Source organism: Candidatus Poriferisocius sp., from assembly GCF_965219775.1.
Taxonomy (GTDB): Bacteria; Actinomycetota; Acidimicrobiia; order Acidimicrobiales; family Bin134; genus Poriferisocius.
The window spans coordinates 2,633,651-2,748,715 of record NZ_OZ244793.1 but is presented as its reverse complement, the minus strand read 5'-3'; the positions used below and the strand labels follow the sequence as shown (position 1 = coordinate 2,748,715).

Here is a 115,065-nt window from a genome sequence, read left to right as displayed (position 1 = left end):
TCGAGGTGATGGGGTTCGGACGACCACCCACGGCCATCGGCCCGGAACGGCTCGAGCACGGGCGCACGAGCTTCGGCCCGTCGCTTTGTGTGGTGGCCGACGCACTGGGCACCCCCCTCGATGGCCTGGAAGCGGGAGGGGCGATGGCGGTTGCGCGGCGTGACGTCGAGATCGCCGCCGGCCCCATAGCGGCCGGCACGGTCGGCGCGCAGCGGATCTCCGTGACCGGCCTGCGCTCCGGGCAACCGTTCCTTCAGTTCACGGCCACCTGGTACTGCACCACCGACATCGAGGCCGACTGGCACCTGGGAGCGACAGGCTGGCGGGTCGTGGTGGACGGCGATGCCCCCCTCGACGTGGCCATGCCGTTCCCCGTCACACTCGACGAGATGGCTGCGACCACTCCCAGCTACACCGCCAACCGGGCGGTCAACGCCGTGGCCCCCGTGTGCGCGGCCCCGCCGGGTATTCGCCCATCCACCGATCTGCCGCCGCTGGTGGCCCGTGGTGTGGTGGTGACCCCGCCTACGCCGCGTACGCGGGCATGACCTGGGTGGCGAAACGCTCGATCTGCGCTCGACCCTCGGCCGGCCATCCGCAGACCAGGTAGCCATAGCCGGCGTCGTGCCACTTGGCGGCGTGCTTGCTTGCGGTGTCGAGGTCGTCCAACGAGAGTGAACTCGCCCGCGTGATGGCCGCGGGGTCGCGCCCGGCATCGGTGGCCAGACGGTCGACGAGCTCATTGGCCTCGACGAGCGAGGAAGGGGAACCCCAGGCGTGCCAGACGTCGGCGAATCTCGCCACCAGAGGCAGCGTCCGCCGGGGGCCGGATCCGCCGATCCAGATCGGGGGGTGGGGCCGCTGGACGGGGCAGGGCAGGACCTGGGCATCTCGCAGCGAGACCGACTTGCCTTCGTAGGTGACGACCTCGCCGGTGGCCAGACGGGTGACGATTTCGAGGGTGTCCTCCAGCAGGTCGAATCGGTTGCCGGTCGCCGGGAACGGGAATCCCAGCTCGTCGTGTTCTTCCTGGAACCAGGCCGCCCCGAAGGACAGCTCCAGTCGCCCACCGGAGGCATGGTCGATGGTCATGGCCTGGGTGGCGTAGAGCGACGGATGGCGGTAGGTGACCCCGGCCACGAGCAGGCCGAGCCTGATTCGGGAAGTGAGGCCGGACAGGGCGGCCAGGGTCGTCATCCCCTCGAACGTCTCGCCCGGACCTTCGCCGTACATCGGGCGAAAGTGGTCGAAGCCCCAGGCGCCGTCAAAGCCGAGCTCCTCAGCGAACCGCACGCGACTCACCAGCTCGTCCCAGCTCACCCGCTGCTGGGCCACGTCCAAACCGAATCTCATCACGAGTCTCCTTCGAATCGGGTCGCTCGGCGGGCGATCAGCCATTGGTCGCCGACCCGGCGGAAGGTGTCGTGGTACCGGCCCACCATCACGATCGACCAGGCGCCCTTGTCGAGGACCGTGAACACCAGGTCGCTCACCGCATCCACTTCGTCGACGGAACGGGCTGCCAACGCGGTGTTGGCGACCAGGTGCCGCTGCGGCTTGACGGGGCGCCACCGGGCGAACGCCTCGGCGATCTCGGCGTGGCCGGTGAACGTTCCGAAGCCGGGCAGCTCGCACACACCGTCCGGGCAGAACGTCGCCACCAGGTCGTCGGTGCGCCCGTCGTCGAGGGCTTGGGCGTAGCGGGCGATCGTGGACCGCACGCCCTCGGCAGTAGCAGCATCGACGCTCATGGCAGCTCCTTTATCGACATCTCCAGCGGGTTCACATTGACCTTGGCCAGCTTGGGGAGCAAGGCCCGGTGTGGGTCACCGGCCAGGTAGCGGTCGATCACCCGGTGGAAGTTGGAGATGTGCCCTTCCATCTGCTCCGACAAGCGCAGCACGTCGAACGCCCGAGCGTGGAGCCCCAACTGCTGGCGCGGCAGGTTGGAGAAGTCCTGGCGGGGGATCGGGGGGAACCGGGGGTCGTCGTGTGGCCAAATCTCGGGCCGCTCCGGGGGGTCGTAATCGTCGTCGTCGTGCCTTCGGGTGAGCGACCAGATCTCCATGAGCGTCTCCTCCGGCCCGAGCGGCCGAAAGCGATAGGACGACGCGCTGCTGTACATGGGCAACACGAAGAAGTGGGGAAAGGCGTACCCCATGGGCTCGTTGCGACCCTCGGCTTCGAGTTGGTTGAGATCCGGCATGCGCGCGCCGCGGGCACGATGGGCATGAACGACCTCGTCGTTGAAGGTCCGGTGCCAGGTGCTCATGACCTCGTCGGCGTCCCCGCTGAGTTGGATGCGCTCGCCCAGTCGTTCGGCGATGGCAACGTCGTCGGCGTGTACCATACCCGCCATGCCGGTGCTCATGGCCCGCAGGTAGCGAAGCTCGCCGGCGAGGAACACCTCCGGCGCAAGGGAGCCGTCACGGGCGGGAAACCGTTCGGGAATGCCGAGTTGGGGATGGGTCTGGAGCACGTGGTACTGCTCGACGAAGGCTTCCTCGGCCAGCTTCCAGTTGACCGGCAGCCGACAGGCGTACCACCACTCGGCCCGCATCGCCTCCACTTCCCAAGCATCCAGAATCGTGGCGACAGGCTCCAATGACGCCCGCAACCCCGGTGCTTCGGGATCGAGGTTGATCCACGCGCAACCCCCCCAGGTATCGGCCTGCACCGGGACGAGGTCGATGCCGTCGGTCACGTTGTGATCGGAAAAGGCCCGGCGGCGAGGGATCCCCAGGTTGCGCCCGTCGGGACCGTAGGACCATCCGTGGAACGGGCAGACGAAACGCCCCGGGCAGTTTCCGGATCCCTCGGCCACCCGGACGCCCCGGTGGCGACAGGTGTTGTGAAAGGCGGCCACCCCGCCATCGGCTCGGCGTACCACCACGACCGACTGGTCGAGGATGTCGTACACGGCGAAGTCGTTCTCTTCGGGAATCTCCTCGAGTCGGCAGGCCATCTGCCACACCCGCGGCCACAGCCGCTCGGCCTCAAGAGCGAAGAACTCCGCGTCGTAGTACCGCTCGGGACGCAATTGATCAGGCACCTCCACGGCGAACGGAACGTGCGCTGCGGAGGTCATCTCGTCACCATAGCCCGCCGGGTTTGGCAGGGAGAATGGGACTCCCGGCCTGCGAGAAGGGAATTGACGGACCCACCAGAGGGCAGGGCATCATGGATGCCGATGAGCGATCGGGCACGCCATTTCAGGGGACGGACGGTGGTGGTCACCGGAGCAGGACGCGGCCTCGGACGGGCCTACGCTCTGCTCCTGGCCGAGTTGGGGGCCACGGTGGTGGTCAACGACCGAGGCACTGGCGTCGGCGGCCACGGGGCCGACGGGGCCCCGGCCGCCCGGGTGGTGGAGGCCATCACCACCGCGGGCGGCAGCGCGGTGGCCGACGCCAGCGACGTGGCGGACCCGGACGGGGCCGCAGCCATGATCCACACCGCCATCGAGGTGGGGGGTCGGTTGGACGCCGTGATCAACAACGCCGGGATCATGCGTTGGGGAGGTCCCGACAAGACCGATCCCGCCGACCTCGACGACCATGTGGCCGTACACCTGAGCGGCGCCTTCAACACCACTCGGGCGGCCTGGCCGCACTTCGTGGAACGCGGCTACGGCCGGGTGGTCAACACCGCGTCCACGGGGATGCTCGGGCTGGCCACCAACCTGGCCTACGCCGCAGCCAAGGGCGGTGTGGTCGGCCTCAGTCGCAGCCTGGCCGTGGCCGGACGCCGCCACGGCATCCGGGTCAACGTGCTGGCTCCGGCGGCCATGACCCGAATGGCCGGCCCCGGCGCCGCCCTCCCGAACGACGCCGCCACCAACCACCCCTTGGATCCGGCCCTCGCCGCCCCGATGGCTGCCCTGCTCGCCCACGAGGACTGCCCGGTTTCCGGCGAGATCCTGGTGGCGGGCGGCGGGCGGTTCTCCCGACTGTTCTTCGCCTCGACTCCGGGATGGCTCACGGGCGGCGCACCCCCTTCGCTGGACGACCTCCTCGATCATTGGGATGTGATCACCTCCGAGGCGAACTACACCGTGCCCGCCGATCTCGGTGCCTGGTCGGCCCAATTCCTGGACCATGTCGAGGAGCTCGAGTGACGCTTCGGTTGCCGGAGCCGGTACATGGGCACCGGCCGGCCGCTCACGACGTTCCCTTCGTCTCCTTCGCCGTTCGGAGTTCTCGCTTGAGCACCTTGCCCGACGGGTTTCGGGGCAAGGCGTCGGGAAAGTGGACGGCCACGGGGACCTTGAACTTGGCCAGTCGACCCCGGCACCACTCGATCAGCTCATCACCGGACACCCCGGTGCCGGAGCGACGCACGACGTAGGCCACCGGCACCTCTCCCCATCGGTCGTCGGGGCGACCGACCACCGCGGCCTCGAGCACGGCAGGATGCTCGTAGAGCACCCGCTCCACCTCCGAGCTTGCGATGTTCTCGCCCCCCGAGACGATCATGTCCTTCAGTCGGTCGACGATGAACAGGTAGCCGTCCTCATCGAGCACGCCCACGTCGCCGGTGTGGAACCATCCCCCGGCAAAGGCCCGGTCGGTGGCCTCCGGGTCACGCCAGTACCCGGGAAACACCTTCGGTCCGCGCAGCACCACCTCCCCGGCAACGCCGGCGGGCACTGACGAGCAGGCCTCGTCCCAGATCTGAATCTCGAGGTAGAGGCAGGCGCGCCCGCAACTGCCGAGTTTGGTGATGGTGCTGTCGCGGTCGAGAAACGTGTCGCCCGAGACCGTCTCGGTCAGGCCGTAGGCATCAGCGAACCAGGCATTGGGGAACACCCGCCGCAATCGCTCGATGAGGGGGATCGGCATCTTCTCGCCACCGCCGATCACCAGTCGGATCGACGACAGATCGCGCTCTTCAATGCCGTCCAGGTCCAGGATTGCGTTGACCATGGCGGGCGCCAGCCACACCACCGTGACCCCTGACCGCTCGATCTCGTCGACCACCGCGGTCGCGTCGAAAGTTCGATGCACCACCGTGGAGGCGCCGGCGGCAACCAGGGTGGTGGTGGTCAGGTCGAGGGCGCCGACGTGGTAGAGCGGCCCGCAAGCCAGGCCGATGTCGGTCGAGGTGAAGGCGAACTCCACGAGGTGGGCCAGGTTCTTCCACGCCAGGTTGGCGTGAGTGATCATCACGCCCTTGGGCCGTCCGGTGGTGCCCGACGTGTACATCAGGCGGTGCAGGTCATCGGCACCCGCGGCCTCCCGTCCGATGGCCTGGGTGCCGCGGACGTCGTCCAAAGCGGTCCAGTTCCCGTTTTCCACCGTGCCTATCGACCACCGCTCGGGGGCCGAGTCGAGCACGGCGATCGCGGCGTCGGCCACCCCGACCAGCCCGGCGTCGGCCACCACCGCCACCGCCTCGCTGTGGCCGAGGATGTAAGCGACCTCGGGGGCCGCCAGCCGCCAGTTGATCGGCATGAGGGCGGCACCGACGTGATTCACCGCGAACATCACCTCGAGGAACTCGATGCTGTTGTAGGCCAGCAGGCCGACCACCGAGCCGTCTTCGACACCGCGGTTCCGCAAGCCTGCCGCGAGCCGGGCCGACCGATCGAGCATCTCCCCGTACGTGATCGTCTCGGCACCCATCGACGCCAGCAGGGCGTCGGGGGAACGGTGAGCATGATGCTCGAGGACGGCGCAGAAATTCACGTCCGGGGTCATCGGGCCATGCTCGGGCACCTGGGCAGGCCGGGAGCGAGCCATCACGGCGCGGCGTAACCGCCGTCCACCACCAAGGCGGTTCCCGTGGTCCACCCGGCGGCCTCGCCCGCCAGGTATTCGTAGGCCCCGGCCACGTCCACAGCCTGGCCGAGCCCCAGGGGGTGGCGGGAGGCAATGGGATCGAGCGCGCCGTCGGGAAGGTCGTCGTGAATGGCGGATCGAAACGTCCCCGGGCACACACAGTTGACCCGAATCCCGTCGCGGGCGTATTCCACCGCCGCGACCTTCACGAGCTGGATGACCGCGGCCTTGGTGGCACAGTAGGGCGCGCTGTGGCTCCATGCGGTCATGCCCGCCACCGACGCGGTGAGCACGATCGAGCCGAACCCCTGCCGCCGCATCGGCCCGACGGCGGCCGCAATCCCGTTGGCCGCCCCCATCACGTTGACCGCGAACGACCGGTGCCAGTCGGCTTCGGTCTGGTTGTGAATCCGGCCGTTGGGGGCCAGCACCCCGGCGTTTCCGATGTAGGCGTCGAGTCGACCGAAGCGACCGACGGCATGGTCGACGACGGACTGCACGGCAGCGGCGTCGCTCACGTCGGCGAGCACCGAGTCCACCGAACCTCCACCCCCGACGGCGGCGACCGTGGCGTCAAGGCCGGAGGGGCTGACGTCGCTCAGCACGAGGGCGATGCCGGGATGGGCGGCGAACCGGGTGGCGATGGCCGTGCCGAGGGCGCCACCGGCGCCGGTGATGACTACCACGCGGGTCCCATGGTCGGACGTTTCAGACAAGGAGATACCCCCCATCGACGGTGAGGACCGAACCGGTCACGAACGACGACGCCTCCGACGCCAAGAAGAGGTAGGCGCCGGTCAACTCGGCGGGGTCCCCCCAACGCCTAAGGGCGGTGTGACCGGTGATGCGCTCGGACAGCGCCGGATTGCGCATCCAACCCTCCGTGAGCGGGGTGTCGAACCACCCGGGCGCCACGACATTGACCGTGACCCCGGCAGCGGCCAGATCCAGGGCCAGCGCCTTGGCCGTGGCGACCATGCCCGCCTTCGAGGCCGAATAGGCGGCCAGCCCGGCGCGGGGCCGCTCGCCAAGCACCGACCCCGTGAAGATCAATCGCCCACCGGGCCCAAGGTGAGCGGCAGCAGCCCGGGCCCCGAGAAAGGCACCGGTGAGATTGACGTCGAGCACCTGCCGCCACTGCTCGGGGGTGGTCTCCAGCGGCCCCCCGACGGTCGGCGCCACCCCCGCGTTGGCGATCCAGACGTCGAGCCCACCCCAGGCCGCCACCACCTCGCCCGCCACTCGGTGGTTGAAGTCGGCATCGGTGACATCGCCCGCCAGTGCGAGCGCGTCGCCGGGCAACGCGGCGCTCACCCGCTCAAGGTCGGGCGCCGACCGGGCGACGAGGGCGACCTGGGCGCCGGCCCGACTGAAGGCGTGGGCGAGCGCTTCACCCAGACCACGACTGGCACCGGTGAGGACGACCCGGCGTCCGGAGAGGTTCGCCCCTTCGGATCGGTGATCGGAGACGACCATCGGCTCAGCAGCCCAGCGCCCGGGCGATCACCATGTGCTGGATCTCGTTGGTACCCTCACCGATCTCCAGCACCTTGGCGTCGCAGTAGAACCGGGCGACATCGCTGTCGAGCATGTATCCCGAGCCACCGTGAATCTGCACCGCCTCCGACGCCGCACGAACGGCCACCCGACTGGCCTGGAGCTTGGCCATCGCCGCTTCCTTCATGAAGGGCCGACCCGCATCCCTGAGGTAGGCGGCCCGATAAGTGAGCCATCGGGCCGCCTCCAGTTCCGTGGCGATGTCGGCCAGCTTGAAGGCAATGGCCTGATGCTGGGCGATCGGCCGGCCGAACTGCACCCGGCTGCCGGCGTGGTCCAGGGCCAGATCGAGCACCGCCTGGGTGAGGCTGAGCGAGAGGGCGGCAATGGAAATCCGGCCCACCTCCAGGGTGCCGAGGAACTGCCCGAGGCCCATGGCCGGGTCACCCACCAGGTGGTCGTCGCTCACCCACACATCGTCGAAGTACAACTCCCGGGTGTCGAGCCCCCGCCACCCGATGCCCGCCATCTTCGGCCCCATCGTGAATCCCGGGGCATCCCTTTCGACCACGAATGTCCCGTACCGGGGCCGAGCCTCCTCGCCGTCTCCGGTTCGGGCCAAGAGCGTCACGCCGAACGACATGTCGGTCCCGGCATTGGAGATGAAGGTCTTGCGGCCGTTGATCAGCCAACCCCCGTCGCGGGGCTCGGCCCGGGTGCGGATGCCGCGGGCGTCGGAGCCGGCATCCGGCTCGGTGAGCCCGAACGCCCCGAGCGCGGTGCCTTCGGCCAGCGGGCGCAACCAACGGTCGCGCTGGGTGTCGGAGCCGAACATCAGCAAGGGCAGCGATCCGATGGTGGCGTGCGCTTGCCACGCCGCCGCGCAGGACTGATCGGCAAGGCCGATCTGCTCCATGGCGGCCACGAAACCGACGGTGGTCATGCCGATGCCACCCCACTCGGGGGGCACGAGCATGCCGAGCAGGCCCATCGATCCCATCTCGCGCAGCAGGCCGGTGTCACACCGACCCTCGTGCCACGCAGTGGGTGCTCGGGTGGCGATTTCCCGCTGGGCGAACACTCGGCACAGATCCGCCAGCTCCTGTTCATCGGAACTGAGCGAAAAATCCATCGGCTCGATTCTATTTCTCTCGTCGCCCCGCACTGCTCGGCCCGACCGAAAGCCGGTGCCGATCCAGGCGACGCGCCAACGGCGGCGAGTTGGCCGTGGCCCGCTCACGGGAGACCATTGTCGAAACCTGTTGGGCTTTCCCAGGGAAAGGGATCACCACATGAGCGAGCGATGGGCCAACCGGCCCCAGGGTTCCACCTGGGGCGACTGGGGCGACGACGACGAGCTGGGCCGGATCAACCTCCTCACCCCGGCCAAGGTGCTGGAGGGGGTGAACGAGGTGGTCGAAGGCCTCAGTTTCTGTCTGAGCCTGCCCCTCGACTTCCCCGGCGGCACGGTGCTCAACCAACGTCGCCACCCTCCCAGGATCGCCCCCACCGAGGACATGGACGGCACCCGGGACACCTTCTACAACGTACACATGAGCGAGATGGCCGACTACGGCGATCCGAAGTACGTGGACGTCTGGGCCGACGACGTCGTCACCCTGTCGCTGCAGTACTCCACCCAGTGGGACTCGTTGGCCCACGTGGGGGCCGAGTTCGACGTCGACGGCGACGGGGTGGACGAGGCCGTCTACTACAACGGTTACCGTGCCGGGGTCGACCTGGTCGGACCCAGCACCGACGCCCGCGGCGACGGCTCGGGCCACGCCTGCTTCGCCCACCACCTCGGCCTCGAGCACATGGCCTTCCACGGCGTCCAGGGCCGGGGGGTGCTGATCGACCTTCGCCACCACCTCGGCCTGGACTGGCGTCCGGTCAACTTGGCGATGCTGCGGGAGATCATGGACGCCGACGGGGTGGTCGTCGAGCCCGGCGACATGGTCTTGTTCCACACCGGCTTCGCCACTCAAGTCCTGGAGTGGGACAAGAACCCCGATCCCCGCACCATCTTCACCACCGCCGGCTACCTCGACGCCCACGACGACGCCCTGCTCGAGTGGATCGCCGAGTCCGGTCTCAGCGCGCTGGTGGCCGACAACTACGCGGTGGAAGGCCTGCTCGGCAAGGACCGTGACCCGAGCCGCCACTCCTTCCTCCCCATCCACCACCTGTGCTTGTTCAAGCTCGGGGTGCCGCTGGGCGAGATGTGGTACCTGGCCGAGCTGGCCGCCTGGCTGCGACAACACGGCCGCAGCAGATTCCTGCTCACCGCGCCCCCGCTGCGCCTGCCCGGCATCGTCGGATCGCCGGTGACCCCGATCGCCACCGTCTGACGGCTCCGGTCGGAGCAGTTCGGCTCAGCCGGCGCGATCGAACACGAAAGCCGCGTAGTCGGTGGCCCGCACCCGCTCGAACTCCTTGAACAGCTTGGGGCGTCCGCCCGAGTTGAGGAGGTACTTCCGGGGCTTGCCGGGGATGTTGGCCCCGAAGTAGTAGCTGCCCTCGCCGAAGGGGGAATGCTCGGCCCCCCGGTCGACCATGTCGGTCCAACGCTCCTCGGCGTCGGCGGTGACCGCGACCACGGCTTCGCCCCGCGCCCGCATGCGCTCCAGCAGCTCGTGGACGAACTCGACCTGGTCGCCGTTGTAGCGCGGGTTGTTGCCCGCGGCGGCGTGCGGCCCACCGGGAAAGAACAGATTGGGGAACCCGTGCGTCATCAGGCCGAGGAAGGTCCTGGGCCCGTCGGCCCACCGATCGGTGAGCGGTCCGTCGGGACCGACGATGCCCAGGCGGTGCAGGGCCCCGGTGCCGAAGTCCCACCCGGTGGCCCACACGATCACGTCGAACTCCTCGTGGCCGGCGGTGGTCTCCACCCCGGTGGCGGTGATGCGCGTGATCGGCGTCTCGGCCAGGCTCACCAGCCGCACCTTGGGATTGTTGAACGCCTCGTAGTAGCCGGTGACGAACGGTGGCCGCTTCTCGGAGTAGCCGTGATCGGTGGGGATGAGCTTCTCCGCGGTGGCGGGATCCGACACGATGGCCCGGATCTTGTCGGCGATGAAGGCACACCATTCGGCGTTTGCGGCCGGGTCGAGCGTCAGGTCGAGGTAGTTGCTGGTGAGTTTGGTGAAGCCCGGACTGGCCCACATCCGCTCGTAGAACGCCCGCCGGGCTTCGGCGTCGTCGTCAAAAGTGGACCGATCGTGGGCTTCGTGGAGGAACCCGTGAAGCGAGGTGTCCAACTTCTCCTTCAGCTCGGGAAAGTTCACCCGCAACTCCGCCTGTTGGGCCGGGGTGACGGGCGAGTTGTTCAGCGGGGTACACCAGTTGGCGGACCGCTGGTAGACGGTCAGCGAGGCCACCTCGTCGACCATGGCCGGTACCACCTGCACCCCGCTGGAACCGGTGCCGATGACCGCCACGCGCTTGTCGGTGACATCCACCCCGGTGGCCGGCCAACGGCCGGTGTGATGGGACTCTCCGCCAAAGTCCGCCCGGCCCTCGATGGCAGGAAAATACGGCACCGACAGCACCCCGGTGGCGGCCACCACGTGGCGCGCCCAGTGGGCCGACCCGTCGGAGGTCTCGACGTGCCAGCGAGCGGCTTCACCGTCCCAGTGTGCGCCCACCACCGTGGCGCCGAATCGCATGTGCCGCCGCAGGTCGAATCGGTCGACCACGTGGTTGAAGTAGCGTTCCGTCTCGGGCTGCCCGGCGTAGTGCTCGCTCCACTCCCACTCCTCGTAGAGTTCGCGCGAGAACAGGAACCCGTAGCTGTAGCTCTCGGAATCGAAACGGGCGCCCGGGTAGCGATTCCAGAACCAGGTTCCGCCCGGCCCGTCCCCGGCGTCAACCAGCCGAACCGACCACCCGGCCTGCACCGCCAGGTAGAGCTGGTGAATACCGGTCACGCCACCGCCGATGATGAGCAGGTCGAGTTCGGTGGTCTCCTGCCTGTCCGTGGGGGACCGGGGGTCAAGTGGGGCGTCAGGCTCGGCGAGGTCGCTCACGAGTGCTCTTGAACCGATATGGCCCGGGACGGACACCTCATCTCGGCCTCGCGCACCGCACCGCGGTCCTCGTCGGCAACGGCGTCGACCAGGACGTGGGCGAATCCCTCGGCGTCATCGATGGCGAACACCGCAGGGCACAACGCCACGCAGACCCCGTGCCCGCCGCACACATCGTCGTCGACGGTGACCCTCATCGAGCCGGAGCCCCGACCGGCTCGAAGCGCAGCCCGAGATGGGTGAGGCCCCGCAGGATGAAGGTGGGCACGTACGTGAAGGCCCGGGCTTCGGGAGGGCCGTGGATTTCTTCGTCGATGCGGATGTCGATGGTCCGGTCGAGGATCCGCTCGAGGCTGATGCGGGCTTCCGAGCGGGCCAGGGGCGCCCCGGGACACGTGTGGGCGCCTCGCCCGAAGGCCAGGTGATGGCGGGCGTTGTCCCGCTCGATGTCGAGGGTGTGGGGGTCGGGAAAGCGACCGGGGTCGCGATTGGCCGCCGAGTTCAGGACCATCACCGTCGTGCCCGCCCCGATGTCGACGCCGCCGATGGTGCTCGGCCGTCTCGACAGTCGGAAGTCGCCTTTGACCGGGCTCTCGATGCGGAGCGTCTCCTCCACGAAGTTGGGGATCAACGATGGGTCGTCGCGCACCCGTCGCTGCAGATCGGGGTCCTCGGCCAGGTAGCGCAGCATGGTCGACAGCAAGCGCACGGTCGTCTCGGTGCCGGCGGCGAACACGTTGGCGGCAATGCGGACCACGTCCAGCACCTCCGGTGTGGAACCGTCCGGGAAGGTGGCGGTGGCCAGGCCGGTGATCACGTCGTCGGCCGGGTTGGCCCGCCGGTCCTCGACGTAGGCGGAAAACTGCTCGTAGAGGAACTCCAGCGGGTTCTTGGCCATGGCCTCCTCGTCGGTGCCCCCGATGCTGTGGTCGTCGGGCCGGTGCAGCATCTCCCGGCGGAACCGCTCCCGGTCCTCGTCGGGCACGCCCATGAGGTCGGCCACCACCAACAAGGCGAACGGCTGGGCGAACTGGCTGATGAACTCGCATTTCCCCGAACCGAGGAAGGTGTCGAGCTGCCGGTCGGCGAGGCGCACCATGTACTCCTCGTTCTCCTTGAGGCGCTTCGGGGTGATCAGCCGCATGAGGAGCGAGCGATGAGCGGTGTGCTTCGGAGGATCGAAGGTGATGATCTGATCGGCCATCGGCAGGTCGTCGCGATGGGCCTCGATGACCGCGCTCACGTCGTCGCCCTCCATGGGCGCCGAGATGCCGGGGAACGGGCCCGAGACCGAATTGCACGCCGAGAACAGCTCCGAGTCGTTGTAGATCTCGACGGCCTCGTCGTACCCGGTGACCATCATCACCCCGTGGTGCGGCTCCCGGTGAACGGGGCAGGCCGAGCGCAGGTCGTCGAAGTACCCGTACGGGTCCACGACCAGGTCCGGGTCGGTGAAGAAGTTGGCGTCGATGTCGGCCATCGTCGGTCCTTTCGGGGAAGGCGTTCTCGTCAGGTCTTGGCCACGGTGTCGGATCGGGCGATGGCCCGCTGGTCGGTCCCGAGATAGCTGGCGATCACCGCGGGGTCGTTGCGCACGGCGTCGGGGGTGCCTTCGGCGATGACCTGCCCGGCCTCCAGGCAGTACACCCGGTCGCTGATGCCCATGATGAAGGGCATGTCGTGCTCGATGACCAACAGCGACGCCCCCAACTCTTCGCGAATGCGCAGGATCAGCGGGGCGAACGCCTCGGTCTCCCGCTGGGCGATGCCCGCGGTGGGCTCGTCGAGGCACAATATCTTCGCCTCCAGGGCCACCAGGCACGCGAGTTCCACGATGCGACGGGTACCCGTGGACAGCTCGCTGATGAACGATGACCCATAGCGGCCGAGGCCGAAGAAGGCGATCAGGTCGTCGGCCTCACCGCTCTTGGTGCGCTCGCGTCGGCGAGCCGACGGAAGGCCGAGCACCGTCGGGATCACCTGCGACCGCCCCCGAGCCTCGAGCGCGACCAGGATCGTCTCGCGAACTGTGAGGTCGGGGAAGAGGTCGGCCTGTTGGAAGGTGCGCCCCAGCCCGAGGCCCGCCCGCCGGCTCGGCGAGAAGCCCTTGACATTCCTGCCGAAGATGGCCACCGAACCGGTCGAGGGCACGAAGCCACCCACGGCGTTCATCAGGGTCGACTTGCCCGCCCCGTTCGTGCCGATCAAGCCGACCACCTCACCGGGACGAACCTCCAGATCGACGCCCGACACCGCCCGCACACCGCCGAACGACACGCTCACCTGTCGCGTTTCCAGGGCGGCGGCGGCGCCGTCGGCGGCCGCGTGAGTGGCCACCCGCGCCGGAATGGGGGCGTCCACCCGATCCACCGGACGTTCGGGGAGCCTGCGGGCCGCCGCGGCGAAGATGGCGTCCCGCAGCGAGTAGGCCACCTGGATGAGGCCGCCGGGGAGATACATCAACAAGATGAGCAGCCCCACGCCCGAGGTCAGCAGCCGGATCTGGTCGGTGTCCCCGAACAACGCGGGCAGGCCGACCACCCACAGCGCACCCAGCACCGCGCCCCAGATCGAGGAAAGACCGCCGATCACGGCGATGGCCACCACCCGGAGAGACTCGTCGGGCCCGAACGCCTCGCCCCCGAATTGGACTCGCAGCCCGGCCAAGAGGCCACCCGCCAGCCCGGCGAGCATCCCGGCCATGGCGAACGCCAACAGCTTCATGCGCGCCGGGGACACCGTGTAGGCGGCGGCGTTCTGCTCGTTGTCGCGCACCGCGATGAGGGAGCGACCCACCCCGCTGGCGCGAACCTTGCTCAGCAGCAATGCGCATGCGCACAGCACGCCGAGGCACACGAAGTAGTAGGTGCGCTGCGACACCAGATCGAAGCTGTCCCCCCAGCGGGCCCGGGGCAGCCGAACGATGGAATCGCCCCCGGTGAGGGCGTCGCGCCTGAAGAGCCAGTTCTCGGCCATCACGGCGAAGGCCAGCGTGGTGATGGCCAGGAACAGTCCGCGCACGCGCAGCGCCGGCAATCCGACGATGACGGCTACCACCAAGCACACCACCGCGGCCAGCACCAGGGCCCACTCGAACGAGACCACGGGAATCTCGACGTCGAATACCCACCATTGGAACTCCAGACCCCGCACGAGCGCCGTGGTGACGAACGCTCCGACCCCGGCGAACGCGAACTGGCCGAGCGAGAGCTGGCCGGCCCAGCCGGTCAACAGCGTCAAGGACATGCCCACGATGGCCAACAGCAGCATCGTGGAGTACAAGAAGTGCCGCGACGGCCGGGTCACGACAAAGGGCAGCACGACGGCAACCAGCAGCGCCACGGTGACCACGATCTGCGGGAGGCGCCGAACCCACCAGAAGGCCTGCAGTTGGGGGGGCACGGGCCGCGTCCGCGGGGCGAACGACATCGACTGGGCCCGATCGTCACCGGCCTCGCGACGAACGAACGAGAGGACGGCCACGAGCACGACCACGAACAAGGCGGCGTCGATGAGGCCCGGCTGGTCGAAGTAGTTCCACAGCGTCACCGCTTCGGCCACACCGATCACAGCACCGGCGCCGAGCGCCACCGGGAGCGACCGCATACGGGCCACCAGCGCGGCCGCCAGGGCCCGCAGCAACAGCCCCGGACCGAGCGCCGCCGCCTCTATGGCCGTGCCCCCACCCTTGAGCGGCGCCACGAGCACGGCGGTGATGGCCGACAACAGGCCCGCCAGTGTCCACACGATGGCCGACATCTTCTTGGTGCTGATGGCCGACATCCGCGCCGCGTCGGCATTGTCCGCCGAGGCCCGGATGGCCGTGCCGTACTTCGTGCGCTCGAGGAACCAGGCCAACGCTATGGTCACAATCGGCACGACGATCAACACCAGCAGGTGGTCGGCTCGTATCCGTATGCCGAGCAGTTCCCACCGATTCTCGAACGGGGCCGGGAAGTCGGCCACCGTGGCCACGCGCGGCAACGACACGCTGATCAGGAACACCACCTGGGCCGCACCCATGGTGGCCACGAACAGGATGACTCGGGCCGACGCGGCCAAGCGGCGGACGACCGTGAATTCGATGACAGCTCCCAGCAGCGCCCCCGCGGCGAGGCCGGCCAAGAGGGCCACCACGTAGGGCACGTCCCATTTGATGGCCAGGAGGGCGAGCAGGGCCGCTCCGAAGGCACCGATCTCGGCGTGGGCAATGTTCACCACCCGGCTGGACCGGAAGATGAGCACCAGTCCGACGGCCATCACCCCGTAGGTGAGGCCGGTTACCGCGCCCGTGAAGACGATTTGCCGGGTGATCTCCACGTCGGGCCTCAGCCTCCGCTCTCGGTCTGTCCGAGGAACACGGCCCGGGCCAGATCGTCGCGCTCGGCCAGTTCTCGGGCCGCGCCCTCGAAGCGGACTTGACCCTTCTCCAGGAAGACGGCCCGGTCGGCCACCGTCAGCGCCACGTTCAAGGACTGCTCGACGATGATCATGGTCTGGCCTTCGGCCCGCAGACGCTCGATCACCTCGAGGAGCTGCTGGACGACCACCGGGGCCAACCCGAGCGACAGCTCGTCGATGATGAGCAGCTCCGGATCGTGCATGAGCGTCATGGCCAGGGCCAGCATTTGCTGCTGGCCACCCGAGAGCTGCCCGGCGGTCTTCCGCCGTCGCTCGGCGAGATCGGGGAACACGTCGTACACCCGCTCGATCCGGCGGTCGCAGTCCGCCCGCTCGTAGCGGAAGCCCGCCATCCGGAGATTCTCCTCGCACGACAAGGTGGGAAACACGGCTTTGCCCCCGGCGAGCTGCACGACCCCGATGCGGGCCCGGACCTCGGGATCGGCGTAGGTGATGGTCCGGCCGTTGAGTCGCACCACGCCCCGCTGGGGCACTCCCAATCCCGAGATAACCCGGAGCACGGTGGACTTGCCCGCTCCGTTGGTGCCGAGCAGGGCGAGCGACTCTCCCTTGCGGACCTCGAAGGCGATGTCGAACAGCACCTGAACCTTGCCGTAGGAGAAGTCCAGATTCCGGACCTGCAGCGTCGGGATGTCCTCGGCGGCGGCCGCCGCCATTCGCTCCGCCTCGTCGCGCTCCTCGTGCAGCTCCTCGATGACCATAGCGATGTCACCCTCGATAAACCGAGAGCCGTACACCATCAGGGATCCGCCGATGAGCGTGGCCGGAAGGATCACGATGGTGAGCGCAGCCCGCTCCCCCAGGGCATCGCTGAGCATGCCGGTGATCACCGCTCCCAGAAAGGCCCCGAACAAGAACATGTAGATGCCGACCAGCGCCGTGCCCCGGGACCGGAGGCGATAGGGGATCACCGCGGCGATCACGCCGGGCAGGATGGCGAACGCCGCCCGCGAGAAGCCGAAGGAGATGGCCAGGAACACACCGAACAGCAAGACCGTCGGCATCCACAGCCCGATCACCTGGAACACGCCCAGGGTGACCACGAGCCCGCCGATGAACACCATGGACCGGGAGGGATGCTCCTTGAACAGGGCGTCGGCGCGCTTGCCGGACACGGCGGCCCCGACGAACCCCGGCAGGATGGTGAGCGAGCCGAAGACGCCACGCTCGAACGGCGTGAGCCCGAAGTGTTCCTCGAGGTGCAGATTGATGAAGATCACGGTGCTGAACAGGGCGAACCCGATGGCCGCCATGCCCGTCAGGTAGTAGTAGAAGGACTGGATCTTGCGCAGACGGGCGAAGGCCACCGACAGCGAGATCGGCAGTTCGTCGTCCTCCTCGGCCAGCTCCTCCCCCAGCACCGCCTGCATCTCGTGGCGGCCCCGGCGGGGCTCGCGCATGGAGAAGGCGGCGAACACCAGCGGAATGCCCGCCAGGCCCATGACGACGAACACCCAGCGCCACGCGTCGTCACCCCCGGCGATGGCCACCGTCACCCCCGCCACCAGCGGGCCCAGCGCCTGGCCGGCCATCTGGAACCAGCCGTTGGTCGCGAAGATCTTCGCCCGCGCCCCGATGGGATACCCGTCCATCAGCATCGGACCGGCCACCGGTATGTAGTACGACTGGCCGAGGCCGGCCCCCACCCGGGCCATGAACAACAAGAAGGCGTTGCTGATGGCCGAAGTGGCCAGGATCACCGCCGACCACAACGACATGGCCACGCCCACCACGAGCTTGCGGGGCACCCGGTCGGCCAGCGAGCTGACCGGGATGGAGCCCAGGAGGAACAGAATGCCGAATGCCCCGCCGATCGCTCCGATGGTGGCGTCGGACACATCGAGCGACTCCTGGATGTCGGGCGCGATGACCGCGAAGGCCGAGGTTTCGAGTACCTCCACGAAACCGAGAAGCCCGATGACCCCGACGAGCCCGAACCCCCCTTGGCGCAGGCCCTGGCGCAGGGTCAACTGCTCGGCATCGAAGGAACCCGTTGTTTCACGCCGACTCGCAGTGGCGGCCCGCTGCTGCGCCTGGCGGCGTTCTTCCTCGTCCAGGACGCCGGCGACCAGCGACGCCGGCGTCCCCGTTTCCGAAGCCTCAGGCATGACCCGAGTTCGGTCCGTAGGCCTCAGGCGCTACTCGAGTTCGGTCCGCGCCCCTTCGATCTCGGTCCAGCAGACGCACTCGGCGCTGAACGTCTTCAGCGTCACGATGTCGGGGGCGTTGTGCTTGTCGTCGCTCCACGAACCGACGATGTCCCCGAGCCGGTAGTCGGTCAAGGTCTCGAACCCCTCGACCAAGGTGGTCTGGTTGAGGGTGCCGTAGGTGTCCTGCGACCAGTTGGCCGCCGCCACCAGGTTGGTCATGAACTCACAGGCACTGGCCACCGCGCTCCACGCATCGCTGTCGCTCTCGTACGACGCCCCGGTCACGGCGCTGAAGCGGTCGTAGCAGTCTTCCCCCTCGAGGTCGGGGCTCAGGCGGTCGAGACCGTAGGTGAGGCCGATGGTGCCGTCGAACGGTTCGGCCACCCGGGAGAACACCGCCTGGGTGGGAGCGGTGAAGACCTGGTTCTCGATGTCGCTGGAGAGCCACTGCGGGTCCCAACCCGCGGCGTCGGCGATGCCGACCGCGGCCGCGTACGCCGAGACCGGCATGAGCGAGAAGACGGTGTCGACCCCGGCGCTTTGCATCCGCTCCACCGCCAGTTCGACCTGACCGCAGGCGGTGCCCTGGCAGGGCAGGGCCAGTTGTTCGGCCAATTCGTAGCCGAGATCGCCGAGCGCGGCTTCGAGAACCTCGGCGGCCACCTCGTGCTCACCGATGTCGCCCCGGATCAGACCGAGGGTTGCCCCTTGCAACGTGCCGTTGGCGTCCAGCATCGAGGGCCAGGCGGCCATCAGCCGCTCGGTGGTCACCGAGTGGGAGAACAGCAGGTCGTTGGAACGGTCGAAGATCGACTGGGGCAGCACGCCCGACAACATGTAGGTGATCCGGTCGTGGCCCTCGGTGGCGCACAGCACCGCTTCCGCCGACACGCCGCCGACGAAGTGGACCACGGCGGCCTCGTCGTCCTCGGTGGCCGCGATGCACGCCGCTTGTTGGTCGGAGGGGGCCGCACCGGGTGGGAACGAATGGAACACCACCTCGATGTCGCGCCCGCCGGCACCCCCGTTCTCGTTGGCGAGTTGCGCGAAGACCCGGTAGTTCTGCTGAAGGTCGCCCAGGAAGGGCAGGATGCCTGCTTCCTCCAGGGCGGTGGTGTCACTGCGCAACACCGCCACGGTGATGGAGTCGTCGGTGATTCCCACCGTCGAGCCCTCGGGCACCACCGGGGGCGGCTCCTCGGTGGGCGCTGGCGCGGGCTCGTCCTCCGACCCGGCCCCACTGGATCCTTCCTCACCGGACGTGTCCTCGGCCGGTTCGGGCTGCGACGGGGCCTCCTCCGGCTCGGGGTCCGCCGGTTCGGCCTGCGGCGGGGCCTCCTCCGGCTCGGCGGCCGTGGGCTCGGGCTGCGACGGGGCCTCCTCCGGCCCCTCGTCGGTCGCTGCCGGATCGTCCGAACTGCTGCAGGCGGCCGCCAGCAACACCGCGGCGAGCAGTGCGCCGAGCACCGTCAGTCGAGAACGCTTCATGGTCCCCCTCCATCTTGCGGGTGCGGAACCACGTCGTGGCCCCGTGTTCAGACACTACGCCCAGCGGGAGTGGCATTTCCACCCCCTGGTAACTGTGTTCTCAGCCCGGCCCGCGGTCCGGCGCGCCGGCCAGGCTCAGGCGCGCACCGGGTCGAGACCGAGGACGCCGGCCAGGGTGCCGCCCAGCATTGCCTGGCGTTCGTCGGTAGGAACCCCGGCGAACTGGCGGCGGTTCAGCTCACCGCTGGAGCGGAAGGTGCCCTCGGCGTGGGGGTAGTCGTTGCCCCATACCAGCGTGGACAGCCCGGTGATGTGCCTGCAGGCGATGGCCACCGGGTCGTCCTGGAACTGCACGTGAAACTGGCGCTGCACGTACTCGCTGGGCATGAGCGGATAGGGCCACTTCTCGTTGAGCCGGAAGAGCTGGGCCATGTCGGGTTGATCGTCCGCCGGTCGCGAGTCGTCCCACTTGCCGAGCCACCAGTCGGCGTCCTGGCCGACGCCGGTCACCCAGCACTTGTCCATTCCGCCGACGAGCGACGCCAGCCAGTGGGCGTTGAATTCGATGAGCGAGAAGTGCAGGTCGGGATGGCGCTCGGGCACGCCCGCCCCGACCAGGTGGCAGATCAACTGGCTCGGCACGAAGATGCTGTGTACCGCCTGGGTGACCATTCTCTTGGCCGCCGCCCTCTCGGTCATCGGCTGGTTGACCTGCGCCGCGTTCTCCAGCACCACCTTGAGGGTGATGGCCTCGGCGTCGTCCACGCGGACCCCGCCGGTCTGGGTGTGGAAGAAAACCTGAACCCCGGTGGCGCTCAGAGCATCCCAGACGGGGTCGAGGTCGCGGGTGTAGTAGTTGCGGGGCGGCGTCGCCGGCAAGAGCGCGGCCCGCAAACCCATGTCGGCAATTCGCTCGATCTCGGCGACGGCGTCGTCCAAATCGGTGATCGGGACGGGGGCGGTGAACACCAGACGATCGAAGTGCTCCGAGAAACGCTCCACCACGTAGTCGTTGTACACCCGGGCGTGGGCCATGGACAGCTCGTGATCGTCCGAGTAGAGGCCGAACAGCGACAGGTTCGGATGCATGACCTGGACATCCACGCCGTCGAGGTCCATGTCCTCGAGAATGCACTGGGGGTCGCCTTCGGGCATGCGCCCCCCGGTCTGGCGATAGCGCGACACGGTCCAGCCCTCGTAACCGGCGGTGTGGAGGCGCCGGAACACCCGGGCCCCGCCTTCCACCCACGGCTCGTCCAACTCGAACTCCTCCTCCCACACCGCCCGGTCGCGCAAGTGAGAAGGCAGCCGGGTCTTGAACAGATCGGTGGGCTCGAGCAGGTGGCCGTCGCCCGAGACTACGAAATCGTCGTCAAACGAGTCGGCTGCGCCGTTGGTGTCCTGGATGACCATGAGATGCCTCCCGAAACATGATTCTCACCGAGCGAGAACGATCGTCCCCGATCCTAGGTCATCGGCCACCGGTGCGAAACGGCGGTGGCCTCGCCACCACGGCCATCGAGGGCAATACCCTCACCGAGGACCAGGTCGCAGGAATCCTACACGGCACGTTCCGTGCCCCGCCGTCAAGGGCCTACCAGGAGCGGGAGGTCAAGAACGTCCTGGACGCCTTGATGGCGATCGACCGACAAGTCATGAGCGGCGACCTGCCTGCCATCACGGCCGAGCTGTTCAGCGACTACAACCGCCAGGTGCTCGACGGCACTCAGTACGAGCACCATGTGGTTCCGGGGAAGGTCCGGGACTACTCCGTCGGTGTTGGCGGCTACCGGGGGGCACCACCTGAGGACTGTGAGCACCTCGTCGAACGACTCGCCCACTGGCTGGAAGGCGACACGTTCCGGTCCGACGATCCCCAAGAGCGACCTGCCGGGACTCACCCCCAAGCTCGCCGCCCTCTACGCCAGGACCGGGCCTCGCACGCTCAGCCAAGACCTCAACCGGCTCAGAGACGTTGGGCTCGTCGTCAAGAAACCCCACGGCTGGCAATCCAACGACACCGTCATCAGAGCCTTCCTCCCACCGACGGCCTCGGACGAGGAAACGCAATAGACCCCCACGCCGTGTTGCCTGCTGCCGGGGGCGAAGCGGGGCTGCTATAGACAAGTCGATATAGTAGAGTGTTGTCGTGGAACCGGGAGAGCTCCTTCGGGTGGCCCGGCAGCGCTCCGGCCTGAGCCAGGCGGCCTTGGCTGCCCGGGCGGGCACGAGCCAGCCGGTGATCTCCGCTTACGAGAACGGGCGCCGCGACCCCACCACCGGCACGCTGCGCCGCCTGATCGCCGCCACCGGCAACCGCCTGGAGCTGCGCCTGGCCCCCACACCGCCCGACATCCCCCCACCGGCGAGCCCCCGAGAACACGCCGACCGCCTCATGGACGTGCTCCTGTTGGCCGACGCCGTCGGGCACCGCCCCCGCGCTCCGCTCACCTTCCCCCGAATCTCCTCGCAATGACCCGACTGTCGCTGCCCGAGAAGATCTTGGCCGTCGACCGTGCCCTGGAACCCATCCCCCACGCCTTCGGGGGTGCCATCACCCTCGCCTATCACGCCGAACCCCGGGCCACCATTGACATCGACATCAACGTCTTCGTGCCTTCAGACCGGGCCGCCGAAGTACTCGAACCCCTCGACCGGCTCGGTGCCGAAACAAGTGGCGCTGCCGAAACTGCCGCCGCTCACGGCCAAGTCCGCATCACCTGGGACGGCACACCCATCGACCTGTTCTTCTCCTACGACCCCTTCCACACCGCCGCCCACCGTGCGGCCATTACCGTGCCCTTCGGGGACCGCAACATCCGGGTGCTCTCCGCCACCCACCTCACCGTCTGCAAGGCCGTGTTCGACCGGCCCAAGGACTGGATCGACATCGAAGCCATGCTCGGGCTCGGAGCCCACATTGACGCCGCTGAAGCCCTCCGCTGGGTCAGCCGAATCACCGGCGACGACGACCCCAGATACAACCGCCTCGCCACCCTCCTCACCACCCAGCCATGACCTACCCCCAAAACCCTGACACGCCTCTGCACAAACGACGTCGGTGATCCAGGCAATTCTCTTATGGGCGGCTACTGGAGCACTCGTCCAAGGTCGGCGACGAGGATGACCGGGTCACCAGGCACGGACGATCCCGTCGGGATGCCACTGGTCGAGAACTTCGAGGCCGCGGGCGCGGTCTTGGGCGATATCGAGGGCGACGATGATGTGGTTGGCCACCGGCCACCCCTCACCTGTCGTCTTGGAGTGATCGACACGCCGCAGACAGGTGAGCCGGACCGGCGCCAAAGCGATGGTGCAGGCGCGGCGGTTCGCGTCGTCCGCATCGCCGAGAACGGAGCGGGCCGCCCGGAACTCCGACTCCGAGGGCACGTAGAAGTCGGGGGGATGGTCGCCCCGTGCCACGATCGGCATGCCCCACGACACGGCAGCGAGGGTGTCGGTGAGCGCCCACCCCATCGTGTCCGCGGGTTGGTCGAGGCCGAGCCCGAGGCGTTCTGCGCTCCGAGTACTGGGGTCGGGCAGCGCAGCCAGAGGGATGGCTCGTCTTCGCCACACCGCCAGAAGTTCCTGAAAGAGGTCCGGAACCATCGCCTCACCGTCGGAGGTCAGCAGACCGTCTTCGCGCAGCCCGGCCATCCCGTTCGAGACTGCACTTGGGGCCCGGTCGAGGTAGCGGGCGATCTCGCGGACACCGTGCGGCCGGTCCGGCGTCAGGAGGCACGCGATCGCCACCTCCTTGGCAACCTGGCTGTCGAGCGAGCCTCGCGCCCCCATCCCGATCGGCTGCGCCGACTCCACTACCGTGTCGATGACGAGCGGCGGGTCGACGATCCGCAACTCACCCCGCCGGTCGAAGTAGTTGATGCCCGTGTTGCGGAACGTCTGCTTGGCATCAGAGGAGATCCGATCTGCGACCATGAGGCTCGGAACACGATCGCGCTCCCGATCACGAGCAAGTTCCTGCCCGAGCGCGGAGGTGATCACCGATTTCACCTCGACTCCGAAGCGCCGCCCTGCGGCCTTCACCACGAAGTCCAACTCCGGCACATTCACCGCCGTCACTGACGCGTCCACGCCAAGACTCTCGAGAGCGCCAATCAGCGCGTCGACGGCACCGCTCTCAATCTCAGCAGCGGTCCTCCTGACCATGCCCCCACTCTAGCAGTGTTCTGTGTACTTGTATACGAGAACACAGAACACTGCCCCAAATCAGCTCCACCAGCATCGCCATCAACATGACCCTTGACCGCAGGTGCTGGCCGACCCGGACTCCTAGTTTGGTACCGGCCCCTTCGGCAGGTGGAACGCCTCAAATCGCCATTCAGTAGTCATAGACTTCGGCCCGCCCCACGACACTGGGGCCGTGCTGAGCAGCAGCAGAGCGGATGACCGCAGCAATCCTCCGCACGCTCGGTACAGAAAGATCGATCGTCTGGCCAGTTGTGGTTCCGATCGTTTCCAGCGTCCTAAGCCCAGAACGGGGTAGGTAGTGGGGTGGTGGGAGAGCTGAACCCAGCCCTTGCTCTTCAAGCAGAACTGTGCGCTTTCGTACAGAGAGGAAGAGCTTGTCGAGGATCCAAGTGTCCAGATCTGCGAGTTCCTCACAATCATCGATGAGCGGGTATGCGGACATCACTCCACGGAATCGCCGCAGTGGAGCTTCTCGCCGCTGGTACCGCCGGACGGCCTTCTCAGATAAGTCTCCGTAAAGATACCTTCGAATTCTCCAGATGACGGACACGTAGTCTCTATCTACATTGCCGGCGAATCGACAAGGGTTCTGTTTCTTGTGAATCGGCTCATGTAGAAGGCCCCAATATGTCAGCTGATCAATTCGCTTCTTGACTCTGGCAATCGCAGCATCTTTTAGAGTTGTGCTTCCGAGACCAAGCCGGTAACCAAGATAGTCAACGCTGTCTGTCGACTGTATCTCAGTCTCAGCTCCAGGTGGGACAAGAAGCCGCACTCCAGGGGACTTCTCAAGGTTCACATTGACACCAATTTTCTCGGCATGCTCATGAAGAAGCCTAACGGCCTCGCAAATGCGCCCATAGTCTGCAGACCAGAGCAGGGTGTCATCGGCATACCTGACAAACCCAACTCCAATCTGTTCAAGTCCACGATCAAGCTCCCATGCTGCAACATTAGCCAAGAACAATGAGATCGATGTGCCTTGGGGAATCCCACTCTCTCTGGGGTTACCACCGAGAGATGTGTAAGATGAGCTGTCGCTCGGAGCGACACGCAGGAATCCTTCAATGGCTCGCTTTTCTATTTCAGTCAACAAGAAGTGGTTGAAGAGGATCCGTCGAATGTGGTCATGGTCAATTGTGTCAAAATACTTGGTGAAGTCATACTCAGCGACAAAGAGTCGGCTGTGACGTGTGAACTCGGAACGCACATACTGGATTGCGTCCTGTGCTGACACGTCCTTTCGATATGCGTATGCCCTGGCACTCAGGATCGGCAAGTTCTTCCTCAGGATCCCTTCGAATAACATTTTGGACACCGCGCTGTCAGCTACCTGGTAGATGCAGACCTCGCGGGAAGTAGCGTCCGGCTTTTCGACCGAGAATCTAACGGGATTCCGAGGCTGGTACGTGCGGTCCCGGAGCCGTGCGCGAATGCTATGGGCTATGCGTGAAGCTCGTGCCCGAGCGAGATAAGGGTTGAAACCATCGTCAAGCTCCCAACTGCTCGGCCTCTTGGTCCTCAGGCTTGGCTGAGGATCGGTCGTCCGAAGAGCACGGCGGACGCTTCCCTCGGCAAGGAGGCGTGCCTGTGTTTCGTGCCGCACGATGAGCCGCCTTGCCTCCCGGCGAATCTCTGCTTCGACTCCCATGGCCACGCCTCCCGCTGGTGAGGTCCGGCCCCAAGGGGCCGGACCCGGCCTCCTGAGATTCCGGAAGGGAAAAGTCGCAATCAAGCGGATGCTATGTCTGACGACGCAGCACCCGGTTCGAGCCACAGGGTGATGAACCCCGGTGTGACTCAGCAGGTCTCCGGTGGCCTACCCCCCTAGGGGGCTAAAGACAGGATACCGATCCAAGAGGGGCCCATGCCCAAGCCCTAGCAGCAGAATCGCGCGGCACAAGGGTCTTTGACCATTGCGCATCGTTGCTCACCCATGGCTGCCTTGAGACCATTTGGCAGATCTCCCAAGCGAGATCGGCATAGCGGCCACTCCCCTGCGGTGAGTTCCACTCGGCGGTCCCCCCAGTCGTCGGACAGAACGACGACACCGCACATCTCTGAGGGGGGATGGCCTTCGTGTAATGGCCCGGAGACGTCTGACCCACCCGATCGGCGCGCTGACCGTCTACTGCCGCCTTCGAACTTCGTCTGCGAACTGGGGCACTCCCGCTCGCGCGAGGGCGTCGAGGAGCGCAGGGACCGATTTCGGCTTTCTCCGGTTCGCGACTGCCTGTCTTCCAAGCTCATCGATGACCGTTCGAGGGGAGAGGTCGAGAAGATCGAGAAGAAAGGGGTCGGGATGAATGACTTCGACCTCGAACGGGTCAACGCTCTCATCAGGGAAGTCATTGGTGTTGAAAGTGACGATGGCTGCAGCCTCAGATCGGACCGCTGCGGCCAGCACGTGACGATCCTTGTCGTCGCACGTCATTGCTGGGATGAGCGGCAGGTACCCCTTGATATTGGCGTTTGGGAATGCCAGCCGCATCTGATCAAGCAGGTGATCGATTGCGGGCTTGGTCACTCCGGCCTTGACGAGGTTTCGTTCGAGTTCGATGAGGATGGCCTCTGACCACTGCGCGCGGTACAGCCCGCGCTCGGCGAAGCGGAGGAGGCTGTCCCGCAGGTGCGCGGGATAGAGCACACACGTGTCGAGGACGACGGTGAACGCCACGAGAGTGGGTCAGCGGGTGCGCTTCGATGTTGCCGTCTGCTCGTACATGCCGCTTTGGTCGGCGATCTCGACCATGCGGTCGAGCGCCTCGCGAGCCTGCAGGGAACGTCGATCGCGGTAGGAGAGGACATCGGAGAGCAAGACACGGCGATGGCGTCCGGGCCGTTCGTAGGGAATCTCACCGTCTTCGAGCAGCTTCACAAACGTCGGCCGGCTGACGCCGAGCAACTCCGCCCCCTCCTGGGTCGTGAGCCGCTGATGCACCGGGGCGATGGTGACCGCCTGACCCCTTGCCATTGCCGCCACCACTTCTCGAAGCACCTCGAAGACCTCCGGGGGCAACAGGAGCTGCTCTCCGTCGGGGCCTGTTAGCGTCGCCGACGGCGCATCAGCCCCAGTCAAGAGCGCGAGCAGGCCGTCAAGTGGCTGCTCGGGTGGAAGAACCGTGTGATCGAGGGTCGATGACGTCATGGCGACAACTCCTTGCGTCAGCCTCTATCGTAGAGCAATTCGAAAGAAACGCAACTCTCCGGACCTTCGTTGAAGCAGGCCCACAAGGAACGGGGGGCGGTGCGGGGCCGACACAAGCCAGCGGCAAGGGTGAGACATGAGCCCGCCACCTTGTTGTCCTTTGACCGCTACGGTGTCCATGCTCGCGAGGTGCTCTGGGGCGCCGATCCATAGAACTCACCCCTGCGCATGACCGCCGGGGGTAGGTCCGGCATTCGAGGAGAGGTGAGGGGGGGCCGCTGAACATGCTGGCTTGGCTAGGGTGCCTTGTGTGACCACCCGTACACGCCCAACCAAGGAGCCCCTCTACCTCCGGGCGGCAATTGTCTGGGGTGGCCAGGGACGCCCGCCCGTACGACGGGGAGTTCCACGCGACGACGCCGAGGTCGAACAGGATCTGTCCAAGGCCGTAGCGGTGTCGGCGCCTGGCGAGCGACCCCGACGACGGAACATCTAGATGGCAAGGGACTTTGAATTTCACGCAGTGGCGGGGTCGGGACTTGAAGCCGCGATCTTCGGGCGATGAAGACGCTGCGTTAACCCCTCTGACCTGGGGAGATACGAGAAATCGCTGGTCAGCGGCTCCGCCGGGCGACCGGTCTGCCCTGCTGCTCCCCGCTGCGTCCCCGCAGTTTCGTGAGAATTCCGTGAGCAATCTTGGGCCTCTACTCGGGGCCCGCGGCGGCGCCAATGAGATCACCGATGCCGACTTCGACCTCGTCGTCGTCGTACACCGCAGTGATACGCAGCCGACCACCAGTCGCCTCGATGAATCGTGCGAGCGTCGCCAGGTGCAGGTTCTCTCTGCGTTCCAGGCGTGAGATCTCCCCTTGGGTCATTCCCAGGTCATGGGTCAACTGTGCCTGGGTCAGGCCCCTTGCCTTCCGCAACGCTGCGAGTGTGGCGATTCGTCGGTTGATCGCCGAGCGCTTCGTTTCCACGGCGGCTGCGAACTTCGGGTCCTGCATCGCCTCGTCCCGAGCCCGTAGGACCCGGTCGGTGGAACCGGCGAAGTCGTCATCGCTGTGAGTGTCGGCACCGTCGGGGATGACGGCTCGCTTCGTGTTGGTCATCGTGTCCTCCTGGCTTGGGCGTTCTGCGTCGGATGGGTTCGTTCCCAGTCGCCGACCATGGTGCTTTCGATCTGGTTGACGACGCCGGGATACCACTCGCTACCCAACGTGGTCTTGTCGCCGGCGAGCATCACGACCGCCACTTCTTCGTCGGTCTCGGTATCGGTGAACCAGACATCTGGGATCCGAAAAACCGGTGGACCATCGGCGTATGGAGTCGTATTGGCCGGCCATGATCGACGCGTGGGACGAGATCACCTGAACCGTCTCGCGGCGCTGCTACGGAACCTCAGGACCGAGAGGTCGTACGCCACTCGGCAGACAGCACCGACTGGCAACCCGGTCATCAATGTCCGTGGAGTTGAACCGATCGGACTCCCCGTGAGCGCCGCACAGGCCAGCGAGTTCCGACTCATCGCTCGCCCGGCGAAGGACCACGGCGAATGCACGGTGTTCGACCGACGGGTTCGGGACACCAGCGAATGCCCGGAAACTGTTGGGTCTCCGGGCCTTCTGGTTGGTGGCAGGGGAACTCGGTGGATCCCGCCCTGGAGCTCCAAGATTCGTTGATCTCGACCAGATCTAAGTTCCAGTTATTAGATAACTGATACTTAGAGCAGTCATGGCTTCACACTTGCGGAGGCGCTGGGACGGGAACTTCCGGGGGATGAGTCGACGAGGTCGGCGCAGCTGCGACTACGACGCGTACCTCGCCGACTGGGACCTGTCGATCCCCGCCGAAGCTGTGGTTCGCGCGCTGAACAACGCGGGCACAACTCACGGGAGCCCCGAAGGTCTGGCACGGTTCCTGCTGCGGGCCGAATCGGTCGGGTCCTCCAAGATCGAAGGCCTCGAGGCCGCGGCCCGTAGCCTCGCCCAAGCCGAGGCCGCGATCGCGCTCGGCGGTGACGCCAACGATCGCGTCTCGATCGAAGTGATAGGCAACATCGCCGCGATGGAATCGGCCGTCGAGTTCGCCACCGGAGTCGACCCAATCGAACTCGACGATCTGCTCTCGTTCCACTGCACGTTGATGGACAGCTCCCCCACACCCGAGATCGGTGGTGTCGTCCGAAAGGGGCAGAACTGGATCGGCGGAAACTCATTCAACCCGTGCAACGCCACCTTCGTCCCTCCGCCACACGAGTACCTCGACGACCTGCTGACCGACCTGCTCGACTACGTCAACGGCGACGAGCACTCCCCCCTCGTCCAGGCCGCCGTCGCCCACGCACAGTTCGAAAGGCTGCACCCCTTCGCCGACAGCAACGGACGCGCCGGCCGAGCCCTGATCCATGTCGTGCTGCGACGCCGGGGCCTCGCTCCCACTTTCGTGCCGCCAATCAGTCTCGTGCTGGCCATGTGGTCCGACGACTACGTCAACGGGTTGATGACCTTCCGCCACCTCAGCGAACCCGACAGCGCCGAACGGTCCGCTGCCGCGGGCGAGTGGCTACGAATGTTCGCCACCGCCACCAGCCGAGCCTGTCGAGACGCCGAGGCCTACAGCCAAGACATCAAGCGCATCACGGCCTTGTGGCGCTCGAAAGTTGGCCGCGCCCGAGCAAACTGCAGCACCGACCTGCTGTTGCGCGTCCTACCCGGCGCGCCGATCGTCACCGTGGAGTCGGCCAGCAAGCTGATCGGCCGGTCCAAGGCGCGAACAACTGAAGCAGTCAACGCCTTGGCCGAAGCGGGCGTGCTGCGTCAGCGCAACGTCGGCCGACAGCGGTACCGGGTCTTCGAGGCCACCGAGGTTCTCGACCTGTTCACCAGTCTCGAGCGAGCGCTCGCCAGCCCAACGGGAAACACGAGAAGCGATCGACCCGTCCGGCACGTGCACCAACGACCCGAGAAGAGCTGAGGCCCGCCGGCCCCTCAACCCCAGAAGATGCAAGAGCGGTCGGCATCGATTTCGTCGAGAAGTTCACCGACGTGCGGCGTCGGCTCGGCGTCCCAGTAGCGCTGGAACTTGGAGTTGCGGTCTGCCCAATAGAGGGTCCACTCATTGCGCGACTTCACGTATCCGAGCCGGGCGATCGGCGTGCGAGTCCAATCCGGTCCGATCATGTCGCTCCAAGGCGGCCGACAGTCGAAGATCGTCAACCCCCGGGGCGTCTCGTCCACCTCAACCCGCATCTCGTCGCGGTACTCCGGCGGCGTCTTCTAGTGTGCCCTCTTCCGCACCCGATTCGCGTCGAACTCAGGGGCCATCGGGAGCCTCAGACGAGGGCGTCCACATGTAGTCCAGGCATTCCTCGAAGTACTCCCCCGCTCGTCGCGTCAACTTCGTCATGTCGAGAGCTTCCAGTGCCGATCGCTTCAGCTGCTCCATCGAAGTGAGCGGACCAACGGTCTCCAGGAGTAACTTGATCTCTGAGCGTGGGATCTCGTAGAGCCGTCGTGATCCACGCTCTCGAAGGACGACCGGAGGAGCATCCGGCAAGTGGAGAGTCTTCTCGATCTGTCCAACCAGCGAATCTGAGATCTGCGCAAGCTGACCCGACCGCAAGGCCCGGAAAACAGCCCGGTTGAAGACCCGCCTCATCTCCTTCCCGACACGGTTGCCGCCGGCCGCCTTGGCGTATAGCTGGTAAGCACGGAGAGCATGCATGGGCCCTTCAGCGGAGACGATCTCGACGAGCCCGGCGACAACTTCTTCCTGTGTGGCGAACGCCAGCTCCGGGAGCGCGTGCGGCTGCCACTCCCGAAACTGGTTTAGGTCCAGGGGCTGTCGGTCGTGGCTCGTCGAGGGCGCGTCAGTTCGGGCTTCTGTTCCCTCCGCGGCGGCTGTCGGCCAGGCCGGGAATATCTCGGTCTCCACGGGGCTGGCCATTGGGCGAGCTTCCCCAATTCCGCGGTCGGTCGCCGGGCCGTTCTCGTGCCCGCTCGGCTCGCCCGTGATGGGCCGCCAGGCGGCCCTGCTCTGGACGGGGATCTCCGCACTTCGGCCGCCGCCAAGAGATTCCTCAGCCGTGTCTTCGTCGTCCGCCGCTGAGGCTCCGGCATCTCGAACCGAGCGGACCGTCGAAGCGGTCGGCTGGGAGATCCATTCGTCACCGGTGGGGATACCCAGTTCCTCAAGTCGTCTCCAGAGCGGTTCGAGCGCGGTAGCCCGGTCGAGATAGAACGACGAGCCCCGAATGCGCTCGAAGGTCCAGCCAGCGCGTTCGAGCACCATCTCTCTGGCGCGGTCTCGATGCCAGGCGTCTTCGCCGTGCCAGTGGTCACCGTCGACCTCGATCGCCAGCCTTGCGTCGGGGCCTTCGACGACGATGTCGATTCGGAACCGGCCGACGGGGTACTGGACCTTGACCATCCGGTAGCCGCGACTGAGGATCTCTCGGACGACTGCTCTCTCGAATTCCGATTCACACTTCTCCTCGAGGCGATCGAGGTCAACGGCAAGTGCTCCGGGGTTTCGACAGTAGCGGATCAGTTCGCCACGCAGATCTCCGTTGGGAAATCGATCCGGCTCCACGGAATGTACAACCCACATCTGGTCACGGGCGCGCGATGCGGCGACGTTGATGCGCCTGGCTGCAGGAAGTCCAGCCATGGCTGCGATGCGACCCTGTGGCTTCAGAGGGTCGGTGGCCACGACCGTTGAGATGATCATCACGTCGCGTTCATCGCCTTGGAAGTTCGCTGGTTCACCGCATCTGATCTCACGCTCCAGAATCACGTCAGGGCCGAGCCGCTCATAGAGAAGGTCCCAGATCCGCTTGGATTGCGCCGTGGCCAACAGCGAGATGACACCAAACGTCATTCCGTCGTAGTCCGGGTCATCGCACAGCTCAGCGAGCAAGTCAACGACTGCGTGAGCTTCTGGTTCGTTCACATGGCCTTCGCGATATCCGTCCTCTACCTTGATCGCTCCGACACAGGGCCAAGCGGGTCTTGGCAGCTGATCTCGGAGTGGGACGATTGAGTTGTCGTAGGCGTGGAGGTTCGAGAATTGGATGATCTGGGGCAGCGACCGAAAGTGTTCGGTGAGCATCACTACGTCAGGGAACTTCTGAAAAGCGAGATCGTAGAGGCTGCTGTCAGGATCGAAGAGGGTCTGATAATTGGGGATCCCGGCGAGGTACTGCTCCAGAAGATCGAAGACCGGCTGACGGTTGAGACCGACGTTCTCGGGACTGGTCTGCTTGTTGTCGCCGACCACGATGGTCGACTTGGCCAAGCTGAGAAGCGGGAGTGCCTCCAGCCCCAGCTGCGACGACTCGTCGATAACGAGGACGTCGAATCGCGGGGTTGCGTCCGGCCGAAAGCTGGTGAGCGCACGATGGGTTGGCATTATCCATACAGGCACGGCGTCCTTGGACTCATTGAGCGCCGTTCGAATCTGGGCGAGCCATCGGGCCGCGAACTTCCCGCCGGTCCTTCCATAGCGCCTCACTGCCTGGAGGTAGCTATTGAGCGCTTGTCGCTCGGCGTCGCCGACGTTGTCGGCGAGCCGGAGCCATGCCATCTCTGACACTAGGGACGTAACGGTCCGGCGGCGATTGTTCGCCAGCTCCTCGAGTTCGCGCTGCAGTTTGGCGGGGTCGCCAGTTCCCTCGATTTCGTCAATCCAGGTGCGGAGTTGCCGCCATTGCCAGGCCAAGTCGAACTCGGCGGGGAACCCCGCCGCATCAGGATTCGTAGCAATTCGTTCAGCCCAGATTGGAGCTACACCGCGGAGCGCCTGGTGCAGCTCACGGAGGCGCATGGCTTGCGGTGCGATCGACGTGAGTTCTTCTACGTCCGAGCGAAATTGATCCCATGCGAGCGTGTCTTGCCGCTCCGCAGCATCAGCCAACAGCGACCAGAGAGGCGAGGCGTCATCTTCCTCCGCTCCTTGGGCGAGACGACAAGTAAGTTCCTGCACATAGGACCGAGCAGATAGTTGTTCGCCCCTATGTGGCAGCAACTCAAGGACCTGTCGAAGGAGCTCGAGATCTGGGATCGCAGGTTTAGGAGGAGAGGTGATTCCGAGATCGGTCAGAGCGCGGGCGATCTCGGACTGCCGAACACCCTCGTTGAGCGTGTCCTCCAGCCGTTCAAGAAGACTTCCGATCAGGTCCTCAGGCACCGCGCCCTCGAGCGCGGGCCCGTCGATCCGGGCAACTCGATTGGACCACAGCGTCTGAAGCCTCCGCCTCGATTGATCCAGCCAGACCTTGCGGAGGCAGAGTCTGACTTCTTCACCGGTCGCGGGCACACGCCCGTCGACCGAGCATTGCTCCAGCGTCTTCTTCCGGTCGCCGGCGAAGATCCCGAGTCTTCCTTTCTCTCGTAGACGAGCCTCAGCTTCGCCGAGAGCCTTCTCGAACTCGTGGCTGACATCCCCAGGAACAACGATCTCGTGCGCTTCGAGCGACTGTCCCGCTTTGAGCAGGGCCTCTCGTTCGCTCCGACATCTAGCGGCGAAGTCCTGCCAGCCTGTGACGAGCGCAGGATCCACCAACTGCTCACGGAGGCGCTGCTCCCACCCGTCGGCAGGTCCGGTCAGCCGGTCGAGTTCGTTCTTCACGCCGGCGAGGAGCTGGCCAAGCAGCGATGGATCCGCTGCATCGATTCGTTCCCAACTCATGATGTGGGGAAGGACCTGTTGGACACCTTCGGTTGCCACCCGCAATGATTCGAAGCGGGCAGAGAGTTCGGAACCAGTGGGAAGCTCGCTCAGAGTGGGAAGGGTGAAGGCACAGGATGTTGCGCGCTCGACACCGACTCGTCTCAGGAGCTCGACGTATTCGGCCAGATCGGACGCTCCGAACGGTGCTGACGTCGAAACTTCCAGCGCGTCGGGTATGTACCCCAACCGCTGAGTGTTCTCAGCGAGCCACTTCGCAGCTGTCGCAGGGGTGATCCCGGCGCCGGCAGCCCAGGTACCCGGTAGCTGATTCACTTCGGATGAGCGGACGGACAAGAGCCGGTCGGTCGCAATGGCGATCCCGCGGTCGATCAAGTCCAATTCTTCTTCTAGGCGCCGAATCTGCTCACCCGCATAGACGCGATCAATCGCAGAGACCCGCGTTTGGATCTGTCGAATCGATGATTCCAGACGCCGGCGCCCTTCCTCGTCCGTCCCAAGGACCGACACCGTCAGATCGCGAATCTCTGGAGGGACCTTGTCAGCGAGCACTCTGAGGGCCTGTTCCTTCTCGGCGACAACGAGGACTCGACGCCCGTAGGCCACGTAGTGGCTTATGATGTTAGCGATCGTGTGCGACTTGCCAGTTCCTGGTGGCCCCTGGACGGTTACTCCTGGCCTGTGCTGAGCCAACTGCAGAATTCGTTGCTGTTCCTCGTTGGATGCCAGCGGCAGAAGGAGAGGCTCGCTGTTTGAGTTTCTGGGCTCCCAGTCCTCAACCAGCGTCGAAGGAGAGTCGATCACCACCGCCTGCAGAGAGTCGGGCGGGATGGCACCCGAGTTGTACAGCTCACGAAGATCGTCCAGAAAGCCCTGGTAGTTGGGGCGACGGCGCCGGAGGAAGAGCGTCCAGGACTCGTCGGCCAAGGCCACGCCAGGCCGGGAGTCGACTTCGCCAGCAAGGCCGCCTTCGTGGTCGATCGCTCGAGTCAGCCTCCGGAGAAGCTCCCGTGTCTCGTCCTCGTCCCACAGATCGATCGCCGACTCATCGTCGGCAATGGCGCGCCGAATCGCATTGAAGGCTTCCCGGTCGTCGATCTCGACGTCGGCTAGGAAGAGAGACTCCGCCTCAACCGCTCCAGCAGGACGCACCGAGAGTTGCCGGGTATTCTCATCTTTCTCGATCTCAACCGGAATGGTCAGCAGAGGATGATCGATGCGTTCGCCGGGCCGAGCCTCCTGTTGAAGCCGTCCGAAGCCCCATACAAGTTCGAGCGAATCTCGATCAGCAAGGAGCCGCTCCCGCTGTTCGAACAAGTCACGGTAGAGGTCCTTCGCAGCCCGAGCATCCTTGTAGACACCAGCCCACGGCTCCCACGTGGTGGTGACCCAGGACTCGGCTTCTTCGGCGAGAGCGAAGTCATCTTCGGTTGGGTTCTCGGGAAGCTCGACGGCCGGTCGATTGTGCGCGTTCAACTCAGCTGCGGGCCCGAGGAGCCAGTCGAGATGTTCGGGCACGGCCGGACGGGTCGGAAGTTCGACGAAGTCCACCGTTAACCAGAGCGAGTCCGCAGGCGTAAGCCTCACGCCAGAGACGTCGGGCAGTCCGTCACCATCGAGTTTGAAGAGCCCGTAGCTCGAGATGTCATGGACCGGCGGATTCTTCTGTGCGTCGAACGCCGCCAGAAAATCGACCAAACTGAGGACCCTCTGCGTCGATTCATTACTCATCGCGCACACCTTCATCCCTCGACCATCTCCGCGCCTGATTCGATCCGGGCGCCCTGTTCGGGTGCGAGGTAGTCAGAGGCTGATCTGCCATAAGTCTCTCCATTCTGCGCCAGATCAGCGGAGTGGGCCGGTTCTTGGGGTCAAGGGATCGCCGGCAGGCGAAGGCGAGGACACGGAGCTTAGCGGAGTCCCGTGGCCGACCCTTGACGCCGCATCGGTTGATCACCATTGGTCTGGCCCTGCCCCTCGGGGCGGGGCTTGGCCGCTGGGTCATCTGAATCGGAGTGCCCGTCCCTCAATGCGTCGGGCTTGCAGCCGTTCCCGGGTGACGGCTTGTTCGATCCTGCGCAGGCCGCCTGCTGCGAGCGCCCGGCTGAACAGGAAGCCCGTCGGGAGCTTCCGACCGTTCGTCGGTGTCAATGGTCATTGGGTTCTGCGCGGTGGCGGTCAGTGGGACCGCGCGGTGGTGGGCACGCGAGGCCCATATCAGCGGCTTGCTGGTCTTGTCCGATACAAGTCGATCCTCGCTACTCCGATCGCGAGAAGGTAGGGATGCGGCGCGCGGACTTCACGCTGTGCGTGACCCCAGGGACAGACGGAGGCCGAGTTCGGCGTCTGCGGCGGCGAGTTGCTCCCGACATCTGGCCCGGAAGCCATCTTCGAGGAGCCTCCTATCTATCGCCTTCGTGTCGTCGATCGGCCACATCGGGCTATCTCCTGTCGCCAGCACGATCCGCGTGACGATCGACCGGCGGACGAGATCACGCAGACTCCCGATCGCTCGCCACTCGTCAACGCCGTCGCTGCGTTCACCTGCCGCGCCGGCGACGGAGCGAATCCGTCCCAAGAGCTTGGCGGCCTTAACATCCGCGGCGTGCTCGACTTCTGACCTCATATCGTAGAGGTGACCGATATCGTCGAAGAGCAAGTCGCTTGACTCCGAATCAACCTGCAGCAGGAGGCAGAGGCGCTGTCTAAGGCGGTGCTTGACCGCTTCCCTAGCTCCCTCAGGCAAGAGCGCTCCCTCCATTGCTCGAATCAGACGCGGTACCTGCTCAGTCCAGCCATCGAATCCAAACGAGTCCTGGAACGACCGCAGGGCCGAGAACCAGCCAACGGCACCGAGCTTCCGCTTGATCGCCAGCGCATCTGCCTGAGCGATCGTCTCATCCAGCCTGTCGGAGAACTGCTGAAAGGCTCTGACGTCGCTCACGCTAAGGGTTGCGACATCCTCCGCATCCGCAAGCGCCGATGCAGTTAGGGGTCGTAGGGCCACGACCTTGACAACGGCCGGGTGAAGGCACCTGCTTCGACGAAGCCGGACCACTCTCGGATGTTCCGGGCCGACGTTCTCCTGAAGAGTCGGATTGCCATCACTGCCCTGTCCAGACGTCTGGCTGGCTCTTCGAGCTGCTCCGCCCACTCGAGGGCTGGGCGATACTCGCCGGTGGCGCTAATGATCACGTGAGGGTGTTGCGAGAAGAGGATTTGCTCCCCTCGCTCCAGCCCAGGGAGACCTGTCTGACCCCGGATGTCCAACCTCCCGGGATCCCCCAGTGGTCTTATCTCCACGCTCTCGTCCCGGACTGATATTGGGTCGCTCAACTTCAGATGCGACACGATGCGATGGGTCGCAATCTGATTCGTGTCTGAGCCGACGAAGGCGAGTAGGTCCTCGATAGCCCGCGAGAAGGCTTCGCTTCTCGGCATCCTCGCCTCGTACGCGCACGCCCGCTCAAGCATCGAGAAGATGTAGGTGCTGGCGACTTCTCGTGCTCGATCCACACTGATTCCCGATCCATCGGTCTTCATGCTGTGAGCGAGCCGCTGCGGGAACGCCTCCACGAGCGCGTCCTCCAGGTCAGCCATAGCATCTGACGAAAGGTCGGGCCCGAAGTAGTCGGTCCCGAAGCTCAAGAAAGGCCTGTGCCGTGGACGTGGGAGCACGCGGAGCTGCTCCAACTGCGCCCAAGACTCCTCTAAGAAGGTCGCCGCGGCCGAATGAAGCGAATCAGCAACCACGATCGACACAGCAGTTCAGTCGCACGAGCGCTTGCACCAGTCCGCCTCGCGGTCCCCGGCGGACGACGCGGTTACGTCTCGCGGCGGACGCCCTTGAAGGAGCCCCCTGACTGCTTGGTCGCAATGAACCGACCTGAGGAGGTGTCGCGCTTGGTCCACAGGCCCGTGCGCGTGTTCTTGACCTGAGAGCGTCCGGTCACTGCACCCACGCGCCCTTTGCCCTTAGCTCCGTTCTTTGCCACACGGCCTCCCAAGTGTCCTGTCTACCAAGTCTAGAGCCGCTCGAGGGCGTCTCGCCCTTGTTCCAGGGTCTCGCCAAGCCACCCGAGATCAACATCGGAGGCCACTAGGCGGAGGGCCGCCACAAACCACAGGAGCGCGATCATGATCGCCAGGCCGACCCGGCTCCTCTCCTGAAGCCGATGAGAGACAGCCGATGTGTCCCGGGTGAGCACGATGGCTCCCGCAAGCGTAAGGGGGAAAGTGAGCAACGCAAGGTTGGCTGCGAGTTGGTCCCCCTCGGGGAGGAGTATGGCGACTCCGATGGCGAACACGACCATGACCCAGATCGAGGAAATGAGCACTCGAATCGGCCGCCTCGGGCGCAGCTCAACTGCCACGTCTACGAAGTAGGGCGTGTCCTCACCGTTCGAGACGTAGATGGCTGCCGTGTCGGCTGTGTAGCGAAGCGAGTCGACAACTGGCACACTTACGCCACCTTCCAGATTGCCGAGGGCGCCCTCCCCGGGGCGTTCACGGAGCGCATGGGCCACTCAACGATCAACGTCACCCTCGGGACTCATGACCACCTCTTCCCCGCCATCGACGCTCAACTCGACGAAGCCCTCGCTCAGCGCTTCGATGCCTCAGCAAGGCGCACTCGAAACTCCGAGGACGCAGGGGTGTTCCTGCGAACCGAGGGCCACCTAGGCTAGACGCATGGGGTCGCGAATCACTGGCAAACTCGTGTCCGTTGGCTACGAGCGCCGAACGATTGACGAGTTGGTCTCCGTCTTGCGAGACGCACAGGTGCAGGTCCTAGTCGACGTTCGTCTCAACGCGATCTCTCGAAAGCGTGGCTTCTCAAAGACCGCCCTCGCTAGGGCCTTAGCGAACGCCGGCATCGAATACCGCCATGAGCGTGCCCTTGGGAACCCGAAGGACAACCGCGATGGCTTTCGACGGGGCCTTCGCGAGGCGCGCCGACGATACGAGAGACACCTGGCCATTGGCGCCAGCCCGACCAAAGACGAAATCGTGGAGCTTGCGCGATCTAGGCGAATCGCTCTCTTCTGCTACGAGCGCGACCACGCCGACTGCCACCGCTCCTGCATCACCGAGTCCGCTTTGCGCGATGCACCTGAACTCCAGCTTGTAGAGCTCTAGGAGGATTGGGCGGTGCGAGAGCAAGCCACCGTGATGATCACAGTCAAGGCGTCCCCCGAGATCGGCCGGACCCATGGCGAGACAGTTTGTGTCGCCGGCGTCCGGCTCGATGGCGAGACGTCAGAGTGGATCCGCCTTTTCCCAGTCCAGTGGCAGTGGTTCTGGCACGGCAGCCATCCCAAGTATCAAGTCGTCGAAGTCGGGATCAGCAAGCATCAAGCCGACCAACGGCCCGAATCGTACCGACCCGAGCTGGACTCTGTGCGCGTCGTTCGGGAAGCTTCTACATCTGAGGAACGTAGAACTGCCATCAACGCCCTGCCGCAGTACACGATGTGTGACCTGCTGAAGGCGAAGGGATGGAACAGGCCATCCCTTGGGCTGGTCGTTCCGCGAACGATCCGTGGGTTCGTCGTCGAGGACCACGGAGACGACCCGGCACACGCCAGGAGGATGAACCTCGCAGCACAAGCGAGTCTGCTGTCGCCAAGCGCGCCCCCTCTCGAACTCTGTCCGTTCGCCTTCAAATTCCAGTACGACTGCATCGCGGCCGAGTGCAACGGCCACACGCAATCAATCGTCGACTGGGAGATCTCGGAAGCTTGGCGCAGGTGGCGGCGTACCTATCCGGACGACTACCTCCAGCGCATCGAGGACAAGTGGATGAGCCTCGTGCGGCCCACTCGGGAGCCAGCCTTCTTCGTCGGCAATCAACATCAGGCACCGCAAGGATTCCTCGTATTGGGCATCGCTCGAGACGTCACGCCAAGAACACCTACGCCCACAGCTCCCGACGTCCCTCGAACCCCCCCAGCTCCGAACACCGCCACGTCAGAACCGACGCTCTTCAACTGAGCTGGCGCCACAAGTGTCTCTTCCAAGCGGCACACCGGTAGGGCGACGCGAGAATTCTGTTGGATAGTTGTCCCCGACTGCAGACCCGCCGAGAATGACGAAGGCCCGGGAACTTTGGAGTCCCCGGGCCTTCTCGTTGGTGGCGGGGGCAGGATTTGAACCTGCGACCTTCGGGTTATGAGCCCGACGAGCTACCAGACTGCTCCACCCCGCGTCGAGTGGAGTGATCACTATATCCCCGTGCCGCCGGACTGTCATCTGGTTTTTCGTGATTTGGCGATGACAGCCCGGCGGTCGCCCGGGGACAGGGCGAAATTGCGGCACCGCTAGCCGGGGCGGGCAAGGGCCTGGATCTCGGCCACGGCCAGGGAGTGTGGCGCGGCGGTGAGCACCTGGGTGGGCACGGCGGGGGGCGGGTTCGGGCACGGTCCGCCGTCGTATTCGCAGGTCACGGCCACGTCCCAGTAGGCGGTGACCACCAACGAATAGCGGAGTTCGGGGCTGTTCAGCGACGAGCGCCGGTAGTGGTGCAAGCACCGAGACGGCTGGTCCAGCGGATCCCGAGCGTGGTCGAAGGCCAACACGTTGGCGGCGTCGCACCACCGGGTGGTTCCGTCGCCAAAGTCCACCCGCAGAAAGCCCAGTCGCCGGGGGGAGGCGGTGGCGGTGAGCCTCAGCTCCTGGCCGTTGAGCGTGGTGCGCACCGTTTCGGTCACCGGCACCCGCTCCGCGGCGGGCACCCATACGTAGGTGGGCACGTGTACCACCGTCACCTCCGCCGGGGCCGTGCGGGTGGTCGGGCGGGGAATGTCCAGGCGACCCCACGCCTCGTTACGCAGCCGGGTGGTGTCGACCACCGTGGGCGGCGCAGGCTCGGCCGGGGCCGGAGGCCGATACACCCAGAACGTGGCCAACTCCAGGGCACCGTCGGCCCGACACAGCTTGAACACGTACTCCTCGGCCGGGTCGGGGACCAGGAGGTAGTCGTTGTTCAACCAGGCGTTCAGCTCGGCGAAGCCGCCCCGGCGGTACCGGCACGGCGGAGGCGAACCCCCCGCACCGCCCCCGTTGCCGGGGGACTCGTGACCGGGCACCACCACCTCCAACCAGGCCCCGAACTCCACGTGGCCGTCCCCCACCTCCACCGACGTACCGCTCTGGCTTTGGGCTCGTACCGCCGATGCTCCCACCACGGCCGACACCACCAGCGCGGTGACCACCCAGGCCAACAGCGTGACGCCTCGCATTGCCGTCCCCTTCGGGTCAACTGGGTCGTGCCCAGGTCAATCAGGGGGGAAGCGCCGGGGGAAGACGACCACTCTCCTACGCCGAGCGGCCCCTGTCAATGGGCAATTTCGATGGCCAGAGCCCTCAGTGGGCCGGCGCGATTTGGGGGCGCACCACGGTTCGGCTCAGCACCAGGGCCACCAGCGACACAATCCCGCCCACGAAGAAGGCCGTCGTAAAAGACGACAACGCCACCACCGCGCCCGTCAACAGCCCGCCCAGCCCGACGGCCAGATCGAAGGCGATGCTGAAGGTGCCGATGGCCTGGCTGCGCCTGTTGGCCGGGGCCGACTGGACGGCCAGCACGAACAGGGCCGGAAACAGAAACGTCTGGCCGATGGCCAACACCACCGTGCCGAGGAACACACCGGGGACCTGCGGCCACAGCGCCACGATCCACAATCCGATGACCGAGAACGTGTACGACATGGTGCTGGTGCGCTGGGGGCCCAACCGGTCGGGAAGGCGGGCCAGCACGATGCGCATGCTGATCACGATCACGGCGAAGGTGGCGAACACCGCACCCGAGCGGGCGAACCCGATGTCCTCCACGTGCAGCTCGATGAAGGACAAGAATCCGGCGTAGCCGATCAGGCCCAGGAACAACAGCACCGCGGGCCGGGCGGCCGGCCGGTGGAAGAACGACGTGGGCCATCCGGTGGGGGCGTCGTCGGGGCGACCGTGAATGGAGTACGCCCCCAACACCGCGCTGATCGCACACAGCCCTCCCCCCAGTGCCCACACCGCGTCGGCGCTGAGGGACTCGGCCAACTGTTCGCCGATGACCGGTCCGCCCGCCAAACCGGAGTACACCGTGACCGAGAAGTACGACACGGCCTCCCCCCGTCGATGCTCCGGGGCCATGTCCTGGGCGGCGGCGGCAATACCCACGAAGAAGGCGGCCTCCCCCAGCCCGGTGAGCAAACGGAACAGCACCGCCGTCGCCACCGTGGTGGCAAACAGGTTGCCGAGGATGCCCAGGCCCACCAGCACGCACCCCCACACCACCACGAACCGCCGCCCCTTGGAGTCCCCCAGCGGACCCACCAACGGGCGGGCCACCGCGGCCGACAGGCCGAACCCCCCGACGGCCAGCCCCACCGCCACCGGGCCCCCGCCCAGGTCGTTCTCCACGAAGCCGGGCAACACCGGGTACACCATCCCGAGCGACACGAAGTAGAACACGGCGCACAGACACAGCACCGCGAATCGGGCGGTGAACAGCCGCTGGGGCCCGGTTGTCCCCGGCCCGTCCGCGCCGGTCATGCCGGGACCGCCGGCTGCGGGGCGCCGGTCATCAAGGCGCCGCCCGATCAGCGTCGGTCATGCAGGAACGGGTAGCGGGATCGAACGCGCTCCACCTCCGCGGGATCCACCTCGGCACAGAGCACCGCCTCCTGCCCGGCGGGGGCGTCGGCCACCACGTTGCCCAGCGGGTCGACGATCACCGAGTCGCCCGCGTAGTCGAGGCCGCCGCCCGAGCCCACCCGGTTCACCCCGATCACGTAGGCCTGGTTCTCGATGGCCCGGGCCACCAACAGCGCCGACCAGTGGGCCCGGCGGGCCACCGGCCAGTTGGCCACCACCACGTAGCAATCGGTGTCGTGGGCCACGGCCCAGAACTCGTCGGAGAACCGCAGGTCGTAGCACACAAAGGGGGTGACCCTCACCCCATCGGCCACCACGGTCAGCCAGTCGGCCCCGGCGGCGTAGTGCTCGTGTTCGCCCCCGTAGGAGAACGGGTGGATCTTGTCGTAGGTGCCCGCCACCCCGTCGGGGCCGGCCAGCACGAATCGGTTGACGGGCAACTCGGCCGCCGACCGGTCCCGCACCGGCACCGAGGCGCCCACCCACACCCCGTGCGCGGCGGCCAACTCCACCAGGAAGCCGACGCTGGGCCCGTCCGGCGGTTCCGCCACCCGGTCGGAGTCCATGGAGAACCCGGTGGAGTACATCTCGGCCATCACCACCAGCCGGGCCCCGTCGGCCACCGCAGCGGCCACCTTGGGGGCCAGCCGCTCGAAGTTGGCCTCGGGGTCCTCCCACACGATGTCGTGCTGGACGGCGGCCACCCTCATCGCCGGTCCCCCAGCTTGGACAGGCGGGCCACCGCCTCCTCCAGCACCTCGGGGCGCTTGCAGAAGGCGAAGCGCACCAGGTGTCGCCCCTCGTGCTCGTTGTCGTAGAACACCACGTTGGGCACGGCCACCACTCCGCACAGCTCCGGCAACCGACGGCAAAGGGCCATGCCGTCGTCGAACCCCAGCGGGCGCACGTCGGCGGTCACGAAGTAGGTGCCTGCCGGCCGGTAGGGCTCAAACCCGGCGGCGGCCAGCCCGTCGGTGAGCTGGTCGCGCCGGGCCCGCAGACCGGCCCGCAACCCGTCGAAGTAGTCGTCGCCCAGCCGCAACCCCACGGCCACCGCGTGCTGGAAGGGCGCCCCGTTGACGTAGGTGAGGAACTGCTTGGCCGCGGTCACCGCCGCCCGCAGCTCGGCGGGGGCACACACCCAGCCCACCTTCCATCCGGTGAACGAGAACGTCTTGCCCGCCGACGACACCGTGATGGTGCGCTCCCGCATCCCCGGCAGGGTGGCCAGGGGAATGTGGGTGCCGTCGTAGGCCAAGTGCTCGTACACCTCGTCGGTCACCACCAGCAGGTCGTGTCGCCGGCACAGCTCGGCGATGAACTCCAGCTCCTGCCGGTCGAACACCTTGCCGGTGGGGTTGTGGGGCGAGTTCACCACCATCATCCGGGTGCGGGGGCCGATGGCGGCGGCCAACTCGTCGGGGTCGAACCGGTAGTGCGGGGGGCGCAGGGTCACCAGCCTGCGCTCCGCCCGGGCCATGGCGATGCCCGCCACGTGGGAGTCGTAGTAGGGCTCGAACAGCACCACCTCGTCGCCCGGCACCAACAGCGACAACATGGCCCCGGCAATGGCCTCGGTGGCCCCGGCGGTGATGAGCACCTCGGTGTCGGGGTCGAACTCCAGGCCGTAGAACCGTTCCTGGTGCTCGGCCACTGCCAAGCGCAGATCGGCGATGCCCAGGCCGGGGGGATACTGGTTGTGCCCGGCCCGAATGGCGGCCACCGCGGCGTCGGCCACCTCGGCGGGACCGTCGGTGTCGGGAAATCCCTGGCCCAGGTTGATGGCCCCGGTGGCGGTGGCCAACGCCGACATCTCGGCGAAGATGGTGGTGCCGAACTCCACCAGCCAGGGATTCAACAGTCGTTCCGGCACCGGGGAACCCCGCCTTCGGCGCTAGAAGCGGCGACGGGTCGACGGAAGGGCCACGGCCCGCAGCCTACCGCCCGACCGAGAATCCCCGGTGCCCGACGGCCCGGTGTGCTAGCAACCAAGCATGGCTTCTCATGCACAGACCTACGGCGGTGTCGTCGGCGACACCGTGGCCGAATCCACCCCGTGGTGGCCCGACCCGGTGACCCCCCCGCCCGGTGCCCCCAACGTGGTGATGGTGGTGCTCGACGACGTGGGCTTCGCCGACCTGGGCTGTTTCGGGTCGGAGATCGACACCCCGACCATGGACGCCCTGGCCGCCGACGGGCTGCGCTACAACAACTTCCACACTACCTCCATCTGCTCGCCCACCCGGGCGTGCCTGCTCACCGGGCGCAACCACCATTCGGTGGGCATGGCGGTGGTGAGCAACTGGGACACCGGCTTTCCCGGCTGCACCGGTCGCATCAGCAACCGGGCGGCCACCCTGGCCGAGATGCTGCGGGGGGCGGGATATTCCACCTTCGCGGTGGGCAAGTGGCACCTAGCCCCCATCGAGGACACCACCCCGGCCGGGCCCTTCGACCAGTGGCCCCTGCAGCGGGGGTTCGACCGGTTCTACGGCTTCCTCGACGGGGCCACCAACCACTGGGACCCCGACCTGGTGGCCGACAACCACCACATCGACGCCCCCGACCGGCCCGGCTACCACCTCACCGAGGATCTGGTGGACCAGGCCGCCGCCATGATCACCACCCAGACCTCGGCGTGGCCCGAGCGACCCTTCTTCCTCTACCTGTGTTTCGGCACCGGCCACTACCCGCTGCACGCCCCCAAGTCCGCCGTCGACCACTACAACGGACGCTACGACGACGGCTGGGGGGCCCTCCGCCAGGAGCGGTTCGCCCGGCAAAAGCACCTCGGGATCATCCCCGACGACACCGAACTGCCCCCCGTCAACCCCGGTGTGCCCGACTGGTCGGAGTTGAGTGCCGACGAGCAGCAGGTGGCCGCCCGGATGCAGCAGGCCTACGCCGGGATGCTCACCCACACCGACGAGCACCTGGGCCGGCTCATGGCCACCCTCGACCGGATCGGCCAGGCCGACAACACCGTGGTGGTGCTGTTGTCCGACAACGGGGCCACCGCCGAGGGCGGCCCGTCGGGCCACGAGAACGCCATGCGCTACATCAACGGCCTCGGCCCCCGGCCAATCGACCGGCAGCTCGCCGACATCGACGAGATCGGCGGCCCCAACTCCTGGCTGGTGTATCCGGTGGGCTGGGCCATGGCGGGCAACACCCCGCTCAAGTGGTACAAGCAGAACACGCACGCCGGCGGGGTGCGCGACCCCCTCATCATCTCGTGGCCCGCGGGCATCACCGACGGCGGGGCCGTGCGCACCCAGTACCACCACGTGAGCGACCTCGCCCCCACCCTGCTGGAGGTCATCGGGTTGGAGGCCCCCGCCGAGCTGGCCGGGGTGGCCCAGCTCCCGTTGGAGGGCACCAGCATGGCCTACACCTTCGCCGACCCCGCCGCCCCCACGGCCAAGGCCGAGCAGTACTACGAGATGGTGGGCCACCGGGCGATGTGGGTCGACGGCTGGAAGGCGGTCACCCGCCACATCCAGGGGGAGAGCTTCGACGACGACCGCTGGGAGCTGTACCACCTCGACCGGGATTTCTCCGAGGCCCGTGACCTGGCCGAAGCCGAACCCGAACGGCTGGGCGACCTCATCGGCCGCTGGTGGGAGGCCGCCCGGGCCCACCAGGTGCTGCCCCTGGACGACCGCATCCTGGAGCGGTTCCACGTGCCCAAGCCCCGGCCCATCACCAACCGGTCACGGTTCGTGTACTACCCCGGCGCCTACATCCCGAGCGACGGCTGCCCCGACCTCAAGAACGTGTCCTACGAGATCGCCGTGGACCTCGAACGGTCCGACGGCGACCAGGGCACGCTGGTGGCCTGCGGCGACGTGTCGTCGGGCTTCTCGCTGTTCGTCCACGACGACCACCTGGTGTGGGACTACAACATGGCCTGGGAGCACTACGTGGCCGAGTCCGACGGACCGCTTCCCACCGGCCCGCTCACGGCCACCGTGGCCTTCGAGCGCACCGCGAGCTACGCGGGCATCGCCCGGTTGCTGGTCGACGGCCACCCGGTGGCCGAGGTGGCCATGCCCGTCACCCACCCCACCCACCTGCACGCGGTGGGCATCAGCGTGGGCCACACCCGGACCCCTTCGCCCAGCCCCCGCTACACCGGTCGCTTCCCCTTCACCGGCCGACTCCTCCAGGCGGTGATCACGGTGGGCGACGACCGGGAGCGTCCCGGCCAGGCCCTCCTCCTGGATTGAGCCCACCGGGCCCCGCCCCCGGAGAACAGACGGGTCGCCCACAGGAAAAGACCGCCCGGAAGTGGCCCGGCAATCCCCTGAGGGCGCGCCCCCTGCGATAGCTTGACCGGGTGGTCGACGGGGACCGGACATGGAGCTTCGTGGTCGCGGCCAACCGACTCCCGGTGCGGCGGGTGTGGGAGGAAGGCACCGCCCGGTGGGTACCCAGTCCGGGGGGGTTGGTGTCGGCCCTGCGCCCGGTCATGGCCGACAACCCCGACGCCGTGTGGGTGGGCTGGTCGGGCGTGCCCGGACCGGGCACCGACCCGTTCGAGATGGACGGCTTCCGGTGCCATCCGGTGGAGGTCAGCCAGGGGGAACTCCAGCTCTTCTACGAGGGGTTCTCCAACGCCACCCTGTGGCCACTGTTCCACGACGCCCTGGTGCCCCCCGAGTATCACCGCACCTGGTGGGATGCCTACCGCACCGTCAACCACCGCTACGCCGCCACCGTGGCCCAACTGGCCGCCCCCGGCGCCACGGTGTGGATCCACGACTACCACCTGCTCCTGGTGCCCGGCCTGTTGCGCCGAGCCCGCCCCGATCTGAAGATCGGGTTCTTCCTCCACATCCCCTTCCCCGCCCGGGAGCTGTACATCCGGCTGCCGTGGCGCACCGAGATCATCGACGGCCTGCTGGGCGCCGACCTGATCGGACTCCAAACCCCGTTGAGCGCCGACAACTTCTGCCGGGCCGCCGCCAGGGTGACCGGCGCCCCCACCACCAACAAGACCATCCACCACGACGACCGAACCACCCGGGTGGGGGCCTTTCCCATCGGGATCGACGCCCAGCGCATCGCCGGCCTGGCCGCCGACCCGGCGGTGCAGGCCCGATCCACCGAGATCCGCCGTTCCCTGGGCTCGCCCAGAACGGTGCTGTTGGGGGTGGACCGGCTGGACTACACCAAGGGCATCGAGGTGCGGCTGCGGGCCTTCCGGGAGCTGTTGGCCGAAGGCCGGCTGTCGGCCGACCATTGCGTGTTCGTGCAGATCGCCGAACCCAGCCGCTCGCAGGTCACCGGGTACGGGGAGGTCCGCCGGGCGGTGGAGCAACTGGTGGGCGACGTCAACGGCAACTTCGGGGTGATGGGCCACCCGGTGGTGCACTACCTGCACCAGAGCCAGCCCATCGAGGAGTTGGTGGCCATGTACCAGATGGCCGACGTGATGCTGGTGACCCCCCTGCGGGACGGCATGAACCTGGTGGCCAAGGAGTACGTGGCCAGCCGCCCCGACAATTCCGGGGTGCTGGTGTTGTCGGAGTTCACCGGGGCGGCCCAGGAGCTGAAGGCGGCCGAACTCATCAACCCCCACGACATCGAGGGCCTGAAGGCGGCCATGGAGTCGGCTGCCCTGCGCAACCCGGCCGACGCCCGATCGGCCATGCGGGCCATGCGCCGGGTGGTGCGCGCCAACACCGCCCAGCGCTGGGCCGAGCGCTTTCTCGACCGCCTGGCTCTCGGCGAATGAGCCCTCGGTTCCCGGCCCGCACGGCACCCGGCGCATGAACGCACGATCAGCCCCGGAAGCTGGGCCGAGCGCCGGGCCCGACGAGGTGGCGGCCCGCATGGCCGAGCTGGCCCGAGTGCCGGTGCTGTTGGTGGCCTGCGACTACGACGGCACGCTGGCCCCCATTGTCGACAACCCCGACGAGGCCCGTCCCACCCGCGAGTCGGTGGCCGCCCTGCGCCAGCTCGCCGCCCTGCCCCACACCCACGTGGCCGTCATCTCCGGCCGCTCGCTGCGGGATCTGGCCGCCCTCAGTCGATTGCCCGAGGAGATCCGCCTGGTGGGCAGCCACGGCACCGAGTTCGACGTAGGGTTCGCCGGCGACCTCTCGCCCACCCAGCGCGCCCGGCGCGACCGGGTGCTGGCCGAACTCAACGACATCGCCCGGCCCGACCAGGGCTTCATCGTCGAACCCAAGCCGGCCGGGGTGGCCTTCCACTACCGCCGGGCCGACCCCGACATCGCCGCCGACGCCGTGGACCAGGTGCTCAACGGACCGGGACGGGCCGAGGGCGTGCGGATCAAGACCGGGAAGATGGTGGTGGAGCTGTCGGTGCTCGACCTCGACAAGGGCCACGCCCTCGACCGGCTGAGAACCGACGTGTCGGCCGAAGCGGTCATCTTCGCGGGCGACGACGTGACCGACGAGGACGCCTTCGCCCGCCTGCGGGGCCCCGATCTGGGGATCAAGGTGGGTCCGGGGCCGAGCGTGGCCCATACCCGCCTGGACGACCCCCAACAGGTGGCCCAGGCCCTGGCCCGGTTGGCCGAGCGACGGCGGGCCTGGCTGATGGGCGAACACGCCCTGCCCATCGAGCGCCACAGCCTGCTCAGCGACCAGCGGACGGTGGCGTTGGTCACCGCCGACGCCTCGGTCAACTGGATGTGCCACCCCCGGGCCGACTCCCCGGCGGTGTTCGCCGGGCTGTTGGGCGGGGCCCGGGCCGGGCACTTCTCCATCCACCGCCACGACCGCAGCCCGCCCATCTCCCACCGCTACCTCAACGGCACCATGATCGTGGAGACCCGGTGGCCCGACGTAACCGTCACCGACTACCTGGACTGCACCGACCGACGCCCGTACCAGCCCGCGGGACGCACCAACCTCATCCGGGCCGTCGAGGGCACCGGCCGCATCCGGGTGGAGTTCGCCCCTCGCCTGGACTTCGGCCGGGCCCCCACCGGTCTGCACGCCATCGACGGCGGCCTGGAAGTGTCGGGCGCGGCCGAGACCATGATGTTGCTGTCGCCCGGCGTGCGCTGGGACATCATCGACGACGGCCCCCACCAGACCGCCGTCGCCGACGTCCAACTCGACGGCACCGCCCGGGTGCTGGTGCTTCGCCTGGGGGTCCACGCCCGGCCCTACCGGTCGGAGTTGACCGAGGCCGATCGTCGGAAAGTCACCGCCGGCCATTGGCAAAACTGGGTGGACGGTCTGGCCCTGCCGTCGGTGGCCCCCGAGGAGGTGAAGCGTTCGGCACTGGTACTGAAGGCCCTGTGCCATCAACCCTCGGGGGCCATCCTGGCCGCGGCCACCACCAGCCTGCCCGAAGTGCTGGGCGGGGTCCGCAACTGGGACTACCGCTACTGCTGGCCTCGGGACGCGGCCATGAGCGCGGCCGCCCTGTTGGCCCTGGGCAGCACCCGGGAGGCGGGCGACCTGCTCGACTGGATCCTGGAGCGCATGGAGCATCTCCCCAGCCCCGAGCAACTCCGACCGGTCTACCCGCTGGTGGGCGACGAGGCCCTGCCCGAGGCGGTGCTGCCCGAGCTGGCGGGCTACGCCGGGAGCCGGCCGGTGCGGATCGGCAACGCGGCGGAGCATCAGGTGCAGCTCGACGTGTTCGGCCCGGTGGTGGACCTGGCCTGGCGGTTGCACGAGGCCGGGGTGAGCGTGGGGGAGCGGCACTGGCCGGTGGTGAAGGCGGTGGTGGGGGCGGTGGCCGCCCGCTGGCAGGAGCCCGACCACGGCATCTGGGAGGAGCGCCGCCCGCCTCGTCACCACGTCCACTCCAAGGTGATGTGCTGGATGGCGGTGGACCGGGCCATCAAGATCGCCGAGCACCTCGACGGGAGGCTGGCCGCTCTGTGGCGCCCGCTGCGCCACCGGATCGCGGCCGACGTGGTGGACAACGGCTGGAGCGACGAGCGACGCACCTACACCACCGCCTACGGCTCCACCGACGTGGACGCCGCCCTGTTGTGGATCGGCCTGAGCGGCCTGGTGCCCCCCACCGACACCCGGTTCGTGTCCACCCTCAAGGCGGTGGAGCGCGAGCTGCGCGACGCCCAAACGGTGTACCGCTACCGCCGCGACGACGGGATGCCCGGCACCGAGGGGGGGTTCCTCATCTGTGCGGCCTGGCTGATCGAGGCCTACGTACTCATCGGCCAGCTCGACGACGCCGCCGCCCTGTTCGACCGCTACCTCGACCTGTGCGGACCCACCGGGCTGCTCCCCGAACAGTACGACCCGGCCACCGAGCGCCTGTTGGGCAACCATCCCCAGGCCTACTCGCACCTCGGGCTCATCAACGCCGCCCGGGCCCTGTCGGCGGCCAACGGCGCCTGAGTCGGGAGCGACGCCCAGCCGGCTGCGCGGCCCGGCCGGTTGCGCGGCCCGGCCACCGGCCAGGGGTGGGCCCGAGGGGGCTCGGGCGCTACCGCCCGGAGACGAGCCCCCAGATGCGCTCGGGGGTGGCGGGCATCGCCACGTCGGTGACGCCCAGCGGGGCCAAGGCGTCGGCAATGGCGTTGATCACCGCGGGGGTGGAGGCAATGGTGCCCGCCTCACCGATGCCCTTCACCCCCATGGGGTTGGTGGGGCTGGGGGTCACCGTGGAATCGGTGCGGAACCCCGGCGTCTCCGCGGGCGAGGGCACCAGGTAGTCCAAGAAGCTCACGTTGCGGGGCTGGCCGTCGGCGTCGAAGGCGGCCTCCTCCCACAGGGCCTGGGCCACCCCCTGCAGGATGCCGCCGTGGATCTGGCCTTCCACCACCATCGGGTTGATCTGGTTGCCGCAGTCGTCCACGGCCACGTAGTCCACCAACTCCACCGCGCCGGTTTCGGTGTCCACCTCCACCACGGCCACGTGCGTGCCGAAGGGGAAGGTGAAGTTGGGCGGATCCCAGGTGACGTGGCCCTCCAGGTTGGGCTCGACGCCGTCGGGCAGGTTGTGGGCGGTGAAGGCCTCGAAGGCCACCGCGGCCAGGGGCATCTCGGCGTCGGGCTGGCCCCGCACCCGGAATGTCCCGTCGGCGAACTCCAGGTCCTCGGCGTTGGCCTCCATCTGGTGGGCGGCGATCAACCGGGCCTTGTCGATCACCTTCTCGGCGGCCAGATGCACCGCGGTGCCCCCCACCGACAGCGACCGGGAACCGTAGGAGTCGAGCCCCAGCGGGGAGATGGCGGTGTCGGAGTGCAGCACCTCCACGTCGTCGGGGTCCACCCCCAACCGGTCGGCCACGATCATCGACCAGCAGGTCTCGTGGCCCTGGCCGTGGGGCGAGGTGCCGGTGACCACCTGCACCTTGGCGGTGGGCAGCACCCGCACGGTGGCCGACTCCCAGCCGCCCGCGGCGTAGTTCAGCGAGGCCAGCACCCGGCTGGGGGCCAGCCCGCACATCTCCACGTAGCTCGACAGTCCCACCCCCAGGTGGCGGGCATCCCCCGCCGCCCGGCGCTCCGCCTGGCGTCGGCGCAGCCCCTCGTAGTCCACCAGCTCCAGGGCCCGGGCCAGGGCCTGCGGGTAGTCGCCGCTGTCGAACAACAGCCCGGCCCCCGACTCGTAGGGGAACTGCTCGGGGGCGATGAAGTTGCGCCGCCGGATCTCGGCCGGGTCCACCCCGACGGCGGCGGCCAGCGAGTCCATGGCCCGCTCGATGGCGTAGGTGGCCTCGGGCCGGCCCGCCCCCCGGTAGGCGTCGGTGGGGGTCATGTTGGTGAACACCCCGGTACACACGAAGGAGTAGTGCGGGATGTCGTAGCAGCCGTGGTACAAGAACGCCCCCAGCAGGGGCACGCCGGGGGTGACCAACTGCAGGTAGGCCCCCATGTCGGCCACCAGCTTCACCCGCACCGCGCTGATGCGGCCCTCGGCGTCGGCGGCCAGCTCGATGTCCTGAATCTGGCCCCGACCCTGAATGGTGGACCCGGCGGCCTCGGAACGACCCTCGGTCCAGCGCACGGGCACCCCGTGGCGCAAGGACAGCGCCGTACACATGATCTCCTCGGCGTACACGTTGAGCTTGGAGCCGAAGCCCCCGCCCACGGCGGGCGCCACCACCCGCACCTTCTGTTCGGGCAGGCCCAGGGTGAGGGCCACCATCACCTTGAGGATGTGGGGGATCTGGGTGGCCGAATAGATGGTCACGTCGCCACCGAAGGGTGCCGGTACGGCCATCACCCCCCGGGGTTCCATGGCCGCGGGAATGAGCCGCTGCTGGGTGTAGCGCTCGGTCACCACGTGGGCGGCCCCGGCGAAGGCCGCCTCCACCGCGTCGCCGTCGGGGGTCAGCTCCCAGGTGTAGGAGGCGTTGGTACCCAGGTCCTCGTGGATGACGGTGTGGTCGGCGAGGGCGTCCTCCAGGTCGACCACCGCATCCAGGGGCTCGTAGTCCACCTCCACCAATTGGGCGGCGTCGGCGGCCCCGTAGCGGTCGGTGGCCAAAACCACGGCCACCACGTCGCCCACGAAGTTGGCCTTGTCCACCGCGATGGGCAAGTGAGCCGGGTTCTTCATGTCGTCGGTCACCGGCCAGGCACAGGGCAGCGGGCCCCAGGCGTCGGCCAGGTCGGCCCCCGAATAGGCGGCCACCACCCCGTCGGCGGCCAGCGCGCCGCTCACGTCGACCGAGCGGATGCGGGCATGGGCGTGGGGGCTGCGCACGCAGGCCACCCACAGCGCCCCGGTCAGGTCCAGATCGTCCACGAACCGGGCTTCCCCGGTCAACAGCTCGGGATCCTCCTTGCGAAGCAATCGGCTGCCGATCACGCCCGTCGTCGAGGAATCAGTCACGGTCATGGGACACCTCCCGTTCCTCCCCCGAGCGTAGTCCTCCTACTCGTAGGGTGCAGCCGGAGTCCGCTCAGCGGGGCCGGCGGCGGAGGGTCAGTTGGATGCCGCGGAGCGAACGTCGGCCAGCGTCTCCATCCACCACCGGTTGGCCACCGTGGTGTTGCCCGGCAGCGTGGCCAGGCACTCGTCCACGTGGGCGACCACCTCGGGGAGATCAGCGGCGGCCAGGCGCAGGTCCAGGAGTCCGTCCACGACCCGAGACCGACTGGTCAGTTCCCCGTCGATGGCATCCAGCAGCCGGTCCACCAACTCGGTGATCTCGATGAGGGCCGCTGGATTGCGGACGGTTTCCAATGTCACTGATCTGCCTCCTCGGCGGACGGTTGGAGGTTACAACCGCCGAGCATCCCGTTGTGTTCCCCCAATGCTATCGGCCCCGGTGACCAACGGCGACCAGCAAGCAGTAGCCGGGACGGCCCCAGCGGGCAGTGGCCGGAACGGACCCAGGTACCCGGAGCCGGGACGGCCCCCGGCAGCCGGTAGCCTGGCAGCAGTGTCCGATGTCGTGATTGCTGCTCGGGGGGTGCAGAAGAGCTACGGCGCCAACCACGTGCTGCGAGGGTTGGACTGCGACATCGGGCGGGGCGTCACCGGGCTGCTCGGACCCAACGGCTCGGGGAAGAGCACCTTCATGGGGCTGATCCTGGGCCTGCGGCCCCGCCACGCCGGCGATCTGGCCGTGTTGGGGATCGACCCCAGCCAGAGCGGCCCGGAATTGCGCCGGCGGGTGGGCTATGCCCCGGAGCATCACGATCTTCCCGGCGACGTGCAGGCCGCCGACTTGGTGCGTCACATCGCCCAGCTTCACGGCCTGCCCCGCAAGGCGGCCACCGCGCGGGCCAGCGACGCCCTGTGGCAGGTCGGACTGGGCGAGGAGCGGTTCCGGCCCATCGGCACCATGTCCACCGGCCAGCGCCAGCGAGTCAAAATGGCGCAGGCCCTGGCCCACGACCCCGACCTGCTGCTGCTCGACGAGCCCACCGACGGTCTCGACCCGGTGCAGCGTGACGACATGTTGGCGCTCATCCGCCGGGTGGGTTCCGACTTCGGGATCGACATCCTGTTGTCGTCGCACCTGCTGGAGGAAGTGGAGCGGGTGTGCGACGCGGTGGTCATCCTGTCCGACGGAATCGTGGGCCACAGCGGCGCCCTGGGCGACGAGGACTCGTCCGAGGCCGGGGTGAAGGTGGAACTCGACAGCGACCCCCAGCCGTTGGTGGCCGCCCTGGTCGCCCGGGGGGTGACGGCCACCGCCGACGGGCCGGTCGTCACCGTGACCGGTCTCGACCCCGCCGGCACCCTGGTGCGCGACCTGATCGCCGACTTGGGCCTCGGGCTGCGCCGCCTGGAGCCCCTCCGTACCAGCCTGGAAGACGTGTTCATGGCAGCGTCCCGATGACAGAAGCCCGCTTCCACAACCGGGGCATCTCCCGATGACCGAGGCCCGCATTCACAACCGGGGCTACGTGGCCTACGGCGGGGTCCGCCTCGGTCCCGGGCGGGCCATGGTGGACTTGGCCTACCACACCGTGCAGCGGGTGCTGGGCCTGAAGCGGTCCAACTGGCAAAAGGTGATGCCCGCCGTGGCCCTGGCGGTGGCCTTCGTGCCCGCCATCGTCTTCATCGGCATGGCCGCTGCGGTCCCCCGCGGTGAGGAACTGGGCTTCGACTCCCCCACCAACTACTACGAGGTCATCAACTTTGGCATCTTGCTGTTCACCGCCTTCGTAGCCCCGGAGGCCGTTTGCACCGACCGTCGCAGCGGCCTGTTGGGGCTGTATCTGGCGTCGCCCCTGCATCGCAGCACCTACCTGGTGGCCAAGTTCGGGGCGGTGGCCGCCGTACTCGCCATGATGACCCTGGGACCCACGCTGTTGATGCTGATCGCCTTTACCTTGGCCGACGCCGGGCCAGACGGGGCAAGCGACTGGCTGACCGAGTTCGGTCGGGTGCTGGCTTCGGGCCTGGCCTTGGCCGTCTTCTGGACGGCGTTGTCGCTGGCCGTCTCCAGCCTTTCCTCCCGCCGCTCCCTGGCCGGCGTGGCCATCTTCTTCGGCATCCTGGTCAGTGCCGCCTTGGGTGACGGCCTGGCCGCCGGGGCCGACTTGGGTGATTCCTTCGCTCTGGTGAACATGTTCGACCTGCCCCTGGAAGCCGTGGTCCGCATCTACGGGGAGGTCAACGACGGCGATTCACCTCTCGGCCGGGTGGACACCTGGGCGGTGTACACCACTCTGATCGGGCTCACTGCGGCCTTCGGTGGGTTCGCCCAGTGGCGGTACCAACGCATCGAGGTGACCAGATGAACACGACGCCTCCTCCACCTCCGCCCTCGACTCTCGCCACCCCTCCGCCCATGGTGCAGACCACGGGGGTATCCAAGTGGTTCGGCGACCTGGTGGCCGTTTCCGACGTGAGCTTCTCCATCGGCGCCGGGGTGACGGCGCTGTTGGGACCAAACGGCGCGGGCAAGTCCACCCTGTTGCGGATGATGTGCGGGTTGGCCCAACCGTCCAACGGATCGGTGTCGGTGCTGGGCCGTGATCCTCGGCGTGACGTGGCCGTGCTGGGGCGCATCGGGTTAGCCCCTCAGCAGGAGTCGCTGCTCGACCACCTGACCGGCGGCGAGTTCGTGGAACTGGCCGCCGGCCTGCACCAGGTGAGGAACCCCGCCGAAGCCGCCCGGCAGGCCATTGCCACCGTGGAACTCGACCCCGACGACCCCCGGCCGCTGTCCACCTACTCCAAGGGCATGCGCCAGCGCATCAAGCTGGCCCAGGCCATCGTCCACGATCCGGCGGTGATCGCCCTCGACGAGCCGCTCACCGGCCTCGACCCCCGCCAACGACGCAGCATGATCGACCTCTTCCACCGGCTGGGGGCCGCCGGCAAGTGCGTGGTGGTGTCCAGCCATGTGCTGGACGAGGTGGAGCGCTTCGGCTCTCGGGTGCTGGTCATCGTGCAGGGCCGCCTGGCCGCCGAGGGCGACTTCCGGGAAATCCGCGCTCAGATGGACGACCGACCGCTGCGTATCCGCATCCGCACCGATCGACCCCGACCGCTGGCCATTGCCCTGTTAGACCGCGACGTGATCTCCGGGTGTCGCCTCGAGGGCGCCGACGGTTTGGTGGTGGACACCACCGACCCGGCGGCTTTTCGACGGGCGTTGGCTCCGGCCGCCCGCGCTCAGGACGCCTCGCTGGGGGAGCTGCGCCCCCTGGACGACGATCTCGAGAGCGTGTTCCGCTACTTGGTGGAACGATGATCGGCGAGGGTCCGGCGTGAACGGCCACGTCTACCGAGTGGTGCTGCGCAGCCAGATCAGCATCGGCCGGGTGGTGGCCCTGGCCGTGCTGTGCGCAGTGGCCATCTTGGCCGGGTTCCTGTCGCGCCTCGCCGACGACCCCGTTGTGGTGTCCACCCAGACCATGGCCTACTTCGGCATCCTGATCTTCGCCCCGCTGTTGGCCCTGACGGTGGGGTCGGCGGCGTTGGGCAACCTGGTGGAGGACCGCACCCTGGTGTATCTCTGGTTGCGCCCGGTTTCCCGGGCCTCCATGGCCACCGCCACCATGGCCGCCGTGCTCACCGTGACCCTGCCGCTGGTGGTGGTGATGATGTCGGCGTCGGCCACCATCACCGGGGTGGACGGCTTGGTGGTGGCCACGGCGGCGACCACCGCCCTGGCCGCTTTCGCCTACTCGGGGTTGTTCGTGGCCCTGGGACTGAGGTTCAAGCAGTCACTGTTCGTCGGTTTGGGCTATGTGGCCACTTGGGAGTGGCTGCTGTCCAACCTGGGAGACTCGTTCGCCCGCTTGTCGGTGCGCAGCTACCCCATGAGCCTCCTGGCCGACGCCACCGGCGTCAGCCTGCACCTGGCCGACCGATCCACCGTGGCGGCCTATGTGGTGCCGCTGGCCGTCGGCCTGGCCGGGGTGGCCTACACCGCCTGGCGGCTCCAGCACACCGAAATCGACTAGCGGCGCGCCATTGACCCGGGTCTACGGCGAGCCCAGATGCCTGGACGGGGCTAGCCGCCGGCTGAGTTCAGGATGTTCTCCGACTCCTGGATGAGGCCGTCGATCCGGCGGTCCACTTCGTCGAGAGCGTCCCGGGCGCTGCGCAACTCGGAGATGAGTTCGCTGATGGCTTGGCGGGTGCTGTCATCGAGGGACGTGTCGCCGGGTGCCGGCGGCACGGGCACCGGAGTCGGTGCCGGGGCGGGGTCGGCTGGCTCGTCGACGGGATCGGGGGTCGGCGCGGGCTCAGGCAAGACCGCAGGGCCCTCGACGTCGGTCAACGCGGCCAGGGCCTCCTCCAGCGTCGGTCGGATGCGGAGCACGAAGTCGTCGTCGTTGCCCAGCCCGGCGATCACCTGCTTGACCTGGGGCAGCTCGGTGTCGCCGGTGGCCTGCACGTACACCGGACGCACGAACAGCAGCGAATCCCCCACCGGGATCATCAGCAGGTTCCCCTGCAACACGGTGGAGCCCTGCTGGTTGAGCTGGGTGAACGCGTCGGCGATCTCAGTGTCGGCCTGAATCTTGGCGTCGACGATGCTGGGCCCGGGGATGCTGGTACCGGGCACGGTGTAGACCACCAACTCGCCGTACTCGTCGATGTCGCTCTTGGCGGCGATGAAGGCGGTCAGCTCCTTGCGCTCGTCCTCCTCGTCCCCGGCCCCGGACACGGGCACGAAGGTGCGGAAGATCACAAAGTCCAGATCGTCCTCGCCGGGCAATTGGAGCAACTGGTAGAACGGCCGGATCCTCCGCTCAAGCTGGCGGGTGGCGGTGGCAGTGGCCGTTTCCTCGGCGGTGATGGCGTCGGCCACCTCGTCGAGCAGGGTGCGGGCGGTGATGCGGGTGCCGGGATCCTGAGCCACCGCCCAGGTCACCGAGTTGGCGTAGAAGGGCGCCGCCTCGTCGATGAAGTACCGAGCCCAGATGGTGGTCTGAATCTTGAACAGGTCCTCGGGATAGCGCAAGTGGTTCTGCAGGTCGGCGGGCATCTGGTCGAAGTCCTCGAACAGACCGGGGAAGATCTTGCGCCACGCCTGGATGATGGGGTCGTCGGGATCGAGCACGTAGAAGGTGGTGGTGCCGTCGTAGGCGTCCACCACCACCTTCACCGAGTTGCGGACGTAGTTGAACTTCTTGCGCAGCCCGCTCTCGAGCGCCAGGTCGCTCACGTCCGGGCTCTGGCTGTAGGGATACCGGTCGCTGGTGGTGTAGGCGTCCTGGATGTACACCACCCGGCCGTTGGAGATCACCGGATAGGGGTCGGCGTCGTACTCCAGGAACGGGGCCAGGGTCTCCACCCGCAAGCGCAGATCCCGGTTGAAGATGATGCGGGAATCCGAGACCACGAAATTGGAGATGAGGGGGTTGATGTCGCCGAAGCGCAGGGCGAAGGCGGCCTGGCGGAAGAAGCTCCCCACCTCCACCCCGTCGTCGCCGTCGTAGGTGAAGGGGATGGTCTCCTCGTCCTCGGTGTAGCCCACCTCGGAAATGGAGGCCCCCACGATGGCGTAGCCGGTGAGGTTCTCCCCGATGTAGAGCTGGGGTTGGCCCAACTCGAAGTCGTCGCTCGCCGTCACCGGCACATCACCGACGACGAAGTCGGGCGATCCCTGGGTGGTCACCGAGTTCACCGGGGCCACGGCCACGCCGTACCCGTGGGTGTAGGCGATGTGGCGGCCCTCCCAGGACTGCTGGGGGATGTCGGCCACGTTGAGCTGACGGGCGCCCACCACCACCTCGGTGGTCTCGCCATCGATGACGTAGCGGTCCACGTCCACCTCGCCGTTGAAGGTGTAGAACGTGCGCTCCGACTGCTCCACCTGGAAGGCGTTGGGCACAATGTCGGGGTCCAACAGCCGGATGTTGCGCACGCTGGGGTTGCCCGCCAACTCCTGAATGGTGATCTCGGTGTCGGGGTCGAACTCGCGTTCGATCACGTTGTCCAGACCGAGGGCATGACGGGTGGCCTCGATGTTGCGCTCGATGTAGACCGCTTCGTTCTGGGATTCCTGGGGCTCGGCCCGGAACCGCTGGATGATGGCCGGGTAGATGGCCCCCATCACAATGGCCACCACCACCCACAGCCCCACGGCGGTCACCGGCAGCACCCATCCCCGCTGCCAGATGTTGATGATCAGCAAGACCGCCGACAGCACCGAGATCAACAGCAACAGGCTGAGCGCCGGCAGTTGGGCGTTGACGTCGGTGTAGGTGGCCCCGTCCACCGGCCCCCGGGTGGAGAAGTTGAGGCTGAACCGGTCGAACCAGTAGCCCACCGCCCGAGTGAGGGCGATCAGGGCCAGCAGCACCGACAGGTGGACCTTCACCTGGGGGGTGACCCGCTGCCCGGTGGTTTGCACCCGGATGCCGCCGTTCACGTAGTGGGCGATGGCGGTGAGAACGGCGGTGATGATGAGCGCCCGGAACACCCAACTGATGAGGAACTGGATGAAGGGCAGTCGGAACACGTAGAAGCCGATGTCGTAGCCGAACTGCGCGTCCTCGATGCCGAACTCCACGCTGTTGAAGAACAGGATGGCCTTCTGCCACTCCCCGCCGGTACCGCCCCCCACGATGAGGGCGAACAGGCCGGCCACCACCAGGGCCACCAAGCGACGGCGATGGCCCACCGCCTCGTGGTAGTGGCGGATCAGCTCCTCTTCGGGCCCGTCCGGCCGGGTGGCCGGGGCCAACCGGTCGGCGATGACCAGGTTGGAGTAGAGCAGGGCGAAGAAGAGGACGATGAAGATCGTGGTGAGCACGATCTTGTAGATGATGATCTCGCTCCAGACGTCCCCGTGGCCCAGCGAGTCGAACCACAGGTAGTCGGTCCACAGGCGAGCCGTTCCCCGCAGGGACAAGATGGCGGCCAGCAGGACCACCAGCACCAGCCCGGCGATGATCTTGGCTCGACGGGAGAACCGGGGGCGAGACGGCGGCCGCGGCCGGAACACATCTCGGGGATTGCGCATACCGACTGGAGACTAGCCTTTGCCCGTCGGCACTTTGGCAGCGCCGGGGGCAGTTTCGCGATCTTCCGGCGTCGGATCGTCCTGCGAGCGGAGGCGGGCGAAGATGGCGTCAACGGCCCCGCTGTCCTCGGCCCCGGCCAACACGGGATGGTCCACCGGAGCCTCCGGGGCCACGATGCCCAGCTCCTGGGCGTCGTCCAGTTCCGACAGCAGGGCCACATCGGGGGTGTCGGGCTCCTCCTCCACCCGGCGGGCGGCGGCGTCGGCCATCACCTTGGCCTCGGCGAGGGAGAGCTTGGCCGATTCCATCGACTGGTCGATGGAGTTGCGGACCTCGCCCAAGGTGGCCAGCAGCTTGTCGCGCCCGGCGCGCAGTCGCTCCACCTGGGCCCGAGCGGCCTGCCGGCGCTTGGCCATGTCCCGCAGCACCGTGAGCCGCAGCGCCTTGGCCTGCTCCACGATCTCCCGGCCCTGGGCCCGGCCGTGCTCCACCTCGGCTTCGGCCTGGGTGCGAGCATCCTGGAACAGCTCCGCCATTTCGTCGGCCTGACGGCAAGCCTTCTCCAACAGCTCGGCCACCGCGCCGGTTTCGTCCGCGGAGGGGGGCGAGCCCAGCGCGTCCACCGTCTCCCGCAGTTCCTCGGCCAGGCGGCGGGCCCGGACGGCCAGATCGCCGGCCTGGGTCTGGGTCTGCCGGCGCGACACCTCCACGGTGTGGTCCAGCAGCTTCACCCCCTCGGTGCTGAACTCAGCCTCCGGCTGGTCGTCCATGGCCGAAATCGTAGTCCTGTCAGGCCGTGGCCAACGCGTCCAGGGCGTCCTGCAGGGTGGCCACCCCCACCACCCGCAGGTCGTCGCCAGCGTGGTCCACGGCGTCGGCCACGTTGGACACCGGCACCAACAGGAGGTCGACCCCGGCGCGCTGGGCGGCGATGGCCTTCTGGTCCACCTCGCCGATGGCCCCGACCGTTCCGTCCAACGCGATGGTGCCGGTGGCGGCCACCCGCCGATCGCCGGTCAACTCGCCGGGGGTCAACAGGTCGATCACCCCCAACGTGAGGGCCAAGCCCGCCGACGGTCCCCCGATGGACCCGCTGTCGATCTCGACGTCCACGGGCAACTCGCCGATGTCCACCCGTTCCCGGGCGGCCACGCCGATCAGCGCCCGGTCGGAACCGTCCTCGGCGTCGACCAACTCCACCACCGCCGCCTCGGTGTCGCCGCCCTCGGCCGGCTCCACCCGCAACTCCACCGATTGACCCGCCACCCGCTCGGCCAGCACGCCGGCCAAGTCCCCGAGATCGGCCACCGCGACTCCTTCGATGCCCACGATCACGTCGCCGCGCTCCAACACCTGGGCCGCCGGGGTTCCGTCCATGGCCTCGGCCACGATGACCCCCGAGGCGATGCGGGGTATCTCGTATTCCAGGTGTTCGAGCGCCACTACGATGGCCACGTGCTGGGAGTTCTCCATGCGCAGCTCGTTGAGCCGGCGCAGTTCGCTGCGGGTGCCGTCGCCGGTGAAGGTGCGTTCGGCCTCGATGTCAACCCCCGACTCGAACTCGGCCACGATGCGCTGCAGGATCGACAGACGCTGGCTCACCCGCACGGTGACCAGGCCGATCTCGCCGGCGGGCTGGTAGACCTCGGCCCCTGTCACCGACACCCGCGAGGGCACGCCCTCCACCGAGCCCGGACGCACCGCCACCTGATCGGTGCGCCAAAGGCCCAAGACCGCAGTGACGACCAGGAGCAGGGACACCACCACCGCCACCGGCACCAGCCAGGCCCGGTTGCGCCGCCACCACCGCGGTCGACGGTGCGGTGGGGGTGGCGGAGGGGGCGGGATGTCGGGGAGTTCGGTCGTGTTGTGGTCGCGCATTCGTAGTTCCCTCCCCGACGATACTTTGGCCACCCTCAAGAACTGGTGGTCGTCGCGGCTGCAGCCGCGGTGGGCCACCTGGCGGGAGGCCCGACAGGAGCGGGACGTGCTGATCGCCTATCGGGCCGACTACGGGGAAGGTGCCCGCTTTCGCTGGTGGCACCGATTGCGGGCCGGGGTGGGGCTGGTGTTCGTGGTAGTGCTGATGGGGGCAGGCCTGACCATGCTGGTGGGCCTGTTCTTCGTCGGGCTCACCATCGTGTTGGAAACGCTGGTGTGAACGGCCCCCCCGAACCGGGGCCGGGGCCCGAACCACCGGACGGGCAGACCATCAGCCGACGATCAGCGGTGATCGCCGGGCACACTGGCGACGTGGCCACCGCCCGGGCCGCCTGGGACGCCGACGATCCCAAGGTGCGGGCCTCGGCGGTGGCCGCCCTGGACCGGATGGGGGCGCTCACCGACGCCGACTTGCGGGCCGCCCAACGCGACCCCTCTCCCACGGTGCGGATGCGGGCGGCCGCCCTGTCGGCCCGGCACCCGTCGGTGTCACCGGCCGCCCTGCTGGACGATCCCAGCGACGCCGTGGTGGAGGTGGCCGCCTGGGCGTGTGGCGAGGGGGAAGCCCCCGAGCCCACCACCGTGGCCCGGTTGGCCGCGGTGGCCACCGACCACGCGAACCCGTTGGTTCGGGAGGCGGCGGTGGCCGCCCTGGGGGCCATCGGCCACCCCGCCGGCTTGGAGGCCATCTTGGCGGCCACCACCGACCGGGCGGTGGTGCGCCGTCGGGCCGTGCTGGCGTTGGCCCCCTTCGACGGGCCCGAGGTGGACGCCGCCCTGCGCCGGGCCGCCCAGGACAAGGATTGGCAGACCCGTGACGCCGCCGAACTGCTCCTGGAGCCCGACTGACGCCGTTACTCCATGAACCCCGTTACTCCATGAACCCCGTTACTCCATGAACCCCGTTACTCCATGAACATCGTCTGGACGTCGTCGAAGGACTCCAGACAGCGACCCGCCCCCATCACCACCGCTTCCAGCGGGGCGTCCACCAGGCCCACCGGCACCTCGGCCGCCTGCGACAGCCGCTCGCACAGCCCCCGCAGCAGCGACCCGCCCCCCACCATGTGGATGCCGTGGGTGATGATGTCCTGGGACAGCTCCGGGGGGGCCTCCATCAGGCACGACAGCACCGAGTCCACAATGGAGGAGATGGCCTCCCCGATGGCCGTGCGCACCTCATAGGGCGAGAGCACGATGGTCTCGGGCAAGCCGTTCATCAGGTTGCGGCCCCGCACCTCGGCGCTGCACTCGCCGGGGGTGAAGGCCGCCGAACCCACGGTGATCTTCACCTCCTCGGCGGTGCGCTCCCCGATGGCGATGCCGAACTCCCGGCGCACAAAGGTCTGGATGGCGGCGTCGATGTCGAACGACCCCACCCGAATGGCCTTAAGCGAGATCACCCCGCCCATGGAGATCAGCGCGGTCTCGCTGGTACCGCCCCCGATGTCCACCACCATGTTGCCCATCGGCTCGTGGATGGGCAGCTCTGCGCCGATGGCGGCGGCCAGGGGCTGCTCGATCAGCCTGGTCTCGGCCGCACCGGCCCTCCGGGCGGCCTCCACCACCGCTCGACGCTCCACTGCGGTGATGGCCGAGGGCACGCAGATGACCACCTTCGGGCGGCTGAACCGATTGACCCCGGCGTTCATCAGCAGCAGGCGGATCATGCGCTGGGTGACCTCGAAGTCGGTGATCGCCCCCTTGCGCAACGGGCGGGCCGCCACGATGTGGGCCGGGGTGCGTCCGATCATGTTCCACGCTTCCCGCCCCATGGCCAACACCTCGTTGGTTTCCTTGTTGAGGGCGATCACCGTGGGTTCGTTGAGGATGATCCCCTGGCCGCGGGCATAGACCAGGGTGTTGGCGGTACCGAGGTCGATGGCCAGGTCCCGAGCCATGGGTCAACCGGCGGACCCGCCGGGAGGAGTAGGGGCCACCGCCTCGGCGGCAGCGGGTGTCGGGGACGACGTGACCGACGGAGCTTCGGCGATGTGCTGGGCCTCCAGTCCCCAGCTCTGTCCGCCCTCCCATATCTCCCGCTTCCAGATGGGGACGGTGGCCTTCAGTCCGTCGATGAGGAACCGGCCGGCGGCAAAGGCCTCCTGGCGGTGGGGGGCTGACACCGCGGTCACCACCGCCGACTCACCGATCTCCACCCGACCCACCCGGTGCAGCACCGCCACCCGGCCGATGTCGGTCCAGCGGGCCCGGGCTTCGTCCACCAGGGCCTCCAACCGGGGAATCACCTGCTCCTCGTAGGCCTCGTATTCCAGGACGGTCACCCCCGGTCGGCCCTCGGAATGGTCGCGGGCGGTGCCGCTGAACAGGACGATGCCACCGCAATCCGGTCGGGCAACCCACCCCAACACCCGGTCCAGGGGCAGCGATTCATGGCTCAGCCCTACCCAAACGTCGTCGGCTTCAGCCGGGGTCACAGTGAGAGTGTAAACGCTGGGCCGGCGACGGGTTCACAACCGCTCCCGCCGGCCCCGCCGGAGACGACGAATCAGGGCCACCACGGCCCAAATCACGCCCAGGCCCCCCAGCACGGCCCCGCCGAGGGCAATCTGTTGTCGGCGACGGGAATCCAGCATCCCCCACGGGGGAACCTCTCGGCCCGACACCAGAGCCTGCTCGCTGGTGAATTCGGGGTTCCAACCGGCCTCCCGCAACCGATCGGCGGCCACCACCCAGGGATGGCGGACGTAGGCGAGCACACCGGGGTCGGCGGATGCCCGGCGGTACCGCCGCCACCATCGGCTCAGGCGCTCCTGGAGGGGTTCGGGCAGCTTGACGCCGGGCGTGCGGCCCAACAGCTCCAGGGCGGTCCCGGTGGTGATCCATCCCGGCGGGGCCACGTTGTAGACGCCGGACAGATCGCCCACCACGCTCAGCTCCACGGCGTCGGCGAGGTCATCCAGGTGGAGGAACTGCATGGGGACCTCGCGGTCGGCGCTGAGGTTGGCCGTGGACCGCAGCGAGCGGAACACCCACCCCTCATGGTCCTCGGCCAGCCCGACCACCGGCCGCAGCGTGATCACCGCCACGTGGGGATGGGCTTCGGCCCACTCGGCGGCCAGCCGCTCCTGTTCGGCCTTGACGACGGCAAAGCCGAACTCGGGATTCGGTCGCAGCAGCGAGGCCTCGGTGAGCGGCACCGGGTTGTCGGGCCACGCCCCGTACACCATGGCCGACGACATCAGCACCAGCCGTCCGACCCCGGCCCCGGCGGCGGCGTCCAACAACCGGCGGGTGGCGAGGGCGCCGCCCGCCCCCGGCGAAGCCTCACCGGGCGCGGGAGCCACCGACACCAGGTGGACCAGAACGTCCACCTCGTCCAGCAGGGGCGCCAGGTCCAACTCGCCCACGTCGTCGCCCACGTACCGCAAGCCGGCCAAGCCGGGATCGGGACGCAGATCCACGCCGATGACCGAGCCCACCCGGGGGTTGTCCAGCAGCCTGGCGCAGACCCGGCGTCCCAGCGGCCCACCGGCACCGGCCACCGCCACCGCCAGGGAGTGGGAATCGCTCACCCGTTGAGGCTACGCCTGTGCTGGTCGTTTCCGCTACCAACCGACCATCGGCAACCGGGCCCCAAGCCAGTAGCATCAATGCGTGAGCGATCCCGACTCACCGGAAGAGTTCAACCCGTTCCAGGGCATGCCCATTTTCGGCGATCTGGGGCGGCTCTTTTCCCAGCAAGCCGCCTCCACCTGGGAAACCGCCCGCCAATTTGCCGTGGCGGTGGCCACCGACGGGCAGTCCGAGCCCAACGTGGACCCGGCCGACCGGATGGCCCTGGAAGAACTGGCTCGGGTGGCCGAACTGCAGGTGGCCAACACCACCGGGCTGCCCACCACCCGCCAGGGCCAGGCGGCCTCGGTGGTGGCGGTGACCCGCACGCAGTGGGCCACCTCCACGCTGGAGGACTACCGGCACCTGCTCGAACCCATCGGCGACGTGTCCGGTCGAACCACCGAGGAGGAGTCGTCGGTGGACCCGGCCCAGGCCATGCTCGACCGACTCATGCAGATGATCGGTCCGATGATGCTGAGCATGACGGCGGGCAGCATGGTGGGGAACCTGGCCCGCCGGAGCCTGGGCCAATACGACCTGCCCATTCCCCGGTCCGGTTCGCAGCTCATGGTGATCCCGGCCAACATCGACGCCCTGGCCGACGAGTGGAGCCTGGATCCCTCCGATCTGCGGCTGTGGGTGTGTCTGAGCGAGCTGACCCATCACACCGTGCTGTCGATTCCCCACGTGAGCCGACGGGTCGACGAGCTGTTGTCGGAGTACGTGCGCAGCTTCGAGGCCAACCCTCGCGCCCTGGAAGGCCGTCTGGGGGAGTTGGATCTGTCCGGTGACGATCCCCTGCGCAGCCTCCAGTCGGTGCTGGGCGACCCCGAGGTGATTCTCGGCGCCGTGCAATCGCCGACCCAACGGGCCCTGCTGCCGCAGATCACCGCCCTGGTCTCGGTGCTGGCGGGCTACGTGGACTGGACCATGGACAGCATCGGCCACGGTCTGATCGGTTCGTACCCCCGTCTCAGCGAGGCCGTCCGCCGCCGACGGGTGACGGCCCACGCCACCGATCGGTTCGTCGGGCAGATGTTCGGCCTGGATCTCACCCAGGACCAATACGACCGGGGGGCGGCGTTTGCCCGCGGGGTGGTGGAGCGGGCGGGCACCGACGGGCTCGCCCGACTGTGGCACTCGGAACGGGAGCTGCCTACCCCCGCTGAGGTTGATGCTCCGGGTCTGTGGCTGGCCCGGATCGATCTACCGGACTAGCCGTTCGCCGGACCCAGAAGTACACCGCGGCCACCCCGGCGGCCAGGCCGATGAGCAGAAAGCCGACGCGGGCCGGGATGGGAATGATCACCGGGATCAACGCGCCCAGGACCCAGAAGATCTGAAAGCGGGTCTCGAAGGCGGCAAACGCCCGACCGTGGTTGGCCCCTTCGGCGTCGCGTTGCACGATGGAATCGAACGAGAGCTTGCCCGCGCTGGCGGTCACCCCCACGCCCAGAGCGAGCAGCAGGGTGGAGCCGAAGCCACCCCCCCAGGCGGCCAGCACACCCACCAACGCCAGGGCCACCAGCGCCGCGGTGATGATGAACTCCTCCCGGAGCCGGTCCCGCAGCTTGGGGGCCAACAAGGAGCCCACCAAGAAGCCGGCCACGGTGGCCGCGGCCACCAGGCCCAGTTTCCACGCCGGGCTGGCGTCGGAGGCCACGTCGCCCTGCAGGGCGTGGCGAACCCCGGCGCCGAAGGCCTTGCCCACCCCGGAGAGGTTCACGTCGTCGGCCCCGCCCCGCAGCGCAAAGGCGGCCAGGAACGTCATGAACCCGACGATGCCCCGCAGCGTGCCGGTGGCCGACGCCGCCCGTCGGATGCCGAAGGTGCGCAGGGCGCTCTCGTCCTCGTCGCCCGCCGGTTGGGGCACCATGCGTCCGGGCGGCAGCGACAGCGAGGCCACCGCGCACAACAGGAACACCACCATGGCCAGGGCGACCGCCCAGGAGGCACCCCCCAGCACGTTGGCCAACAGCGCCGGTCCGGCCCCGAGGAAGCCGCACACTCCGCCCACCAGGGCCAAGCGGGCGTTGCCTCCCACGAACTGCTCCTCGTTGTGCAGGATGATGGGCACCATGGAGGCCTTGGCCACCCCGTAGCTCTTCTGCAGCACCAACATCATGAAGGCCAAGGGGAAGAGCAACAGCGAGTCCATGTTGGAGATCATCAGCAGAGCGACGAAGGCCCGCCCGGCGTTGATGGCAAAGATCATGGGACGCCTCCCACCCCGGAATCGATCCAGGGCCGGCCCGATGAACGGACCCACCACCGCGAACGGGGCCATGGTCAGCACCAGGTAGAGGGTGACCCGGAGCCGGGCCGCGCTGGGGTCGATGGAGAAGAAGAGCGACCCCGCCAGGGCGATGGTGATCATGGCGTCGCCCGCGGCCCCCAGGGCGTGAACCCGCACCAGGCGCAGAAACGACGTGTTGATCATGTCAGGGGGGTGCCGCCTCGGCGGTCACGCCGGTGGCGTACTTGTAGCCCAGACCGCGAATGGTCACGATGCGGCGGGGATTGGCGGGATCATCTTCGATCTTGGAGCGTAGACGCTTCACGTGGACGTCGAGGGTCTTGGTGCCGCCCACGTAGTCGCTTCCCCACACCTGATCGATCAGGGCGTCGCGGGTCAGCACCCGTCCGGCGTTGGCCAACAGCAGCTCCAACAGGTCGAACTCCTTCAGGGGCAGCTCGATGGGCTCGCCCCGCACCGACACCTCGTGGCGTTCGGGGTTGATGCTCACGTCCCCCACCTCGATGACCTCGCGGAGGAACGTCTCGCTCTCGGCCGTCCATCGGGAACGCCGCAACAGCGACCGCATCCGAGAGACCAGCTCCCGCAGGCGATAGGGCTTGGTCACGTAGTCGTCGGCCCCCACCTCCAGGCCGACCACGGCGTCGATCTCCTCCCCCTTGGCCGTCACCATGATGATGGGCACCTGGGAACGGGCCCGGATTTGGCGGCAGACGTCGATGCCCGACACCAAGGGCAGCATCACGTCGAGCAGCACGATGTCGGGGGCCATGGCGTCGAAGTAGTCCAGGGCCTCCTTGCCGTCGCGGGCCACCCGCACGGTGAAGCCCTCGCGGGTGAGCCCCACGGTGAGCGCCTCCACGAAGGACTCCTCGTCCTCCACGATCAGCACGCGGCCCGAGCCGCTCATCGCGGCGCTCCCACCGGCTCCGGGGCGGCGAGGGCACCCGGTTCCTCATCGGGGGACTCCTCCACCCGGTCTTTCTCGGACACGGGCACGGCCAAGGTGAATCGCGAGCCCTGCCCCTGGGTGGACTCCACCCGCACCTCGCCGCCGTGGTTGGTGGCCACGTGGCGGACGATGGCCAACCCCAGCCCCACGCCGCCGCCGGTGTGTTCCCGGGCGCGGTCCACCTGGTAGAAGCGTTCGAAGATGCGGTCCTGGTGGCGGGGAGGGATGCCGTAGCCGTGGTCTCGCACCTCCACCTCCACGCGATCATCCGCCAACCGGGCCAGAACCCGCACCGGTCGGTGGGCCTCGGAGTACTTGACCGCGTTGTCCAGCAGGTTGAACACCGCCGAGGTGAGCTGGCGGCGGTCGGCCCGCACCACCAGGTCCAACGCGGGCAGCACGGTTTCGACAGGGATCTGCCTGTCCTCGGCAGCCGGCTTGACCCGGGAGAGGGCGTCGGCGATCACGTGCTGGATGGCCACCGGGGTCCGCTCGGCGGCCTGGTTGCTCTCGATGCGGCTCAGCTCCAACAGGTCGTCCATGGTGCTGGACAGCCGGATGGCCTCGGCCTGCACCCGTCCCGCCAGCCGGGAGGACACCTCGGGATCGGTCTCCCCGGCCAGGGTCTCGGCCAGCAGGCTGAGGGCGCCCATCGGGGTTCGCAGTTCATGGCTGATGTTGGCCACGAAGTCCCGCCGCATGGCGTCCAGCCGCTGGGGTTCGGTGATGTCGTCGATCAGGGCCACCGAGCCGTGGTCTCGACCCTCGGAGCGCAACGGCAGGGCGCTGATGAACAGGCACCGGCGGGGAGGACCGAACAACTCCACCTCCCGCTCCACCGCCTTGCCCTGGGCGGCTTCGGCCAACAGCTCGGCCACCGCGGCCTCCACCAGGGCCTCGCCGTGACGGGCCTCGGTGAACGGGCGGGCGTAGGGGTTGCGGTAGAGCACGGTGCCGTCGGGGTCGGCAACGACCACCCCTTGGGTGATGGCGTCCAACGACAGTCGCAGACGGGCCTCGCTCTCGGCCACCTCGTCCCCGTGGCGCCGGTCCAATTCGTGGACGCGACGGCGGTTCTCCTCGGCGTCCACACGCCGGCGGTGTTCGCGCCAGGCCACGATGCCCGCCAGAACCATCCCGGCCACGGCAATGGCCAACGCGACGGCCAAGATCACGCCCCCACCCCTCCCCGGACCGGGGCGACACCGTGGTCAGCCCCGTGGGGTCTGCTCGGGCGCAGCGCGGTCACCCCTCGCCGGTCTCTTCAGACTGGTCGGAGACTTCAGCGTGACCGCGGTCTCGGATCCGCTGGCGGGCCGACCCGGTGTGCTCGGGCAACCATCCCGTCACCATGTACACCACCCGCTCACCGATGTTCACCGCATGGTCGCCGATGCGCTCGTAGTAGCGGCAGATCAAGCAGAGCTGCACGGCGGCCTGCAGGTCGATGGCCCCGTCGTTGTGGGCCTGGAACACCGCTTGCACGCAGTCGCGGTTGAGGTTGTCGAGCTGATCGTCGATGTCGTGCAGGGCGGCGGCGAGCCCGGCGTTGCCGTCCACGTAGGAGTCGATGGCCAGCCGGAGCAGCCGGCAGGCTTCCTCGCTCATCCGCACCAAGAGGCCCCGCAGGGTGGCGTCGTAGCGGGTGCCGTAGATCCGGCGGGTGGCCTTGGCGATGTTGACGGCCAGGTCGCCCGAACGCTCCAGTTCGGCGTTCAACCGCAGGGCCGTGCTGAGGGCCCGAAGGTCGCCGGCCATGGGGGCCTGCAGGGCCAGGACGTGGTGGCACCGCTCCTCCAGGTGTACCGACAGATCGTCGAGCTCGTCGTCGGCGGTGATGAGCTGTTGGGCCAATTCCAGGTCGGATTCCAGCAGCGACTCGGTGGCCCGGGGAACGGCCTCGGTGACCAGCGCGGCCATCCTCACGATGCCCGCCTGGATCTCGTCCAGCTCTTCATGGAAGGACTTGCGCAGCTCTTCCATCAGTGCCTCCTGTTACGGCCGGTTGTTGTGTGGCGTTACGACGCAACCACCGGCTCAGCCGAATCGACCGGTGACATAGTTCTCCGTGCGCTCGTCCGACGGGTTCGAGAAGATGGTCTCGGTCCGGTCGTACTCCACCAGAAGACCACACCGCTGGTCGTTGGAGGAATCCAGTTGGGCGGTGAAGAACGCGGTGCGGTTGCTGATGCGGGCGGCCTGCTGCATGTTGTGGGTGACGATCACGATGGTGTAGTCGTTCTTGATCTCCTGCATCAGGTCTTCGATGCGGGCGGTGGCGATGGGATCGAGCGCCGAGCACGGCTCGTCCATCAGCAGCACGTCGGGGTCCACCGCCACGGCCCGAGCGATGCAGAGTCGCTGCTGCTGCCCGCCGGAGAGTCCCAGGGCCGAGTCCTTCAGCCGGTCCTTCACCTCGTCCCACAGCGCCGACCGGTGCAGCGACTGTTCCACGATGTCATCCAGGTCGGCCTTCTTCTTGGCCATGCCGGTCACCCGGGGGCCAAAGGCGATGTTGTCGTAGATGGACTTGGGGAACGGGTTGGGCTTCTGGAAGACCATGCCGATGCGCCGGCGCACCTCCACCGGGTCGACCCGGGGGTCGTAGATGGGCACCCGGTTGAAGTCCAGCCGTCCCTCCACCCGGGCGGTGGGGATGAGGTCGTTCATCCGGTTGAAGCAGCGCAACACCGTGGTCTTGCCGCAGCCGGAGGGGCCGATCATGGCGGTGATCTCGTGCTGGTAGACGGTGAAGGTGGCCCCCTGCACGGCCCGGAAGCTGCCGTAGTACACGTTGAGGTCCTCCACCTCGAACACGGCCTCGCCGGGGGCGTCCGGCGGGGTGGTGGGCACCACCCGGTCGAGGTCGAGGCGGGGAGGGGAATCGGGTTCGGTTTGCTCCATGTGCTCTGACCTGACGCTCGCTGAGACGGTCTCCACTGATCAACCTCTCTTCTTCTCGAAGTAGTTGCGCATGAGGATGGCCGTCGCGTTCATCAGAATAACGAAGACCAGCAACACCACGATGGCCGCGGCGGCGGCCTCGGCGAATCCGGCATCCCGACCCGAGTTCTGCACCCACTCCACGATGATCACCGGCATGGCCATGAAGTGCTCGGCGTTGATGGCGCTGAGATCGAAGAAGCCGGAGTTGGTACCCAGGCGGCCGCTGACCGCGCCCACCAACAGCAGGGGGGCGGCCTCGCCGATGCCTCTCGACATGGACAGCAGGGTGCCGGTGAGAATGCCGGGAGCGGCGTAGGGCAGCACCTGGCTGCGGATCATGGTCCATTTGGTGGCCCCCACGCCGTAGGCCCCCTCCTTGAGACCCTGGGGTACGGCCCGGATGGCCTCCTGGGCGGTGATGATCACAATGGGCAACACCAAGATGGCCAGGGTGATGCCCGCAGAGGCGATGGACTTGCCCCCGGTGACCCCTTCGAGGTGATTCACGAACAGGAACAGCCCGAGCAGCCCGTAGACCACCGACGGCACCCCGGCCAGGTTGCGGATGTTCAGGTCGATGAACCGGGTGAACCAGTTCCGGGGGGCGTATTCCTCCAACCAGATGGCGGCGCCGATGCCGACGGGAAAGGCGAGCACGGCCACGAACACCGCGATCCAGAAGGTGCCCACCAACGCCTGGTGGACGCCCAGCTTGGGGTCGTCGGACAGCGACCGCATGGTGCCGCCCAGAAACCCGCCGGGCCGGCCGGTGAGGATGCCCCAACCGTCGGTCACCACGTCCACCACCAGCACGCCGAGGATGAACATGGAGACCAGCAGGGTGACGAACAGGCTGACCTGGAAGACCCGCCCCTTCACGTCGAAGGCTCGGCGTTCCATGGCCGCCACCATGTGATTGCGGGTTCGCTTCCCCACCACCCGACCGACGGCCATCAGTACTGCTCCCGCACCCGTTGGACGAAGCGATCGGCCACCAGATTGAGGGCGAACGTCATCACGAAGAGCACCAGGCCCACGAAGAACAGACTCTGGAAGGTGAGCCCCTCACCCACCACGTTGTCGGTGCCCCGGGCCAGCGACGCCATCCCCGCGGTCATGGTCAGGCTGGAATCGGTGACGCCGTGGGTGTAGGTGGCCGTCTGGGCCGCGCCCGCGGCCATGAACACCACCATGGTCTCCCCCAAGGCTCGGGAAACGGCCACGATGAGCGAGGCCACCAGCCCGGAGATGGCCGCGGGCAGCACCACCCGGACCGTGGTGGACACCTTGCGGGCCCCCAGCCCGGAGGACGCTTCCCGCAGGGCCATGGGCACCGCCTTCATGGCGTCCTCGGAGATGGACGCCACCAGGGGGATGATGAGCACCCCCACCCCGATGCCCGCGGCCAACAGCGACCCGGCCGATGGTCCACCGAAGAGCTTGGCCACCACGTTGGGGGCGATCCAGTTGAGGGCGAAGAAGCCGAGGACCACGCTGGGAATCCCGGCCAGGATCTCCAGGATGGGCTTGAGCGTTCGCCGGACGCCGGGGCGGGCGTACTCCGACAGGTACACGGCGGCCCCCAACCCCAGGGGGGTGGCCACCGCCATGGCCACGCCGGTGACCAGGAAGCTGGCCACGATCAGGGTCTTGATGTCGTAGATGCCCCGGCGGGGGAACCAGCCGATGTCCCACACCGAGCCCCAGTCCACCTCGACGATGAACGTCCAGGCCTCCCAGAACAGCGACCACACGATCAGCCCGGAGATGAGCACCGACACCAAGGCGGTGGCCCCCAGGGAGTTGCGGATCATGCGCTCCCTGGTGGCCTGCCGGGGGTTCTCCATCAGGGACTCGACGGAGAACTCCCCGGCAGGATCGACTCGGGTGTCGGTCACGGCCTCACGCTAGCGGTTGACTCTGGGCCTCGGTGCCACCCGAAGGACGGCGGCCTAGCGCCCCGCCCAGGTGGCCCGGGTGGCGCCCTTGGCGTCGTCGGTGAGGTTCACGTAGCCGACGTCGCTGACGGCGGTGCCCAGCCCGTCGTCGCTCATGTAGTAGTCCACGTAGGCGGTCACCGCCGGGTTGGCCTCGGCCCTGGCCTTGTTCACGTAGATGTACAACGCCCGCGACACCGGGTACTCGCCCGAGGCGATGGTCTCGGGGGTGGCCGATACGCAGCCGTCACCACCGTCCACGTCGAGCAGCTTCACTCCTGAGGCGTTGGTCGTGAACGCGAATCCCACCCAGCCGAAGCTGGTGTCGCTCGACTGGATCCCCTGGATGATCACGTTGTCATCGGCATTGGCGCTGTAATCAGGGCGGGTCGTCACGTCCTGGCCCCGCTGATCGGCGATGTCCTCCAACACGATCTCGATGAAGCTGTCGAAGGTGCCCGACTCCTCGCCGGGACCGAAAATGTCCAGCGACGCATCGGGCAGGTCGGACGTTTCCAACCCGGCCAGCGACCCCGCATCGGCCCACGAGCCGAACCCGGTCGACTCCGGGCCCACCAAACCGTAGATGTCGGCGAACGTCACGCACTCCACCGGGTTGCTCTCACTGGTCATCACTGCGATGCCGTCGATGCCGACCCGCAACTCGACCCACTCGACGCCCGACTCGGCACACGCCTCGGCCTCCAAGGCCTTGATCGGACGAGAAGCATTCGAGATATCGGTCTCCCCCTCACAGAACAACTTGAATCCGTCACCGGTACCGGGACCGTCCACCGTCACCGACACGTCCGGCTGCACATCCTCGAACAACTCCGCCACCCGAACCGAGATCGGCTCCACCGTCGACGAACCCGAAATCGTCACCGAACCGGAGACCCTGCCGTCGGGGTCCGGCTCCGCCGGGGCCGGCGTACTGCCGGAAGAATCGCCGCCGCTGCTGCCGGCGTCGTCGGATGCCTGGGGGTCGGGGGCAACTCCCCCGTCGTCGTCGTTGCCACAGGCGGTGGCGGCCAGGGCCAGCACCGACAAGAGCCCGATGGCCAACACGAGCAGTTTCCTTGGTTTCACATGTCCTCCTTGACTGCACGCCGAACACCGCGTTCGGCGCATGGGAACAGCCGTCAAGGTACCGATGCCGGGTTTCCGTCTCGCCGCGCCCGTCTGAACGCCAGGTGAACGGAGACGGAAGCCTTGGAGAGCGTGCGATCAGCCCGACGCGGCCAGTCGCTCAAAGGCGGTGTGGGCCTCGACGCCTGCGCCCTTGGCCACGCGCTGCCAGGTACCGTCGGCCCGCAGTTCCCAGGCCAAGGCGTCGTCCTGGAGGTTGATCTCCAGCATATGGTCGAGCTGGCGGCGCAGGTCGGGGTCCACCACCGCCACCAGGGCCTCGATACGACGGTTGAGGTTGCGGGGCATGAGGTCGGCCGAGCCGATGTAGTAGGCCGGGGCGCCGATGCCCTCGCCGTTGGCGAAGTAGTAGATGCGGCTGTGCTCCAGGTACCGCCCGATGAGCGACCGGACCTTGATGGTGTCGGACATGCCCGCCACTCCGGGGCGCAGACAGCAGATGGCCCGCACGATCAGTTCGATGTCCACGCCCGCCTGCGAGGCCTCGTAGAGGGCCTCCACCATCTCGGGGTCGGCCAGGCTGTTCATCTTCATGACGATGCGGCCCTCGGCGCCCCGGTCGGCCTCGTTGCGGATCAGTCGCAGCAGCGTGGGGCGCAGATTCTGGGGGGCGGGCACCAGGTGGCGGTACTCGATGTTGCGGCCGTACCCGGTGAGCGAGTTGAACAACTGGGTCAGGTCCACCCCCACCTCGGGGTCGGCGGTCAGCAGCCCCAGGTCGGTGTAGACCCGAGCGGTGAGGGAGTTGTAGTTGCCGGTGCCGATGTGGCAGTAACGGCGCACGCCGTCGGCTTCCTCCCGGACCACGAGGCACGTCTTGGCGTGGACCTTGAGCCCCACCAGCCCGTAGGCCACGTGAACGCCGGCCTGCTCCAGGCGACGGGCCCACTCGATGTTGGCCTCCTCGTCGAAGCGGGCCTTCAGCTCCACCACCACCGCCACCTGTTTGCCGCTCTCGGCCGCCCGGATGAGCGACCGGACGATGGGGCTGTCCCCCGACGTCCGGTACAAGGTGAGCTTGATGGCCAGGACCCTGGGGTCGTTGGCCGCCTGCCAGATGAACTCCTGCACGGTGGCGGTGAAGGAGTCGTACGGATGGTGCAACAAGATGTCGCCCTCGCGGATGCGGGCGAACAGGTCCAGGGGCTGGTCGCCCGCCGCGGGGCGCGGGAGAGGGTTGACCGACTGCCACGCCGGGTTCTTGAGGTCGGGCCGATCCACCTCGAACAACTCCCACAGGCTGGACAGCTCCAACAGGGTGTCCACCTCGTAGACGTCGTCTCGCCCGATGTCGAGTTCGTCGATGAGCAGGTTGCGGATCTCCGAGGACACCTGGTGCTCCACCTCCAGGCGGACCACGCTGCGGAACCGCCGGCGGCGCAACTCCACCTCCACCGCGGCCAAGAGGTCCTGGGCCTCACCCTCGTCCACCGCCAGGTCGGCGTTGCGGGTCACCCGGAAGGCCACCGTCTCGCTGATCTCCATGCCCGGGAACAGGGTGGGGAGTTGGGCGGCCACCACCTGCTCGACGGGCACGAACCGGTGCTCGTCGGGGAGTTGGAGGAATCGCCCGAACGTGGCCGGGACCTTGAGGCGGGCAAAGCGCTGATGGCCGTCGGCCGGGTCGATCATGAGCACGCCCAGGCTGAGCGACAGGTTGGAGATGTAGGGGAACGGGTGGCCGAGGTCGACCGCCAAGGGGGTCAACACCGGGTAGATGCGGTTGTCGAACTCGCCGGAGAGGAACTTGCGGTCCTCGTCGCCCAGGTCGTCCCAGTGGAGGATTTCGATGCCGGTCTCGGCCATCCGGTCGGTCAGGCCGCCGAGGCAGGCGGCCACCCGGTCGTGCTGGGCGTCCACCTCGGCGCGAATGTCGTGGAGCTGTTGGGCGGCGGTGCGCCCGTCGGGGGTGGTGCCGGTGAACTGGCCGGCCACTTGGTCCTTCAGGCCGGCCACCCGCACCTGGAAGAACTCGTCCAGGTTGGAGTACCAAATGGCGCAGAACTTGACCCGCTCCAACAGGGGCACCGTCGGATCCTCGGCTTGGGCCAGCACCCGGCTGTTGAACTCCAGCCAGGAGAGTTCCCGGTTGATGAAGCGACCGGGTTCGGCCGCGGTGTCGATCGGTGCCGGCGTCACCGTCGACCGGGGAGGCGACTACCCCTGGTGGATCTCACTCTCCTCGTCCTCCTCGTCATACCCCAGGTCCCAGTCGATGAGCAGGTTCTCCCGTTCGGCGTCGCGGTTGATCCGCTCCCGGTTCCGGCGGAATTGCGGATCGTGGGGGGGGAGCAGCAGGAGGCGGGCCTCGGCCCGGACCTTGAACTGGTCGATGACTCCCGATTCGCCGAAGTCGGACATGAAGTCCCAGTGGGGCGCCACCGGACCCAGGTAAACCACCTTGACGTGCCCAACCGGCGGCTCGGGCAGGGCGTCCATGGTGTCAGTCATCTCGTTGCTCCTGTGGGGGATGGGGCCGCAGCAGTTTAGCGGCTTCGGTGTGATATCCCGAATGCGCTCGTAGGCTGGCCACGCGGACGGCCGATGAACCAGAAATTTCGGTGACTGGGGAACTCGTGGTCGAAGTGGGGCGTCATACATGCGGGGGGCATGTACCCAACGGAGGTCCTATGAACGAGAGCTGGATGGATCACGGCAAGTGCGTCGGGCTGTCGCCCGACATCTTCTTTCCCAGCGACGGCACCGGGGTGGAGGTCGCCCGCCGGATTTGCCGCCAGTGCCTGGTGCAGGAGGCCTGCTTGGCCTACGCCCTGTGCCACCGCATCCGACACGGGGTGTGGGGCGGGAGGTCCGAGCGTCAGCGGCGGCGGATGCTGCGGCGAGCGGCCGCCTGACCGTTCAGGGGAGGGCGGCGGCCGGCGGGATCGGGCTGGCGGGGTCGGCCGGGCGGGTCAGGCCAGGACCGAGCGGGTGGCGGCCATCACCCGGGTGGCCATGGCCTGTGGTCCGGTGGCCGCCAGCGGGGCGCTGAACACCTCGGGGAACCAGATCGGCGCGGCCCCCACGTGGCCGAGAATGCCCATCACCTCGGCGAAGTCCACCGCGCCGTCACCGGGTGCCAGCCGGGAGGTCATCGTCTCGGTGGCCAAATCCACCGCGTCCGGAGGCTCGGCGGTGGCGTCGCAGAGCTGCACGACCCGCAGCCTGTCGCCGGGAATCCGGCGCAACAGGTCGGGGTTGGGGCCGCCGGGCTGGCGGTACCAGTGCCAGGTGTCCACCATGATGCCGCTGTTGTCGGCGTCGGCGCGCTGCAGCAGCTCCCAGGCGGTGGCCAGGTCGGGGATGCCGGTCCAGGGCAGGAACTCGATGCTCACCTGCAGGCCGGCGTCGGCCGCGGCCCGGCACATGGTGGCGAAGCAGGCGGCTGCTTCATCCATGGCCGGTAGCGAGGGTTCCATGGTGACGGCCACCAGCTCCCGGCTCCCCATGGCAGTGGCGAACTCGCACAGGTTGGCCATCTCGGCGGCGGCCGCGTCACGGTCGGGGTTCAACCAGCCGAAGGCCGCTTCCGTCACCGGATGGGTGAGGCCCAGCCCGGCCAGTCGGTCGACCAACCACGGGGTGTCCACCCCGGCACCGCCCAGCACGAACGGCCACACGCTGATGCCGGTGTAGCCCGCCGATGCGGTGGCCTCCAACGAGGCGTCCAGCTCGTCGAGGGTCAGCTCGAAGGGGTTGACGCTCAGCGTGGCCAGCGACATCACCAGCTCCTGCGGGGGGGAGGCCTCGGCCATCACGTTGTCCTGCTAGGTGGTGGAGGAATTGCCGCCGCTGCCCTCTTCGGACTTCGACTCCTCGGTGACCCCTTGCTTGAACTCCTTTTGGGCCTGACCCAGCGATCGGGCCAACTTGGGGAGCTTGGCCCCACCAAACAGCACCAGCAGGATGATCAGCACGATGATCAACTCCGTTGCTCCAAGATTCATGGCCTCAGGCTACCCCGAATGGGGCGCGGCGTACCTCACGCCCCCTTCGGACGGTGTCACGCCCCGGAGCCGTCGGCCACTGCGGTCAGCGGGGCCCGTACTCGGGTGAGCCCCCGAGCCCGGCGCACCCGGCGCCGTTCCCGCTCGCTCATGCCCCCCCAGATGCCGAACTTCTCGCCGTTCACGATGGCGTACTCCAGGCACTCCTCCCGGACCACGCAGGCCCGACAGACCTCCTTGGCCTCCCGGGTGGATGCCCCCCGCTCGGGGAAGAACAAGTCGGGATCCACCCCCAGACAATTGGCCAGAGCCTGCCACGCCCGGCCGTCATCGCCGGCCGGAGATGACTGAGCTTCCGTCTCCACCAGTCTCATCGCACTCTCCTTGCTTGTTCTGCTTGTCCTGCCACGGAACTGCTGACCCTCGACCCGCCGCCCACCACCCGCCAGTGGAGGATCGGCGAGGCGAACAACATCATGAACAACGTTCTTGTAATTTCAACAACGTAACCATGCCAGGTCGTGGTCACAAAGGCAAGAGGGAATTTGTCGCCGGCCCCGGACGCGGCGGTTGCCCCCGGTGGAGCCGGCCCTCAGACGCGGCGGTTGCCCAACAGCTTGCGCTTGTGCTCCACGAAGTCCACCAGCACGTAGTCGCCCAGGGTCTCGGGGGTGGTGAAGAAGGCCCGTCCGCCGTTCATCTTGGAGATCTGCTCGATGAAGTTGGTGAGATACGAGGTGGCGTCCAGCATGAAGGTGTTGATGCGGATGCCCTCCCGGGTGGCCCGCATGACCTGCTCGAGGGTCTTGTCCACCGTGGCCCGGGCCGGGGGGTAGGAGAAGAAGGGCCGGCCGTGCTCGTCCACGTGGGCGGTCGGCTCGCCGTCGGTCACCATGATGATCTGCTTGGTGCCGCTGTGGCGGGCCAGCATCTGGCGAGCCAGCATGAAGCCGTGCTGCATGTTGGTGCCGTACACGAAGTCCCATGACACCTCGGGGAGCTGCTCGGGCTTCACCTCCCGGGCGATCTCGCTGAATCCCACGATGCCGAGGAAGTCCCTCGGATACTGGGTGCTGATGAGGGAGTGCAGCGCCATGGCCACCTTCTTGGCCGGGAGGAAGTTGTCCCGCATGGGCATCGACAGCGACAGGTCGAGCATCAACACGGTGGACGACCGCACGATGTTCTCGGTGCGCTCCACCTCGAAGTCCTCCGGCGACAGCTCCACGGGGGTGCCACCGCCGGTGCGCCGGATGGCGTTGCGGATGGTCCGCTGGATGTCCAGGTTGAAGGGGTCGCCGAATTCGTAGGGCTTGGTGTGGTAGTCGCGCTCGTGGCCCCCGCCGAGCATCTCCATGGCGTGTTGGCCCACCCGGTCCTGCTGGAGTTTCTTGAACAGATCGGCCAGGGCGTTCTGGCCGATCCGGCGGATGGCCCGGGGGGTGAGCTCCAGACGACCCTCCCGGTTCTCGATCAACCCCGCCTCCTCCAGCCGCCGGGCCAGATCGGCCATCTGCTCCAGGCTCTGGGCGGCCTCGTCGCCGAGCAGCTCCCGGGCCCGGTCGAAGTCCACCTCGGCCAGCGCACCGGGGTTGTTGGCCTGCCGTAGCAGATTCTCGAGCTGGTCCAGGTCGCCCAGTTCCTGCATCATCTCGGCGGCCGAGGCGAAGTCCAGGGGATCGACGCCCTGGAAGTCGTAGGAGCGCTCCCATCCCGCGTCGGGGAACATGGATTGCAGGTTCTGGGACAGTTGATCCACCTGCCAGCGCAGGTCCATGTCCTGGAGAAGCTGTTCGGCCAACCCCTGGAGCTGCGCCCGCTGCTCGGGGGTCATCGACGCCATCATCGCCGACATGGCGGCCATGCGCCGGGCCATCACCTCCAGCAGCTCGCTCAGCGTCCGGGGGTTCTCGGGGAAGAAGTCTCCGTAGCGTTCCATGAAGTCGTCGAAGTCGGCCTGCAGGTGCTCGTCCAGCATCCGGTTGCGCTCGCCCGGGTCGAGGTCGTCGCCGGGAAGCTGCTCCTCGGCCATGCGCCGCTTCTCCAGCAGGGAGTTCAACTCCGCCATCATGTCCTTGGCCCGAGCCAGATCTTCGGGGGACAGGTTGTTCATGCCCTCGGTCATCTGGTTCACGTAGTTGGCCATGAGCTGTTGGCGGAGCTTCTCCACCAGCTCGTCGAAGCGCTGCTGCGCCTCGGCCGAGGTGAACTGGTAGTTGTCCAGCTCCTTGATCTGCCCGGCCAGATCGGGCGGGAGCATGTCGAGCTGGAAGCGGCGCTCGGTGGCGGTCTGCTCGGTGATGTCGGCACGACGCTGGTCGCCCGACTCGGCGGCGGAGGCCACCATGTCGTCCAGGGCGTCACGCTCCATGTCCACCACGTCTCGCAGCTCCTGGGCGATGTCGTCGTACACCCCGCCCAGATCGTGCTGCTCCAGGCGCTCCTGGCGGCGCCGGCGCAGCTCCTCCAGCATCTCCCGCAGCCCCTGCACGTGCTGACCGTCGGCGTCGAAACCCTGCTGCAGGAGTCGCCGCAGGGCGGCGTTGACGTCCCCGTGGTAGAGGAGGTCGTCGTTCAGTTGGGAGAACAGGTCGGAGGTGGTGAACTCGAACCCGGTCTGGGTCCCGTCCCACCGGGAGTAGGCCACCCGGTGAGCCGCATTGCGACGGGACCGCCGCCATCTCCTGAGCATCCCGCCAACCTACTCGCAACCGCGGGGACAACCGCCGCGAGAACCGGTCCGCCGAGTTGGTGGCCCCACGTCCACGCCGTCGGTCAGGTTCTCCCCCGGTACACGGCGGCGCCCGACAGGGACTCCTTGTTGAGGCGTTTGGACAGGTGGAGGCCCTCGAGCACGAACTCGATCCCGCTGGCCACCAGGCCGGGATGCTCCAGGTCGCCCGACTCGTAGCCCAACGCGGCCAGGGCCCCGGCGAAAGCCGGAATCTCGCCGACCAGTTCGGCGTAGTCGGCCGAGGAGATGTCGTCGCCGGCGTTGACCACCCTCCCGTCCTCGAAGGCCTCGATCACCTGCTGTTGGACCTCCAGGTCCACCGCGTCCTTGAACGCCTGGCGGACGGCCTCCTTGCGGAGGTTGCCCACGATCTCGGCGTCGCGGTCGTCGTCGATGGTCTCGATCTCGATCTTGCCCATGGTGGAGGGGGCCAGTGCGTCCAGGTCGGTGACCCGGGGTACGGCGGCCGCCTCCCCGCTGCGCAGGCAACGGCGTATGGCGGCGGCGGCCAGCGTCTCGTAGTTGGACACGGTGAGGCGCACCGACACCCCCGAGCGCTGGTTGACGTGGGGGCTCTGGCGGGCCAGTTGGCTCAGGTACACCAGCACCTCGCCCATGAAGTCGGGCATGATCACGGGCACGTCGGCCTCGGGCAGGGTGGCCTCCTGCTCGGTGATGTCCAGCTCCACGTCCACGTCGGAGGGGTAGTGGGTGCGGATCTGGGCACCGAAGCGGTCCTTGAGCGGGGTGATGATGCGGCCCCGGTTGGTGTAGTCCTCGGGATTGGCCGAGGCGAACAACAAGATGTCCAGGGGCAGGCGGATCTTGTGGCCCCGGATCTGCACGTCCCGCTCCTCCAGCACGTTGAGCAACCCCACCTGGATGCGCTCGGCCAGATCGGGCAGCTCGTTGATGGCGAACACGCCCCGGTTGGTGCGGGGCACCAGGCCGTAGTGGATGGTGAGCTCGTCGGAGAGGTAGCGGCCCTCGGCCACCTTGATGGGGTCCACCTCGCCGATCAGGTCGGCGATCGAGGTGTCGGGGGTGGCCAACTTCTCCCCGTAGCGATGGCTGCGATGGACCCAGGCCAGCGGGGTGTGGTCACCCTCGGCGGCGATCAGTTCCTGGGCGTGCTTGGACACCGGGTGGTAGGGGTCGTCGTTCACCTCGGAACCGGCCACGACGGGCAGCCACTCGTCGAGCAGGTCGAGCACCAGGCGGATCATCCGGGTCTTGGCCTGGCCCCGTTCGCCCAGGAAGATCACGTCGTGGCTGGCGAGCAGGGCCGTCTCCAACTGGGGGATCACCGTCTCCTCGTAGCCCCAGATGCCGGGGAACAGGTCCTCCCCGGCGCGGATTCGGGCGATGGCGTTGCGGCGGATCTCTTCTTTGACCGGCACCGACTGCCAGCCGGCGGCCTTCAGTTCACCCAAGGTGGCGGGTTGCGACATAGGGGGAAAACCTACCCCACCGTCCGCTCCGGTGGACATCGGCAAACCGCCGGACCGGGCCCGCCGCCGTGGTTGTCGACCGCCGCCCTCCGGTGGCGAGGCCAGTAGGGTCGATTCCAGTGGGGTCGACGTGGAGCTGAGCGGGGCCTGGACGGCGGCACCGGTGGAGGGCGGATTGTCGGTGGGGTTCGCCGACGCCGATTTCGACGACCGCCAGTGGCTCACGGTGGACGTGCCCGGTCATTGGGGCCGGGTGCCGGAGCTGGCCCAGGCCGGCGCCGTGCGCTACCGGCATTGGTTCGACCAGCAACCCCCGGCGGCCGGAGAGCGGCGGTGGCTGGTGTTCGAGGGGCTGTTGTACCAGGCCGACGTCTGGTTGAACGGCGCCTACCTGGGCGACGCCGAGGGCTACTTCATGGCCCACCAGTTCGACGTCACCGAGGCCATGGCCGGACGGCGGGAACATGTGTTGGCCGTGGAGGTGTCGTGCCCGGCCCGCTCGTCGGACATTTCCGGCAGCCACATGTTGGGGTCGCTGGGCCTGGCCCCCGAGCTGTTGCCCCCGGGCAACCCCGGGGGTTTGTGGGCGCCGGTGACCGTGGAGAGCACCGGGGAGGTCCGCATCCTGGATCTGCGGGTGGCCACCCTGGGGGCGTCGGAGCGGCGGGCGGTGGTGGCCCTGCAGGCCGATCTGATGGCGGACCGGGCCGGTCTGGTGCGGCTACACACCACGGTGGGCGAGGTGGAGCACACGGCCGATCACGTGCTGGCCTCCGGCCTGAACCAGGTGGAGTGGCGGGTGACCGTGCCCCAGCCCCGCCGCTGGTGGCCCCATCAACTCGGGGACCAGCCCCTCTACGACGTGACCGTCGAGGCGGGCACCACCCAAGGGGGGCTGAGCCACCGGCGACGGGTGCGCACCGGGTTGCGCACCGTGCAGTCCGACCGGTGGCAGTTCTCCGTCAACGGCGAGCGGCTGTTCCTGCAGGGGTCGACGTTCGGGCCCGCCTCGCCGTGGTGGGCCGAGGTGGACGGGGCCGAGGTTCGCCGGGAGGTGGCGTTGGCCAAGGAGGCCGGGCTGAACCTCATCCGGGCGTACGGCCACGTGGCCCCGCCTGCGCTGTACGAGGCCGCCGACGAGGCGGGCATGATGATCTGGCAGGACCTACCCCTGCTCGGGCCCTTTCCCCACCGCAGCCGCAGCGCGGTCAGCGACTGCGCCCGGGCCGCCGTGGGGGCGGTGGGTGCCCACCCCAGCGTGATCCTGTGGTGCGGCCATGTGGACCCGTTGGGTGACAGCGCCGAGCGGCGGGCTGAGAGCTTCCCCAGCCTGGCTCGACGCCTGGCTGCTCATCAGCGTCCCAGTTGGAACCTCTCGGTGCTGGATCGCACCGTCAAACGGGAGATCGAGCGCCGTGACCCCAGCCGACCGGTGGTGGCCTATTCCGGGGTTTTGCCCCACTTCCCCCGTCTCGACGGTACCGATACCCACCTGTGGTTGGGATGGAAGCAGGGTCGCGAGCGGGATTTGGAACCGCTGGCCGCCCGGTGGCCTCGGGCCGTGCGGTTCGTGTCGCAGTTCGGCGCCCAGTCCCCGGCCCGGGATCTCCCGCTGCTCGACCAGGAGTCCTGGCCCGACGTGGACTGGGCCCGGTTGGCCGAGGACCACGGCCTGGATGCGTCGGCCATGAACCGCTACGTGCCCCCGCGTGACCACGTCACCGTGGCCGAGTGGCAGGAGGCGGCCTGGGCCTACCAGGCCATGGTGGTGCAGCGACACGTCGAGACGTTGCGCAAGCTCAAGTACCGGCCGGTGGGTGGGTTCTGCCACCATTTCTTCGCCGATTCCCACCCGGCGGTGTCCACCGCGTTGGTGGACTGGCAAGGCCGGACCAAACCGGCCTACGAAGCCCTGGCCAAAGCCTGCCAACCGGTGATCGTGGTGGCCGACCGCCTCCCCGAGGCATTGACCGCGGGCGAGGAACTGGAGATCGGGGTGTACGTGGTGAACGACCACCGCCACCCCCTGGTGGGCCTGCGAGCCGACGCCACCCTGCAATGGCCCGACGGAAACCACACCTGGACCTGGGAGGGCACCGCCGGCGCCGACGACTGCACCCGCATCGGCACCATCACCTGGCGAGCACCCGACTCCTCCGGCCACGCCACCCTCCACCTACGCCTCACCGGCCCCGCCCACCCCACCAACCGCTACGACACCCTCATCACGAGTTGATCAGGAGCCCCTCCGACGGGCCGATGGCAATGCCCTATCACCCACCCGCTTAATCTGTCGGAGTGCAGACCCCTCAGGACGAACACTATCACTCCTCAGGTAAGTTTGAGCCTCCCACCCAAAGGTCATAGTCCTGGAATTCATCCAGGCTTCTATACTCACCATCCACCTCATGGGCAGGCCGCCATATCAGTACCCTGAAGGACCTTGGGCTCACATTGTCTAATGTAGGAAGGCTTGAAACAGCAATCATTTGATTGCCCCCAGAACTACCAATTGCAATTTCTGTGAAGGGCTGCAATTCCAATACATCTCGAACACGAATACTGTCATCGTAGTAGGCAATGAATGCACTGGCATTCTCTATATCTTGACTCTCTATATCATCATTCAACCGCATATGAGAAGAAGTGGGTGCCAAGGTAAAGTACACGTCTGAAAACTGATAGGGCTTGCCATCTCCTAAGTCATTTGGCAACAACCACTCTGGATAATATGCTTGCAAAGTCTCCGGGGCCACAACTCTGTTCCATCCTATCGTATCCATGTAGTCTCTATAGTCTAGCGCGTCTCCGCGAATCTTCCCTGCTCCTCCACCGATAGACAGTCCTCCAGTGAAATACCAATCCTTGAAAGCACGACTAATATCCACGTCTTGACTTAGAGTAGAATCGACATCAAAGTCAATTTGGCTAAGATCATTTGTGCCCTTCCAGTCTTCAATCTCAAATGGAACATGCTCTCCTGGTTGCACTGTCAACGGCCACCACCACGCGACTTGAGGTGTGTCAGAGGTTGAAGCTAGAACCCTTACATCTCTAGCATACTGATCCTTCGATACATTCAATACAAGCCCACGTATCACCCCTTCACGAATCGTAATGCTCCCTTCCACCACCTGTAACACTTCATCTCTTCTACCATCGCTTGTATCCAGGGGTCGACCAGAGCCCTTCACATAGCCCATGGGGTATTGAGGAAATCCATAGTTCTGGTTATAGTGTTGCCAAGAATCGACGGTATTATCGTGATACAATGGGCCGATATTACCACAACTTGGACGATAGCGATATGTCTTTCGATCCAGACTCCATTCCCACTCAGCATCTAACTCAGTGGGAGGTATGTACTGGGAAACAACTCTTTCAGTTCCCACTACTTTAAGGTCATTACCCGCCTGACCCACCCACAAGCGAGAGAAATAGGGGAATCTATCATTTACTCCATCTCGTTTCCCCTCATGATATTCCTCATATTCTAGCCCAAGAGGGACTAGGGGGATAGTCTCCACAAATCTGATATCCATTTCCTCCAGTCTATGTTCACCTTCTGATGAGGTCTCAAGTGGTAGAAATTCCTGTTCTTCTGTACTCCAATAGAAGGGGCTCAACTCACGTACTTCTACTACCCTACTATTGAGGCTTTGAGTTGCCAACGGATACTCCCTACCCTCCACAATTGCTTGATACACCACAAGATCAGAGAACCCACGGTCTCGTCCGTCAACTTCGTAAGCTGGCCAGATCTCTTCTTCAAGTACTTGGATGTTCCCAGATCTAAAGAGGAACAAATTAGAGGCAATATCTTCTTCAGGTAACGTCCCTTCCGGGAAATAGTCTAGTAACGCCGGCAATTCCACTGGAAACAATGAGAGAAGGTAATAGTAGCTGTGCCAAAACGATGAATTGTTCATCAGCTCAATACCATATGCCAACATGTCTGGGGGTTCTACCCTTGGGTAACTCATGGCAAAGGGTCGAGTCGAGCTGTGTGCTTCCGTTAAGAGCCCACGAACAGAAAAGTGAATCTCATTTGCGTCGAGGGTTCCATACCAGGGGGACATTTCAAATGGGACTTCTTCTCCTGGCAGCAGGGTCAAGGGCCACCTATAGGTTGAAGATACTAATCGCCCAAAGCTATCTTGTGATGCCGCTACTACTTCCAAATTGTGGACTCCATGGGTATCTGAAGTATTGCGCACCAATCCCCTGACTACACAGTCCCTAACCCCTTGAGCCAAAATCTGGAATGGTCTAGGCTCATTTTGCTCAGGGGGGGAATCTACAGTGTCACTACTCGAACCCACTCCGTTGTCAATGGTTCCCTCAGTGTCCTCTACTTGACCTGGTTCGTTGAGTGATTCTGTCAGGCCTTCTTCACTTACCTGTTCAACAATGTCACTGCTAGCATCATTCTCTGGCACCATCGAAAGGCTGATGGCACTCACAGATGGTTCAGCATTGGTAGTCAGGCTTGGATCTGACTTATATTCGTTGTTGGAACGTGCCGTACCATCAGGCAGGTTCTCTGCCTGAGACACCACTTCTACCTCAACGATGCTGCTCGCGACTGAAAGAGGGTTCTCGCTATCCGGCTTAACTTGTGTGGCATCCTGTCCTGCACAGCCAGTAACCGCCAGAACCACAAGAACCATCATCCACCAGGTATTGAGCTTCATGATCTCTTGCTGATATCTCGTCTCACAAGGAGGACTGCATTGCCCTTCACCTTGTGCTCAGGCCCACAATTCTGTGCCAATGGCTAAAGGTCTGCTCCAATCGCAAACTCCGCCGCACCACGACACGTAACCACCAACCCCACCCCCAAGTCAAGAATGCCGGGCGGGAAGGACTGGAACAGTCAGGGTGTCGGGGGGTAGCGGTGTTGGCCCTTGTGGCCAGGGGGGAGGTGGCAGGGGCGGTTGGCTCGGGGGCCTCGGTGGTTGCAGGCCGGCGGTTCGGGGGGCAGTGGCTCTGTCGCGGGCATCTTGTCCGGCCTCGGGCTTTGGTCGTAATGGTCCGGTCGGGGGAGTCCCCCCTCCGGGGTGGCCCGACGCAGCACGCCGACCATTTCGGGGACGACGTAGCGGCGGTTCCGCCGGCCGCCCACTGGTTCCACGATGCCTACGGCAGCCAATGACTTGAGAGCGGTGCGGGCCACCCTCTCGGTGACGCCGAGGCGCTGCGCCACCAGCGCGGCGTCGAGTACCGGCATCGACGGTCTTTAGCCGAGTGCCCGGTCGGCGGCGGTGACCGCGCCCACGGCCCCAGCATCCAGGCTCGGTTCCCAACCCTCTAAGGGGTGGGGCACAAAGGCGCGGTACGATCTGCGTCCGTACCCGGTGGGTGTGGCCATCCACCCTTGGGCATCCACGAATCGTCCCACGGGGCGAGGATATCGCGTCGTATGGACTATTCGACAGTGGGTAACGGCGCGATGAGCCCGCTAAGTGGTCGTATGGGCTACTCCGGCCGATTCGTGGGCGGGTTGGGGGCTTCGGCTGGTCGCGGGGGAACCGGCGCCGGTACGTTCGGCGCCAAAGCTCACGGGCTGCCGGTGCCCGGGAGCGGAGGCGATTGATGGCCGAGACCATGACCAGAGTGAGCACGCCCCCGCCGGTGCGGACGGCACCCCGGGTGAAGCTCCCGTGGCCTCTGGGCATCTACCAGACGGCGGTAGGCAAGAAGTGGGTGATGGGGCTGACCGGGGTGGCGCTTCTGGGCTTCATCGTGGTCCACATGATCGGCAACCTCCACCTCTACGAGGGGCCGCTGGAAATCCACGAATACGCCGAGACTCTCCGCGATCTGGGCACCAAGATCATCCCACGCACCTGGCTGTTGTGGGCCCTGCGCATCGGGTTGATCATCGCCTTCGGCCTGCACATCCACTCGGCTTACTCCCTCAGCCGCATGAGCCTGGCCGCCGACGAGCGCTACCCCGGCGGACGCCACTACGTGGCCGCCAACTTCGCCTCTCGCACCATGCGGTGGACCGGCCCCATCATCGGCCTCTACCTCTTCTACCACCTGGCCGACCTCACCTGGGGGTGGTTCAACCCCGACTTCGTGCGGGGCGACCCCTACCACAACGTGTCGGAGAGCCTGAGCAGCGTCCCCGTGGCCATCCTGTACATCGTGGCCAACACCGCCCTGGCCGTCCACATCTTCCACGGCACCTGGAGCATGTTCCAGAGCCTGGGCATCAACAGCCCCCGCTACAACCATCTGCGCCGCTACCTGGCCGGGGGGTTGGCCGGGATCATCCTGGTGGGCAACCTGAGCTTCCCCATCTTCGTGCAGGCCGGGGTGATCGACGACGGTGGGCGTTCGATCGTGGAGGAACTGCAGCACGACGAGGGTGCCGCCGGTGAGGACGCCGGGCATTCGCGGGGGCGACCCGGAGGGAAGGCACGCTGATGCTCGGATCGCTCGACGCCCGCATCCCGTCCGGCCCGCTGCAGGACAAGTGGACCGACCACAAGTTCTCCATGCGCCTGGTGAGCCCCAACAACAAGCGCCGCTTCGACATCATCGTGGTGGGCTCGGGGCTGGCCGGGGCGTCGGCGGCCGCCTCGCTGGGCGAGCTGGGCTACCGGGTGAAGGTGCTCACCTACCACGACTCCCCCCGGCGGGCCCACAGCATCGCCGCCCAGGGCGGCATCAACGCGGCCAAGAACTACCAGAACGACGGCGACAGCGTGTACAGGCTGTTCTACGACACCATCAAGGGGGGCGACTACCGGGCCCGGGAGGCCAACGTGTACCGGCTGGCCGAGGTGTCGGTGGACATCATCGACCAGGCCACCGCCCAGGGGGTGCCCTTCGCCCGGGAGTACGGGGGGCTGCTCGACAACCGGTCGTTCGGCGGGGCCCAGGTGTCGCGCACCTTCTACGCCCGGGGCCAGACCGGCCAGCAGTTGCTGCTGGGCGCCTACTCGGCCCTCATGCGCCAGGTGGCCGCGGGCAGCGTGGAGCTGCACACCCGCTCGGAGATGCTGGAGTTGGTGATGCACGACGGGCGGGCCGTGGGCGTGATCACCCGCGACCTCATCAGCGGCGAGATCGAGGCCCACTCGGCCCACGCCGTGGTGCTGGCCACCGGCGGCTACGGCAACGTGTACTTCCTGTCGACCAACGCCAAGATGTGCAACGTGACCGCGGCGTGGCGGGCCCACCGGCAGGGGGCGCTGTTCGCCAACCCGTGCTACACCCAGATCCACCCCACCTGCATCCCGGCCAGCGACGACTTCCAGTCGAAGCTCACGCTGATGTCGGAGTCGCTGCGCAACGACGGGCGCATCTGGGTGCCCTCGGCGCATGACGACGGGCGGGACCCCCACGACATCCCCGACGCCGACCGGGACTACTTCCTGGAGCGCAAGTACCCGGCGTTCGGCAACCTGGTGCCCCGCGACGTGGCCTCCCGCAACGCCAAGTCGGTGGTGGACGAGGGCCGGGGGGTGGGGTCGCGCCGCAACGGCGTCTACCTCGACTTCTCCGACGCCATCGCCCGCGACGGCGAGGCGTCGATCCGGGCCAAGTACGGCAACCTGTTCGACATGTACGAGCGCATCACCGGCGAGAACCCCTACCGCACCCCCATGCGCATCTACCCCGCCACCCATTACACCATGGGCGGCCTGTGGGTGGACTATGAGCTGATGAGCAACGTGCCCGGCCTGTTCGTACTGGGCGAGGCCAACTTCAGCGACCACGGCGCCAACCGCCTGGGGGCCTCGGCGCTCATGCAGGGCCTGGCCGACGGGTACTTCATCTTGCCCTACACCATCGGCAACTACCTGTCCGACTACCTGGGCGACCCGGCCCTGGACCCCTCCGAACCGGTGTTCGCCGACGCCGAGCGCAAGGTGGCCGACGAGGTGGCCCGGTGGCTGTCGATCCGGGGCACCCGCTCGGTGGACCACTACCACCGGGAGCTGGGCAAGCTGGTGTGGGACCACATCGGCATGGCCCGCGACCAGGCCGGCCTGGAGAAGGCGTTGTCGGAGATCGGCTCCCTGCGGGAGGAGTATCACGCCAACGTTCGGGTGCTGGGCTCGGCCGACACCTTGAACCAGTCCCTGGAGAAGGCCGGGCGGGTGGCCGACCTGTTCGAGTTGGCCGAACTCATGGCCCGCGACGCCCTGGCCCGGGAGGAGTCCTGCGGAGGCCACTTCCGCGAGGAGCACCAGACCCCCGACGGTGAGGCCCAGCGCGACGACGAGCGGTTCGCCCACGTGGCCGCCTGGGAGTGGAACGGGCCGGCCACCCCGCAGACCCGCCACCAGGAGGAACTGGAGTTCGACAACGTGGAGCTGACCCAGAGGAGCTACAAGTGACACCTGCTGCGGTCGTGTCGACCCCGACCCCGAAGGCCTCGACGTGAGTTCCGAGATCAACCTGACGCTGGTGGTGTGGCGCCAGGCCGGCCCCGACGCCGAGGGCCGCTTCGCCACCTACCAGGCCGACGGCATCAGCACCGACGCCTCGTTCCTGGAGATGCTGGACATCGTCAACGAGCGGCTCATCGAGCAGGGCGAGGAGCCCATCGTGTTCGAGTCCGACTGCCGAGAGGGCATCTGCGGCACCTGCGGGCTCATGATCAACGGCCAGGCCCACGGCCCCCAGAAGGCCACCGCCACCTGCCAGCTCCACATGCGCAGTTTCAACGACGGCGACCGCATCGTGATCGAACCGTTCCGGGCGGCGTCGTTCCCGGTACTGCGGGATCTGGCCGTGGACCGCCGGGCCATGGACGCCATCGTGGCCGCGGGCGGCTACATCTCGGTGAACACCGGCGCCGCCCCCGACGCCAACCTCACCCCGGTGCCCAAGGAAACCGCCGACACCGCCTTCGACGCCGCCGCCTGCATCGGCTGCGGGGCCTGCGTGGCCGCCTGCCCCAACAGCGCGGCCCAACTGTTCACCGCGGCCAAGGTGCAGCACCTGAACCTGTTGCCCCAGGGCCAAGCCGAGCGCTGGACCCGCACCGAGGCCATGGTGGAGACCATGGAGGCCTTCTTCGGCTCGTGTACCAACCACGGGGAGTGCGAGGAAGCCTGCCCCAAGGAGATCCCCATCGACTTCATCGCCTGGACCAACCGCGACTACATCAAGTCAAAGGTCAAGAATCGGAAACTGGCCGGCCAACGGTAGTGGCATCGGCCATGGTCGCCATCAAGAACACCGCCCTGGGGGTGGGGCGGGGGCTGCTCATGGGGGCCGCCGACGTGGTGCCCGGCGTGTCGGGGGGCACGGTGGCGCTGTTGCTGGGGATCTACACCCGGCTGATCGACACGGTGCGGGCCGCCGCCGGGGTGCTGGTGGCGGTGGTTCGGGGCCGCGGGGGTGACGCCGGGCGCGGGCTGCGGGGGTTGGACTGGGGATTCGCCTTGCCCCTGGCCGTGGGCATCGGTGTGGCCGTGGCCGCCCTGTCGTCGGTGATCGACCGGCTGTTGGCCGACGCCCCCGAGGCCATGGCCGGGGTGTTCTTCGGCCTGGTGGCCGCTTCGGTGGGGGTGGCCTGGCGGCTGGTGGCCCGCCCCGACATCGGGCTGGCCGTGGCGGCGGTGGCGGTGGGCGGGCTGTTCTTCTGGTTGTTGGGATTGGGGTCGGGGCCGGTGAGCGATCCCTCGGTGGTGGTGCTGTTCGGGTCGGGGGCGGTGGCGGTGGCCGCCCTGCTGTTGCCGGGCATCTCCGGGGCGTTCATCCTGTTGATGCTGGGCGTGTATCCCGCGGTCATCGGGGCGGTGACCGACCGGGTGTGGGCCGACATGGCCGCCGTGGCGGCCGGGGCGGTGGTGGGCCTGGCGGTGTTCTCGAGCTTGATCGGGCGGATTCTGCAGCGTTGGCCCGACCCCACCCTGGCGGTGATGTGCGGGCTGTTGCTGGGGTCGCTGCGGGTGTTGTGGCCGTGGCCCGCCGGGGTGGGCATCATCAGCCGCCACGCCGACGAGACCGTGGACGGCACCGGCCTGGGCTGGGCGCCGGCCGGTGACCTGTGGCTGCCCGCCGTGCTGGCCGTGGCCGCCGCCGGGGTGGTGGCGGGCTTGTCCTGGCTCGGGCGGGACCGGGCCCGGCCGGCAGCGGTGTCGCCGGGGGATGCGGAGGGCTGATCGGCCGAGTGGTACCTGGCGGGTCACGGTGACGCAGCGGACCTCGGCGCTCGGTACCGTGGGCCTCGTGGCGGTGTACTTGAGCCCGGAGTGGATCACCGAGGCCGACGCCGCTCTTCGGTCGTCCGGTCTTCGTACCCCCGAGGGGGAACGGTTCACGGTGGAGCAGCGGGTGGGTGAGGTGGTGTACCACTTGGTGTTCGACCACGACGGCGCCGGGGTTCGACCCGGGCCCGCCGCCGATCCGTCGGTGGTGTTCCACCAGAGCCGGGCCACCGCCACCGCCATCGCCCGAGGAGAACTGTCGGCCGAGGAGGCCGTGTTGAACGGGGAGACCGAGATCCAGGGTGACCCCATGGCCCTGCTGGCCCATCACCAGATCATGGCCCGAGCGGGCGACGTGTTCGCCGAGGTGCGGGCCCGCACCACCTGGGGCTGACCGGCACCCGACCCGCTCAACCCGCCGCGCCCGTCAGTAGTCGAGGCCCTTCTTGGCCAAGATCTGGCGGTCGAAGGCGTGCTTGACCTTGACCATCTCGGTGACGGTGTCGGCCACTTCGATCACCTCGTCGGCCATGTCCCGCCCGGTCAGGATCACGCTCACCTGCTCGGGCCGCGACACCAACACAGCGGCCACTTCAGCAGCGTCGATCCAGTCCCACGTCATGGCGTAGCTGATCTCGTCCAGCACCACCAGCCGGTACTCGCCCCCGGCGATGAGGTCGGCCGAGAACTCCCACGCGGCCACCGCCATGGCCTGGGACTCGTCCAGGTCATCGGAGTCCCAGGTGAACCCGTCGCCCGCCGAGAACCACTGCACGCCCAGTTCTCGGCACACCTTTTCTTCTCCGGTGTTCCAGTCCCCACTCTTCAGGAACTGCACCACCGCCACCGGCCAACCCTGCGCCACCGCCCGCAACACCGTGCCGAACGCCGCGGTGGACTTCCCCTTGCCGTCCCCGGTGTTGACCAACACCAAAGACGGCGCCCGCTTCATGGCCGACAGGTCATAGGGACGCTCCTCCTGCGGACTGTTCTCAGTGGTCATGGGTGCTCCTCTCGGGCTGGGGTTGGGTGGCGGGGGGCGGGGAGGACGACCAGTTCGCCGTTGATGGATTGAACCGTCAATTGGGTGCCGTAGACCCTGGACAACAACTCCGACCGCATTACCTCGGTTGGGGTGCCCTCGGCCACGATGCGGCCATGGTCGATGAGCAGGAGGCGATCGGCGAAGCGGCCCGCCGCGCTCAGGTCGTGCATGGCGGCCAGCACGCTCAGCCCTTCGGTGCGGCGCAGGTCGTCCACCAACTCCAGCACCGACACCTGATGGCCCACATCGAGGGAGCTGGTGGGCTCGTCCAGCAACAGCACCGGACACTGCTGGGCCAGCGCCCGGGCCACCACCACCTGCTGGGCTTCGCCCCCCGACAGGGTGGACACCCGTCGCTCGGCGAGCACCGAGAGGTCCAGTCGACGCAGCACCGAGGCCACCACCTGGCGGTCGGCCCGCGACTCCCGCGCCAACCAACCCAGGTGGGCGGTGCGGCCCAACAGCACGTACTCGGCCACCGTCATGCCCGCGGGCAGCACCGGCGCCTGGGGCACCAGGGCCACATCCACCGGGCCGGGTACCCGCCCGTCGCCCAACGCCACCGAACCCCGGTGGTCGACCAGCCCGGTGATGGAGCGCAACAGGGTGGACTTGCCCGCCCCGTTGGGGCCGATGATGCCCAGCCACTCCCCGGCCCCCACCTCCAGGTCCACCCCGCACACCACCTCGTGACCCCGGAACGACACCCGCACGTCCCGGCAACCGAGGGCCACGCCCAGCGCCCCGCCCACCGACGCACCGAGCGCGCTCACGGGGTGTTCCAGCGGTCCCGCCACAGCACCAGGGCGAAGAAGGGGGCGCCCACGAACGCGGTGATGACCCCCACCGGCAACTCCGAGGGGGCCACCAGGGTGCGGGCCCCCACGTCCACCAGGGCCAGGAAGGCCCCGCCCACCAACGCCGACAGCGGCACGATCACCCGGTAGCTGTGTCCGATCAGCAAGCGGACGATGTGGGGCACCACCAGCCCCACGAAGGCGATCAACCCGCTGACCGACACCGCCGCCGCCGTCAACAACGAGGCGGCCACGATCACCACCAGCCGGGAACGCACCGGGTCGAGACCCAAGGCCCGAGCCTCGTCGTCACCCACCCGCAGGACGTCGAGGTGGCGCCGGTGCACGACGAGCACCAGGCCGCACACCGCGGTGTAGGGAAGCAGGAGCCAAACCTGCGTCCAGCCGCTGGTGTTGAGCTGGCCGAACAGCCACGAGAGCACTTCCCGGGCCCGTGTCTCGTCGAGCTGCTGGATGGCGTAGGTCTGGGCCGCCGAGAACAAGGCGGCCATGGCCACCCCGCCGAGCAAGAGGGTGGCGGGGGATGCCGCCCCACCCCGGGCGATGGCCATCGACGCCATCACCGCCACCAGCGCTCCCACGAAGGCCGCGGCGGGCACGGTGTCGAACGGTCCCCAACCCAGGTCGAGGCCGAAGCCCAGGGCCAGCACCGCCCCGAACCCCGCGCCCGCCGACACGCCCAGCAGGTAGGGGTCGGCCAGGGGGTTGCGGAACACCCCCTGGTAGGTGGCGCCCGCCAACCCGAGCGAGCCGCCCACCAGCAGGCCGAGGGCGAGGCGGGGAAGGCGAATCTGGAAGAGGATGTCGTGCTGGGTGGCCGACAGCGACGACTCCAGGCCGAGCAGGGGTACCCAGTCGACCAGGGCGACGAGCACGCCTCCCACCGGAAGCCCGGCGGCCCCGCTGGTGGCGCTGAACAGCCCGACCCCCACCAACACGGCCACCCCCACCACCGTGGCCGGCACCGACAGCCCGTAGGCCTGCCGTACCGCCCGATGGGCGGCGTCCTCCGGGAGGACGGTGGCGGGGAGCGTGGTGTCGGCCATGGCCGCGGCTAGGAATCCGGCTCGGCCACGGCCTGCAGAGCGTCGGCCACCTCGCCGATGAACCGGGGCAACCGCGGTCCCCAGCGGGATGCGGTGTCGGCGTTGACCATCACGATGTTGCCGTTGCGCACGGCGGCCACATCACCCCAGCCGGGCCGGGCGGCCACGTCGGCGGCGGTGTAGCCCACCAGATCGGTGATCACGATCAACTCCGGGTCGGCGGCCACGATGTACTCCTCGGTGAGCTGGGGGTAGCCGAAACCGTCGGCGTCGGCCTCGTCGGCAATGTTGATCGCCCCCAAGGCTGCGTAGACCGCGCCGATGAAGCCGCCGGAGCTGACCGAGTAATACTGGTCGTCCAACTCGTGGTACACCCGCACCGGCGCCTCGGGGGCGGCGGCCAGAGCGGCGCCGATCTCCGTCTCCAGTTGCCTGACCAGTTCCAGGGCCTCGTCCAGGCGGCCGACGGCGTAGCCCAGGTCGATGATGGCGGCGTACCCGCTGGCGAACTCCGCCGGGGCCGGGCTGAGCATCACCGGCACATCCACCGCGGCCAACCCGGCCTTCAGGTCGTTGGCGTCGTTGACCATCACCACCAGGTCGGGCTCGTAGGACAGCACGGCCTCCACGTTGGGATCCCAACCGGACAAATCGGTGAGGGGGGCCTCCGGGGGGTAGTTGGAGAACTCGTCCACGGCCACCACCTGATCGCCCGCGCCGATGGCGAACAGGATCTCGGTGGCCATGGGCGACAGCGACACGATCCGCTGCGGGCGGTCGGGCACAGCGGTCGGCACGGGAGCGGGCGACGAATCGGGCTCGGCGGCGTCGGACGGGGCCGTCTGGTTGGCACCGGCGGGCTCGGCCGTGGCCGTTTCCTCAACGCCGGCAGGCTCGGCGGTGTCGTCGTCGTTGCCGCAACCCGCCCAGACCAGGGAGAGCGCCAACAGGACGGCGGCGACGTATCGGCTTCGGAAGGGGGGCATCATCGCCTCCTGTCGATCGAGGAACGGAAGCTCGACCGGCAGGAACCTGCCCTCGAGCCAACCCTACCCTCGGGGCTTGTGGCTCGTTTCGGCGCAAAGCTCGACCGGACTCACCGGCCATCGGGGTTGATGCCGGTTCACCGTTGCGGGGCAGTGCCGGATTCCAACCGGACTTCGCCTTCGCGCCGGGGCCGATGATAGGCGGCGGAGACCGGCCCGGCCAGCCCCCCGACGCCCTAGCCCGTCAGATCAGGCTGTGGGGTGCATCGGCCGACGCGGCCAAGGAGCAAACGGCCCGTCCCGATCCGTCAGATCAGACCCAGCTCGGCCACCGTGGTGCGTTCTTCCTCCAGCTCCGCCACCGTGGCGTCCAGGCGGGAGCGGGAGAACTCGTTCAGCGCCAACCCCTCGACAATGGACCACCGGCCCGCGTCGGAGGTGCAGGGGAACGACGAGATCAGCCCCTCGGGCACGCCGTAGGCCCCGTCGGAGGGCACCGCCATGCTCACCCAGTCGCCCGGCGACGTGCCGTGGACCCAGTCGTACACGTGGTCGATGGCCGCGTTGGCCGCCGAGGCTGCGCTGGACAGCCCCCGGGCCTCGATGATGGCCGCCCCCCGCTGTTGGACCGCGGGAATGAAGGCATCGGCGATCCACGCCTCATCGCCCACCGCCTCGGCGGCCGAGCGGTCGCCCACCCGGCAATTGAACAGGTCGGGATACTGGGTGGCCGAGTGGTTGCCCCAGATGGTCATGCGGCACACGTCGCCCACCGGGGTCCCCAGCTTGGCGGCGAGCTGCGCCACCGCCCGGTTGTGGTCGAGGCGGGTCATGGCAGTGAACCGCTCAGCGGGTATGCCGTCGGCGTTGTTCATGGCGATGAGGCAGTTGGTGTTGGCCGGGTTGCCCACCACCAGCACCCGCACGTCGTCGCCCGCCCCGGCGGCCAGCGCCCGGCCCTGGGCGGTGAAGATGGCGCCGTTGGCCTCCAGCAGGTCCCGGCGTTCCATGCCCGGGCCCCGGGGCCGCGACCCCACCAGCAGGGCGTAGTCCACCCCGTCGAAGGCCTGGTTGGCGTTGTCGGTGGCCACGGTGCCGGCCAGCAACGGGAAGGCGCAGTCGTCCAGCTCCATGACCACCCCGGCCAGGGCGTCCATGGCCGGGGGAATCTCCAGCAACTGGAGCACCACCGGCTGGTCGGGGCCGAGCATCTGCCCGCTGGCAATACGGAACAACAGGCTGTAGCCGATCTGGCCGGCCGCACCGGTCACCGCCACTCGTTTGGGCTCGCTCACCGGCTGATCTCCTTTGGGGAAGCTGAGGTCGACGGAGGAAACGGGTGGGGATCGGCGATCAGAGCCGGTCCACGATGGCCGAGGCGAATTCCGAGCACTTGACCTCGGTGGCCCCGTCCATGAGGCGGGCGAAGTCATAGGTGACGACCTTGTCGCCGATGGTGGCCTCCACCGCGTTGATGATGTCGTTGGCGGCCTCGTCCCAGCCCAGGTGCTCGAACATCAGCACGCCCGACAACAGCACCGACGACGGGTTCACCTTGTCCTGCCCGGCGTACTTGGGGGCGGTGCCGTGGGTGGCCTCGAACACCCCGTGGCCGGTCACGTAGTTGATGTTGGCCCCCGGCGCGATGCCGATCCCCCCGACCTGGGCAGCCAAGGCGTCGGAGAGGTAGTCGCCGTTGAGGTTCATGGTGGCGATCACGTCGAACTCGGCCGGTCGGGTGAGCACCTGTTGGAGGGCGATGTCGGCGATGGCGTCCTGCACCAGGATCTTGTCGCCGGCGTCACCCCCGCAGTCGTCCCAGCCCACGGCCACGTCGGAGAACTCCTCCCGGACCAGCTCGTAGCCCCATTGGCGGAACGCCCCCTCGGTGAACTTCATGATGTTCCCCTTGTGGACCCAGTGGACCCCCTTGCGGCCCCGCTTGACGGCGTAGTTCAGCGCGGCCCGCTGCAGGCGTTGCGAGCCCGTCTTGGACACCGGCTTGACGCCGATACCGGCGTCCTCGGCGATGTTCCAGCCCATGGCGTCGTGCAGCAGCTCACGCAGTTTGGCCGCCTCGGGGGTCATGGCCTCCACTTCGAGCCCGGCGTAGATGTCCTCGGTGTTCTCCCGGAAGATCACCATGTCCACCAGTTCGGGGTTCTTCACCGGGGAGGGCACGTTGGTGAACCAGCGGACCGGGCGCAGGCACACGTACAGGTCCATGATCTGGCGGATGGACACGTTGAGGCTGCGGAAACCGCCCCCCACCGGGGTGGTCAGCGGGCCCTTGATGCCGATGAGATACTCGGTGAACTTCTCGATGGTGTCCTGCGGCAGCCAGTCGCCGGTCTCGTTGAAGGCCTTCTCCCCGGCCAGCACCTCGATCCATTCGATGGTGCGCCCGTGCTTGGCGGCGGCGGCGTCCAGCACCGTCTTGGCCGCCGGCCAGATGTCCACGCCGGTTCCGTCGCCCTCGATGAAGGGGATGACGGGATTGTCGGAGACGTTGAGATTTCCGTCCGCGCCGATGGTGATTTTGTCGCCCATGTCGGGCGAGCATACCGACGGCCTTTTGCCCCCGACGAAGCCAAGCCTTCTGACCCACAAGTTGGGGGACGAGCGGGTGGGCCGGACCAAATGAGGGCAGTTGGCGGGGGTGGGATTCCTACGCTGGGGGTCGATGGCCCGCATTGTCGACCTTCTCGGTGCCCACCGGCCGGGTGCCCGGCCCCGAGGGACGCCCACACTGTCGTTCGAGTTCTTCCCTCCCGCCGACGATGATGCCGACCGGCGTCTGCAGCAGACGCTGGATGAACTGGGGGTACTGGCCCCGTCGTTCGTGTCGGTGACATGCGGGGTGGGGGGCGACGGGCACGACCGGACCCGCAGCATCGTGGCCGAGATCTGCGGCGGGCGGCCGGTGCCGGTGATGGCCCATGTGACCTGTGTGGGCCACACCCGTTCGGACATCGCCGCCCTGCTGGACGACTACGCCGCCCTGGGGGTGGGCAACATCTTGGCCCTGGCCGGCGATCCGCCCGACGGTTCGGCCATCAGCGGCGACTTCCGTTACGCCGCCGAACTGGTGCAGGTGGTGCGGGATCACCCGGCGGGCTTCAGCGTGGGGGTGGCCGCCCACCCCGAGGTACACCCCCGTTCCGCCGACCGGGCCTCCGACCGGCGGCACCTGGCCGCCAAGTTGGGGGCCGCCGATTTCGCCGTCACCCAGTTCTTCTTCGATGCCGAGGACTACACCCGTCTGGGCAACGAGCTGGCCGACCTGGGGTGCCACCAGCCGGTGATCCCGGGGGTGATGCCGGTGATCTGGCCCCGCAGCGTGCGCCGCTACGCCGCCATGAACGGCACAACCGTGCCCGAGGCCCTGTTCGACCGGCTGGATGCCTTGGCGGGCGACGACCGGGTGGCCGCCGCAGCCGACGCGGCCGCCGAGTTGGCCCGAGACCTGCTGGCCGCGGGCGCCCCCGGCATCCACCTCTACACCCTCAACCGATCCGAGGCGTCGATCCGAATCGCCGAGCTGCTCGACCTCTGAGGGGACCGGGGCCGGGCCGAGGCCCGCGCCACCGCCCCCGGCGATGGATCAGTGGCGGAAGTGGCGTTGGCCGGTGAACACCATGGCCAGGTGGTGTTCGTCGGCGGCGTCGATCACCTCTTGGTCGCGCACCGAGCCACCGGGCTGGATCACCGCCGCGCACCCGGCCTCGGCGGCGGCGTCCAGGCCGTCGCGGAACGGGAAGAAGGCGTCGCTGGCACAGGCCCCGCCCTCGGCCCGTCCGGCGGCCTTCTCGGCGGCCAGTCGGCCGGCGTCGCGACGGTTCTGCTGACCGGCGCCGATGCCCACCGCCTGGAGGTCCTTGACCAGAACGATGCAGTTGGAGCTGACCCGGGCGGCCACCCGCCAGGCCAGCTCCAGGTCGTCCCATTGACCGTCGGTGGGGGTGCGCCTTGTCACCACCCGCCACGAGGAGCGGTCCACGGCCACCGGGTCGGCGGTCTGCACCAATGCGGCGTTGCCCAGGGTGCGGATGGCCACCTCGTCGGCCTCCGGCGGTGGGGCCCGGAGCACCCGCAGGTTCTTCTTGGCGCTCAGCAGAGCGGTGGCGTCGAGGTGGTAGTCGGGGGCGATGAGCACCTCGGTGAACACGTCGGCCAGGGCCTCGGCCACCGCGGTGGTGACCGGTCGGTTGAGGGCCACGATCCCCCCGAAGGCCGACACCGGGTCGCAGCGGTGGGCCCGGCGGTAGGCCTCGGCGATGTCGGGGGCGACGGCCACGCCGCAGGGATTGGCGTGCTTGACCACCACCGCCGCGGGCTGATCGCCGAGCGACCACACCAGCCGCCAGGCGGCGTCGGCGTCGAACACGTTGAGGTACGACATGGCCTTGCCCTGGAGCTGGTGGGCCTGGTCCCACCAGGTGGGTTGCCCGCCGATGCGGTAGCGGGCCCCGGCCTGGTGGGGGTTCTCGCCGTAGCGCAGCACCTCCTGGCGCTCCAGGGTGAGCGACAGGGTGGGCGGGAGTGCGGGGGGTGCGCCGTCCGGCGACTCGGCGGCTTCGGGTTCGCCGGGCCGACCGGCGGCCGCAGCCTCGGCGGCGTCGAGCCAGTCGACGATGGCGGCGTCGTAGTCGCGGGTGTGGGCGAAGGCCGTCCGGGCCAACCGCCGCCGGGTGGCCTCCGACAGCCTGCCGTCGGCTTCCAGTTCGTCCAGCACGCCCTCGTAGTCGTCGGGGCGCACCACCACTCCCACCCGCTGGTGGTTCTTGGCCGCGGCCCGCACCATGGCCGGGCCGCCGATGTCGATGAGCTCCACCGAGGGATCGGAGCGAAACGGATACAGGTTGGCCACCACCAGATCGATGGGGACGATGCCCCGGTCGGCCACGTCGCTCAGGTGATCGGGGTTGGACAGGTCGGCCAGGAGGGCGCCGTGGATCAGGGGGTGAATGGTCTTGACCCGCCCGCCCAGCATCTCGGGTGCGCCGGTCACCTGCTCCACCGGGGTGACGGGCACACCGGCGGCGGCCAGGGTGGCGGCCGTACCCCCGCTGGAGACGATCTCCCACCCCAGGGCCACCAATCGCTCGGCCAACGCCACCACCCCGGTCTTGTCGGACACCGACACCAGCGCCCTGCGGTTGCCGGTGGAGCCCCCGAGGCTCGTGCGGTCGCTCATGCCACGTGTCCCCGGTCGACGATCTCCTGCAGGGTCTCCACGTACAGGGTGCGCTCCACCGCCTTGATGCGCTCGTGGAGCGAGTCCTCCGTGTCGTCGGGGCGCACCGTCACCGCCTCCTGGGCCAGGATGGGCCCGGCGTCCACCTCCAGGGTGGCCACGTGGACGGTGCAGCCGGTGACCTTGACCCCGTAGGCCAAAGCGTCGGCCACCGCGTGCCAGCCGGGAAAAGCGGGCAGCAGCGACGGGTGGGTGTTCAGGATTCGGCCCCCGAAGACGTCGTGGATCGGCTGCTCCAGCACGGTGCCGAAACCGGCCATGGCCACCACGTCCACGCCCGCCTCCGTCAGGCGACGGGTGAGGCGTCGGGTGTAGTCGGTGCGGTCGAAGTCGGGGCCGAAGCTGGTGCGCTCGACCAGTTCGCAGTCCAGCCCGTGGCCGGCGGCCACTTCCTGGGCGCCGCACGGACGATCCACCACCACCAACGAGAGGGGCAGTCGGGCCTGGGCCATGGCGTTGAGGATCGTGCCGCTGCCCGACGCCAGCACCGCCAGTCGCATTGCCGGAAACGTATCAGCCCCACCGCTCGGCGGGTGGCACCTCGGAGCCCGGCGGGCGACGGTGCGGATCAGAGGCCGGCCACCACCTCGGCCATGAGGTCGCCGGCCTCGCTGGGGCTCTGGCCGATGCGGGCGCCGGCGGCGGCCAAGGCCTCCATCTTGGCCTGGGCGGTGCCCTTGCCCCCCGACACGATGGCGCCCGCGTGGCCCATCTTCTTGCCCGGCGGGGCGGTGAGCCCGGCGATGTAGGCCACCACCGGCTTGGACATGTGGGAGGCGATGAACTCGGCGGCTTCCTCCTCGGCCGAGCCCCCGATCTCGCCGATCATCATCACCGCGGCGGTCTCCGGGTCGTCCTCGAAGGCGGCCAGGCAGTCGATGAACGAGGTGCCAGGCACCGGGTCGCCCCCGATGCCCACGCAGGTGGTGCAGCCGATGTCCTTTTGCTTCAGCTCGTAGAGCGCCTGGTAGGTGAGGGTGCCGGAGCGGCTGACGATGCCCACCGGGCCGCCCTCTTTGGCGATGTGGCCCGCGGTGATGCCGATGTTGGCCTTGCCGGGGCTGATGAGGCCGGGGCAGTTGGGGCCCAACAGCCGCACGCCCGGGTACTCGTTCTTGAGCTTGTTGAAGAAGTAGGCCTCGTCGTGCATGGGCACGCCCTCGGTGATCACCACGATCAGCTCCACCCCGCCCTCGGCGGCCTCCAGCACGGCTTTGCGCACCCCGGCGGCGGGGATGAACACGCACGAGACGTTGGCGCCGGTGGCGTCCACCGCGTCGGCCACCGTGGCGAAAATGGGCACGCCGTCCACGTCGGTCCCCGCCTTCTTCGGGTTGGTGCCCGCCACCACCTGGGTGCCGTAATCCCGGTTCAACAGGCCGTAGTAGCGGCCCTGGCTGCCGGTGAGCCCCTGGTAGACCACCTTGGTGTTCTCGTCGATGAAGATGCTCACGATCCCGTCCCTTCGGCGAGGGCGACCGCCGTTCGGGCCGCGTCCAGCATGGTGGCGGCCATCATCAGCCGGTCGCTCAGGTGGGGTTCCAACAGGGCCCGGCCCTCGTCGGCGTTGGTGCCGTCGAGGCGGATGACCATGGGCGAGCCGATGTCCACTCGTTGGCGGGCCTCGATGATGCCGTTGGCCACCTCCTCGCCCCGGGTGATGCCCCCGAAGATGTTGATGAAGATGGACTTCACGGCGGGGTCGTTGTTGATGACCTCCAGCGCCCCGGCCATCACGTCGGCGTTGGCCCCGCCGCCGATGTCCAGGAAGTTGGCCGGGCTGCCCCCCACTTGGTTCACCACGTCCACCGTGCTCATGGCCAATCCGGCCCCGTTGGCGATCACCCCCACGGTGCCCTCCAGGCCCACGTACTGCAGGCCCTTGGCGTGGGCGGCGGCCTCCCGCTCGTCGCGGGGCTGGGTGGCGTCGTAAGGGGCCAGGTCGTGGCGGAAGCCGGCGTTGCCGTCGAGGGTCACCTTGGCGTCCAGCACATGCACCCGGCCGTCGGGGGTGACGATCAGCGGGTTGATCTCCACCAGGTCGGCGTCGCCTTCGGTGTAGGCCCGGTACAGGGTACACAGCAGCTCCACCGCCTGGTCGGTGACCTCGGGGTTGAGGTTGGCGGCCAGCACCCATCGGCGGCACTCGGACTCGGTGAGCCCGTCCACCGGGTCGACCCAGATCTTGGCGATGGCCTCCGGGTCCTCCTCGGCCACCGCCTCGATCTCCACCCCCCCTTGGGCCGAGAGCATCCCCAGGTGCTTCTTGGCCGACCGGTCGAGGGTGAAGCTGGCGTAGTACTCCTCGGCGATGTCGGATGCCTTCTCGATCCACAGGTTGGCCACCACGTGGCCCCGGATGTCCAACCCCAAGATGTTGCCGGCGTGGGTGCGCACGGCGTCGATGTCGGCGGCGAATTTCACCCCTCCGGCCTTGCCCCGGCCCCCGGTGTGGACCTGGGCCTTCACCATCACCGGCGGGCCCAACCGCTCGGCGGCCGCCACCGCGTCGTCCACCGTGGTCACCGCCTCACCGGCGGACACCGGCAGGCCGTACGACGCGAAGAACTGCTTTCCCTGATACTCGAATAAGTCCACTGTGGCCCCAATGCAGCGAGTCGACCATGGCGCGGCGGCGGGGCGATGAATCGTTCCTCCGACGCTGGGTGCGATACTAGACACACCACCAGGAGCAACCGGAAGCCGACACCGTGCCCGTTTCATCAGGTCCCCGCATCACCTCGGCGCGGGCTGTGGCCTACACCGTGATCAGCGTCGGCTTGGGGATCGGGCTGGTCTTCGCGGTGGTGTGGCTGGCCGGCAAAGACCGCATCGAGGTGAAGCTGGGCGACGACGACTTCAACGCGGGCAACGCCGAGGTGCTGGCCGCCACCATCGCCGACGAAGGGCCGGTGACGTGGGCGTCGCTGAGCCGGAATCGCACCATCTGGACCCAGCACATCGGGTCCGACCCCGAGGAGGGATGGTTCGCCTTCGATGTGCGGTCGCCCGGATCCGAGGGAGACTGCGTGATCGAATGGGACGCCGAGCGGCGGCTGTTCGTGGACACGTGCGACCCCACACTGGTGTATTCGGCCACCGGCGACGGTCTGACCCAGTACGGGGTGTGGGTGGACGACAACGGCAACCTCATCGTCGACGTCAACGCCAACGACGCCCCCGAGGACCCCTAGCGGTACTGCTGTTGCACCTTGGTGAGGCGGGCGAAGGAGGCGAGCAGGACCCTGGTCCCGGCGGTGGCGAAGTTGACGGTGATCTCGGCGTCGGCCCCCGCCCCCTTCACGTCGGTCACCACGCCCTCGCCGAAGGTGGCGTGGCTCACGTCGTCGCCCACCACCACCCGCTCCGGGTCGGGGTCGGCCTCCACCGGGGTTCGGGGCATCCGGGCGGCCTCGACCATTCGTTCCCGTCCGGCGAAGAGGCCGTCGCCGCCGACCGTGGTCCGGCGGGTGTCGGTCCGGCGGGGGTAGGGGTCGGACGACCGGTTCCGACCGTTGCTGCGGTCGTCGACCAACTCGTCGGGGATCTCGTCCAAAAAGCGCGACGGCGGGTTGTACTGGGTGTTGCCGAAGATCTGCCGCCGCCAGGCGTGGGTCAGGTACAGCCGCTGCTGGGCCCGGGTGATGCCCACGTAGGCCAGGCGGCGCTCCTCCTCCAGTTCGGCGGGCTCGGTGAGTGACCGGAAGTGGGGGAACACCCCGTCCTCCATGCCCACCAGGAACACCACCGGATACTCCAGGCCCTTGGCCGAGTGCAGGGTCATCAGCGTCAACATGGAGTCGTCGGCCAGGTCGTCGGTGTCGGACACCAGGCTGATCAGCTCCAGGAAGTCACCCACGTCGTCGGTCTCGGCGGCCACCGTGATCAGCTCGTCGAGGTTCTCCAACCGCCCCTGGGCCTGCACGCTCACCTCGGTCTCGCCGGTGGCCTCGGCCTCGAGCTGGGTCACGTAACCGCTGGTGTCCAAGATGTGCTCCAGGACCAGCGCCGGTCCCCCGTCCAACAGGTCGCGGGCGCCGTCGATCACCGCCAGGAAGCTCCGGACCCCGGCCAACGCCCGACCGCTCACCCCCGCGTCGGCGGCCTGCCGCAGGGCGTCCATCAGGCCCAGGCCGTGGGCGTCGGCCCAGGACTCCAGCTTGGCCACCGACCCGTCGCCCACCCCCCGCTTGGGGGTGTTCAACGCCCGCCGCAGGCTCACGGTGTCGCTGGGGTTGACCGTCACCCGCAGGTAGGCCAGGGCGTCCTTGACCTCCCGGCGGTCGTAGAACCGGGTGCCACCGATGAGCTGGTAGGGAATGCCCGCTTCCACCAGCACCTCTTCCACCACCCGGCTCTGGGCGTTGGTGCGGTAGAAGACGGCTATCTCGTCCCAGCGGTGCTGCTCGTCGTCGTGGAGCCGGTAGGCCTCGCTCACCACCCAGCGGGCCTCCTCGTACTCGTCGGCGGCGCAGTAGCGCACCACCGGCTCCCCGGAGGATCGCTCGGTCCACAGGTTCTTGGGCTTTCGACCCAGGTTGTTGGTGATCACCGCGTTGGCCGCGCTCAAGATGCGCTGGGTGGAGCGGTAGTTCTGCTCCAACAGCACCACGGTGACGTCCTCGAAGGCTCGCTCGAAGTCGTTGATGTTGCGGATGTCGGCCCCCCGGAAGCGGTAGACCGACTGGTCGGCGTCGCCCACCACGAACACGTTGCGGTGCTCGTGGCCCAGCATCAGCACCAGCTCGTTCTGCACCCGGTTGGTGTCTTGGTACTCGTCCACCAGCACGTGCTCGAAACGGCGGCGGTAGCGGTCCAGCACCGCGGGCTCCTGGCGGAACAGCTCCACGGTGGCGCCCAGCAGATCGTCGAAGTCCATGGCCCCGGCCCGGCGGAGGCGGGCCTGATACTCCTCGTAGATGTCGCCGATGCGGCGCTCGAAGACGTTGGCGGCGGCGTCCTTGTACTGGGCCACCCCGAGCATCTCGTTCTTGGCCGCGCTGATGGCCGCGTGCACCGACCGGGGCGGCATCCGCTTGGGGTCGAGGTTGAAGTCCCGGCAGATGTAGCCGGTGAGGCGCACGGCGTCGGCTTGGTCGTAGATGGTGAAGGTGGAGGGGTAGTCGATGGCCTCGGCCTCGTAGCGCAGGATGCGGGCGCAGGCCGAGTGGAAGGTGCTCACCCACATCTTGTCGGCCACCGGTCCGACCAGGGCCCCCACCCGGTGCTTCATCTCCTGGGCGGCCTTGTTGGTGAAGGTGATGGCCAGCACCGCGAACGGGGAGACGCCGCAGTGGTCGATGAGGTAGGCGATTCGATGGGTGAGCACTCGGGTCTTGCCCGACCCCGCCCCGGCGACCACCAAGATGGGGCCACCCCGATGGGTGACCGCATCGATTTGGGCCGGGTTCAGCCCCTCGGTGAGCGTTGCGGACGACATCGAGGTCACACTACCGACCGGTTCGACCGGTCAGGGGACGGGCCCCTGGGGGATTCGTTTGCGACCGACGGTGCTTCTCGGGCAGCCGGTAGGGTGCGGCGGCATGCGGGCGTTTCGATTCGGGGTGCAGGCGCACGGGTCGATGGACGCCCGGGGCTGGCGGGAGCTGGCCCGCCGGGCCGAGGGGTTGGGCTACGACACCTTGTGTGTGCCCGACCACTTCGAGCAGGGATCAGCCCCCCTGGTGGCGCTGGCCGTGGCCGCGGAGGCCACCAGCTCGCTTCGGGTGGGCACCCTGGTGTTGGGCAACGACTTTCGCCACCCGGCGGCGGTGGCCAAGGAGGCCGCCACTTTGGATGTGTTGTCCGAGGGCCGCTTCGAGCTGGGCATCGGGGCCGGATGGCAGACCCGCGACTACGAGCTCACCGGCATCCCCATGGACCGGCCCGGGCGGCGGATCGAGCGGCTGGGCGAAGCGGTGGCCATCATCAAGGGGCTGCTGGCCGGTGAGACGGTGACGTTTTCCGGGCGGCACTACACCATTGACGGCTTGGCGGGCCTGCCGCAGCCGGTGCGGCCGGGGGGTCCGCCCCTGCTGGTGGCCGGGGGCGCCGAACGGGTGCTGCGGCTGGCCGCCCGAACCGCCGACATCGTGGGCATCAACCCCAGCATGGTGGCCGGGGTGATCGACGAGCGGGTGGGCCCATCGGCCACCGTGTCGGCCACCGCCGCCAAGATCGACTGGATTCGCCAGGAGGCGGGGGAGCGATTCGCCGGGCTGGAGCTGCACACACGGGTCCACGTGGCCTCGATCACCGACGACGCCGCCGGCCTGGCCGACGCGCTGGCCCCGGCGTTGGGCCTGAACGTCGACCAGGCGCTGGCCTCGCCGCACAGCCTGATCGGCACCGAGAGCGTGGTGGTGGACAAGCTGATCGCCCAGCGAGAGGAATTGGGCATCAGCTACATCGGCCTGCCCGCCGAGGCCATGGAGGAAATGGCCCCGGTGGTGGCCCGGCTGGCCGGCGCCTGACCACCCATTGCCCTATCGGTTCCCCCCTGAGGTCCATTAGGGTGGAGGACTCTATGTCTGAGGTGGAACCCCCCTTGGAACCTGAGTCGGAACCCGAGGCAACGGTTCAAGAGGCTGAAGTGGAACCCGCTGCCACCGAACCCGAAGCAATCGCGGAGGCCGTTGACGAAACGGCCCCGGTAGCCGAGCCGGAACCCCAAGCAATCGCAGTCGCCAAGCCGGAGGCGCCTCCGGGTGATCCGGCCCCGTCCACCGTGGACGGGCTGGCCGGGGGCACCATCGTGTCGGGGTCGGTCAAGTCCAAGGCCACCCACGAGGTGGAGCTCGACCTGGGGGGCGGTCGCATCGGGGTCATCAGCCAGCGCTACTGGGGTGACGACCCGGCCGCCGACCTGACGCGGGAATGTGTGCTCGGCGAGGTGGTCAACGCCGCCGTGCTGGTTCGACAGGACCACAAGGGGCGGATCGTGCTGTCCCGGTTGTGGGCTCAGCAACAGATCGCCTGGGTGGCCATCGCCCGAGCGTCGGCGGCCAACGAGCCGGTCACCGGCACCATCACCGCGGTGGTGAAGGGCGGGTTGTCGTGCGATGTGGGCGTCCGGGGTTTCATTCCCTCGTCGCTCATCGACGTGGCCCCGGTGGAGAACCTGCAGGCCCTGGTCGGGCGAGAGGTGCAGTGCAAGGTGGTGGAGGCCGACCAGGTGTCGGGGCGGCTGGTGCTGTCCCGCAAGGCGGTGATCCGGTCGGAGCAGCGAAAGGCGGCCAAGGAGTTTCTGGCCACCATGTCGGCGGGTGACGAGCACACCGGTCGGGTGGTCGACCTGCAGGACTTCGGCGCCTTCGTGGACATCAACGGGGTGCGGGGCCTGGTCCACGTCACCGAGTTGTCCTGGAAGCGGGTGCAGCACCCCCAAGAAGTGGTGAGCGTGGGCGACGAGGTCCAGGTGCGGGTCAAGTCGGTGCAGGTGCCCAAGCAGCGGGTGAATCTCACCATGAAGCTGACCCCCGACCCCATCACCCAGCTTGAGGTGGGCGAACTGGTATCGGGCCGGGTCACCCGGTTGGTGGACTTCGGCGCCTTCGTGGCCGTCAACGACGACATCGAGGGCCTGGTCCACATCACCGAGATGGCCGAGTACCGGGTGTACCACCCTGAAGAGGTAGTGCTGCCCGGCGAGGAAGTGTGGGTCAAGGTACTGGCCGTGGACCGCAAACGCCGCCGAGTCGACCTCTCCATAGCCCAAGCCATCGCCGGCTGACTTTGCCCAGGCCGGCTCGATGGGGGCCACCGGGACCTGGGGCGGCTAGTGGGTGGTGCGGCGGTGGTGGTGGGCGGTGAGTTGGCGGGCGAGTTCTTCGGGGGGCGTGTTGGCGGCGAGGGCTTGTCGCAGGAGGTCCTGTTGGGAGGGCGGGGTGAGACCGCCGATGGGGACGTCACGGTCGAGGTTGGTGGGAAAGGCGTAGCCCTCCGCGGAGGCAACCACCACGCACTCGATACGGGCGGGATCGAGGCCCTCTTGTTGGCGGCGCAGGAGGGCGGGGTAGATGGCGTTCACGATGCGCTCCCGATCCACTGCCTCGGTGGCCCGGCCCATGGCCGAGGAGATCTGCAACAAGTTGGCCACCCGCCGCACGTCGCCGGTGCGGTTGTGGCCCCCGGCGTGGAACACCGCCGGGCTGAAGAACAACAGGTCACCCTTTTCCAGGGTGATCTGCACGTGGTGCTCGGCGAAGTAGTGGATCAGCTCCGGGCGTCTCCACGCCAGATAGCCCAGCTCGTACTTCTGGGAGTGGGGCAACAACATGGTGGCCCCGGTCTCCGGCGGCATGTGGCAGTGGGCCACGCCCCCCTGCAGGGTCAGCAGCGGCGACAGGCGGTGGACGTGGAGGGGATACTGCTCGGCCACGTCGTCGGTCATGAACCCCACGTGGTAGTCCCGGTGGGGCGACTGGGCCGCACCGCCCGGATTGATGGCGTTCACCTGAGCGGTGATCTGGTAGCCGGGACCGAGCCAGGCCAGGGCGGCCAGGTCGATCATGTCGCAGCCGTGGTAGTCCACGAAGGTCTCGGGGTCGGCCACCGCCAGCTTCTCCAGCGCGTTCCACAACCGATCATTGGCCCCCGGTTCGGCGTAGTGGTCACCGCCGCCGGTGCCCGCCTCGTGCTCCGCGGCGATGATCCGCTCGAACACCTCGGTGGCCCGGTCGACCACCCCCGGGTCGATGGCCCCGGTGATCACGATCACCCCCGGGCCCTCGCCCAACGCCCGGGCCATCTCGTTGCGGATGGCGGCCACGTGGTGAGGATCGCCGAGGTGGGGGCGCAAGTCCTGGGTGCGATAGACGAGCGCCCGGTCGGCCACGGCGTGGGCCCACGGATAGTCGCCCAAGCAGACCTCGGCCTCCACCAACGAGCGCAGGTCATCGAGGTCGAACCCCTGCCGGGAGGTGACCACGGCATGGCCCGGCGACACCTGGCTTGCAGGTTGAGGCAAGGCAGTCATGCTGGCGAACACCTCAGGTGGGCCGATCCGGGCGCTCCGGACCGAGTTGGAGGCATGGCGCGCTTGGAGGGACTCGAACCCCCGGCCTTCTGATCCGTAGTCAGACGCTCTAATCCAACTGAGCTACAAGCGCGGGCTGCTGGTGAGTGTACCCAACCGGGGGCGGGGGCCACTACTGGTTTGGCGCCACCTCCTCCGGCGCCTCCACCTTGCGAACCGAACCGACGATCAGAAGCCCCCCGATCAGGGCAACCAACGGTCCGGATCCAAAGCTGTCGACTTGCCCCACCACATTGCCCAACACGTTCGCCCCGGCGATCACCGTGATGGCCACACCGCATATCTGGGCAGTCTTGATGAACACCTGCCGACGGCCTTGAAGCACCGCTTGTGGAACCGATAAGAGTTCGACCAAGCTAACCAGGGCGATCCCCCCCAGGATGAGTACGGGAAAACCGAACAACACGTCCAGATCCAAGCCGTTCAACATGTCAAAGTAATCGAATGAGTCGGGATCATTGATCCTCACCCAAAAGATGGGTCCCACCACCCAGTCCAACCAAAAGGAGGCGACCACCGCCAAGGCCGCACCAATCAGTACGGCTGGCGGACGCACCTGCAGCGCTGCTTCTTCCTGTGAGTCTCCCATCCGCAGCAGTGCCCCCAGCACCGCCACTGACGTGCCCACCAGGCCCAACCAGGCGCCCAAAGCGAGCAGGTCGGAGTCGGTCTCGACCAACACGATGTAGATCAAGGCGATGGCAAAGGCGCCAAGGGCCAAACCCAGGTTGACAGCCGCAGACTTACACCCCATTAGAAGTGTCAGACCGACAAGGAAAACGGCCAAGCCGACGCCAACAGTGGTAAATCCGATGCCGGACAAGTTGGGGAAGGCGTCGGGGCCCACCTCCACCCAACTGAACAGGGCGGACAAGGCCATGACCGCGCCGCCGAGCCCGACCAGCAGTCGACCGGGGGAGGGAATCCGGAGACCCCCCATCATCCCCGAACCGCCCCCTTTGTCGCCGCCTGCTTCGGCCGTCTCGCCGTCGCCGTCGACATCGACGGTTTCCTCCGACTCCGTGTCCGTCGAATCGACGGTGGTCTCGTCTTCAGCCATTGCTCGCTCCCTTCGTCCTCCCCAGCCTACCTACTCACCACGATGCGGCTGAGGGAGGTAGGGGTCATTTTCGGCAGGGGGTGGTCGGCTGTCCAGAATGTCGGCCCACAGCTCTCGAAGGTCGTACGTGCCGAAGTAGGAGCGGCCCCGCCCCGCACTCCTGGGCTCGAGCACGCCCGAATCTACGAGCGCCTTCAGATCACGGGTGGCCGTGAGATCGGAGATGGCGTCTCCGGTCGTCATCTCCACCAGCTTCAGGTAGTTGGATCGGCGAATTCTCCGGCCCCGGGCCGCATCGGCGAGAACGCCGACTGACCGGGCCGGAAGGTCGGAGCGAGCCACCAGTTGCTCGATGGCGTCGTAGAGACGCTCTGTCTCGTGGATTCGCCGTTCCACGATCCAAGCCTGTCGGTAGTGAGCAGTGAGAACGAACTGAATCCAGGGCCGGGCGGAGTTCTGGGGTGCCCAGCGGCCTTGACCGACCTCGGAAAGAATGGCGTAGTAGGCCTCGGTGTTACGACCGAGGTATTCCTCGATCGACGAGAACTCGGGTGACACGATCCCCTCACGGGCCAGGATCAGCGTCTGGAGGGCCCGGGCCATCCGGCCGTTGCCGTCGCGAAATGGGTGGATCATCACCAGGTTCAAGTGGGCCATGGCGGCGCGAACCATGGTGGGGGTGTCGTCGAGCGCGCTGATGTCGTCGAAGAGTTCGGCCATCAATTCAGTGACGACCTCGGCGTCCGGTGCTTGGTAGACGACGGTGCCGTCCTCGTCCTCCACCCGGACGTCGCCCCGTCGGTACGACCCCGGATCGGCTCGTGCATCGTGCTTCGTCATCATGAAGTGCAGGGATCTCAGCAAGGATTCATCCACCCCGGCACCGTCGTCGGCCAGCCGCAGGATGAACGTCATGGCATCCCGGTAGCCCTCCAACGCCGCCCGCGTTTCGGCCGATGCGTCCAGCGGCTCCTCGTCTTCCATGGTGTCGAGGACATCATCAAGGGTGGCCCGATAGCCCTCGATCCAGTTTGAGCCTCGGATGGCACGGGCCAAGCTCATCCTTCGCAGGTGGCCGACCCAGCGACGCGGACTTCGAACCACGTAGGACGACAAGCGGCGACGAAGGTCTTCGATTTCCTCGATGACCCGAGTGTCGGCAGGACCGAGTGTCGGCGTCTCGAAGATCATCGGCACTGCAACGCCGGCACAAGCATCGGCATGGACATCAGCATGAACACTGACATGCACGTCAGCATATCACTATCAACATAGCATTTGATGCTATGTTGAACATATCATTCGGTCCAAGGGCACGGACCCAGCGGTGCGGAAGGTGTGGGATTCGAACCCACGGTGACCCGGAGGCCACAACGGCTTTCGAGGCCGCCCCATTCGTCCGCTCTGGCAACCTTCCGGGTACGAGGGTAGTGGGCGGTGCCGGTGCCTTCCCAGCCCTTATTCTGATGCGGTGATCGATGACCGGCGGCTCATGGACCTGGCTCTCGCCCAGGCCCGTCGGGCCCACCAGCTCGGCGAGGTTCCCATCGGCGCGGTGGTGGCCATGGACGGGGAGGTGGTGGCCGCTCGCCACAACGAGCGGGAGAGCACCAACGACCCCACCGCCCACGCCGAAGTCCTGGCCCTCCGGGAGGCGGCCGCGGTGCGGGGCACGTCCCGACTGGATGGGGCCGTGCTGGTCACCACGCTGGAACCGTGCCCCATGTGTGCGGGTGCCGCGGTGATGGCCCGGGTGGCCCGAGTGGTGTTCGCCGCCGAGGATCCCAAGGCCGGGGCCTGCGGCACGTTGTACAACCTGGGGGCCGACCCCCGGCTCAACCACAACTTCGAGGTGGTCCCCGGCGTGGGCCGGGAGGAATCGGTCGCTTTGCTCCGGGACTTCTTCGCGGCCCGCCGCTGAGTGACCCACCACCGGGGCTCAGCGCCGTCGGCTGCCCCCCAAGCTGCCCTTTCGGCGGGGCCAGAACAGCCAACCGGCCAGCGCCGCGGCCACGGCCACGATCACCACCATCACCAAGGTGTTGCTGATGCCCCCGCCGTCTCCGCCGCCGGTGGAGCCCCCGCCATCTCCGCCGCCGGTCGAATCCCCCAGCCATTCGGGAGCGGCAGCCGAGGGGTCGAACGTGAACGGGAACTCCTCGGTGGTCCAGTCGTTGTCGGTGTCGTCCACCAGCCCCCAGACCACGGCGTAGTCCCCCGGCTCGGTCAGCGGTACGAAGCTCCCCCGCACCCGCAGGCCGTCCACGCTCACCAACGTCTGTCGGCGGGAGCCGTCCGGATACACCAAGACCACCTGGTTGGACTCGTGCGGGCGAATGGGCCGGCGAAACTCCAACTCCACCTGGTCCACCACCCCTCCCACCGTCTGGGTGGGCCGGGGGGCCGAGCGGCTCATCTCGGCATGGGCGGAGGCCCGGCCGGCCACGGCCAACAGCGAGATCAACAAGGCCAGAACCATCGACAACGCCACCACCATCGCCACTGCCCGCCGAGTTCGAGGCCGCATTCCCCCACCCTACGGCCCGGCTGGGGCGGGGTTACCAGCAGTCGGCCGGTGCCATGGGGGCCCTGTGGGCTCGGGGCGGGCCATCCGATGCCGGCCATTGTCACCGGTTGGGCGTATCGTGCTGGAAGTGCAGGCAATGGGAGGCGCCCACGGTGCCATCGGCCACGACCCCGCCGGGGTGAAAGGCAAGCAGATCGCCGGGCAGACGATTCGCCGGGTGGCCGGTTTCGCACGCCCCTACCGGGGGATGCTCGTCGGATTCGTGGTCGTGCTGCTACTGGGGGCGTTGTTGTCGCTGG

100 protein-coding genes, 3 tRNA genes and 1 riboswitch (2 of these 104 only partly in view) are annotated in these 115,065 nt (G+C 67.7%); of the genes, 31 read left to right on the top strand and 72 right to left on the bottom strand.

Annotation, left to right across the window (positions count from 1 at the left end):
• Positions 1-548, top strand: partial view of a dihydrodipicolinate reductase gene (locus tag ACOQPQ_RS12380; protein ID WP_420639735.1) — the 3' portion only. Its footprint begins 529 nt before the window's first position; only the last 548 of its 1,077 coding nucleotides appear in the window; the start codon falls outside the window, past its left edge; the stop codon is at positions 546-548.
• On the opposite strand, the gene ACOQPQ_RS12375 is transcribed toward ACOQPQ_RS12380, so the two are convergent.
• Genes ACOQPQ_RS12375 through ACOQPQ_RS12365 form a run of 3 tightly spaced genes read right to left on the bottom strand, consistent with a single transcriptional unit; the run spans position 526 to position 3,088 of the window.
• Positions 526-1,353, bottom strand: coding sequence for an LLM class flavin-dependent oxidoreductase (locus ACOQPQ_RS12375; RefSeq protein WP_420639734.1), 828 nt, complete (start codon positions 1,351-1,353; stop codon positions 526-528). The two genes, ACOQPQ_RS12380 and ACOQPQ_RS12375, sit on opposite strands and share 23 nt — an antisense overlap.
• Complete coding sequence (locus ACOQPQ_RS12370; protein ID WP_420639733.1) at positions 1,353-1,751, bottom strand: nuclear transport factor 2 family protein; 399 nt, start codon at positions 1,749-1,751, stop codon at positions 1,353-1,355. Before ACOQPQ_RS12370 ends, ACOQPQ_RS12375 begins: the two co-directional genes overlap by 1 nt.
• Entirely contained in the window at positions 1,748-3,088 is a 1,341-nt protein-coding gene (locus ACOQPQ_RS12365) for an aromatic ring-hydroxylating oxygenase subunit alpha (protein WP_420639732.1), read from the bottom strand. The genes ACOQPQ_RS12370 and ACOQPQ_RS12365 overlap by 4 nt, the downstream gene beginning before the upstream one ends.
• A gap of 102 nt (positions 3,089-3,190) precedes the next feature.
• On the opposite strand from ACOQPQ_RS12365, the gene ACOQPQ_RS12360 reads away from it, so the two are divergent.
• Positions 3,191-4,117 (top strand): SDR family NAD(P)-dependent oxidoreductase, encoded by a 927-nt coding sequence (locus ACOQPQ_RS12360; protein ID WP_420639731.1) that lies wholly within the window; start codon positions 3,191-3,193, stop codon positions 4,115-4,117.
• 43 nt (positions 4,118-4,160) lie between these two features.
• On the opposite strand, the gene ACOQPQ_RS12355 is transcribed toward ACOQPQ_RS12360, so the two are convergent.
• Genes ACOQPQ_RS12355 through ACOQPQ_RS12340 form a run of 4 tightly spaced genes read right to left on the bottom strand, consistent with a single transcriptional unit; the run spans position 4,161 to position 8,409 of the window.
• The gene (locus ACOQPQ_RS12355; RefSeq protein WP_420639730.1) at positions 4,161-5,699 is read right to left on the bottom strand and encodes an acyl-CoA synthetase; all 1,539 of its coding nucleotides are present in this window, start codon (positions 5,697-5,699) and stop codon (positions 4,161-4,163) included.
• 41 nt (positions 5,700-5,740) lie between these two features.
• Positions 5,741-6,466 (bottom strand): SDR family NAD(P)-dependent oxidoreductase, encoded by a 726-nt coding sequence (locus ACOQPQ_RS12350; protein WP_420639729.1) that lies wholly within the window; start codon positions 6,464-6,466, stop codon positions 5,741-5,743.
• A 22-nt stretch (positions 6,467-6,488) separates the two neighbouring features.
• Positions 6,489-7,256, bottom strand: a complete 768-nt coding sequence (locus ACOQPQ_RS12345) for an SDR family NAD(P)-dependent oxidoreductase (protein WP_420639728.1) — start codon at positions 7,254-7,256, stop codon at positions 6,489-6,491.
• A gap of 4 nt (positions 7,257-7,260) precedes the next feature.
• Entirely contained in the window at positions 7,261-8,409 is a 1,149-nt protein-coding gene (locus tag ACOQPQ_RS12340; protein WP_420639727.1) for an acyl-CoA dehydrogenase family protein, read from the bottom strand.
• Positions 8,410-8,569: 160 nt separating this feature from the next.
• Here ACOQPQ_RS12340 and ACOQPQ_RS12335 point away from each other — a divergent pair, with 160 nt between their 5' ends.
• Positions 8,570-9,628, top strand: a complete 1,059-nt coding sequence (locus tag ACOQPQ_RS12335; protein WP_420639726.1) for a cyclase family protein — start codon at positions 8,570-8,572, stop codon at positions 9,626-9,628.
• Between the two features lie 24 nt (positions 9,629-9,652).
• Here ACOQPQ_RS12335 and ACOQPQ_RS12330 read toward each other — a convergent pair whose 3' ends face one another.
• The 8 genes from ACOQPQ_RS12330 to ACOQPQ_RS12295 form a co-directional block, all read right to left on the bottom strand.
• Positions 9,653-11,305 (bottom strand): flavin-containing monooxygenase, encoded by a 1,653-nt coding sequence (locus ACOQPQ_RS12330; protein ID WP_420639725.1) that lies wholly within the window; start codon positions 11,303-11,305, stop codon positions 9,653-9,655.
• Positions 11,302-11,502, bottom strand: coding sequence for a ferredoxin (locus ACOQPQ_RS12325; protein WP_420639724.1), 201 nt, complete (start codon positions 11,500-11,502; stop codon positions 11,302-11,304). Before ACOQPQ_RS12325 ends, ACOQPQ_RS12330 begins: the two co-directional genes overlap by 4 nt.
• Entirely contained in the window at positions 11,499-12,785 is a 1,287-nt protein-coding gene (locus tag ACOQPQ_RS12320; protein WP_420639723.1) for a cytochrome P450, read from the bottom strand. Before ACOQPQ_RS12320 ends, ACOQPQ_RS12325 begins: the two co-directional genes overlap by 4 nt.
• Before the next feature lie 29 nt (positions 12,786-12,814).
• Positions 12,815-15,625, bottom strand: coding sequence for an ABC transporter permease subunit (locus ACOQPQ_RS12315; protein ID WP_420639722.1), 2,811 nt, complete (start codon positions 15,623-15,625; stop codon positions 12,815-12,817).
• A gap of 8 nt (positions 15,626-15,633) precedes the next feature.
• Positions 15,634-17,835 (bottom strand): ATP-binding protein, encoded by a 2,202-nt coding sequence (locus ACOQPQ_RS12310; protein ID WP_420639721.1) that lies wholly within the window; start codon positions 17,833-17,835, stop codon positions 15,634-15,636.
• Positions 17,836-17,865: 30 nt separating this feature from the next.
• Positions 17,866-19,365, bottom strand: a complete 1,500-nt coding sequence (locus tag ACOQPQ_RS12305) for an ABC transporter substrate-binding protein (RefSeq protein ID WP_420639720.1) — start codon at positions 19,363-19,365, stop codon at positions 17,866-17,868.
• A gap of 135 nt (positions 19,366-19,500) precedes the next feature.
• Entirely contained in the window at positions 19,501-20,778 is a 1,278-nt protein-coding gene (locus ACOQPQ_RS12300; RefSeq protein ID WP_420639719.1) for an amidohydrolase family protein, read from the bottom strand.
• A 173-nt stretch (positions 20,779-20,951) separates the two neighbouring features.
• Complete coding sequence (locus ACOQPQ_RS12295) at positions 20,952-21,206, bottom strand: hypothetical protein (RefSeq protein ID WP_420639718.1); 255 nt, start codon at positions 21,204-21,206, stop codon at positions 20,952-20,954.
• Between the two features lie 308 nt (positions 21,207-21,514).
• Here ACOQPQ_RS12295 and ACOQPQ_RS12290 point away from each other — a divergent pair, with 308 nt between their 5' ends.
• The gene (locus ACOQPQ_RS12290) at positions 21,515-21,841 is read left to right on the top strand and encodes a helix-turn-helix domain-containing protein (RefSeq protein WP_420639717.1); all 327 of its coding nucleotides are present in this window, start codon (positions 21,515-21,517) and stop codon (positions 21,839-21,841) included.
• On the top strand, positions 21,838-22,383 hold the full coding sequence (locus ACOQPQ_RS12285; RefSeq protein ID WP_420639716.1) for a nucleotidyl transferase AbiEii/AbiGii toxin family protein: 546 nt from the start codon (positions 21,838-21,840) through the stop codon (positions 22,381-22,383). Before ACOQPQ_RS12290 ends, ACOQPQ_RS12285 begins: the two co-directional genes overlap by 4 nt.
• Positions 22,384-22,497: 114 nt before the next feature.
• Here the strand turns inward: ACOQPQ_RS12285 and ACOQPQ_RS12280 are convergent, their stop codons facing one another.
• From ACOQPQ_RS12280 to ACOQPQ_RS12255, 6 genes are all read right to left on the bottom strand, one after another.
• Positions 22,498-23,535, bottom strand: coding sequence for a transcriptional regulator (locus tag ACOQPQ_RS12280; protein ID WP_420639715.1), 1,038 nt, complete (start codon positions 23,533-23,535; stop codon positions 22,498-22,500).
• 172 nt (positions 23,536-23,707) lie between these two features.
• On the bottom strand, positions 23,708-25,228 hold the full coding sequence (locus tag ACOQPQ_RS12275; protein ID WP_420639714.1) for a reverse transcriptase domain-containing protein: 1,521 nt from the start codon (positions 25,226-25,228) through the stop codon (positions 23,708-23,710).
• 477 nt (positions 25,229-25,705) lie between these two features.
• Positions 25,706-26,254 carry a PIN domain-containing protein gene (locus ACOQPQ_RS12270; RefSeq protein WP_420639713.1) on the bottom strand — a complete coding sequence of 183 codons (549 nt, stop codon included), beginning with the start codon at positions 26,252-26,254 and terminating at the stop codon, positions 25,706-25,708.
• A gap of 9 nt (positions 26,255-26,263) precedes the next feature.
• Entirely contained in the window at positions 26,264-26,725 is a 462-nt protein-coding gene (locus ACOQPQ_RS12265; protein ID WP_420639712.1) for a helix-turn-helix domain-containing protein, read from the bottom strand.
• A gap of 704 nt (positions 26,726-27,429) precedes the next feature.
• Positions 27,430-27,837: a helix-turn-helix domain-containing protein gene (locus tag ACOQPQ_RS12260; RefSeq protein ID WP_420639711.1), complete on the bottom strand. Its 408-nt coding sequence runs from the start codon at positions 27,835-27,837 to the stop codon at positions 27,430-27,432.
• Entirely contained in the window at positions 27,834-27,980 is a 147-nt protein-coding gene (locus tag ACOQPQ_RS12255; RefSeq protein WP_420639710.1) for a hypothetical protein, read from the bottom strand. Before ACOQPQ_RS12255 ends, ACOQPQ_RS12260 begins: the two co-directional genes overlap by 4 nt.
• A 524-nt stretch (positions 27,981-28,504) precedes the next feature.
• Between ACOQPQ_RS12255 and ACOQPQ_RS12250 the strand changes: the two genes are divergently transcribed.
• On the top strand, positions 28,505-29,701 hold the full coding sequence (locus tag ACOQPQ_RS12250) for a Fic family protein (RefSeq protein WP_420639709.1): 1,197 nt from the start codon (positions 28,505-28,507) through the stop codon (positions 29,699-29,701).
• 14 nt (positions 29,702-29,715) lie between these two features.
• Here the strand turns inward: ACOQPQ_RS12250 and ACOQPQ_RS12245 are convergent, their stop codons facing one another.
• From ACOQPQ_RS12245 to ACOQPQ_RS12225, 5 genes are all read right to left on the bottom strand, one after another.
• A complete protein-coding gene (locus ACOQPQ_RS12245) occupies positions 29,716-29,976 on the bottom strand; it encodes a DUF3024 domain-containing protein (protein WP_420639708.1) in 261 nt (86 codons plus the stop codon).
• A 64-nt stretch (positions 29,977-30,040) separates the two neighbouring features.
• Positions 30,041-35,113 carry an AAA domain-containing protein gene (locus ACOQPQ_RS12240; RefSeq protein ID WP_420639707.1) on the bottom strand — a complete coding sequence of 1,691 codons (5,073 nt, stop codon included), beginning with the start codon at positions 35,111-35,113 and terminating at the stop codon, positions 30,041-30,043.
• Positions 35,114-35,714: 601 nt separating this feature from the next.
• Positions 35,715-36,359, bottom strand: a complete 645-nt coding sequence (locus ACOQPQ_RS12235; RefSeq protein ID WP_420639706.1) for a hypothetical protein — start codon at positions 36,357-36,359, stop codon at positions 35,715-35,717.
• 44 nt (positions 36,360-36,403) lie between these two features.
• Positions 36,404-37,177: a hypothetical protein gene (locus ACOQPQ_RS12230; RefSeq protein ID WP_420639705.1), complete on the bottom strand. Its 774-nt coding sequence runs from the start codon at positions 37,175-37,177 to the stop codon at positions 36,404-36,406.
• Positions 37,178-37,440: 263 nt separating this feature from the next.
• Complete coding sequence (locus ACOQPQ_RS12225; protein ID WP_420639704.1) at positions 37,441-37,875, bottom strand: hypothetical protein; 435 nt, start codon at positions 37,873-37,875, stop codon at positions 37,441-37,443.
• A gap of 232 nt (positions 37,876-38,107) precedes the next feature.
• Between ACOQPQ_RS12225 and ACOQPQ_RS12220 the strand changes: the two genes are divergently transcribed.
• Positions 38,108-38,554 (top strand): DUF488 family protein, encoded by a 447-nt coding sequence (locus ACOQPQ_RS12220; RefSeq protein WP_420639703.1) that lies wholly within the window; start codon positions 38,108-38,110, stop codon positions 38,552-38,554.
• A gap of 12 nt (positions 38,555-38,566) precedes the next feature.
• Positions 38,567-39,409 (top strand): hypothetical protein, encoded by an 843-nt coding sequence (locus ACOQPQ_RS12215; protein WP_420639702.1) that lies wholly within the window; start codon positions 38,567-38,569, stop codon positions 39,407-39,409.
• Between the two features lie 137 nt (positions 39,410-39,546).
• Here the strand turns inward: ACOQPQ_RS12215 and ACOQPQ_RS12210 are convergent.
• From ACOQPQ_RS12210 to ACOQPQ_RS12190, 5 genes are all read right to left on the bottom strand, one after another.
• Positions 39,547-39,623 (bottom strand) — tRNA-Met (locus ACOQPQ_RS12210).
• Between the two features lie 112 nt (positions 39,624-39,735).
• A complete protein-coding gene (locus ACOQPQ_RS12205) occupies positions 39,736-40,656 on the bottom strand; it encodes a hypothetical protein (RefSeq protein ID WP_420639701.1) in 921 nt (306 codons plus the stop codon).
• Between the two features lie 124 nt (positions 40,657-40,780).
• Positions 40,781-41,962 (bottom strand): MFS transporter, encoded by a 1,182-nt coding sequence (locus ACOQPQ_RS12200; protein WP_420639700.1) that lies wholly within the window; start codon positions 41,960-41,962, stop codon positions 40,781-40,783.
• 47 nt (positions 41,963-42,009) lie between these two features.
• Positions 42,010-42,774, bottom strand: a complete 765-nt coding sequence (locus ACOQPQ_RS12195; protein ID WP_420639699.1) for a carbon-nitrogen family hydrolase — start codon at positions 42,772-42,774, stop codon at positions 42,010-42,012.
• A complete protein-coding gene (locus tag ACOQPQ_RS12190) occupies positions 42,771-43,937 on the bottom strand; it encodes a pyridoxal phosphate-dependent aminotransferase (protein ID WP_420639698.1) in 1,167 nt (388 codons plus the stop codon). The genes ACOQPQ_RS12195 and ACOQPQ_RS12190 overlap by 4 nt, the downstream gene beginning before the upstream one ends.
• 121 nt (positions 43,938-44,058) lie before the next feature.
• Here ACOQPQ_RS12190 and ACOQPQ_RS12185 point away from each other — a divergent pair, with 121 nt between their 5' ends.
• The 3 genes from ACOQPQ_RS12185 (at position 44,059) to otsB (ending at position 50,418) form a co-directional block, all read left to right on the top strand.
• The gene (locus tag ACOQPQ_RS12185) at positions 44,059-46,293 is read left to right on the top strand and encodes an arylsulfatase (RefSeq protein ID WP_420639697.1); all 2,235 of its coding nucleotides are present in this window, start codon (positions 44,059-44,061) and stop codon (positions 46,291-46,293) included.
• Between the two features lie 110 nt (positions 46,294-46,403).
• A complete protein-coding gene (locus tag ACOQPQ_RS12180) occupies positions 46,404-47,804 on the top strand; it encodes an alpha,alpha-trehalose-phosphate synthase (UDP-forming) (protein WP_420639696.1) in 1,401 nt (466 codons plus the stop codon).
• Between the two features lie 34 nt (positions 47,805-47,838).
• Complete coding sequence (otsB, locus tag ACOQPQ_RS12175) at positions 47,839-50,418, top strand: trehalose-phosphatase (protein ID WP_420639695.1); 2,580 nt, start codon at positions 47,839-47,841, stop codon at positions 50,416-50,418.
• A gap of 88 nt (positions 50,419-50,506) precedes the next feature.
• On the opposite strand, the gene ACOQPQ_RS12170 is transcribed toward otsB, so the two are convergent.
• The gene (locus ACOQPQ_RS12170; RefSeq protein WP_420639694.1) at positions 50,507-52,870 is read right to left on the bottom strand and encodes a xanthine dehydrogenase family protein molybdopterin-binding subunit; all 2,364 of its coding nucleotides are present in this window, start codon (positions 52,868-52,870) and stop codon (positions 50,507-50,509) included.
• A gap of 87 nt (positions 52,871-52,957) precedes the next feature.
• The gene (locus tag ACOQPQ_RS12165) at positions 52,958-53,224 is read right to left on the bottom strand and encodes a hypothetical protein (RefSeq protein WP_420639693.1); all 267 of its coding nucleotides are present in this window, start codon (positions 53,222-53,224) and stop codon (positions 52,958-52,960) included.
• Positions 53,225-53,417: 193 nt separating this feature from the next.
• Here ACOQPQ_RS12165 and ACOQPQ_RS12160 point away from each other — a divergent pair, with 193 nt between their 5' ends.
• From ACOQPQ_RS12160 to ACOQPQ_RS12145, 4 genes are read left to right on the top strand one after another with little or no spacing between them, the layout of a single operon-like run.
• Complete coding sequence (locus ACOQPQ_RS12160) at positions 53,418-54,323, top strand: ABC transporter ATP-binding protein (protein WP_420639692.1); 906 nt, start codon at positions 53,418-53,420, stop codon at positions 54,321-54,323.
• A 34-nt stretch (positions 54,324-54,357) separates the two neighbouring features.
• Complete coding sequence (locus ACOQPQ_RS12155) at positions 54,358-55,230, top strand: ABC transporter permease subunit (RefSeq protein ID WP_420639691.1); 873 nt, start codon at positions 54,358-54,360, stop codon at positions 55,228-55,230.
• A 50-nt stretch (positions 55,231-55,280) separates the two neighbouring features.
• Positions 55,281-56,189 (top strand): ABC transporter ATP-binding protein, encoded by a 909-nt coding sequence (locus ACOQPQ_RS12150; protein WP_420639690.1) that lies wholly within the window; start codon positions 55,281-55,283, stop codon positions 56,187-56,189.
• 16 nt (positions 56,190-56,205) lie between these two features.
• Positions 56,206-56,904: a hypothetical protein gene (locus ACOQPQ_RS12145; RefSeq protein ID WP_420639689.1), complete on the top strand. Its 699-nt coding sequence runs from the start codon at positions 56,206-56,208 to the stop codon at positions 56,902-56,904.
• Between the two features lie 50 nt (positions 56,905-56,954).
• Here ACOQPQ_RS12145 and ACOQPQ_RS12140 read toward each other — a convergent pair whose 3' ends face one another.
• The 3 genes from ACOQPQ_RS12140 to ACOQPQ_RS12130 are packed head-to-tail and all read right to left on the bottom strand — an operon-like array spanning position 56,955 to position 61,800.
• Positions 56,955-59,918: a UPF0182 family protein gene (locus tag ACOQPQ_RS12140; protein ID WP_420639688.1), complete on the bottom strand. Its 2,964-nt coding sequence runs from the start codon at positions 59,916-59,918 to the stop codon at positions 56,955-56,957.
• Positions 59,919-59,930: 12 nt separating this feature from the next.
• Positions 59,931-60,689 carry a hypothetical protein gene (locus ACOQPQ_RS12135; RefSeq protein WP_420639687.1) on the bottom strand — a complete coding sequence of 253 codons (759 nt, stop codon included), beginning with the start codon at positions 60,687-60,689 and terminating at the stop codon, positions 59,931-59,933.
• 19 nt (positions 60,690-60,708) lie between these two features.
• On the bottom strand, positions 60,709-61,800 hold the full coding sequence (locus ACOQPQ_RS12130; RefSeq protein WP_420639686.1) for a PDZ domain-containing protein: 1,092 nt from the start codon (positions 61,798-61,800) through the stop codon (positions 60,709-60,711).
• 25 nt (positions 61,801-61,825) lie between these two features.
• Between ACOQPQ_RS12130 and ACOQPQ_RS12125 the strand changes: the two genes are divergently transcribed.
• Together ACOQPQ_RS12125 and ACOQPQ_RS12120 are read left to right on the top strand one after the other, a co-directional pair.
• On the top strand, positions 61,826-62,080 hold the full coding sequence (locus tag ACOQPQ_RS12125) for a hypothetical protein (protein ID WP_420639685.1): 255 nt from the start codon (positions 61,826-61,828) through the stop codon (positions 62,078-62,080).
• A complete protein-coding gene (locus ACOQPQ_RS12120) occupies positions 62,077-62,709 on the top strand; it encodes a HEAT repeat domain-containing protein (protein ID WP_420639684.1) in 633 nt (210 codons plus the stop codon). Before ACOQPQ_RS12125 ends, ACOQPQ_RS12120 begins: the two co-directional genes overlap by 4 nt.
• A 56-nt stretch (positions 62,710-62,765) precedes the next feature.
• On the opposite strand, the gene ACOQPQ_RS12115 is transcribed toward ACOQPQ_RS12120, so the two are convergent.
• The 3 genes from ACOQPQ_RS12115 to ACOQPQ_RS12105 are packed head-to-tail and all read right to left on the bottom strand — an operon-like array spanning position 62,766 to position 65,396.
• Positions 62,766-63,761: a rod shape-determining protein gene (locus ACOQPQ_RS12115; protein ID WP_420639683.1), complete on the bottom strand. Its 996-nt coding sequence runs from the start codon at positions 63,759-63,761 to the stop codon at positions 62,766-62,768.
• Positions 63,762-63,764: 3 nt separating this feature from the next.
• Positions 63,765-64,298, bottom strand: coding sequence for a molybdenum cofactor biosynthesis protein MoaE (locus ACOQPQ_RS12110; protein ID WP_420639682.1), 534 nt, complete (start codon positions 64,296-64,298; stop codon positions 63,765-63,767).
• Positions 64,299-64,331: 33 nt separating this feature from the next.
• Positions 64,332-65,396 (bottom strand): NAD-dependent epimerase/dehydratase family protein, encoded by a 1,065-nt coding sequence (locus ACOQPQ_RS12105; protein WP_420639681.1) that lies wholly within the window; start codon positions 65,394-65,396, stop codon positions 64,332-64,334.
• Positions 65,397-65,478: 82 nt separating this feature from the next.
• Here ACOQPQ_RS12105 and ACOQPQ_RS12100 point away from each other — a divergent pair, with 82 nt between their 5' ends.
• Positions 65,479-66,657: a zinc-dependent metalloprotease gene (locus ACOQPQ_RS12100; RefSeq protein WP_420639680.1), complete on the top strand. Its 1,179-nt coding sequence runs from the start codon at positions 65,479-65,481 to the stop codon at positions 66,655-66,657.
• Here the strand turns inward: ACOQPQ_RS12100 and ACOQPQ_RS12095 are convergent.
• The 10 genes from ACOQPQ_RS12095 to ACOQPQ_RS12050 all read right to left on the bottom strand — a co-directional run bounded on the left by ACOQPQ_RS12095 (position 66,596) and on the right by ACOQPQ_RS12050 (position 77,131).
• Positions 66,596-67,879 (bottom strand): MFS transporter, encoded by a 1,284-nt coding sequence (locus ACOQPQ_RS12095; RefSeq protein ID WP_420639679.1) that lies wholly within the window; start codon positions 67,877-67,879, stop codon positions 66,596-66,598. The genes ACOQPQ_RS12100 and ACOQPQ_RS12095 overlap by 62 nt on opposite strands.
• Position 67,880: 1 nt before the next feature.
• Complete coding sequence (locus ACOQPQ_RS12090; RefSeq protein ID WP_420639678.1) at positions 67,881-68,606, bottom strand: response regulator; 726 nt, start codon at positions 68,604-68,606, stop codon at positions 67,881-67,883.
• Complete coding sequence (locus ACOQPQ_RS12085; protein WP_420639677.1) at positions 68,603-69,823, bottom strand: ATP-binding protein; 1,221 nt, start codon at positions 69,821-69,823, stop codon at positions 68,603-68,605. Before ACOQPQ_RS12085 ends, ACOQPQ_RS12090 begins: the two co-directional genes overlap by 4 nt.
• A gap of 70 nt (positions 69,824-69,893) precedes the next feature.
• A complete protein-coding gene (gene phoU, locus ACOQPQ_RS12080; RefSeq protein WP_420639676.1) occupies positions 69,894-70,631 on the bottom strand; it encodes a phosphate signaling complex protein PhoU in 738 nt (245 codons plus the stop codon).
• A 54-nt stretch (positions 70,632-70,685) separates the two neighbouring features.
• On the bottom strand, positions 70,686-71,552 hold the full coding sequence (gene pstB, locus ACOQPQ_RS12075) for a phosphate ABC transporter ATP-binding protein PstB (RefSeq protein WP_420639675.1): 867 nt from the start codon (positions 71,550-71,552) through the stop codon (positions 70,686-70,688).
• Positions 71,553-71,591: 39 nt separating this feature from the next.
• Complete coding sequence (pstA, locus tag ACOQPQ_RS12070; RefSeq protein WP_420639674.1) at positions 71,592-72,548, bottom strand: phosphate ABC transporter permease PstA; 957 nt, start codon at positions 72,546-72,548, stop codon at positions 71,592-71,594.
• Positions 72,548-73,492, bottom strand: a complete 945-nt coding sequence (gene pstC, locus ACOQPQ_RS12065) for a phosphate ABC transporter permease subunit PstC (RefSeq protein WP_420639673.1) — start codon at positions 73,490-73,492, stop codon at positions 72,548-72,550. Before pstC ends, pstA begins: the two co-directional genes overlap by 1 nt.
• Positions 73,493-73,546: 54 nt before the next feature.
• Positions 73,547-74,620: a substrate-binding domain-containing protein gene (locus ACOQPQ_RS12060; RefSeq protein WP_420639672.1), complete on the bottom strand. Its 1,074-nt coding sequence runs from the start codon at positions 74,618-74,620 to the stop codon at positions 73,547-73,549.
• Positions 74,621-74,758: 138 nt separating this feature from the next.
• A complete protein-coding gene (ppk1, locus tag ACOQPQ_RS12055) occupies positions 74,759-76,819 on the bottom strand; it encodes a polyphosphate kinase 1 (protein WP_420639671.1) in 2,061 nt (686 codons plus the stop codon).
• A gap of 18 nt (positions 76,820-76,837) precedes the next feature.
• The gene (locus tag ACOQPQ_RS12050; RefSeq protein ID WP_420639670.1) at positions 76,838-77,131 is read right to left on the bottom strand and encodes a hypothetical protein; all 294 of its coding nucleotides are present in this window, start codon (positions 77,129-77,131) and stop codon (positions 76,838-76,840) included.
• A gap of 179 nt (positions 77,132-77,310) precedes the next feature.
• Between ACOQPQ_RS12050 and ACOQPQ_RS12045 the strand changes: the two genes are divergently transcribed.
• The gene (locus tag ACOQPQ_RS12045; protein WP_420639669.1) at positions 77,311-77,535 is read left to right on the top strand and encodes a WhiB family transcriptional regulator; all 225 of its coding nucleotides are present in this window, start codon (positions 77,311-77,313) and stop codon (positions 77,533-77,535) included.
• Between the two features lie 57 nt (positions 77,536-77,592).
• Here the strand turns inward: ACOQPQ_RS12045 and ACOQPQ_RS12040 are convergent, their stop codons facing one another.
• The 5 genes from ACOQPQ_RS12040 to ACOQPQ_RS12020 form a co-directional block, all read right to left on the bottom strand.
• On the bottom strand, positions 77,593-78,435 hold the full coding sequence (locus ACOQPQ_RS12040; RefSeq protein WP_420639668.1) for a sugar phosphate isomerase/epimerase family protein: 843 nt from the start codon (positions 78,433-78,435) through the stop codon (positions 77,593-77,595).
• 12 nt (positions 78,436-78,447) lie between these two features.
• The gene (tatA, locus tag ACOQPQ_RS12035; RefSeq protein WP_420639667.1) at positions 78,448-78,627 is read right to left on the bottom strand and encodes a twin-arginine translocase TatA/TatE family subunit; all 180 of its coding nucleotides are present in this window, start codon (positions 78,625-78,627) and stop codon (positions 78,448-78,450) included.
• A 56-nt stretch (positions 78,628-78,683) separates the two neighbouring features.
• A complete protein-coding gene (locus ACOQPQ_RS12030; RefSeq protein ID WP_420639666.1) occupies positions 78,684-79,001 on the bottom strand; it encodes a WhiB family transcriptional regulator in 318 nt (105 codons plus the stop codon).
• 218 nt (positions 79,002-79,219) lie between these two features.
• Positions 79,220-81,319, bottom strand: a complete 2,100-nt coding sequence (locus ACOQPQ_RS12025; protein ID WP_420639665.1) for a vWA domain-containing protein — start codon at positions 81,317-81,319, stop codon at positions 79,220-79,222.
• An 83-nt stretch (positions 81,320-81,402) separates the two neighbouring features.
• Positions 81,403-82,812 carry a magnesium chelatase gene (locus ACOQPQ_RS12020; protein WP_420639664.1) on the bottom strand — a complete coding sequence of 470 codons (1,410 nt, stop codon included), beginning with the start codon at positions 82,810-82,812 and terminating at the stop codon, positions 81,403-81,405.
• Positions 82,813-82,942: 130 nt separating this feature from the next.
• Here ACOQPQ_RS12020 and ACOQPQ_RS12015 point away from each other — a divergent pair, with 130 nt between their 5' ends.
• Positions 82,943-85,048: a glycoside hydrolase family 2 protein gene (locus tag ACOQPQ_RS12015; RefSeq protein ID WP_420639663.1), complete on the top strand. Its 2,106-nt coding sequence runs from the start codon at positions 82,943-82,945 to the stop codon at positions 85,046-85,048.
• Positions 85,049-85,136: 88 nt separating this feature from the next.
• Here ACOQPQ_RS12015 and ACOQPQ_RS12010 read toward each other — a convergent pair whose 3' ends face one another.
• A complete protein-coding gene (locus ACOQPQ_RS12010; protein WP_420639662.1) occupies positions 85,137-87,506 on the bottom strand; it encodes a hypothetical protein in 2,370 nt (789 codons plus the stop codon).
• A gap of 901 nt (positions 87,507-88,407) precedes the next feature.
• Here ACOQPQ_RS12010 and ACOQPQ_RS12005 point away from each other — a divergent pair.
• The 5 genes from ACOQPQ_RS12005 (at position 88,408) to ACOQPQ_RS11985 (ending at position 93,384) form a co-directional block, all read left to right on the top strand.
• Positions 88,408-89,247, top strand: a complete 840-nt coding sequence (locus tag ACOQPQ_RS12005) for a succinate dehydrogenase cytochrome b subunit (RefSeq protein WP_420639661.1) — start codon at positions 88,408-88,410, stop codon at positions 89,245-89,247.
• A complete protein-coding gene (locus ACOQPQ_RS12000; protein ID WP_420639660.1) occupies positions 89,247-91,169 on the top strand; it encodes a fumarate reductase/succinate dehydrogenase flavoprotein subunit in 1,923 nt (640 codons plus the stop codon). Before ACOQPQ_RS12005 ends, ACOQPQ_RS12000 begins: the two co-directional genes overlap by 1 nt.
• Positions 91,170-91,224: 55 nt before the next feature.
• Entirely contained in the window at positions 91,225-91,986 is a 762-nt protein-coding gene (locus tag ACOQPQ_RS11995) for a succinate dehydrogenase/fumarate reductase iron-sulfur subunit (protein ID WP_420640406.1), read from the top strand.
• Between the two features lie 11 nt (positions 91,987-91,997).
• Positions 91,998-92,945: a DUF368 domain-containing protein gene (locus ACOQPQ_RS11990; RefSeq protein WP_420639659.1), complete on the top strand. Its 948-nt coding sequence runs from the start codon at positions 91,998-92,000 to the stop codon at positions 92,943-92,945.
• Between the two features lie 67 nt (positions 92,946-93,012).
• Positions 93,013-93,384 (top strand): SCP2 sterol-binding domain-containing protein, encoded by a 372-nt coding sequence (locus ACOQPQ_RS11985; protein ID WP_420639658.1) that lies wholly within the window; start codon positions 93,013-93,015, stop codon positions 93,382-93,384.
• A 33-nt stretch (positions 93,385-93,417) separates the two neighbouring features.
• On the opposite strand, the gene cobO is transcribed toward ACOQPQ_RS11985, so the two are convergent.
• The 6 genes from cobO to icd form a co-directional block, all read right to left on the bottom strand.
• Positions 93,418-93,993 (bottom strand): cob(I)yrinic acid a,c-diamide adenosyltransferase, encoded by a 576-nt coding sequence (gene cobO, locus ACOQPQ_RS11980; RefSeq protein WP_420639657.1) that lies wholly within the window; start codon positions 93,991-93,993, stop codon positions 93,418-93,420.
• Positions 93,990-94,808, bottom strand: a complete 819-nt coding sequence (locus tag ACOQPQ_RS11975) for an ABC transporter ATP-binding protein (RefSeq protein WP_420639656.1) — start codon at positions 94,806-94,808, stop codon at positions 93,990-93,992. The genes cobO and ACOQPQ_RS11975 overlap by 4 nt, the downstream gene beginning before the upstream one ends.
• On the bottom strand, positions 94,805-95,899 hold the full coding sequence (locus ACOQPQ_RS11970) for a FecCD family ABC transporter permease (RefSeq protein WP_420639655.1): 1,095 nt from the start codon (positions 95,897-95,899) through the stop codon (positions 94,805-94,807). Before ACOQPQ_RS11970 ends, ACOQPQ_RS11975 begins: the two co-directional genes overlap by 4 nt.
• 8 nt (positions 95,900-95,907) lie before the next feature.
• Positions 95,908-96,885 carry an ABC transporter substrate-binding protein gene (locus ACOQPQ_RS11965; protein ID WP_420639654.1) on the bottom strand — a complete coding sequence of 326 codons (978 nt, stop codon included), beginning with the start codon at positions 96,883-96,885 and terminating at the stop codon, positions 95,908-95,910.
• A gap of 51 nt (positions 96,886-96,936) precedes the next feature.
• A riboswitch (adenosylcobalamin (AdoCbl) riboswitch) is annotated at positions 96,937-97,086 on the bottom strand.
• A 107-nt stretch (positions 97,087-97,193) separates the two neighbouring features.
• Positions 97,194-98,180, bottom strand: coding sequence for a malate dehydrogenase (locus tag ACOQPQ_RS11960; protein WP_420639653.1), 987 nt, complete (start codon positions 98,178-98,180; stop codon positions 97,194-97,196).
• Between the two features lie 58 nt (positions 98,181-98,238).
• Positions 98,239-99,435 (bottom strand): NADP-dependent isocitrate dehydrogenase, encoded by a 1,197-nt coding sequence (icd, locus tag ACOQPQ_RS11955; protein ID WP_420639652.1) that lies wholly within the window; start codon positions 99,433-99,435, stop codon positions 98,239-98,241.
• A gap of 133 nt (positions 99,436-99,568) precedes the next feature.
• Between icd and ACOQPQ_RS11950 the strand changes: the two genes are divergently transcribed.
• Positions 99,569-100,441, top strand: a complete 873-nt coding sequence (locus tag ACOQPQ_RS11950; protein ID WP_420639651.1) for a methylenetetrahydrofolate reductase — start codon at positions 99,569-99,571, stop codon at positions 100,439-100,441.
• A 48-nt stretch (positions 100,442-100,489) separates the two neighbouring features.
• On the opposite strand, the gene purH is transcribed toward ACOQPQ_RS11950, so the two are convergent.
• The 4 genes from purH to sucC form a co-directional block, all read right to left on the bottom strand.
• Positions 100,490-102,082 (bottom strand): bifunctional phosphoribosylaminoimidazolecarboxamide formyltransferase/IMP cyclohydrolase, encoded by a 1,593-nt coding sequence (purH, locus tag ACOQPQ_RS11945; RefSeq protein WP_420639650.1) that lies wholly within the window; start codon positions 102,080-102,082, stop codon positions 100,490-100,492.
• The gene (purN, locus tag ACOQPQ_RS11940) at positions 102,079-102,642 is read right to left on the bottom strand and encodes a phosphoribosylglycinamide formyltransferase (RefSeq protein WP_420639649.1); all 564 of its coding nucleotides are present in this window, start codon (positions 102,640-102,642) and stop codon (positions 102,079-102,081) included. Before purN ends, purH begins: the two co-directional genes overlap by 4 nt.
• Before the next feature lie 68 nt (positions 102,643-102,710).
• The gene (gene sucD, locus ACOQPQ_RS11935; RefSeq protein WP_420639648.1) at positions 102,711-103,595 is read right to left on the bottom strand and encodes a succinate--CoA ligase subunit alpha; all 885 of its coding nucleotides are present in this window, start codon (positions 103,593-103,595) and stop codon (positions 102,711-102,713) included.
• Complete coding sequence (sucC, locus tag ACOQPQ_RS11930; protein ID WP_420639647.1) at positions 103,592-104,740, bottom strand: ADP-forming succinate--CoA ligase subunit beta; 1,149 nt, start codon at positions 104,738-104,740, stop codon at positions 103,592-103,594. The genes sucD and sucC overlap by 4 nt, the downstream gene beginning before the upstream one ends.
• A 113-nt stretch (positions 104,741-104,853) precedes the next feature.
• Here sucC and ACOQPQ_RS11925 point away from each other — a divergent pair, with 113 nt between their 5' ends.
• Positions 104,854-105,336, top strand: a complete 483-nt coding sequence (locus ACOQPQ_RS11925; protein WP_420639646.1) for a hypothetical protein — start codon at positions 104,854-104,856, stop codon at positions 105,334-105,336.
• Here the strand turns inward: ACOQPQ_RS11925 and ACOQPQ_RS11920 are convergent.
• Positions 105,333-107,582, bottom strand: coding sequence for a UvrD-helicase domain-containing protein (locus ACOQPQ_RS11920; protein ID WP_420639645.1), 2,250 nt, complete (start codon positions 107,580-107,582; stop codon positions 105,333-105,335). The genes ACOQPQ_RS11925 and ACOQPQ_RS11920 overlap by 4 nt on opposite strands.
• A gap of 103 nt (positions 107,583-107,685) precedes the next feature.
• Here ACOQPQ_RS11920 and ACOQPQ_RS11915 point away from each other — a divergent pair, with 103 nt between their 5' ends.
• Positions 107,686-108,615 carry a TIGR03621 family F420-dependent LLM class oxidoreductase gene (locus tag ACOQPQ_RS11915; protein WP_420639644.1) on the top strand — a complete coding sequence of 310 codons (930 nt, stop codon included), beginning with the start codon at positions 107,686-107,688 and terminating at the stop codon, positions 108,613-108,615.
• A gap of 119 nt (positions 108,616-108,734) precedes the next feature.
• Positions 108,735-109,874: a 30S ribosomal protein S1 gene (locus tag ACOQPQ_RS11910; RefSeq protein WP_420639643.1), complete on the top strand. Its 1,140-nt coding sequence runs from the start codon at positions 108,735-108,737 to the stop codon at positions 109,872-109,874.
• A 45-nt stretch (positions 109,875-109,919) separates the two neighbouring features.
• Here the strand turns inward: ACOQPQ_RS11910 and ACOQPQ_RS11905 are convergent, their stop codons facing one another.
• The 5 genes from ACOQPQ_RS11905 to ACOQPQ_RS11885 form a co-directional block, all read right to left on the bottom strand.
• On the bottom strand, positions 109,920-111,119 hold the full coding sequence (locus ACOQPQ_RS11905) for a phytanoyl-CoA dioxygenase family protein (RefSeq protein WP_420639642.1): 1,200 nt from the start codon (positions 111,117-111,119) through the stop codon (positions 109,920-109,922).
• Between the two features lie 55 nt (positions 111,120-111,174).
• Positions 111,175-111,252: transfer RNA gene (locus ACOQPQ_RS11900), tRNA-Arg, on the bottom strand.
• Positions 111,253-111,291: 39 nt separating this feature from the next.
• Positions 111,292-112,239 (bottom strand): hypothetical protein, encoded by a 948-nt coding sequence (locus tag ACOQPQ_RS11895; RefSeq protein WP_420639641.1) that lies wholly within the window; start codon positions 112,237-112,239, stop codon positions 111,292-111,294.
• Positions 112,240-112,269: 30 nt separating this feature from the next.
• Complete coding sequence (locus ACOQPQ_RS11890) at positions 112,270-113,301, bottom strand: Fic family protein (protein ID WP_420639640.1); 1,032 nt, start codon at positions 113,299-113,301, stop codon at positions 112,270-112,272.
• A gap of 268 nt (positions 113,302-113,569) precedes the next feature.
• Positions 113,570-113,656 (bottom strand) — tRNA-Ser (locus ACOQPQ_RS11885).
• 54 nt (positions 113,657-113,710) lie between these two features.
• Between ACOQPQ_RS11885 and ACOQPQ_RS11880 the strand changes: the two genes are divergently transcribed.
• Positions 113,711-114,160: a nucleoside deaminase gene (locus ACOQPQ_RS11880; RefSeq protein WP_420639639.1), complete on the top strand. Its 450-nt coding sequence runs from the start codon at positions 113,711-113,713 to the stop codon at positions 114,158-114,160.
• Positions 114,161-114,178: 18 nt separating this feature from the next.
• Here ACOQPQ_RS11880 and ACOQPQ_RS11875 read toward each other — a convergent pair whose 3' ends face one another.
• Positions 114,179-114,766, bottom strand: a complete 588-nt coding sequence (locus ACOQPQ_RS11875) for a copper resistance CopC family protein (RefSeq protein WP_420639638.1) — start codon at positions 114,764-114,766, stop codon at positions 114,179-114,181.
• Between the two features lie 136 nt (positions 114,767-114,902).
• On the opposite strand from ACOQPQ_RS11875, the gene ACOQPQ_RS11870 reads away from it, so the two are divergent.
• Positions 114,903-115,065 carry the beginning of an ABC transporter ATP-binding protein gene (locus tag ACOQPQ_RS11870; protein WP_420640405.1) on the top strand. It continues 1,712 nt past the right edge of the window, so the window shows 163 of its 1,875 coding nt (coding positions 1-163); its start codon is at positions 114,903-114,905; its stop codon lies off the right edge, out of view.

What these genes read in the sequence shown, in the direction of transcription:
- ACOQPQ_RS11920 (WP_420639645.1), bottom strand. Translation starts at nt 107,582, where the DNA reads ATGTCGTCCGCAACGCTCACCGAGGGGCTGAACCCGGCCCAAATCGAT.
- ACOQPQ_RS11890 (WP_420639640.1), bottom strand. Translation starts at nt 113,301, where the DNA reads ATGAGCTTGGCCCGTGCCATCCGAGGCTCAAACTGGATCGAGGGCTAT.
- ACOQPQ_RS12040 (WP_420639668.1), bottom strand. Translation starts at nt 78,435, where the DNA reads ATGGCCGAGGCCTCCCCCCCGCAGGAGCTGGTGATGTCGCTGGCCACG.
- ACOQPQ_RS12050 (WP_420639670.1), bottom strand. Translation starts at nt 77,131, where the DNA reads ATGACTGACACCATGGACGCCCTGCCCGAGCCGCCGGTTGGGCACGTC.
- ACOQPQ_RS12135 (WP_420639687.1), bottom strand. Translation starts at nt 60,689, where the DNA reads ATGGACGACCAGCCGGAGGCTGAGTTCAGCACCGAGGGGGTGAAGCTG.
- ACOQPQ_RS12275 (WP_420639714.1), bottom strand. Translation starts at nt 25,228, where the DNA reads ATGGGAGTCGAAGCAGAGATTCGCCGGGAGGCAAGGCGGCTCATCGTG.
- cobO (WP_420639657.1), bottom strand. Translation starts at nt 93,993, where the DNA reads ATGACCACTGAGAACAGTCCGCAGGAGGAGCGTCCCTATGACCTGTCG.
- ACOQPQ_RS12150 (WP_420639690.1), top strand. Translation starts at nt 55,281, where the DNA reads ATGGTGCAGACCACGGGGGTATCCAAGTGGTTCGGCGACCTGGTGGCC.
- ACOQPQ_RS12250 (WP_420639709.1), top strand. Translation starts at nt 28,505, where the DNA reads ATGAGTCGACGAGGTCGGCGCAGCTGCGACTACGACGCGTACCTCGCC.
- ACOQPQ_RS12005 (WP_420639661.1), top strand. Translation starts at nt 88,408, where the DNA reads ATGGCCGAGACCATGACCAGAGTGAGCACGCCCCCGCCGGTGCGGACG.
- ACOQPQ_RS12030 (WP_420639666.1), bottom strand. Translation starts at nt 79,001, where the DNA reads ATGAGACTGGTGGAGACGGAAGCTCAGTCATCTCCGGCCGGCGATGAC.
- ACOQPQ_RS12170 (WP_420639694.1), bottom strand. Translation starts at nt 52,870, where the DNA reads ATGACCGTGACTGATTCCTCGACGACGGGCGTGATCGGCAGCCGATTG.
- ACOQPQ_RS12130 (WP_420639686.1), bottom strand. Translation starts at nt 61,800, where the DNA reads ATGCGCGACCACAACACGACCGAACTCCCCGACATCCCGCCCCCTCCG.
- ACOQPQ_RS12185 (WP_420639697.1), top strand. Translation starts at nt 44,059, where the DNA reads ATGGCTTCTCATGCACAGACCTACGGCGGTGTCGTCGGCGACACCGTG.
- ACOQPQ_RS12285 (WP_420639716.1), top strand. Translation starts at nt 21,838, where the DNA reads ATGACCCGACTGTCGCTGCCCGAGAAGATCTTGGCCGTCGACCGTGCC.
- ACOQPQ_RS12260 (WP_420639711.1), bottom strand. Translation starts at nt 27,837, where the DNA reads ATGACCAACACGAAGCGAGCCGTCATCCCCGACGGTGCCGACACTCAC.
- ACOQPQ_RS12340 (WP_420639727.1), bottom strand. Translation starts at nt 8,409, where the DNA reads ATGGATTTTTCGCTCAGTTCCGATGAACAGGAGCTGGCGGATCTGTGC.
- ACOQPQ_RS12140 (WP_420639688.1), bottom strand. Translation starts at nt 59,918, where the DNA reads ATGCGCAATCCCCGAGATGTGTTCCGGCCGCGGCCGCCGTCTCGCCCC.
- ACOQPQ_RS12155 (WP_420639691.1), top strand. Translation starts at nt 54,358, where the DNA reads ATGACCGAGGCCCGCATTCACAACCGGGGCTACGTGGCCTACGGCGGG.
- ACOQPQ_RS12115 (WP_420639683.1), bottom strand. Translation starts at nt 63,761, where the DNA reads ATGGCTCGGGACCTGGCCATCGACCTCGGTACCGCCAACACCCTGGTC.
- ACOQPQ_RS12205 (WP_420639701.1), bottom strand. Translation starts at nt 40,656, where the DNA reads ATGCGAGGCGTCACGCTGTTGGCCTGGGTGGTCACCGCGCTGGTGGTG.
- ACOQPQ_RS12310 (WP_420639721.1), bottom strand. Translation starts at nt 17,835, where the DNA reads ATGCCTGAGGCTTCGGAAACGGGGACGCCGGCGTCGCTGGTCGCCGGC.
- ACOQPQ_RS12375 (WP_420639734.1), bottom strand. Translation starts at nt 1,353, where the DNA reads ATGAGATTCGGTTTGGACGTGGCCCAGCAGCGGGTGAGCTGGGACGAG.
- ACOQPQ_RS12335 (WP_420639726.1), top strand. Translation starts at nt 8,570, where the DNA reads ATGAGCGAGCGATGGGCCAACCGGCCCCAGGGTTCCACCTGGGGCGAC.
- ACOQPQ_RS11895 (WP_420639641.1), bottom strand. Translation starts at nt 112,239, where the DNA reads ATGGCTGAAGACGAGACCACCGTCGATTCGACGGACACGGAGTCGGAG.
- ACOQPQ_RS12045 (WP_420639669.1), top strand. Translation starts at nt 77,311, where the DNA reads ATGAACGAGAGCTGGATGGATCACGGCAAGTGCGTCGGGCTGTCGCCC.
- pstA (WP_420639674.1), bottom strand. Translation starts at nt 72,548, where the DNA reads ATGGCCGTCGGTCGGGTGGTGGGGAAGCGAACCCGCAATCACATGGTG.
- purH (WP_420639650.1), bottom strand. Translation starts at nt 102,082, where the DNA reads ATGAGCGACCGCACGAGCCTCGGGGGCTCCACCGGCAACCGCAGGGCG.
- ACOQPQ_RS11915 (WP_420639644.1), top strand. Translation starts at nt 107,686, where the DNA reads ATGCGGGCGTTTCGATTCGGGGTGCAGGCGCACGGGTCGATGGACGCC.
- otsB (WP_420639695.1), top strand. Translation starts at nt 47,839, where the DNA reads ATGAACGCACGATCAGCCCCGGAAGCTGGGCCGAGCGCCGGGCCCGAC.
- ACOQPQ_RS12010 (WP_420639662.1), bottom strand. Translation starts at nt 87,506, where the DNA reads ATGAAGCTCAATACCTGGTGGATGATGGTTCTTGTGGTTCTGGCGGTT.
- ACOQPQ_RS12370 (WP_420639733.1), bottom strand. Translation starts at nt 1,751, where the DNA reads ATGAGCGTCGATGCTGCTACTGCCGAGGGCGTGCGGTCCACGATCGCC.
- ACOQPQ_RS12020 (WP_420639664.1), bottom strand. Translation starts at nt 82,812, where the DNA reads ATGTCGCAACCCGCCACCTTGGGTGAACTGAAGGCCGCCGGCTGGCAG.
- ACOQPQ_RS12025 (WP_420639665.1), bottom strand. Translation starts at nt 81,319, where the DNA reads ATGCTCAGGAGATGGCGGCGGTCCCGTCGCAATGCGGCTCACCGGGTG.
- purN (WP_420639649.1), bottom strand. Translation starts at nt 102,642, where the DNA reads ATGCGACTGGCGGTGCTGGCGTCGGGCAGCGGCACGATCCTCAACGCC.
- ACOQPQ_RS12220 (WP_420639703.1), top strand. Translation starts at nt 38,108, where the DNA reads ATGGGGTCGCGAATCACTGGCAAACTCGTGTCCGTTGGCTACGAGCGC.
- ACOQPQ_RS12325 (WP_420639724.1), bottom strand. Translation starts at nt 11,502, where the DNA reads ATGAGGGTCACCGTCGACGACGATGTGTGCGGCGGGCACGGGGTCTGC.
- phoU (WP_420639676.1), bottom strand. Translation starts at nt 70,631, where the DNA reads ATGGAAGAGCTGCGCAAGTCCTTCCATGAAGAGCTGGACGAGATCCAG.
- tatA (WP_420639667.1), bottom strand. Translation starts at nt 78,627, where the DNA reads ATGAATCTTGGAGCAACGGAGTTGATCATCGTGCTGATCATCCTGCTG.
- ACOQPQ_RS12320 (WP_420639723.1), bottom strand. Translation starts at nt 12,785, where the DNA reads ATGGCCGACATCGACGCCAACTTCTTCACCGACCCGGACCTGGTCGTG.
- ACOQPQ_RS12090 (WP_420639678.1), bottom strand. Translation starts at nt 68,606, where the DNA reads ATGAGCGGCTCGGGCCGCGTGCTGATCGTGGAGGACGAGGAGTCCTTC.
- pstB (WP_420639675.1), bottom strand. Translation starts at nt 71,552, where the DNA reads ATGGAGCAAACCGAACCCGATTCCCCTCCCCGCCTCGACCTCGACCGG.
- ACOQPQ_RS12200 (WP_420639700.1), bottom strand. Translation starts at nt 41,962, where the DNA reads ATGACCGGCGCGGACGGGCCGGGGACAACCGGGCCCCAGCGGCTGTTC.
- ACOQPQ_RS12280 (WP_420639715.1), bottom strand. Translation starts at nt 23,535, where the DNA reads ATGGTCAGGAGGACCGCTGCTGAGATTGAGAGCGGTGCCGTCGACGCG.
- ACOQPQ_RS11965 (WP_420639654.1), bottom strand. Translation starts at nt 96,885, where the DNA reads ATGCCCCCCTTCCGAAGCCGATACGTCGCCGCCGTCCTGTTGGCGCTC.
- ACOQPQ_RS11875 (WP_420639638.1), bottom strand. Translation starts at nt 114,766, where the DNA reads ATGCGGCCTCGAACTCGGCGGGCAGTGGCGATGGTGGTGGCGTTGTCG.
- ACOQPQ_RS12265 (WP_420639712.1), bottom strand. Translation starts at nt 26,725, where the DNA reads ATGACGTCATCGACCCTCGATCACACGGTTCTTCCACCCGAGCAGCCA.
- ACOQPQ_RS12305 (WP_420639720.1), bottom strand. Translation starts at nt 19,365, where the DNA reads ATGAAGCGTTCTCGACTGACGGTGCTCGGCGCACTGCTCGCCGCGGTG.
- ACOQPQ_RS11990 (WP_420639659.1), top strand. Translation starts at nt 91,998, where the DNA reads ATGGTCGCCATCAAGAACACCGCCCTGGGGGTGGGGCGGGGGCTGCTC.
- ACOQPQ_RS11905 (WP_420639642.1), bottom strand. Translation starts at nt 111,119, where the DNA reads ATGACTGCCTTGCCTCAACCTGCAAGCCAGGTGTCGCCGGGCCATGCC.
- ACOQPQ_RS12245 (WP_420639708.1), bottom strand. Translation starts at nt 29,976, where the DNA reads ATGCGGGTTGAGGTGGACGAGACGCCCCGGGGGTTGACGATCTTCGAC.
- icd (WP_420639652.1), bottom strand. Translation starts at nt 99,435, where the DNA reads ATGGGCGACAAAATCACCATCGGCGCGGACGGAAATCTCAACGTCTCC.
- ACOQPQ_RS12365 (WP_420639732.1), bottom strand. Translation starts at nt 3,088, where the DNA reads ATGACCTCCGCAGCGCACGTTCCGTTCGCCGTGGAGGTGCCTGATCAA.
- ACOQPQ_RS12300 (WP_420639719.1), bottom strand. Translation starts at nt 20,778, where the DNA reads ATGGTCATCCAGGACACCAACGGCGCAGCCGACTCGTTTGACGACGAT.
- ACOQPQ_RS12360 (WP_420639731.1), top strand. Translation starts at nt 3,191, where the DNA reads ATGAGCGATCGGGCACGCCATTTCAGGGGACGGACGGTGGTGGTCACC.
- ACOQPQ_RS12095 (WP_420639679.1), bottom strand. Translation starts at nt 67,879, where the DNA reads ATGATCAACACGTCGTTTCTGCGCCTGGTGCGGGTTCACGCCCTGGGG.
- ACOQPQ_RS12355 (WP_420639730.1), bottom strand. Translation starts at nt 5,699, where the DNA reads ATGACCCCGGACGTGAATTTCTGCGCCGTCCTCGAGCATCATGCTCAC.
- ACOQPQ_RS11950 (WP_420639651.1), top strand. Translation starts at nt 99,569, where the DNA reads ATGGCCCGCATTGTCGACCTTCTCGGTGCCCACCGGCCGGGTGCCCGG.
- ACOQPQ_RS12195 (WP_420639699.1), bottom strand. Translation starts at nt 42,774, where the DNA reads ATGAGGGTGGCCGCCGTCCAGCACGACATCGTGTGGGAGGACCCCGAG.
- ACOQPQ_RS11970 (WP_420639655.1), bottom strand. Translation starts at nt 95,899, where the DNA reads ATGGCCGACACCACGCTCCCCGCCACCGTCCTCCCGGAGGACGCCGCC.
- ACOQPQ_RS12000 (WP_420639660.1), top strand. Translation starts at nt 89,247, where the DNA reads ATGCTCGGATCGCTCGACGCCCGCATCCCGTCCGGCCCGCTGCAGGAC.
- ACOQPQ_RS12345 (WP_420639728.1), bottom strand. Translation starts at nt 7,256, where the DNA reads ATGGTCGTCTCCGATCACCGATCCGAAGGGGCGAACCTCTCCGGACGC.